Here is a 96,949-nt window from a genome sequence, read left to right as displayed (position 1 = left end):
GGCCTTTGCTGGCATCCGCTGGCACGGCGAGCATGCGCACCTCCATACCGGCTTTCAGCTCCTTGTTTGCATCCGCCATGTGCTGCGCCAACGTCTTCTCGCCAGTCGAGAGAAACAGCAAACGCCACTCCTGCACCTGTCGTCCCGCTTGTCCTCGATCATTCGCACGGGCCTTACCGGTGCCATTGCCCAGCATGTAAACCGTTTCGCCAATGATGCGCGGGTCACACATACCGATTTCATCCAGCACCAAGAGGCCGTCTGAGTGTGCGGCAGCGATGGACTCCAGAGCGTTATCTGTTGAGCGCCATGAGCGCACCAGGCGCGGCCCGCCATAGACCGAGGCCGCGACCTGCAAGTGGGTGGTCTTGCCGCCGGAGCTGTCGCCGTACAGGTGGAAGCCGCCCGACTCATGCCCAAGCAGATTCAGCAGAGGCCCTGCAAAGGCCACAGAGACGACAAACGCCAAGCGGTGATTACCAACGCACAGCGCGCCGATTTGCTGCTGCCATTGCTCAAGAGAGCCCGCCTCGCTGATCGGTGGCAACTGAGCACCGGCTTCATAAAAATGCAGGTGTTCGGCGTGCGAGCCGATCTGTTGTTCGGGCAATAGAAACGCATTGTCGTGCCAGCCCAAGCGCGTCACCAAGCGTGCGCGCTGGGCGCTATCGAAGCCGCCAAGGTAACTCTGCAGGTCATTGCGTGCGTTGCGCCCTGATCGGCTTCCGGCAAGGCGCAGGCCCATGTCTACCAGCGGGCCGAGTACGTCTTTGCCGAAGTCGCCGGTCATGGTTCGGGCCGGAATGTTCCAGCGTTTTTTGGCGCCGTCTGGGTCGTCGAATTCAACAAGCAAGCCCCAGTTGTGGCCCTTGTCGTCGCGAGTGCGGGCGATGATTTCGAGAGGCGAACACACAGGGCGCGCCTCGCCATCATCACCGGAATAAAACACCCCATCAGGGGTCAGGCGAAAGCCGCCCGGCAACAGATCATTTTTTGATTTCGCAGGACGTTTTGCAGGTGCCTTAGTCTTCGGTTCTTGGGGCTCAGTGGGCTCAGTGACGGTGCCGAAAAACTCGCCGTTACGCACCAGCTCGGTCACGTGGCCAGCGGTCCAACCTTTGGCTAACGCGTCCGCTGCATCATCGCCATCCGCCCATTTGCCACCCTTGATCAATGTCGGCTTGCCACCTTTGCTGCTGGGCTTGAGCTTGAACACGTCGAGCGAGACTCGTTGCACTGAAGCGGCGCCCAGCTCAATCAGCTTGAGCTCGATGGCGTCCATGCAGGTCTTACCGCTGGCATCGTTATCCGGCCACAGCACCACAGTGCGCCCTTTGAGTGGCGTCAGGTCGGCCTTGTGCCAAGAGTTGGAGCCGTTCAGCCAGCAGGTGGCGACGTAGTCGGGCATCAGTTCGGCGGCGGCGTCAGCGGCCTTTTCACCCTCACAAAGAACAACGGGTGCGTCGGCGCGTTGTGCCAGTTCATCCAGGCGCATCAGAGGCCGAGGGGCCGGCAATCCTTGCCAGCGCCATTGTGTGGTTTGCCCATCGGAGCGCTTGCACCAGGTCAACGGCGCAAAGACCTTCTGCGGTTTGCCGTCCTCATCGGGGCCCAGGTCGAAGCGATACAGCGCCATGACCGGTTGGCCCTGTGCATCGCGATAGATCCACACCTTGGACGGAACACCGTGTTGCCGGTGTTTGGCTGGGCACTTGTTCATGGCCTCGGCCGGGATCGGCTGAATCGCGACCCACTCCGGCGTTGCGTTCTTGGTCGGTGCGCTTTTGGTTGTCGCTGAACCTGCGGAAACGCTGAGCAGATCCGCCAGTTTTTTGCAGGCCTCCACGTCCGTGCCGCCATCGATATAACGCACCAGGTCGATCAGGTCGCCGCCCTTATCGCCGGTGGCAAAATCCGCCCAGGTACCTTTGCTCAAATTCACCTTGAGTGAACCTGCACGTTTGTCCGTGCGCGTCGGGTTTGGTGCTGTGTATTCCTTGCCGCCGTCGACGCGTTTGCCGTTCGGCAGCCAGTGCGCTAGCACACGGTCGATGTTCTTCAGTGCGGCACTTTTTACGTCGGCAAAGCTTGGACGTTTTGAGGTGTTGCCGGTGCGCTGAGTCATAGTGCGGTCCTCGACTCAAGCAGCGCCTCGTTCACGTCGTCGATCAGCGCCTTGGCCATCTCGCCGAGGTAGAACGCAGGCCAACTAAAACGCTCGCCCGCATCGCTGATGGCGGCATCGAGGATCAGTTTATTGGCGTGGTGCAGAATTTGGGAGACGGCTTCTAGTGCGTCCTCTAGCGGGATACCGGCATTCACCCAAAACAGGTTTTGGCCGTTACCGTTGGCAGGGGAAAACTCGGAGCGTCCAAGCGTGCTGGAGTGGGTCACAGCGCACCGCCTTTCTGGCCCATCGGCACAGAAGAGGCATCACCATACATGGTGAGTTTTTTGATAAGGCCCAAGGTGCCACGCACGTCCCAAATAACGGACGACAGCACGCGGTTGGAGAGCAGGGGTTTATCCCCGTCTAAGTGGTCTTCCAGCAGCATGAGAACGGAGTCGGCACGGTCGAGCGCACAGGTGATTGCGTCGATAGGTAGGCCAGCTTCGGCGTCTTGGCTGACGCAGAGCAGATCCTCGGGTAGTGCAAAGCCTGGAAGCATGCTCATTGGGCACCCCCTGCGGCTTCCAGAGCTCGCGCTTTGGACATATGGGCGTTGTAACGGGAGAGGCGTGTAGCGAGGCTGGAGTTGGCGTGTAAAGCGGCGAGAGCCATAGCTCGATGAGCAGCGGCGCGAATTTTGGACGGATTGAGGGCGTGCATGGGGCGAAACTCCTATTGTTGAGGAGCTGCCACGGTTCGCCGTCAAACGAATTAGGGTGGCAGCTGTGCGCAGGTTGACGGGCCGGGACAATAGGAACCCGGCAGACCCGAAGGTCTCCCACGCACAGCCACCATAAAACGGAGATGCGGGCACAAAAAAAGCGCCTGCAATCGTAATGGGGGCGCCTGTGCGCCTATTGTTGAACGGGCCGTCAAACCCGGTCGCTGAATTTGCAGCGACAGGCAGAGAGTAACGTCCGGTTTTTGAAAGTGCAACTGTGTGGATCGCTTGCGGATTTTTTCGACTGGGCATAAATTGGTCAGGCATGTAGATTTACCTCTACGCCTCCGGTTGCCGCCGGGGGCGTTTTCGTTTCAGGCATGGACTTCCCAGCGCAGGGAGACAAAGGGCAACAGGTCGCCTTCGAGACAGGCGCGTGCATCTTCGTAGGCGTCATTCTGTTGGCCTTCGTCGACGATGATTGCTTGCGGGGCTTGGCAAGGAACTGACAATGCGCACCAGATGCCGTCTGCCCAGCGCATCACCAAAACGTCACGGCCCAGGCGTTTTTGCTCCGTACGGTAGCGTTCGAAGCGTTGCATCCACCGAGGCTTAAATTCGACTGTTCTGAGTACAGAAAAGGGCTGCAAGATGGCCCTATTGGCGACACGATTTTTCATGCCGCCACCCTGTCTCGAGCTGCGATTCGTGCACGCGTCCAATCTAAAACTTCAGCCAGTACCCATGCGACGGGAGCGCTACGGGCGTTACTAGCGCTGAGTTTTACTGGAAGTGGGAAGCCGCTATCCGCTTGCTGCATTAGTTTGTAAATCGTTGGGCGCGCTAACCCAACTATGGCCATTACTTCCGGCATGCGGATCAGAATTGCTGAAGGATCTGCGGTAAAATGACTGGTTCGCTTGGCGTTCAGATCGCTTGTTTCGTAGGATCGGATTTCGGTGGGATTTGCGGACTTGCAGCTATGATCATTCATGGATAACCCCTGGTTATGGATACAGGGGTATCTATCTATACATTTATCTAGATGAAGAAAACTACTTTTCCCCTAGACCGGTCAATGTGTAGTCAATATGGGGGCAACGCAGGGTGAACGCGGCAGTTTAGTAATTGCGTAGCTAGCACTGATCGATCAGGTGGCAGGCGTCAGCGACCCGTCCACGGCAGAGATCAAAGCGCGGTTGCCCTGAGAGAGATTTGAGCAGGCCGCTGCTTAGCGCCGAATGCAATACGGTTTGGCGATCAGTCGTTGCCAAGTGTCTCAGGCGCTGTGTAACCGAAAGTCCCACGCCCTGCGCTTGAAGGGCGGAGCCAGCGAAGGTCGCTCGGTAGCGATCAGGCGAAAAACGTCTGCCCGCAGCACCTGAGCGCTGACTTTTGCGTTACACGCAGGGGCAGCGTTACATCGGATGTACGCTATGTCGCTCAACTGTGTAACAGGCGTGGAGGCCAATGAAACCGGGCGTTTGACTATGGGCGTTACACGAGTAACACCCGTTACACCGGTTTTGGAGGGGGGCTGGGTATGTGCTCTCATACCGCCTTTCCAAATTGGCCCTGCACCACATTTCCAATCACTAGGGCATCAAGGTGATCGGCGTACCACTGCATCATCACTCTACGCTGAGGCAGGTACACCGCTTTGTTATAGACCCCGGCAATACCCTCCTTTGCATGAGAGAGCTGGGCCTCAATGTGGTTTTCATCGAAACCCTGCTCATTGAGTATGGTGCTCGCGATGTGACGAAAGCCGTGACCTGTTTGCCGACCGGCATATCCCAGTCTGCGGAGCGCCATTAGAAAGACTGTATTGCTACGAGGGATTGTCCTGTCTTTCCTGCCTGGAAATAGGAGAGGGTACGCACCTGTCAGTGTTCGTAACTCAGTGAGCGCTTCAATTGCCTGTCTAGAGAGAGGCACCACATGTTCGCGACGACGTTTCATTCGCTCGGCTGGGATCGTCCATAGCTTTTTGGAGAAGTCGATTTCTGACCAGCGTGCTTCGCGGATCTCGCTTGGGCGCGATGCTAATAAGGAAAGCAAGCGAAGCCCAATACGAACGTCCTTTGCGTGAGGGTAGGAGTTGATCGCTCGAAGTAGCGCAGGCAGTTCTTCAATCGAAACGTGTGCATAGTTTTCAGCGCTACGTGATTGCAGGAATTTGCTGAGACCTTCAAGGGGATTGTGGACGGCTCGTCCTGTTACGCGGGCCAGGTCATAGATCTCTTTGCAAAAGGCACGAACTCGGCCCATTTGTTCAATGATCCCCTTCTGCTCCATGCCGCGTAGAAACTCCATCCATTCCAGGGGCAATATTTCTGTGTACACGCGTTTTCCGAAGATGGGGAACACGTGAAGCTCAAGTGCGCCAAGTACCCGTCGAGACGTACCTGATTCCCAGCTTGTGCGTCTGGCCTCAAACCACTCGCGCCCTAACGCTTCAAAGGTGTTGTTGGCAGCAACCTGGTCTGCAACCTTCCGAGCCTGCTTGCTCACCAATGGATTTTTGCCGGTCGATGCGTCTTCGCGTAGTTGAGCTGCTTTCTGTCTCGCCAATGAGCCGCTGATTTCCGGGTAGCCGCCGAGCCCCAGCCAAGACCATTTGCCGTCTGGCTTTTTGTAGCGCAGCTCCCATGATTTCTGCCCGTTAGGTTTCACCCGGAAGTACAGGCCATTCCCGTCCTGCTCGCGATACGTTGTGTGCTCGGGCTCCAGGCCTGCAAGCGTGGTGTCTGCTAAGGGGCGGCGTTTGATTTCAGTGCGCTTCACTTCCTGTATGCCTCCAGTTATAGGAATCGCAAAGCATACACGTGGGCATACATGGCGGGAAGTTATAGGGGGAGACAGGGATGGATAGCCAGAAACAAGAAAGCCCGCACAGGGCGGGCTTCTTGGGGTGTTTCGTAGACTGTCTGAGACAGCCCGAGACTGCTATATGGTGCACCCGGCGGGATTCGAACCCACGACCCCTGCCTTCGGAGGGCAGTACTCTATCCAGCTGAGCTACGGATGCTTGTGCGGGCGACATCATACCCATGTCGACCTTGGGCGTCCATGCCGGTCTTTGGCCGTTCAAACGTAGGCATTTGCCGCGCAGAGGCCCTGCGCCGGGCGCCGTTGGTCAACACGGCGGAACGCGCTCGAATCACGCTGATCAGAAAAGTCCGGCAAATGCGCCGTTTTCGTTCTTTTTTTCGAACAGACTATTGCCCTGTACCCCCATTGATCCTAGGATTCGTTTGAGATTTCAAACGCTCTGTCTCTCGTGCGTGCGCTATTCACTGATCGCGCGCGGGGGCTGATTTCCCTGACGGCAGCCCACAAGGCGCCTTTCAACAACTCTAATTCGCTCCGCGTGCGCGCGGTGCTGTTAAGGAAAGCCGACATGCAGCTCAAAGATTCCCAGTTGTTCCGCCAGCAGGCCTTTATCGATGGCGCTTGGGTGGATGCGGACAACGGATCGACCATCAAGGTCAACAACCCGGCCACGGGCGAGATTATCGGCACCGTGCCAAAGATGGGCGCCGCGGAAACCCGCCGTGCTATCGAAGCCGCCGACAAGGCGCTGCCGGCCTGGCGTGCGCTGACCGCCAAGGAGCGCGCCAACAAGCTGCGCCGTTGGTTCGAGCTGTTGATCGAAAACCAGGACGACCTCGGTCGCCTGATGACCCTGGAACAAGGCAAGCCATTGGCCGAAGCCAAGGGCGAAATCGTCTACGCCGCGTCCTTTATCGAGTGGTTCGCCGAAGAAGCCAAGCGCATCTATGGTGACGTGATTCCCGGCCACCAGCCCGACAAGCGCCTGATCGTGATCAAGCAGCCTATCGGCGTGACCGCCGCCATCACCCCGTGGAACTTCCCGGCCGCGATGATCACCCGTAAAGCTGGCCCGGCCCTGGCCGCCGGTTGCACCATGGTGATCAAGCCGGCTTCGCAAACGCCGTTCTCGGCCCTGGCCCTGGTTGAGCTGGCGCACCGTGCCGGTATCCCGAAAGGCGTGCTGAGCGTGGTCACCGGCAGCGCTGGCGACATCGGCGGCGAGCTGACCAGCAACCCGATCGTGCGCAAATTGTCCTTCACCGGCTCGACCGAAATCGGTCGCCAGTTGATGGCCGAATGCGCCAAGGACATCAAGAAAGTTTCCCTGGAGCTGGGCGGCAACGCGCCGTTTATCGTGTTCGACGACGCGGACCTGGATAAGGCCGTCGAAGGCGCGATCATCTCCAAGTACCGCAACAACGGCCAGACCTGCGTCTGCGCCAACCGCCTGTACATCCAGGATTCGGTGTACGACGCGTTCGCCGAAAAACTCAAAGTCGCGGTGGCCAAATTGAAGATCGGCAACGGTCTGGAAGAAGGCACCACCACCGGTCCGCTGATCGACGAAAAAGCCGTGGCCAAGGTCCAGGAACACATCGCCGACGCCCTGAGCAAAGGCGCCAAGCTGTTGGCCGGTGGCAAGGTCATGGAAGGCAACTTCTTTGAGCCGACCATCCTGGTCGACGTGCCGAAGAACGCCGCCGTCGCCAAGGAAGAAACCTTCGGCCCGCTGGCGCCGCTGTTCCGCTTCAAAGACGAAGCTGAAGTGATCGCGATGTCCAACGACACCGAGTTTGGCCTGGCTTCCTACTTCTACGCCCGCGACCTGGGCCGTGTGTTCCGTGTGGCCGAAGCCCTGGAATACGGCATGGTCGGCGTCAACACCGGGTTGATCTCCAACGAAGTGGCGCCGTTCGGCGGCATCAAGGCTTCGGGCCTGGGCCGTGAAGGCTCCAAGTACGGGATCGAGGATTACCTGGAAATCAAATACCTCTGCCTGGGCATCTAAGCCCCGTAAGAGATTGCAGCAAACGCAAAGGGCACGAGAGCGCTGACCCTTTGCGTGTTTCACATCGTTATTCGTAGTGGCCGGGAAAGCTGTGGCAGTCGATCATCGCATGCTGCCGTAGTTGCCTCCCCGCCACGTATTCCTTGAACAACGCCACCCGATGAGTGGCGAATGAGGACTTTATGAGCAAAACCAACGCTTCCCTGATGAAACGCCGCGAAGCCGCTGTACCGCGCGGTGTTGGCCAGATTCACCCGATCTTCGCCGAATCCGCGAAGAACGCCACCGTGACCGACGTTGAAGGTCGCGAGTTCATCGACTTCGCCGGCGGTATCGCCGTGCTGAACACCGGCCACGTGCACCCGAAAATCATCGCCGCCGTGACCGAACAGTTGAACAAGCTGACCCACACGTGCTTCCAGGTACTGGCCTACGAGCCGTACGTCGAAGTGTGCGAAAAAGTGAACGCCAAGGTCCCCGGCGATTTCGCCAAGAAAACCCTGTTGGTCACCACCGGTTCCGAAGCCGTTGAAAACGCCGTGAAAATCGCCCGTGCCGCGACTGGCCGTGCCGGCGTGATCGCTTTCACCGGCGCCTACCACGGCCGTACCATGATGACCCTGGGTCTCACCGGTAAAGTCGTGCCTTACTCGGCCGGCATGGGCCTGATGCCCGGCGGCGTGTTCCGCGCGCTGTACCCGAACGAACTGCACGGTGTCAGCGACGACGACTCCATCGCCAGCATCGAACGCATCTTCAAGAACGATGCCGAGCCGCGTGATATTGCCGCCATCATCATCGAGCCGGTCCAAGGCGAAGGCGGTTTCTACGTCGCGCCGAAGCCGTTCATGAAGCGCCTGCGCGAACTGTGCGACAAGCACGGCATCCTGCTGATCGCCGACGAAGTGCAAACCGGTGCCGGCCGTACCGGTACCTTCTTCGCCATGGAACAGATGGGCGTTGCCGCCGACCTGACCACCTTCGCCAAATCCATCGCTGGCGGTTTCCCGCTGGCCGGTGTGTGCGGCAAGGCCGAATACATGGACGCCATTGCCCCAGGTGGCCTGGGCGGCACCTACGCCGGTAGCCCGATCGCTTGCGCCGCTGCGCTGGCGGTGATGGACGTGTTTGAGGAAGAGCACCTGCTGGACCGCTGCAAGGCTGTCGGCGAGCGCCTGGTGACTGGCCTCAAGGCGATTCAAGCCAAGTACCCGGTGATCGGTGACGTGCGTGCCCTGGGCGCGATGATCGCGGTCGAGTTGTTCGAAGACGGCGACAGCCACAAGCCAAACGCCGCAGCCGTTGCCGCCGTGGTGGCCAAGGCGCGTGACAAGGGCCTGATCCTGCTGTCCTGCGGCACCTACGGCAACGTGTTGCGCGTACTGGTGCCGCTGACCTCGCCGGACGAGCAGTTGGACAAAGGCTTGGCGATCATCGAAGAGTGCTTCTCCGAGCTGTAAGCGGCAGTTGGCCTGATCGATAAGAAAAACCCGCTTCGGCGGGTTTTTTTGTGTCGATCAGAAGCAAGCCAGTTCTTATCAAATTTAAAATAACTTACTGATTTTAAAGGGTAAAAAATTTCACTCTAAAATCTTGAGTCTTGCATAAACAATTTCAGGCAACCGCATTCTTGTGGTGAGCGGGCTTGTCCCGCGCTGGGGTGCGAAGCGCCCCTAATAAAGACAAAATGCGGTGTATCAGGCACTCCTCTGCGCTTGGTTTTGGGGCTGCTGCGCAGCCCAACGCGGGCGGAGCGACGATTCGACAAGCCCGCTCGCCACAGGTGACGGGTTGTCCGTTCTGTCCCTTAACTGACCGGCATTGGGGCAAGCCCCCTCCCACAGTGATCTGCATTCAGCCAGCGATGACGCGATTCTTGCCCAGGCGCTTGGCCTCATACATGGCGGCATCGGCGCGGGCGAACAGGCTGTCCAGGGTGGAGTCTTCCTCGGTCAGGCTGGCCAGGCCCTGGCTGATGGTCACGCTGAACGCCTGGCCTTCATAGCTGAAACTCAGTTCCTGGATCTCCCTGCCCAAGCGCTCAGCCACTTGCAGCGCCATCTCCGGCGCGCAACCCGGCAGAACGGCCGCGAACTCTTCGCCGCCAATGCGCCCGAACAGGTCGCCACGGCGCAGGACCCCGCGACCGCTCTCGGCGATACGCCGCAGCACTTGGTCGCCCTCCAGGTGGCCGTAGGTGTCGTTGACGTCCTTGAAGTCATCGATGTCCAGCAGCAGGAAGGCCAGCGGCGCGCCTTGGGCGCAGGCGCTGTCGAAGGCCTGGTTGGCGCATTCGAAGAAGTGTCGGCGGTTGCTGCTCTGGGTCAGCACATCGGTGGTGGCGAGACGGTGCAGCTCCAGTTCCAGCTGTTTTTTTTCCGTGATGTCTTCGGCCATGCCGACGACGATCACCGGCTCGCCGGGTTCGACCTGCTGGTTGATGTAGCACTTGTCGCTCAGCCAGCGGATCTGCCCGTCGGCGGTGATGATGCGGTACTCGCGGTCTTCCACGGCTCCCTGCTCCAGCACGCGCGCCAGGCTGTGTTCGGCGTAGTCGAGGTCTTCGGGGTGAATGCTGTTGCGCCATTCGCGGTGGTCGGCCAGCAGCAGGCCGGCGGCACGTCCAAAAATCCGCTCGTATGCCGGGCTCACGTAGAGCACGCGGCGGGTTTGCCAATCTATGGCCCACAGCACGGCGTTTACGCTGACCAGCAGAGAACTGAGCAATTGTTCGCGCTCACTCAGTCGCTCGACTTCGCCCTGGGCATGTACCAGTGCCAGCAGGGTTGCTGCCGCGGCCGGACGCGGAGGGTCAGCGGTAGGGCTGTCGGCGGTGAAGGGCTTTTCGAGAACCATCGGCACAACTCTCTCTGGGCGCGCCGCAAGATCGAGCAGCGGTCACTACAAGGGGCCACCATGATGGCGAAGTGTTCATTGAGAGAGGCGAATTGCAGTGAAGTTCCGTCAACAGGCTCGATTGACGGTGTCCGAGAAATGACGCCAAAAAGCTGATGGGTGGGAGGGCAAGCCCTCCCACGCGACTGTCAGACCGCCGCAGGACGCAGCGAATAGGTCTTCAATTGGTGGGCAAAATCCCGCAGGGACTGGATGCCGCTGGACTCGGCCTCGTGCACCCATTCCTTGATGGCGGCGAGCATGTCGTGGCCGTTGGAGCTGGTCTTGAGCCAGATCTGCTGCAGCGCCAGGCGTTTTTCGTAGATCACTTTCAGCGCCTGGCTGTGTTCCAGCATGCTCTGGATACGCAGGTGGTGGCGGTCATCCAGCAGGCTGGTTTCCCGCGACAACAGGCGTTTGGCGCGGTGGAACTGGTGGCGCACCGAGTGATCGACTTTTTCCAGCTCCTGCTTGACCAACGGGCCGATCACCAACTTGCGGTACTGGGCCATGATCTGGAAGCGGTTGTTGAGGATCGCCATGGCGGTGTCCATGTCCAGGTGACCCTTGCCTTCCACGCGGTGGGCAATCGGTGCCACGCGCTGCACCTTGGCCAGGCGCAGGAAGCTGAACACCTTGATCCATGCCCAGCCCAGGTCGAATTCCCACTTCTTCACCGACAGCTTGGCCGAGTTGGGGTAGGTGTGGTGATTGTTGTGCAGCTCTTCGCCCCCGACGATGATGCCCCACGGCACCAGGTTGGTGGCGGCGTCACGGCATTCGAAGTTGCGATAGCCCACGGCATGGCCCAGGCCGTTGATCACGCCGGCGGCCCAGAACGGAATCCACATCATCTGGATTGCCCAGATGGTGATGCCGATGGCGCCGAACAGCAGCAGGTCGATCACGCCCATGATCGCCACACCCAGCAGCGGATAAGGAGTGTAGATCTTGCGCTCGATCCAGTCGTCCGGGCAGTTCTTGCCGTAGATGCGCAGGGTCTCGGGGTTTTCGGCCTCGGCACGGTACAGCTCGGCGCCTTTGCGCAATACGGTGGACAGGCCCTTGATCACCGGGCTGTGCGGGTCGTCGACGGTCTCGCACTTGGCGTGGTGCTTGCGGTGGATGGCGGTCCACTCGCGGGTGTTCTGCGCCGTGGTCAGCCACAGCCAGAAGCGGAAGAAGTGTTTCAGGCCGGCATTGAGCTCCAGGGAGCGATGGGCTGAATAGCGGTGCAGATAGACCGTGACCCCAACGATGGTCACGTGGGTCATCAACAGGGTGACTGCCACCAGTTGCCAGGCCGACAAGTCAAGAAAACCGTTGTACCACATAGGCTGTATGGCCCTCAGATAAAGAAAAGAACAGCACACGCATTATCACTAAGCCTACAGAGAAAACCAGCGGCCCTTTCAGATAAGACTTACGAGATGTTACATATCCTATAATCCCCATTCTTTGTAGGACGATTCTGGGCTTTTAGTAAGGATTACTGGGCATATGCTGTTTTCATACCGAGGAGCCCTGCGTGCTGGGCTGGTATACCTGCTGGCTTCGAGCGTCTGGATAGGCCTCACTCATCGGGTATTGATCGAGTTTCTCGATAATCCGACCGACCTGCACCGGTGGTTGCAGGTGCGCGGTTATGTGTGGGTCGCGCTCAGTGCCTGGTTGATCTACCTGATCTGTGCCCGATCTGCCCGGGCCGACCAGCAGCAACCCTTGAAAGAGAACCGCGAGCGCCTGCGCCAAGCTGCTGCCGTGTTCGATTGCACCCGCGAAGGGGTGTTGGTCACCGACGCCAAGGGCCTGATCGTGCATGTGAACCGGGCCTTCATGGAAATCACCGGCTACCAGTGCGAAGACGTCATGGGCCGGCAGCCGAGCCTGTTCAAGTCCGGTCGCCATTCGTCGAATTTCTATCAAAAGATGTTCCAGACCCTGGAACACACCGGTGAATGGAGCGGTGAAATCTGGAATCGGCGCAAAAGCGGTGAGATTTATCCACAGTGGCAAACCATTCGCGTGATTCACGATGACCTGGGCCATATCAGCCATTACGTCGCGGTGTTTTCCGACATCAGCGCCATCAAGGATTCCGAGCACGAACTGGCCCACCTGGCCCACCACGACCCGCTGACCGACCTGCCCAACCGCCTGCTGTTCACCGACCGTGCCGAGCAGGCGCTGGCCTCGGCGCAACTCCACAAGCGCGGCTGCGCCCTACTGTTGCTGGACCTGGATCACTTCAAGATCATCAACGACAGCCTTGGCCATAATGTGGGCGACCAGTTGCTCAAGCTGGTGGGCGAGCGGCTCAAGGCGCTGTTCGGCCCCGGCGTGACCCTGGCGCGCCTGGGCGGGGATGAGTTTGCGGTGCTCGCGGAAAACTGCTCACAGGTGGTGCAGGCGGCGGCTTTGGCACAGCGCATGCTGGATGTGATGAAGCAGCCGTTCATCTTTGACGGCCATCAGCTGTTTATCAGCGCCAGCATTGGCATCAGCCTGTTCCCCAATGATGCCCTGAGCGCCGAGCAATTGTTGCGCAACGCCGATTCCGCGCTCTTCAAGGCTAAAAGCGTGGGCCGCGAAGGCTACGCCTTGTACACCGAAGAACTCACCGCCCATGCGCAGAACCGGGTGGAAATCGCCAGCGAACTGCGCCGCGCCCTCGAACAGCAGGAGTTGCGCGTCTACTACCAACCGGTGCACGACTTGCACACCAGCCGCCTGATCGGCGTCGAAGCACTGGTGCGCTGGCAACACCCCGAGCGTGGCCTGGTGCCGCCGGGTGATTTCATCCCCATCGCCGAACGCACCGGGTTGATTGCCGAGATCGATGGATGGGTGATGGACCAGGCCTGCCGACAGATGTGCCGATGGCTGGCCGACGGCGCGCCGCTGAGCTTTATTGCAATCAATGTATCCAGCCGCCTGTTTGCCCGGCGCGAACTCTACGATCAAGTCGCCCAGGTGCTGCACGATACCGGTCTGGATCCGGCCTTCCTGGAGTTGGAAGTCACCGAAAGCGCGGTGATGGACGACCCCGAAGTGGCCCTGGAACAACTGCACCGCCTGCGCGAACTGGGCTTGCGCCTGGCCATCGATGACTTCGGCACCGGCTATTCCTCCCTGCTGCGCCTCAAGCGCCTGCCAGTGCAGAAACTCAAGATCGACCAGGGCTTTGTCGCCGGGCTGCCGTGGGACGAAGACGATGCCGCCATTGTGCGGGTGGTGATCGCCCTGGCGAAAAGCATGGGCATGCAGGTGCATGCCGAGGGGATCGAACAGGTGGAGCAGGCGCGGTTCTTGTTGGAGCAGCACTGCGATATGGGCCAGGGGTACTGGTTTGGGCGGCCGATGCCGGCGGACGAGATTGATTGGAACTGCGCACCCACTCTCCAGCCTTGAAATGCATTCAAATGTGGGAGGGGGCTTGCTCCCGATAGCGGTGTGCCAGTCTGAACATTTGTTACTGATAGACCGCCATCGGGGCAAGCCCCCTCCCACATTTGGATATTCACAAGGCGTTATTTCAGCGCTTGGGCGCAAAACAAGCGCGCAACCCCACGTCCTGCCAGAAAATTCTTTCTGGTTATATAAACATTCTTAAATAGTATTTTTAAGAATATCCGCGCTTATCTACTATCGCCCTACGCCGCAAGCAGTGCCGCCACTGCGAGGCACTATTCATTTCAGGAGCGAGACCATGAGCGCATCTCTACGTAGCGTCGACGGCCAGGACGAAGCAGCCATTTTGCGCGAGATCCAGAGCGCCTTGCGCGATCTGCGGTTTGGCGCGGTGGAAATCACTGTGCACAACGCTCAAGTGGTACAGATCGAACGCAAGGAAAAATTCCGTTTGCAGAACCCGGGTAACAAACCGAGCTAAGCAATAACGGCGATAGACCCCGTCACTATAAGAAAAAGCCAACACCCAGAATTTTCAGGAGCTTCTATGTCGTCGATTCGCCGTTATGCCCTGGCCGCCCTGGCCAGCGCCGTGTTTGCCGGTTCCGCCGTTGCCAAGGACTACGAGTTGCTCAACGTCTCGTACGATCCTACCCGTGAGTTGTACCAGGACTACAACGCTGAGTTCACCAACTTCTGGAAACAGTCCCACCCCGGCGATAACGTCAAGATCCAGCAATCCCACGGTGGTTCGGGCAAGCAAGGCCGGGCAGTGATCGACGGCCTGCGCGCCGACGTGGTGACCCTGGCCCTGGCCGGTGACATCGACGAAATCGCCAAGCTGGGCAAGACCCTGCCGGAGAACTGGCAGACCCGCCTGCCGGACGCCAGCACCCCATACACCTCGACCATCGTGTTCCTGGTGCGCAAGGGCAACCCTAAAGGCATCAAGGATTGGGGCGATCTGATCAAGAAAGACGTTTCCGTGATCACGCCTAACCCGAAAACCTCCGGCGGTGCGCGCTGGAACTTCCTTGCCGCCTGGGCCTACGGCCTGAAATCCGGTGGCAGCGAAGCCAAGGCCCAGGAATACGTCAAGGAGCTGTTCAAGCACGTGCCGATCCTCGACACCGGCGCGCGCGGTTCGACCATTACCTTCGTCAACAACGGTCAGGGCGACGTGTTGCTGGCCTGGGAAAACGAGGCGTTCCTGGCCCTGAAAGAAGACGGCGGCGCCGACAAGTTCGACATCGTCGTGCCGTCCCTGTCGATCCTCGCGGAGCCGCCGGTGGCCGTGGTCGACAAGAACGCCGAGAAAAAGGGCAACACCGAGATCGCCACTGAATACCTCAAGCACCTGTACAGCCCGGCTGGCCAGGAGATTGCGGCGAAGAACTTCTACCGCCCACGGGATGCAAAAGTGGCCGCCAAATACGCCCAGCAGTTCCCGAAACTGGACCTGGTGACTATCGACAAAGACTTCGGCGGCTGGAAAACTGCCCAGCCGAAATTCTTTAACGACGGTGGCGTGTTCGACCAGATCTACACGGCGCAGTAAGCCAAAGTACCGGTAGGAGCGAGCTTGCTCGCGAAGATCGTCAACGATGACGCGGGCATTCTGAATGAGCGCGGTGCCCTTGAGGTCTTCGCGAGCAAGCTCGCTCCTACAGTGGTTTCTACCTTTAACCAAGGACTCTTATGTCGCGTCGTATTTCCCCCGTCATACCCGGCTTCGGGCTGACGCTGGGCTACACCGTGGTGTACCTCAGCCTGATCGTACTCATCCCCCTCGCGGCGATGTTCGTACACGCCGCTCAACTCACCTGGGATCAGTTCTGGAACATCATCTCCGCACCCCGTGTGCTGGCGGCGTTGAAGCTGAGCTTCAGCACCGCGCTGTACGCCGCCCTGATCAACGGCGTGATCGGCACGCTGCTGGCCTGGGTGCTGGTGCGCTACACCTTCCCCGGCCGCAAGATCATCGATGCGATGATCGACCTGCCGTTCGCCCTGCCCACCGCCGTGGCCGGTATTGCCCTGACTGCGCTGTACACGCCGACCGGCCTGGTGGGCCAGTTCGCCGCCGACCTGGGCTTCAAGATCGCCTACAGCCCCTTGGGCATCACCCTGGCGCTGACCTTCGTGACCCTGCCGTTCGTGGTGCGCACGGTGCAGCCGGTACTCGCGGATATCCCCCGGGAAATCGAAGAAGCCGCCGCCTGCCTGGGCGCCAAGCCGTTGCAGGTGTTCCGCTACATCCTCGTCCCCGCGCTGCTGCCCGCCTGGCTGACCGGTTTCGCCCTGGCGTTTGCCCGTGGCGTCGGTGAGTACGGTTCGGTGATTTTCATCGCCGGCAACATGCCGATGAAAACCGAGATCCTGCCGTTGCTGATCATGGTCAAGCTCGACCAGTACGACTACCGCGGCGCCACCTCCATTGGCGTACTGATGCTGGTGGTTTCCTTTGTCCTGCTGCTGCTGATCAACTTGTTGCAGCGGCGCATCGAACGTCCATAAGGAGGCGCGGAACATGTCCCAATCGTCTATTTCCGCGGCATCCTCGGCCAACGCAGCCCGCCGTGGCAGCGCTGTTTCCCGGCGCATCCTGATCAGCCTGGGCTGGCTGGTGTTCTTCCTGTTCCTGCTGCTGCCGCTGTTTATCGTGGTGTCCCAGGGCTTGAAGAACGGCCTCGGGGCGTTTTTCACCGCAATCCTTGAACCGGACGCGTTGTCCGCACTGAAACTCACGGTGATCGCCGTGCTGATTTCGGTGCCGCTCAACCTGGTATTCGGCGTCAGTGCGGCCTGGTGCGTGAGTAAGTACTCGTTCCGTGGCAAGAGCATCCTGGTGACGCTGATCGACCTGCCGTTCTCGGTCTCCCCGGTGATCGCCGGCCTGGTCTACGTGCTGATGTTCGGCGCCCAGGGCCTGTTTGGCCCTTGGTTGCAGGAGCATGACATCCAGATCGTGTTCGCTTTGCCCGGCATCGTACTGGCGACCATCTTCGTCACCGTGCCGTTCGTCGCCCGCGAACTGATCCCGCTGATGCAGGAGCAGGGCACCCAGGAAGAAGAGGCCGCACGCCTGCTGGGCGCCAATGGCTGGCAGATGTTCTGGCATGTCACCGTGCCGAATATCAAATGGGGCCTGATCTACGGCGTGGTGCTGTGCACCGCGCGGGCCATGGGGGAGTTCGGCGCGGTGTCGGTGGTGTCCGGCCATATTCGCGGCGTGACCAACACCTTGCCGCTGCACGTCGAGATTCTCTACAACGAATACAACCACGTTGCCGCGTTTGCGGTGGCGAGTCTGCTGCTGATCCTGGCGCTCTTCATCCTGCTGCTCAAGCAGTGGAGCGAGAACCGTATTAATCGCCTGCGCGCCAGTGCGGCTGAGGAATAAGTCATGTCGATCGAAGTCCGTAACGTCAGCAAGAACTTCAACGCCTTCAAGGCCCTGGACAGCATCAACCTGGATATCCAGAGTGGCGAACTGGTGGCCTTGCTTGGGCCTTCCGGCTGCGGCAAGACCACCTTGCTGCGCATCATCGCCGGCCTGGAAACCCCGGATGACGGCAGCATCGTGTTCCACGGTGAAGACGTCTCCGGCCACGACGTGCGTGATCGCAACGTCGGTTTTGTGTTCCAGCACTACGCGCTGTTCCGCCACATGACCGTGTTCGACAACGTCGCCTTCGGCCTGCGCATGAAGCCGAAGAACCAGCGCCCGAACGAAAGCCAGATTGCGGCCAAGGTTCACGAACTGCTGAACATGGTGCAGCTGGACTGGCTGGCCGACCGTTACCCGGAACAACTCTCCGGTGGCCAGCGCCAGCGTATCGCCCTGGCCCGTGCGTTGGCGGTCGAGCCGAAGGTGCTGCTGCTGGATGAACCCTTCGGCGCCCTCGACGCCAAGGTGCGTAAGGAACTGCGCCGCTGGCTGGCGCGCCTGCACGAAGACATCAACCTGACCTCGGTGTTCGTGACCCACGACCAGGAAGAGGCCATGGAAGTCGCCGACCGCATCGTGGTGATGAACAAGGGCGTGATCGAGCAGATCGGCTCACCGGGCGACGTCTACGAAAACCCGGCCAGCGATTTCGTCTACCACTTCCTTGGCGACTCCAACCGCCTGCACCTGGGTGAAGACCGGCACGTGCTGTTCCGCCCCCACGAAGTGTCGCTGTCGCGCCACGAACTGGAAGATCATCACGCGGCCGAAGTGCGTGATATTCGTCCGTTGGGCGCGACCACGCGGGTCACCTTGAAGGTCGAAGGCCAGAGCGAGCTGATCGAAGCCGAAGTGGTGAAGGACCACGACAGCCTGACTGGTTTGGTACGAGGCGAGACCTTGTTCTTCAAGCCCAAGGTCTGGCAAAAAGCCTGAGCCCCAAACAAAAATCCCGATGTGAAACAGGTTCAATGTGGGAGGGGGCTTGCTCCCGATAGCGGTGTTTCAGCCAGCTTATCTGCTGCTGACCCACTGCAATCGGGAGCAAGCCCCCTCCCATATTCAGATCTGTCTCGGCTCCAGATCGCGGCGAACCACCGGTCCCGAGCGCTCTTCGATCTGCTGCTTCAAACCCTGGCGCAGCCCCAGCAAAAACGCCACCTCCGCCACCACAAACAGCGGCCCCACAATCAGCCCCGACACGTCATCCACAAACGCCGGCTTCCTGCCTTCGTAGTAATGCCCGACAAACTGAATCACCCAGCCCACCACGAACATTCCCACCCCGCTGCTGAGCCACACCATCGTGCTCTGCGCCGCCAACACGTGCCCGGCCCACACCGACAATCCCATCAACACCGTCATCAGCGCGCCCAGGGCCAATTCAAGCCGCAGGTAAAACCACGCGGAAAACAGCGCCACTATCACTGCCGGGGAAAGCCACAGCCCACCCACAGCCCATTCGGGGCGTGACAGCAGCACAGCCACGGCGACCACAATCAGCGGGATGCCGATGAAGTGGCTGGCGATATTGCGTGGGTCGCGGTGGTACGCGGCGTATTGACTGAGGTGATCGACGAGGCTTTTCATTGTTGTTCCTCCTGTAGGATGTTTGATCATGCCCTGTCAGCCTGGGACTAACTGTCAGTTGGGCGACAATCTTCGGAGTTCTCATGGATGCGACGCAATGGCACTCCCGGTTGGCCGTCGGCCACTGGTTCAGTCACCTGCCCGTACCTTTCCAGCATAGTCTGCTGGCCCATGCGCGGCTGCGGCAGCTGACGGCGGGTCAATACCTGTTCAAGCGCGGCGACCCGCCCTGCGGCTTGTATGCGGTGCTCGACGGCACGTTGCGTGTCAGTGCGGTGAATGAGCACGGCAAGGAAGCGCTGTTGAGCCTGGTGGGGGCGCCCTACTGGTTCGGCGAGATCTGCCTGTTCGACGGCTTGCCGCGCACCCACGACGCCTGCGCCACGGGGCCGTGCACGCTGGTGCAGGTGCCGCAGCAGGCGCTGCTGAAGATCCTCGATCAATCCCCTTGCTACTGGCGCGACCTGGCGTTGCTGATGAGCCAGAAGCTGCGCCTGAGTTTTATCGGCCTCGAACAGCTCAGCCTGATGCCCGCTTCGGTGCGCCTGGCCCACCGGCTGTTGATGATTGTTGAGGGCTACGGCGACATGGCGCCTTCAAAACGCGTGCTGCAACTGCCCCAGGAAGACCTGGCGGCGATGTTGAGCCTGTCGCGCCAGACCACCAATGCCTTGCTCAAGGACCTGCAAGCCCAGGGCATCGTGCGCCTGGGCTACGGCGAGATCGAAATCCTCGATGCGCAGCGGCTACGAGAGGCGGCGCACACCTGAGGGTGTTAGCCTGCAAACCTGATCAATCGAGGTGTGTTATGCGTGTGCTGTTAGTGGAACATGAATCCGAAGAGGCACAGCGGATGGCCCGGGGATTGAACGAGGCCGGCTACACCGTGGAAGTCGCGGCCAACGGCATGGCGGCGCAGCGCTTTGTCGAAAGCGCCGAATACGACCTGGTGATCCTGGATGTGATGTTGCCTGGCCTGAATGCCTGGAAGCTGCAGCAGGCCATCCGGCAGAAGGGTGAGACGCCGGTGTTGTTCCTGACCACGCCGGGCGGGATTGAAGATCGCCTGCGCGGCTTGGAGCTGCATGAGGATGATTACCTGCTCAAGCCGTTTGAGGCCAAGGGGTTGGTGATGCGGGTCAGGAAACTGTTGCGGCGGGATCGGGGTCGCTGATTGATCCCGTCACTGTAGTGCCTGAAAGATTGCCATCGGGAGCAAGCCCCCTCCCACAGGAGAACGCATTTCAAATGTGGGGGCTTGCCCCCGATGAGCATAGGTATCTACACAACTTGGGCTCAACACTGAGCGCCCGGCAGATAGGGCTGTTGTGGTGAGCGGGCTTGTCCCGCGCCGGGCTGCGTAGCAGCCCCAGTAAAGAAGAACGCGGTGTATCAGACACTCTGTAGAGGCTGGTTTTGGGGCTGCTACGCAGCCCAGCGCGGGACAAGCCCGCTCGCCACAGTGAGATTTGTCAGGGGCTGAAAAGTTGTGTAGATACCCATGCCCCGATGAGACCTTCAGCCTCCCCACATATCCCCTTACCGCAACCCATCCCGAAACTGCCCCGGCGTCATCCCCGTCCAGCGCTTGAACGCCCGGTTAAAGCTGCTGGTATCAGCAAACCCCAACAGATGACTGATCTCCGCCAATGAGCACTGCGGATCCCGCAGGTGCAACAACGCCAGATTCTCCCGGCATTCATTGAGCAACGCATCAAACCGACACCCCTCATCCGCCAGATGCCGCTGCAAACTGCGCAAACTCAAGTGCAGCGCCTGGGCAATCCGCTCGGCACTCGGCTCGCCATCGGGCAGTTGCGCCTCGATGGCCGCGCGCACCTTGCGCTCCCAGGTCAGCGGTTGCAGTTGCGCCAGGGTGCGTTTGAGCACGGTTTCGTTGTGTTCGGCCAGTTCCGGGTTGGCGTCGTCCAGGTGGCTGTCGAAATCGCTGGCGGCGAATTCGAGGCGGTCTTCCTCGGCGCCGAAAAACACCGGTGCGCGGAACACCGTGTGCCAGGGCTTGGGGTCGGCGGGTTGCGGGCGCCGCAGGTAAACCGCCAGCGGCGCATAGTCGCGGCCCAGGCGATTGCGGCACGTGCGCACATAGATCGCGGCAAACGCATCGATGGCTTCCAGCGCCGGCGCCGGGCTGCCTGGCGGTTGCAGCAGGCGAAAGCGGTAGCGCTCGCCATCGCCGCTGAGTTCCAGGCTCAGGGCATCGCTGACCACCTGGTGATACCGCACGATGCGCTCGAACACCTCGCGCAGGCTGCCGCTCGCCACCAATGCATAACCCAGCGCATGAAAGGTGGTCGGGCTGACAAACCGCGACACCCGCAACCCGATGGCCGGATCGCCGCTGGCCTGCACCGCCAGTTCCCACAGGCGCGTGGTGGCCGACAGCGGGTAACGCGCGTTGGGGTCGTCCATCTGCTGCGGATCAAGCCCGGCCTGGGCGCACAGCGCGGCGCTGTCGAGGCCCAGGGCATCGAGCTGCTTGCGCAGGGCGCGGGTCCAGCTGGCGAGGGAAGTCGGTTCGGTCATGGCGATTGGCGCTTGCGGTCAACAGGTTGGCGTGTGGGGCTAGCGTCCTGCAAGAAGCCCTGGTGCAGGATGTAACCCTCAATGAATAAGAGGATGGGAGCATGGACGGTACTTCTGCAAGTCCCCAGCAGATGAACGCGCAACAGCGTTCGGCGCATATCCGTGAAGTGGTGCTCGCCGAAGGCGTGCGCTTGCGTCGCCGGCACCCGTGGTTGCAGCATCAGGACGCCCTGGGCGCGGGTATCCTGGCCTTTGCCTTGCTCGGCATGATGGGCTCGGCGGCGCTCTATATCAGCGGTCATATGGCCTGGTGGACCTGCCTGCTGCTCAATGCGTTCCTGGCCTCACTGACCCACGAGCTGGAACACGACCTGATCCACAGCATGTACTTTCGTAAACAGCGCGTGGCCCACAACCTGATGATGGGCCTGGTGTGGCTGGCGCGGCCGAGTACCATCAACCCGTGGATCCGTCGGCACCTGCACCTCAATCACCACAAGGTCTCCGGCACCGAGACCGATATGGAGGAACGTGCGATCACCAACGGCGAGCCCTGGGGCCTGGCGCGGTTGCTGATGGTGGGCGATAACGTGATGTCGGCGTTTATCCGCATGCTGCGCGCCAAGACCTGGGGCCACAAACTCAAGATCCTCAAGCGCTCGCTGCTGGTCTACGCACCTTTGGCGCTGCTGCATTGGGGCGCGTGGTATATCTTCCTCGGCTTCCATGCCGCCAACGGCATCGCCAGCCTGCTGGGCACGCCGATCGACTGGTCCACCGGCACCTTGCAGATGATGCAGGTGATCGACATCGCCGCCGTGGTGATCATCGGCCCCAATGTGCTGCGCACCTTTTGCCTGCACTTTGTCAGCTCCAACATGCACTACTACGGCGATGTGGAACCGGGCAATGTGATCCAGCAAACCCAAGTGCTGAACCCGTGGTGGCTGTGGCCGTTGCAGGCGTTCTGCTTCAACTTCGGCAGCACCCACGGGATTCACCATTTTGTGGTGAAGGAGCCGTTCTACATCCGCCAGATGACGGTCAAGGTGGCACATAAGGTCATGGCCGAGATGGGCGTGCGCTTCAATGATTTCGGCACGTTTGCGCGGGCCAATCGGCTTGAGCCCATGGCGTCGCCCCAGGCCCGGCTCAATCCGGCTGAAACGGCGACGCGCTGAGCACCACGCCGGTTTCGTCGACGTACTGCTGCCAGTGGCCGATCAACGTGGCGAGCTTGTCCGGATGACTCAAGGCCAGGTCGTGAATTTCGCCGGGATCCTGGCCCAGGTCATACAGTTGCCAGGTCGCCGGGCCCACCGGGCCGGGGATGTACACGGCTTTCCACTGGCCCTGGCGAATCGCGCGGCGGCCGAACAGTTCCCAGCCGGTTACGGTGTTGTCGTCGTGCACCTGGGCGGTCTCGCCAGAGAGGAAGCCCAGCCACGACTTGCCCCGCAGCGGCGCCACCGGCTTGCCACGCCATTGTTTGCCCGGATGGCGCACGCCGGCCAGGTCGAGGATGGTCGGCGTGATGTCCATCACCGTGCCGAAACCATGGCTGATACGACCTTTGAGCGACAACTGCGGATAGTGCACCAGCGCCGGCACGCGAATCCCGCCCTCGGTGGTGAACGCCTTGAACAACCGCGACGGCGCCGTCGCCACCTGCGCCCATGACGGGCCATACCAGACATAGGAATTGGCGCGGCCGATATTGTCCAGGCTGTTGTCGTAATGCTGGTTGAGGTAGGTGAGCAACTGCGGCCCGAACTTGGGGAACGCCTCCAACAGCGCACCTTCGGCGCCGTTGTCGGACATGAACACAATGAAGGTATTGTCCAGCTGCCCCTGCTGGCGCAGGTAATCCACCACTCGGCCGATGTTCCAGTCCATGCGCTCGACCATCGCCGCATACACCTCCATGGCCCGCGCCGAGACCTGGCGCTGTTCGTCGCTCAAGGCGGCCCACTGGGTGTTCAGTTCGATCAACGGATGGGGTTCGACATTGGCGTCGATCAGCCCCAATGCCTTGAGTTTTTCCAGGCGTTCCAGGCGTAGCACTTCGGGGCCGGCGTCGTAGCGGCCACGGTACTTCTCGACGATGTCCGCAGGCGCCTGCAACGGCCAGTGCGGCGCGGAAAACGGCAGGTAGGCGAAGAACGGCCGGGCCTGGTCGCGCTCCTTGAGATAGTGCAGCAGCTTGTCGCCGAAGGCATCGGAGGAATAGAAGTCCTTAGGCAGTTGCTCCACGAACCGGTCGTCTTCGATGTACAGCGCCGGGGTGGATTTGAGCAGGCCCGGGGTGTCGTCGTTATAGGTCGGTTCGAAGCCGTAGTGGTTGGCCGCCCCCGGCAGCAGCGAGAACGAACGCTCGAAACCGCGGGCGTGGGGCGCCAGTTCGGCGGTCAGGCCCAGGTGCCACTTGCCGCTCATCAGTGTCTGATAACCGGCCTCGCGCAGCAGCTCCGGCAGTGCCACCACCTTGTCATTCAAGTAGCCCTCGTAGCCGGGCTTGCCGATCAGCTCCGGGGTCAGTGCCTCGGCCATGGTGCCGATACCGGCGATATGGTGGTCGGTGCCGGTGAGCAGCATCGAGCGGGTAGGCGAGCACGTCGGGGCAGTGTGGAAGTCGGTCAGGCGCAGGCCGTTCAGCGCCAGAGCGTCCAGGTGCGGCGTGGAAATTTCCCCGCCAAACGCACCGAGGTCGGAGAAGCCCATGTCATCGGCCAGGATCACGAGAAAATTGGGACGTTGCGGCATCAAGGCACTCCTCATCAGCAGGCGGTTTTTCAGCAGGCGATAAACGCCAGTGGCAGGTCGCGGATCTGTTCGCGCGCGGGCGGCTGGTAATGGCCGTCGCTGGTCAGTTCATGCAGCAACTCCTCACGCAGCTGGTGGAATTCGAAACTGCTGCGCTGGCGCGGGTGGGGCAGGGCAATCTCGACGACCTGCTTGATCCGCCCCGGCCGGGGCTCCATCACCACCACGCGGTCGGCGAGGAAAATCGCTTCCTCCACATCGTGGGTCACCAATACCGTGGTGATTTTGGCGCCGGCGCGGATCGCCAGGAGTTCGTCCTGCATCTGCTGGCGGGTCAGGGCGTCGAGGGCACCGAAGGGTTCGTCCAGCAGCAGAATGCGCGGGCTGGCCACCAGGCCGCGGGCAATCGCCACCCGTTGCGCCATGCCGCCGGACAGTTGGTGCGGATAGGCGCGGGTGAAGTCGGTGAGGCCGACCAGCTCGATAAAATCGCTGATGCGCCGATTGCGCTCTGCTTCGCTCAGTGGCTCGTTGACCAGGCCCAGGCCGATATTTTCCGCCACGGTGAGCCAGGGGAACAGACGATGCTCCTGGAACACGATGCCGCGCTCGCCGCCGATGCCGCTGACCGCTTTGCCGTCGACGCGGATCTCGCCGCGAAACTGCGTATCGAGCCCCACCAGCAAACGCAGCAGGGTGGATTTGCCGCAGCCGCTGGAGCCGACAATCGCGACGAATTCGCCTTCGGCAATCTCCAGGTTGAATTCGCGGATGGCTTCCAGCTCGAAGCCGTCGACGTCGAAGGTCTTGCCCACATGGTTGAAGCTGACGATAGGTGCGTTCATGCGTGTCTCCAGCGGGTGGCGCGGGTTTCGATGCGCTGGCCGATCAGGTTGAGGGCCGCGCCGGTGAGGCCGACCAGGAGCATGCCGCTCATGATCAGGTCCATGCGCAGCAGTTGTTGGGCGCCGATCATCAGGCTGCCGATACCGCCGTTGGACGGCATGAAATATTCCGCACCGATGGTGCCCAGCCAGGCGTAGATCAGGCTCAGGCGCAGGCCGGCGAAAATGCCGGCTGCGGCGCCTGGCAGTACCAGGCGTCGCAGCCGTTGGAACAGGTTCAGGCGCAACACCTGCACCGCTTCGTTGAGCTGTGGCGACAGATTCAGCACGCTGCGTTGGGTGGCGATAAACAACGGGAAGAAGGCGGCGAGGGCGATAAACACCCATTTGGCCAACTCACCCAGGCCAAACCAGGCAGTGAGCAGCGGCACCCAGGCGAAAATCGCGATCTGGCGCAAGGCGGCCAGGGTCGGCCCGAGTACCCGCTCACTGCGCCGTGACAGTCCCAGCCACAGGCCCATGGCAAAGCCAAGGCCGCCACCGAGCAGCAACCCGCCCAGGCTTCGCCCCAGGCTGGTGCCCAGTGCACCGCTGAGGTTGCCATCCACCACCCCGGCGACGGTGGTGTGCAGCACCACCCATGGGCTGACCAGAATGTTCGTGTCGACCCAGCCTTGTTGCGTCGCGACCTGCCACAGCGCCAGCAACAGCAGGGGCAGCAACCACGGTTGCAGGCGCTGCCAGCCTTGATAACGCGGGCCGCGACGAATCTGCGCCGTGGCCGGGTGGGGCCAGTGCACCCATTTGCGGTCCAGCCAGCCAATGCCACGGTCCATCACCACGCCGAATACGCCGATGACCACGATGCACACGAAGACGATATCGAGCATGAACAGCTGGCGCGCCCACACCATCAGGTAGCCGATGCCTTCGCTGGAGGCCAGCAACTCCACCGCCAGCAGCGAGGTCCATCCGGCCGCCAGGGCCAGGCGCACGCCGGCCATAAAGGCGGGCAGCGCGGCAGGCAGGATCAGGCGCCGGATCAACAGGTGCGTGGGCAGGCGCAACACGCGGGCGGCTTCGCGTAACTGGGGTTGGGCGTCGCGCACGCCCACCAGGGTATGCAGGGTGACGGGCACCACGATCGCTTTCACCAGCACCACCAGTTTCAGGGTTTCGCCAATGCCGAAGAACACCATGAACAGTGGAATCCAGGCCAGGGTCGGTACCTGCGACAACGCGCTGAACGTCGGAAACACCAGGCGCTCGGCGCGCGCGCTGAAACCCAACACCGCCCCCAGCAGCGCCCCGGCGCCAATGCCCGCCAGCAACCCCCAGGACAGGCGTTGCAGGCTGATCGCCAGGTGGCTCCACAGCTCGCCGCCGGCCAGTTCCACGGCGCTGCTCCACACCAGCGACGGTGGCGGCAGGATCTGCTCGCTCATCCAGTGATTGCGGCTGGCCAGCCACCACAGCGCAAACAGCGTCACCGGCAGCAACCATGGCAACAGCCGTTCACTGTGCAGCGGCCAACGTGGCGTGGCGCCGGGAGCCGCGAGCGGTAGGCTCAAAAGTGAGATTCGGGCCATGGAGGACCTCCGTTGTCGCCAAGGGCGTTATGTGATTTCGATCTTATAAAAACGTAATCAAGATGATTGAGGGATAAGAAAAGCCATTTAAAGCCTCGCTCCGGCACGCATCCAATGCATTCGAAGAATATTTTCGATGCTATTCATGCATAGCCCTCTGGAGCCTGCGTTTCCTTTCGCATAGTCCTAAAAGCTATTAAATTGTGAATTTATAGTATTTAAAGTTTTGACCAGGTTGTGCCTACTTTCTGCTCCCCAGGCGACCCTCGCCCACAAGGAGCTGCGCTTATGAAACTGTCGTTCAAACGTCTGATCACCCTGGTCGCAGGCACCGCACTGGCGGGCCTGGTACAGGCTGCCGACCTCAAGGAAATTCGCATCGCCGTGCCCGACCTCAGCGCAGGCAGCCAGCACAGCGGCGGGGGCATAACGGATGTGCTGCGCGAGCAGCAGATCTTCGAAAAAGCCTTTGCCGACCAAGGCATCAAGATCCAGTGGAATTACTTCAAGGGCGCCGGCCCTGTGATCAACGAAGCCTTCGCCAACGGGCAGGTGGACCTGGCGTACCTGGGCGACCTGGCGGCGATCATCGGCCGCTCCAATGGCCTGGAGACGCGCTTGCTCAGTGCTACCGCGCGGGACATCAAGCAGTACCTCGGCGTGGTACCGGGTTCTGGCATCAAGACCTTGCAGGACCTCAAGGGCAAGCGCGTCGCGGTGTTCCGTGGCACGGCCAGCCAGTTGTCGTTCGACAGTGCATTGGCCAGCCAGGGCTTGAGTGAGAAGGACCTCAAAGTCATCAGCCTGGACTACAACGCCGCCAATGCCGCGTTGGCCGCCAAGCAGATCGACGCCACCTGGGGCGGTTCGAACCTGACGGCATTGCAAGCCAAGGGGCTGGCTGAAATACCGCTGACCACCAAGGACCTCGGTGGCGCCGGCAGCGTCCAGGCGGTGCTGGTGGGCAGCAAGCAGTTTGTCGACGAGCACCCCGACGCCGTCGCCAAGCTGCTCAAGGCCCAGCAGCAGGCGGTGCAATGGTTGACCGATGACAACAACAAGCAAGCCTACATAGCGCTGGTGTCCGGGCTGGCCAGTTACCCGCCGGTGATCCTCACCAATGACTTGAAAGACCAGACCCTCAGCGAGATTTTCCCGTCGACCCTGGACCCGGTGTTCCTGGCTAAATTGCAGGGTTCGGTGGACCTGGCTTCCAAGGAGAAGCTGATTCGCAAGTCGTTCCAGGTGAGTGACTGGGTGGCGCCGAATCTGTCGGCGGCGGGGCTTTGAGTCGGGTGGTGCCTGGGCTATCGCCATCGGGGGCTTGCCCCCGATGAGGCCCTTCAAACCGCCACACTCACCTCCTGCCTGTCCACCTCCACCAGCGTCTCGATCATCGCCTTCGCCGCCGGCGACAACCGCGAACCGGTGCGGCTGACAATCCCGCAGCGGGCGCTCATGGTCTCCATGTTCTGCGGCAGGTTGCGCCAGTGCAGCAGCTTCAGCGTGCCCTGGGCGATGTCTTCGGCGAATGCCTCCTCGGTGCCCACGCCGATGGCATTGGACTGCAGTACGATCTTCACCAGCGCCGGGAAATGTTCGGTCTGGATGCTCGGGGAAAAATCCATGCGCCCGCTCAGGTTCGCCAACAGTTTGCGAATGCCCTGTGAGATCAGCGGCGACGCCAGCGGGTAGTCGAACATGTCGTTGGTCGACAGGCTGTCCTTGGCCAGCAACGGGTGCCCCGGTCGGCAAAAAAATACCCCGCGCTTGGGGGTCAGCGCGCGGGTCTGGAAATTCGGGTCGGCTTCGAATTGGCGGATGTCGGCGATAAAGAATTCGATCTCTTCACGGCTCAGGGCACGGCTGAGTTTTTCCCAGTTATCCACCTGGAAACTGGTGCGGATTTTCGGGTGGGCGCTGATAAAGCGCGCCACCGCATCCGGCACCAGTTTCACTGCCGGGGCCGGGCCGCAGCCGAAGCGCAGGTCGCCGGCGTCGAGCTTGGTCATGCGCGTCACTTCACTGCTCAGTAAGGCGGCGCCGTGCACCAGGGACAAGGCATGTTGCAGCACCACTTGGCCCTCCGGCGTGGGGCGCAGGTCCTTGTGGCCACGGTCGACCAGCACGCAGCCGAACTCCTGTTCCAGCCCCTGGATGCTGCGGCTGAACGCCGGTTGGGTGATGCCCATGGCGTCTGCCGCACGCACGAAACTGCGGTGTTCGTTGAGGGCGATGAAGTAGCGCAGTTGGCGAAGATCCATATGCTTTCCCTGCATCTTAAAAATAGGTCGAAGGCATTTGCGACCACGGGAGCAGAGGTTTTAAATGCAAGCTCTTATTCCGTCAATGAAGCATTCGTTCATCTGCTAGATCTAAATTGCATATGGATAGAGCGTTGTCGGAAAGCGTCCCCATCAGCAGGCACAAGAGGGTCATCACCATGAGCAACGCCGCATTAGCTGTTCAACCCGTCGCCCAGGCGCTGGATATTCACCCGGTCGCCGGCCGCATCGGCGCCGAGATTCGCGGTATCACACTGTCCGGCGATCTGGATGCCGCCACGGTCGAAGCCATCCAGCAGGCGCTGGTGCAGTACAAGGTGATCTTCTTTCGCGAGCAGACTCACCTCGATGACCAGAGCCAGGAAGCCTTTGCCCATCTGCTCGGCGAGCCGATTGCCCACCCGACGGTGCCGGTGCGCGACGGCACGCGCTTCCTGATGGAACTGGACGGTACCCGTGGGCAGCGCGCCAATTCCTGGCACACCGATGTGACCTTCGTCGATGCCTACCCGAAAGCCTCGGTGCTGCGTTCGGTGCTGGCGCCCAAGTCCGGTGGCGACACGGTCTGGGCCAACACCTCGAGCGCCTACAACGACCTCAGCGTCGAACTGCGCGCCCTGGCGGATAACTTGTGGGCGGTGCACAGCAACGAATACGACTACGCCGCGCTCAAGCCGGATGTGTCGGCCGAGCGGCTTGAGGCATACCGCAAGGTGTTCACCTCGACGGTGTACGAAACCGAGCACCCGGTGGTGCGCGTGCATCCGGTCAGTGGCGAGAAAACCCTGTTGCTGGGGCACTTCGTCAAGCGCCTGAAAGGTTATTCCCAGGCTGACTCGACCCAGCTGTTCAACCTGCTGCAAAGCCACGTCACCCGCCTGGAAAACACCGTGCGCTGGCGCTGGAACACTGGCGACGTGGCGATCTGGGACAATCGCGCCACCCAGCATTACGCCGTGGACGACTACGGCACCCAGGAACGCATCGTGCGCCGGGTGACGCTCAAGGGCGATGTGCCGGTGGGCGTGCAAGGGCAGCGCAGCCAGACCACCAAAGGTCTCTAATGTGGGAGGGGGCAAGCCCTGATGCCAGTCAGTCAACGGCGAACACCGTACCTGTGGTGAGCGGGCTTGCCCCGCGTTGGGCTGCGAAGCAGCCCCAGAACCAGGCGCAGCGAAGTGCCTGATACACCGCATTCGTCTTCATCAGGGGCGCTTCGCACCCCAACGCGGGGCAAGCCCGCTCACCACAGAGGTACCCGTTTGCTGCGCGACAACGCTACTTCGAAGAGGTAGTGGGACCCCCCACATTCGATGTGTGGTTTACCACACGCCGATCTGCACCACTTTCTCCGCTTGCGGCTCACCGTAACGAAACCGTTGGCCACGCAGATCGATCTCTGCGTGGCTGATGGTGGTGCGTCGCTTCAGCCCGCGCAGCCATTCGAACAGATACCCCAAATGGGTTTCGCGCACTTCGGCATAGGCCGGGTCGTTGCCCAGGTCGTGCAGTTCCTGCGGGTCGTTTTCCAGGTCGAACAGCTGTGGGCGGAAGCCGTCGTACGCCAGGTATTTCCAGCGCTCGCTGCGCACCATGGTCATGCGGCAACGGTCGATGGGTTGCGCCAGGCGTTCGCGGGCCGGGGCCTGGAAGGCGTAGTCGTACTCGGCGATGGCGTAGCGGCGCCAGCGCGTTGCCTGGCCGTGCAGCAGCGGGATCAGTGAGCGCCCTTCCAGGCGGTGCTCGGCTGCGGGCAGGCCCAAGGCGTCGAGGAAGGTCGGCAGTGCATCAATGGTTTCCACCAGGCGCGCGTCCACCGTGCCACGGCGGGTATCGGCAGCGGCGCGTGGGTCGCGCACGATCAGCGGAATGCCCACCGCAGGTTCCAGCAAAAACTCTTTTTCGCCGAGGAAGTGATCGCCGAGGAAGTCGCCGTGGTCGCTGGTGAACACGATCAGGGTGTCGTCCCAACGGCCATTGCCTTGCAGAAAATCGAACAGGCGTCCCAGTTGGTCGTCGACCTGTTTGATCAGGCCCATGTAGGTGGGAATCACCGTGAGCCGTACCTCCTCACGGGAAAAGTTCAGGCTCTCCTGGTGCTGGCGGAACGCCTGGTACACCGGGTGATCGCTGGTCTCCCCTGGCTGGATCGGTGCCTGGATATGCTCGGCGCCATACAGTGCGTGATACGGCGCCGGTGCGATGTAGGGCCAGTGTGGCTTGATATAGGACAGGTGCAGGCACCACGGTTGTTCGGCCTGCTCACGGATAAAGTCGATGGCGCGGTCGGTGGTGTAGACGGTTTCCGAATGTTCCTCGGCCACGCGCGCGGGGCGGCCTGCATTGCGCATGTGCCAACCGCTGAGCACTTCGCCGTTTTCCCCTGCTGCCGCATTGGCCCATTCGTGCCACGGGTTGGCGCCGCTGTAGCCCTGCTCGCGCAGGTAATGGGTGTAGGGCGCGGACTCGCGTTTATCCTCGAACAGCGGGCTGTCGGGGTAGATGCCGTCGTGACGCAGGTACGCCTCGAAGCCAACCTCGTTCAATGGCTCGGCCTGCTCGCTGTCAGGGTCGATATTCAGGCGTTGCAAGGCGTCAACATTGGGTGTGGCGTGGGTCTTGCCGACCAGTGCCGTGCGGATGCCGTGGGGACGCAGGTAGTCGCCGAGGGTCAGTTCTTCCAGGGGCAACGGCACCGCGTTCCACGCCACCTGGTGGCTGCTGACGTAGCGCCCGGTATAGGCCGACATGCGCGAGGGCCCGCAGATGGTGCCTTGGGTATAGGCGCGGCTGAAGCGCACACCGGCGGCGGCCAGGCGATCGATGTTCGGCGTGTGCAAGTGGGCGTGGCCGTAGCACGACAGGTAATCGCGGCGCAGTTGGTCGCACATGATGTACAGCACGTTGCGCACGGGTTGGGGGTGGGACATGGGACTTCACCAGACGGAGGACAGGTGAGGTTTTTCGCCGTTCGGGTGGGGGGCTGGCAAGTGCATTTGGGGACTGGCTTTGATGCAGTGGATGCATGGCCTAGACGGCGACGTTCTCCAGCGCGCACACCTCTTCATCCAACTCATCGATCTGCTTGATCTGCTCGATCATCGCTTCGGCCAGCGGCGACAAGCGATACCCTGCACGGCTGACGACGCCGTAGCGGGTGTAACGCTCCTCCAGATCCTCCGCCAGGCCCTCGATCGTCAAGCACACCAGTTCGCCCCGGGCCATGTGCAGCACATCGCTGTTGGCGCTGACGATGCCGATGGCGTCGGAGCGCAGCACTACGCCCATCAGGCTATAGCCGTTCTCGCATTCGACATTGGGCAGGTAATCGGGCCGGCCGCTGAGGTCGACGATGACCTTGCGCAGGTTGGGCGGGCGGATGGTCACGGCCAGGGGGTAACTCATCAGCTCGGCGGCGCTTACGCTGCCACGTCCGGCCAGTGGGTGGCCGGCGCGGCAGCAGAAATACCAGCGGCGCGGGCGCAGGCGGTGGGTGTGATAGTCGGGGTTGGCTTCGAAGTGGCGGGTGTCGGCGACGAAAAACTCGAACTCTTCACTGAGCAGGCGTTTGCTCAGGCTCTGCCAGTCGTCCACCTGGTACTGCACCCGTGCCTTGGGGTAGCGCCCGATAAAACTGCCGATGGCGCGGGGGATCAAGCCGCTGGCCGGTGCCGGGCCGCAGCCGAAACGCAATTCCCCCGCCTCCAGGCCATTGAACTGGCTGATCTCGTTGGCCAGTTGCTGTGCGCCGCTGACCAGGCGCCGAGCGTGCTCCAGCAATACCTGGCCTTGTTTGGTCGGCGCCAGGTCTTTGCGGCCACGGTCAATCAGCTGGCAACCGGCGCTGTGTTCCAGGGCCTGGATACTGCGACTGAACGCCGATTGCGACAGGTTCACCGTCAACGCGGCGGCGACAAAACTGCGTTGTTCGGCAAGGGCGATGAAGTGACGAAGCTGGCGCAAATCGATATGCATTTTTCACATCAAAAATATCCGGGAAATGCATTGGCTATGCATTAGGTCGACTCCTTATAAAGGCTATCTCTTATGCAGTAAATGTTCGTAAAAACATAAATAAATAACCTAAAGGAATATCTGTCGATGGATATTTCCGGGTTCCGGAGCCGCTTATGAGTCTGTTGAAGTCCTTGCCTCTGGCCATTCTGGTGGCCGGCAGTTCCAGTTGGTCGCCGACCCAGGCCGCCGAAACGCCCGCGCCGGTAAGCAAGGGCGAGAGCGCCGGCGGCGAGTTGGAGACGGTCACCGTCACCGCCCGGCGGCGCACCGAAAGCGCCCAGGCAGTGCCGACGCCCATGAGCGTGATCGGCGGCCAGGCCCTGGAGAGCCAACGGGTGTATCGGATTCAGGATTTGCAGCAACTGGTGCCCAGCGTCAACGTCGCTTATATGCATGCGCGCCAGTCCAGCGTGTCGATTCGTGGCCTGGGCAACAACCCGGCGAGTGATGGCCTTGAGGGCAGCGTAGGGCTGTATATCGACAACGTGTACCTGGGGCGGCCGGGCATGGCGGTGTTCGACCTGATGGACATCGAACAGCTTGAAGTCTTGCGTGGCCCGCAAGGCACCTTGTTCGGCAAAAACACCACCGCCGGGGTGATCAACATCAGCACGCGCGCGCCGAGTTTTACCCCGGAGCGCAGCATTGAAACCTCGCTGGGCGAGGACGGCTACTTCCAGACCAAGGGCACGATTTCCGGCCCGCTCACCGATGACCTGGCGGGGCGTTTCTCGGTCTATCGCACCCGCAGCGACGGCGACATCAAGAACGAATACAACGGCCATGACCTTAACGGCGGCTCGCGCCAGGGCTTTCGCGGGCAACTGCTGTACAAGCCCAGCGAGACCTTCAACCTGCGCTGGATCGGTGATTACAACGAAGAGGATTCCAGCGCCGGCACCCGGGTGCTGTACAGCACCGGGCTGACCATCAACGGCACCAACCTCTACCAGTCGCGGGCCAACGCCGCAGGCGCGACCCTGGTCGATGGCACCCACCGCAAGGTCAACCTGGACAGCGACCAGCACGTCACCGTGTTCCAGGGCGGCACGTCGCTGGAGGCCAACTGGACGTTGCCGAGCGATTTCACCCTGACCTCGGTCAGTTCCTATCGCTTCTGGAATTTCACCCCGCGTAACGACGACGGCCTTAACGTGCCGGCGTCGTATAACGCCGGGGTGTCGGTGGAAGATAAGCAGTGGTCCCAGGAGTTCCGGCTGGCTTCGCCTACCGGCGGTTTCTTCGATTACGTCCTTGGTGCCTACTACTTCGGCAACTCGCTGGACAACAAGTCCTTCAGCTATTACGGGCCTCAGGCCGATATCTGGAATGGCACGCCGGCCGGCGCACTGGCCAATGTCAGCAGCGTCGGCAACGGGCACATTCGCACCGACAGTTTTGCACTGTTTGCCCAGGGCACCTGGCACCTCACCGAGCGCCTGGATTTCACCGCCGGCCTGCGCGGCACCTACGAAGAAAAAAGTGCCTGGGTCACGCGCAACGCTCCCCTTGGCGGTGCGGCGGTCACCGGTGCTGCCGCGACGGCTCGACGTGGCCGCGCGGGGGCTTACGACTCCGGCGACCTCACGCAATACAGCACCAGCCCCTCGGGTTTGCTCAACCTGAGCTACCGCTTTAACGAAAACCTGCTGGGCTACGCGACGCTGTCCCATGGCGAGAAGTCCGGCGGGGTCAACCTGGCGGTAGGCTCAGCACCGACGGCCGGGGCCGACTCGCTGTTGATCGGCACCGAGCGCGCCAACAACGCCGAACTGGGTTTCAAAAGCACGCTGTGGGACCGGCGGCTGCAGCTCAATGCCAACCTGTTCTGGACCCAGGTCAACGGCTACCAGACCAATGCCTATGACCAGGACAACCGTGTGCAGTACCTGACCAACGCCGGTTCGGTGCGCTCGCGGGGTGTCGAGGTGGAAAGCACCCTGGTGCCGATCAAGGGCCTGACGCTGAACCTCAACGGCTCGTTCAACGATGTGAGCTATCTGTCTTACAAGGATGCGCCGTGCCCGCCGGAAGTCAGTCTGCGCCCCGGTGCGCCGGCCTCCTGCGACCTGAGTGGGCACCAAGTGGTGGGGGCCTCGAAATGGATCGCCAACGCCAACGGCGAATACAAGTGGAACCTGGATAACGGCTTCGAACCCTATGTCACCGCCAGCTATGCCTTCCGCTCCAAGGCCGTGGGCACGGTGGAGGACTCCGACTATGGACAGATTCCCGCCTACGCCGTGGTCAACCTGTCCACCGGCCTGCGCGGCAACTATGAGCAGGGGCAGTGGGACGTGTCGTTATGGCTGAAAAACGCCTTCGACAAGACCTACTACACCACGCTGTGGACGGGGGGGAACGGCGGCTACGAAGGCCTGCTCGGTACGCCGCGCACGCTAGGGGTGACCGGGCGCTATGACTTCTAGCCCCGTGCGATAGGTGGCCGGGCTGAACACGCGTGTCACCGCCAGCATCGCCACCGCCGTGACCGTCAGCACCACCCAGGCGCTGACAAAGTTGCCGGTCAGCCCGCGCAGCCAGCCGGTCAGCCACGGCGACACCGCATTGATCAAGAAGCCCACGCCTTGCACAAAGGCCGCCAGTTGCCCGGCCTGGCGTGGGTCGCGATGGTGGTCGAGGGTCAGCAGCAGGCTCAGGGCGAAACACGCGCCCAGGCCGAAGCCGCACAACGCCACCCAGAGGTGCGGATATTCCTGCGGCGCGACGATCAGGCCGAGGTAACCCACGGTCTGGGCCAGCAGGGCGATGCCCAGCAGCGGCCGACGGTCGATACCGCGCTGCGCCAGCACCGGCATCAACAGCGCGGCGATCACCTGGAAGATGGTCATGAACGCCAGCAGCGAACCGCTGGGCAGCACGCCCCAACCCAGTTGCTGATAGTAGGCCGGCAGCCACGCCACCAGGCTCATGTAGCCGCAATTGACCAGGCCGAAATACAGTGCCAGCAACCAGGCGCGGCGATTGCGCAGGTCCTTGAAGGCCGGCACCACCTGTGGATTTCTGGCCGCGCCCAGTGGCAGCCAGGCCCATAGCAGCAAGGCACCCAACGCCGGCAGCAGCCACACCCCCAACCCCGCCTGCCATTCCTGGAAATGCGTGGCCACCAGCGGGCTGAGCAGCGCTGCCAGCCCGCCGCCGGCCATCAGCGAGGCCGAGTACACACCCATCGCCACCGGCACGCGATGCCGGAATTCGCGCTTGATCATCGCCGGCACCAAGGCCTGGATCAGCGCCACACCCGCGCCGCCGAGCAGCGCCGTGACCAGCAGCGCCGACGCCTGGCCCATCAGCCAGCGTGCCAGGCACGCCAGCAGGATCATCATCAGGCCCAGGGCGATGCCACGCCGCTCACCCAGGCGGGCTTCCACGCGCACGCCCACCAGCGCCACCAGCCCCATGCACACCACTGGCAGGCTGGTCAGCAAGGCGCTGCTCTGGAAGCTCAGGCCGGTGGCCTGGCGGATCTCGCCGAGCAACGGGCTGATGGAACTGAGGATCGGCCGCAGGTTCAGGCCAAGCACCACCAGCAGGCCCCAGCCGGCGAGGGATTTATTCAGGGTCATGCAACGCTCTTGCAGTCGGTAAATGAGGCGTGAGTATGGTCAGTACCCAAGGTATTCTGAAATTAAATATAACCATGCCAACCAGTGGCAAAGAGAATGGTGACGCTGATGTTCGATCCCGTGTTGTTGCGCAGCTTTGTCGCCGTGGTGGACTGCGGCAACTTCACCCGCGCCGCCGAGCGCCTGCACCTGACCCAATCCACCGTGAGCCAGCAGATCCGCCGCCTGGAAGAGGCGGTGGCGTGCCAGTTGCTGGACCGCGACCAGCGCCGCGTGGTCGCCACCGCTGAGGGCGAACGCTTGCTGGCCTATGCGCGACGCATCCTCGCGCTGCATGAAGAAGCCACCGATGTGTTGATCAACCAACAGAGCGACGGCGTGCTGCGCCTGGGGGTACCGGAAGACTTTGCCGCCGAGCGCCTGATGCCGTTGCTGTCGGCATTTGTGCTCGCCTATCCACGGGTGCGCCTGGAGGTCACCAGCGGCCTGGGGCCCGAGTTGCAGCGTCAATACCGCAGCGGCGAGTTCGATGTGTTGCTGGTCAAGCAGATGGGCAGCAGCGATGACTGCCTGGCCTCGTGGCCCGAGCCGCTGTGTTGGGTAGACAGCCGCAGCACGCCGTGCCTGGGGCGCGACCCTCTGCCGTTGGTGGCATTCCCGGTGGGCGGCCTGTACCGCAATGAAATGTTGCACCACCTGGAAGTGGGCGGCTGGCGCTGGCGCATCGGTTATTCCAGCGCAAGCCTGGCCAGCGTGTGTTCGGCGGTGGCGGCGGGGTTGGGTGTGAGTCTGTTGCCGCGACGGGTCGTGCAGCCAGGGCATGTGGAACTGGGGCCGGACAGCGGTTTGCCCGTGGTGCAAGGCGTACGTCTGGCGTTGTATGCCCGTCATGGCCTGAGTGCCGCGGGGCAGTGCTTGCAGGCTGAGCTGTTCGATTTGTGTGCAAACAGCCCCGTTGAGCCATGCCTTAAGTGAATATTTTGTATGCCTGAAAAGCATCAAAAAAAACCACCTCGGCGCCAGGCCACGTGGGCCGGGGCTTTGGTGTTTGCAGAGCATTCGTTTATTCAAATTTGATCTATCTATAACTTCAAAGATTACTTTAAGAGATAAGCGTCTGGCCCCGATGATTCAGCCCTCGACGGCCTTCCACGCAGGCCCGTCGGTTTTTTTGTTTCGAAACCGTAGGGAGTCAATCAATGGGCAATGTCCAGACCGCCGCCAGTGCACCCGAGGCGCAATGGCGCCAGGCACCGAGTGGTGAGTTGGTCGACCTTGGCCGGCCGCACCGCGCGCCGTTGGGGCAATTGCGAACGCAGCAAACCCCGAAGCGCTTCTCCAGCCGCCGCGAAGGGATCCTGCTCGGTTTGTTGGTGTTGGCCCTGCACGGTGCAGTGATTTATTGGGTCAGCCAGAAACCCACGCCGGTGCTGCCGATTGTGCCGCCGGAAATTCCGCCGATGACCATCGAATTTTCCCAGCCGGCACCGCCCGTGGTGGAACCGCCACCGCCTGTGCCGCCACCACCGCCACCGCCTGTTGTCGAGCCGCCGCCGCCGGTGGTGGATGAGTTGGCCGCCAAGCCGGCGCCGCCCAAGCCGATTCCAAAACCTAAGCCCAAGCCGGTGCCAAAGCCTGAGCCCAAGCCCGCACCGAAACCGGTCGAGCAGGCGCCCACGCCACCGCAACCGGCGCCACCGGCACCCGCGCCCGCTCCGCCCGCGCCAGCCCCGGTGACACCGGCTTCGGCCAACGCCGCGTACCTCAAGAACCCGGCGCCGGAGTACCCGTCACTGGCGCAGCGTCGCGGTTGGGAAGGCACGGTGTTGTTGCGGGTGCATGTACTGGCCAGCGGTAAGCCGGGCGAGATCCAGGTCCAGAAAAGCAGCGGTCGCCAGCAACTCGACGACGCCGCACTGACCGCCGTGAAGCGGTGGAGCTTCGTGCCGGCCAAGCAGGGCGATGTGGCCCAGGACGGCTGGGTCAGCGTACCGATCGACTTCAAGATTCACTAACTATTGCGCTGCGGTGTGCAGCACACGCCGCGACTTGTACAGAGGGAAAACATCATGGCATTAGCATCTCCACTTGAATCCATCGAAAGCGCGGTGATCTGGCTGCTGGTGGTCTTTTCGGTCGCCACCTGGGGCCTGGCCCTGCTCAAGGGCGTGCAGTTCGGTCGCCTCAAAGCGCAGGATCGCAAGTTCCACAAACAGTTCTGGGCGGCGTCGAGCCTCGACTCGGCCGCCGAGTTGGCCGAAACCCAGCCCGGCGCCGCTGCCCGTGTGGCCCAGGCCGGTTACGCCGCGATCCAGGTCGGGGAAGCGCCGCACGCGGCCGACCTGAGCCAGGCGATCAACCACCAGGACCGCCTCGAGCGTGCCCTGCGCCAGCAGATCGTACGTGAGCGCCGCTCCCTGGAAACCGGCCTGGCCGTGGTCGCCAGTATCGGCAGCACCTCGCCGTTTATCGGCCTGTTCGGCACCGTGTGGGGGATCATGGAAGCGCTCAAGGGCATCAGTGCCGCCGGCTCCGCCAGCCTTGAAACCGTGGCCGGCCCCATCGGTGCAGCCCTGGTTGCCACTGGCGTGGGGATCGCCGTCGCGGTGCCGGCGGTGCTGGTCTACAACTACTTCCTGCGTCGCCTGAAGCTCACGGCGGCGGACCTGGATGACTTTGCCCACGACTTCTACAGCCTGGCGCAGAAAAACTCCTTCCGTGTGCTGCTGCATCCTGCCCTGACTAAACATGCGCCGGGTAACCCGCAAAAAGTGAAGGAGGCGTCCTGATATGGCCTTCTCCACGCAAGACAGTGATGAGGTACTGAGCGAGATCAACGTCACGCCCCTGGTGGACGTGATGCTGGTGCTGCTGGTGGTGTTTATCGTCACCGCGCCGCTGTTGACCAACGCGATCCCGATCAACCTGCCCAAGACCGAGGCCGTAGCCCCGGTGGAGCAGAAGGACCCGCTGGTGGTGAGCATCGACGGCGCCGGCAAACTGTTCATCAACAAGGACGAAATCCAGCCGGACCTGCTGGAATTCAACCTGCAGGCGGCCAAGGCCAAGGACCCCGATGTGCGGGTGCAACTGCAGGCTGACGATGGTGTGAACTACGGCGAAGTGGCGCGAGCCATGGCGTCTATCGAGCGCGCGGGGATTACCAAGCTGTCGGTGATTACCGCACGTTAGTTGCAAAAGCCTCGACAATTTTTTGGCCGTTTCCTTGGCAGGGTGCGGCCTTTTTTTTGCCTGGAATTCAAGCCACACCGCCAAATCCCAATGTGGAATGTGGAATGTGGAATGTGGAATGTGGGAGGGGGCTTGCTCCCGATGGCGGAGTGTCAGTTGGCCTATTTGTCAGCTGACCCACCGCCATCGGGAGCAAGCCCCCTCCCACATTTGAACCTCATGCAGGTTTGAGTTTTTGGTTATTAATAAATAGCTTCTTATTCCTTAACGAATATAACCCTCGTCCCTATACTGTCCTACAACGTTAAACGCTGCAGGAGGGCACACCCATGCACAGCGAGTCGATTCGTTATCTGATCGTGCCGGGCTGGCAAGGATCGCCAGAAGATCATTGGCAAAGTCACTGGCAGAACAGCCTGCCCAACAGCGCACGGGTGGAGCAGGCCGATTGGCTGACGCCGCGCCGCGAGGACTGGGTGGCTGCGCTGGCCGAGGCGATTGCCGCCGACAGCACCCCGGTAATTCTGATCGCCCATAGCCTGGGCTGCATCACCGTGGCCCATTGGGCTGCCACCGCACCCGTGCAGTTCCTGCGGCAGGTGCGCGGGGCCTTGCTGGTGGCTCCGGCGGATGTTGAACGGCCAGCCTGCTCGCCGGCCTTGCGCAACTTTGCGCCGATCCCGACCGACCTGCTGCCGTTTCCCAGCCAGGTGGTCAGTTCCGATAACGACAGCGCCGTCAGCGCCCCCCGGGCCCTGGAGCTGGCGCGTAATTGGGGCGCCGAAGCCGGCATCCTGTCGGGGGCCGGACATATCAATGTGAAGTCCGGTCACCAGCGCTGGGAGCAGGGGTTCGCCTACCTGTATCGCCTGCAAAGCCGCCTCGAGCATCACGCCCGGCGCACAGCCTGATATTTTTTCAACGCCCCGTCCCTGAGTGGATTTGGGGCGGGAGCCTGCCATGAGCCTGCATGAAACCTTCGGTCAGCCGCTGCTGACCTTCCCCGACGCCGAAAAAAGCCCGCTGAGCATCCGCGCCAAGGCGCTGGTGTTTGTCGACCCACGCTCGCGCAAGCTGCGCGAAGACCTGGAAAACCTGGCCCCGCGCGCCTTGCCTGTATTGATTCGAGGCGAGACCGGCAGCGGTAAAGAATTGCTGGCGCGGCATATTCACCGGGGCAGCGACCGCTCCGGTTTGTTTGTATCGGTCAATTGCGGCGCCATCAGCCCAACCTACGCCGACGCCGAACTGTTCGGCTACGCCGCCGGCGCCCACAGTGGCGCGGCCAGCAGCCGGGCCGGGTGGTTTGGCTCGGCGAATGGCGGCACTTTGTATCTGGATGAGATCGGCGACTTGCCGCTGCCGATCCAGGTGAAACTGCTGGCGGCCCTGGAAAACCATGAAGTCACCCGCGTGGGCGCTCACCAGCCGAGCCCGGTGGACGTGCGCCTGGTGGCCGCCACCAGCATCGACCTGGCCCAGGCCGTGGCCGCCGGCAAGTTTCATGAGCGGCTGTTCCATTACCTGAGCGAAGGCCAGCTGGATCTGCCGGCATTGCGTGAGCGGGTGGGCGATATCCTGTCGTTGGCCGAGTACTTCCTCGGTATCTACAGCCAGCGCCTGGACCTGCCGGTGCCGTTGATCAGCGACGCCGCCCAGCGCGTACTGGAACACCACAGCTGGCCGGGTAATACCCGCGAGCTGGAGAACGTCATCCACTTCGCCTTGCTGGTGAGCAGCGGCGACGAAATTCTGCCCGAACACCTGAACCTGCCGGTGGCGGGGTCGCCCTTGGACCAAGTGCAGCGCATCTTCGCCAATGCCAGCCCGGCTGAGCAGGAAACCTTGCGCAGCTTTCTACGCGAGCAAGCAGCTACATGAGTAAAATGGAATATCAACGTGAATAAAAGATATTGTTCGGGAATAAAAAATCTAGGTATTGTCCATTCCACGCCGCGATAGCACTTCGCTGGCACACCACATAAAAAACGGTCGTCAGAGACGCCCCGGAATTTCGATAAGGACACTGCATGAAAAAGGTTCTGTTGTTTACCGCATTGGCGGCTGCCCTGACTGCAAGCTTCGCCCAGGCCAACGAGAAACTGGTGGTGGCCGCCACCCCGATCCCGCACGCCGAGATCCTTGAACTGGTCAAGCCAACCCTCGCCAAAGAAGGCGTGGATCTGGAAATCAAAGTCTTCACCGACTACGTACAGCCAAACGTACAGGTTGCCGAGAAGCGCCTGGACGCCAACTACTTCCAGACCCTGCCGTACCTGGAAAACTTCAACAAGGGCAAGGGCACCAACCTGGTCACCGTGGTTGGCGTGCACGTTGAACCCTTCGGCGGTTACTCGAAAAAGATCAAGAATATTTCCGAGCTCAAGGATGGCGCCACCGTGGCCATCCCGAACGAAGGCTCCAACAGCGGCCGCGCCCTGTTGCTGCTGCAGAAAGCCGGTGTGATCACCCTGAAAGACCCGACCAACGCCCTGGCCACGCCGAAAGACATTGCCAGCAACCCGAAGAACCTGAAGTTCAAGGAGCTGGAATCGGCCCTGCTGCCACGGGTGCTGGACCAGGTTGACCTGGACTTGATCAACACCAACTACGCCCTGGAAGCTGGCTTGAACCCGGCCAAGGACGCGCTGATCATCGAAGATGCCAAGTCGCCGTACGTGAACTTCCTGGTGGCGCGCCCGGACAACAAGGACAGCGACGCTATCCAGAAACTGTCCAAGGCCCTGACCAGCCCGGAAGTCAAAGCCTTCATCGAGAAGAAGTACAACGGCGCAGTCGTGCCCGCGTTCTGATGTAAGCCAAAACCCCCTTCAAGGTTTCAACGCCGGCGGCTACTACAGCGTCGGCGTTTTTTATGCCTGGAATTTGGAATGCAATAAAAATGTGGGAAGGGGCTTGCCAGTCAGAAGGCTTTTTGTAGGAGCGAGCTTGCTCGCGAAAAACTCACAGGCGCCGCGTTCATTCAGGAAGCACGCGTTATCGTTGACGTTTTTCGCGAGCAAGCTCGCTCCTACAGGAGGCGATGTACGCTTAACTGACTGGCATTAGGGCAAACCCCCTCCCACATTGGATCTACGGTGTTTTAGAGATCCCGGCTATTGATCGCCCTGCGCAACGCCACCAACCATTTCACCAGCTCCTGCGGATCAATCGGTTTCGCTTTGTTCATTGTTCATTCCCTCGAAACACAGACCCCCCAACCATAGCCGTCACCTGGAAAACCCGCGAATCCGTCGGTTATCTTTTTGGGTGATATCAATATGCTATTTCGGTATTTAAATTTTACTTTTTATACCTTTAAAGTTCGCGCTACCCGGCGTTACCCACGCCGGATCGGACGACGCTCGCCGCATTACCCCTGCGGTGTCATGGACTCACAATGACCTTCGATTTCGCTTTTATCCTCAGCACCCTGCCGGCGTTTCTGAAAGCCGTGGGCGTCACGCTGCAAGTGGGCCTGATCGCCATTGCCACCTCGTTGCTGGTGGCGCTGATCAACGCCGCACTGCTGGTGTTTCGCACGCCGTACCTGTCGCGCCTGGTGGCGCTCTATGTGGAACTGGCGCGCAATACACCGCTGCTGATCCAGCTGTTCTTCGTGTACTTCGCCTTGCCGGCGATGGGTTTGAATATCTCCGGGTTCTGGGCGGCGATCATCACCATGACGTTCCTCGGCGGTGCCTACCTCACCGAAGTACTGCGCGCCGGTGTGGAAGCGGTGCCGCTGGCGCAGATCGAGTCGGGCAAATCCATCGGCCTGTCGGACTGGCAACTGCTGCGCCATGTGATCCTGCCCCAGGCCGGCATCCTCAGCCTGCCGGCGTTGTTCGCCAACTTCATCTTCCTGCTCAAGGAGACCACCGTGGTCTCTGCCGTGGCGGTGCCGGAGATTCTCTACACCACCAAGAGCTACATCGCCCTCTACTACAAAACCTACGAAATGCTCGCCGTGCTGACGCTGATTTGCGTGCTGCTGTTCTTGCCGCTGTCGTTGCTGCTCAGCCGCCTGGAAAGGAGGCTCCAGCATGGCCAGTTCGGGTCTTGAGTTGTTGTGGGTGTCGTTGCCGCAACTGGGCAAGGGCGCTGCGCAGACCCTGTCGATTTCGTTGTTGAGCATCGCCTTCAGTACGGTCGGCGGCGTGTTGTATGGCGTGCTGCGCACCTTGAACAACAGGCTGGTCAACGCGGTGCTGCGGGCTTACCTGGAGCTGTTCCGGGCGATTCCGGTGCTGGTGTGGTTGTACCTGCTGTTCTTTGGCCTGCCGATCTTCTTTGGCCTGAGCATCCCCAGCTTCTGGTGCGCGGTGCTGGTGTTGTCGCTGTGGGGCGCCAGCGAAGTGGGCGAAGTGGTACGCGGCGCGTTGCATTCGCTGCCCCGCGGCCAGCGCGAAGCCGGCCTGTCGATTGGCTTGTCCGACCCGCAGTTGTACGGCTACGTGTTGCTGCCCCAGGCCCTCAAGCGCATGACGCCGCCGACCATCAACGTCTACACGCGCATCATCAAGACCAGTTCCCTGGCGGTGCTGATCGGTGTGGTGGACGTGATCAAGGTCGGCCAGCAAATCATCGAGCGCACCTATGAGTCGGTGTTGATCTACGGCGCGCTGTTCCTGTTTTTCTTCTTTATCTGCTACCCGTTGTCGGCCGCCTCCAAGGTGCTGGAACGGCGCTGGGCCCAAGCATGAGCGCATTGATCGAGTTCCAGGGTTTCAACAAATTCTTCGGCGACCAGCAGGTGCTCAAGGGCATCGACCTGAGTGTGCAAAGCGGCGAAGTGGTGGTGATCCTCGGCCCCAGCGGCTGCGGCAAAAGCACCTTGCTGCGCTGCCTCAACGGCCTGGAAGTGGCCCATAGCGGCAGCCTGCGGTTTGCCGGCAAGGAGTTGTTGGATAAAACCACCGACTGGCGCCAGGTGCGCCAGGACGTAGGCATGGTGTTCCAGAGCTACCACCTGTTCCCGCACATGAGTGTGCTCGACAACATCCTGCTCGGCCCGCTGAAAGTGCAAAAGCGCGAGCCGCGCGAAGCCCGCGAGCAGGCCGAGAAACTGCTGGCGCGCGTCGGCCTGGCGGACAAGCGCGACGCCTTCCCGCGCCAGCTCTCCGGCGGCCAGCAGCAACGCATCGCCATCGTCCGCTCGCTGTGCATGAACCCTCAGGTCATGCTGTTTGACGAAGTCACCGCCGCCCTCGACCCGGAGATGGTCAAGGAAGTGCTGGAGGTGATCCAGGGCCTGGCCCGCGATGGCATGACCCTGCTGATCGTCACCCACGAAATGGCCTTCGCCCGCGCCGTCGCCGACCGCGTGGTGTTTATGGAGGCCGGTCGCATCCTCGAACACAACACCCCCGAAGAATTCTTTACGAACCCGCAAACCGCACGCGCGCAGCAGTTCCTGGAGAAATTCTCCTTTGTCTCAACACTGCCCAAGAAAACCCAGGAACTGGAGCTGCTATGAAAAAGTTACTGCTGCCACTGTTGGCTGTCGCCCTACTGGCCGGCTGCGATAAAAAGGCCGAAGAGCCTGCTAAACCTGCTGCCGCCGTGAGCTACCTCGACAAGATCAAGGCGCGGGACAAGCTGATCGTCGGCGTATTCACCGACAAGCCACCGTTTGGCTTTGTCAACGAAGCCGGGCGCTACGTCGGCTTCGATACCGACATCGGTCGTCAATTCGCCAAGGACCTGTTGGGCGATGAGAACAAGGTCGAATTCGTCGCCGTCGAGCCGGCCAGCCGTATTCCGTTCCTGCAAAGCGACAAGGTCGACCTGATCCTCGCCAACATGACCGTGACCCCCGAGCGCAAGGAGGCGGTGGACTTCACCAACCCCAACCTGAAAGTCGCGGTGCAGGCGTTGGTGCCCCAGGACAGCGCGGTGAAAAGCCTGGATGACCTGGCCACCCGCACCACCATCGTTACCACCGGCACCACTGCCGATATCTGGCTGACCAAGAACCACCCGGACTGGAAACTGCTGAAGTTCGAGAAAAACTCCGAGTCGCTGCAAGCGCTGTCGGCCGGGCGTGGCGATGCCTATGCGCAAGACAACCTGGTGCTGTTCAGCTGGGCCAAGCAGAACCCGGGCTACCGCGTACTGGAGGAGAAACTCGGTGACGAAGCGCCGATTGCCCCGGCGGTGAAGAAGGGCAATATCGAACTGCGCGACTGGGTGAATGCCGAGTTGGCGAAGCTGGGTGAGGAGAAATTCCTGCTCAAGCTGTATGACCAATATGTGCGCAAGGAGCTGAGCGATGACACCAAGCCTGAGAGTGTGATTGTCGAAGGCGGGAAGTGGCAGGGCTGATTCCTAGCTGATCGTTCCCACTCCGTGGGAACGATCGTCAATAATCCAGGCCCCTGTTCAATGGGTGATGTGGAATTTTTCGGAGTCGCCCATCTCGCCATTTCCCTGGCCGATTCGGATCATGTAGTGGATTTGCCGCTGGCCTATGTTCTTCAGCAATGCATCCCTGGGAATGAATGCCTGAATCTCCCGCGGCGGCTGATTGTTGAACTCTTTGTCCACCACGACTTCGCCATCGATGTAAATCTGCAGGCGATCATTGCTTGTGCCTATGTCGGTAGGCTGAATGACGGCGGTTGCTCCCTCGGGGGGCACATCCCTCAAGGACAGTAACCAGTAGTCTGAGGGGGGAGTCGGTGGTTTGGCCTCATTGATTTGCAGGGACGGAAGTTTTTTTGTCTTTTGGCTGCTCATTGGGTCTACCTCAGTACGGGTAAGTGAGGTGCTTGCACGGCAGCGCGTGGGAATGTCCGCGCAGCAAGACGGGAGCCAATATTTACGAGGGTTGGCGGCGGCCGTCTACTGTTAGAACTCACAGGTCTGGCCGGCCTGCGAAGCCTCGGGGTGCGGGAGCCCCATGCAGATAAGGAACCCTGAACTAAGCTCACAGTCGCATACACACTGGCACATCGCATCGCGCACAAGGAGTCTGCATGGGCGGTCGTATTTCCATCTGTATCGTCGGTCTGGGTTTAGTGGTGTTGCTGAGCGCGTGTGGCCAGGAAAAAGCTGAGCCCAAGGCCCATTCGCGGGTCTTTGTTCAAACCGTACAACCCGCCGATTTCGCCGCGGCCGTCACGCTGACCGGAGATATCCAGGCCCGCGTGCAAACCGATTTGTCCTTCCGCGTCGGCGGCAAGATCATCCAGCGCATGGTGGATGTAGGCGATCGCGTCAAAGCCAGACAGGTGCTGGCCAGGCTCGATCCCAAGGATTTGCAGACCAACGTCGATTCCGCCCAGGCCCAGGTCGTGGCCGAGCAGGCGCGGGTCAAGCAAACCGCCGCTGCGTTTGTGCGCCAGGAAAAGCTCCTGCCCAAGGGCTATACCAGCCGCAGCGAATACGATTCCGCCCAGGCCGCGCTGCGCAGCAGCCAAAGTGCCCTGGCCGCCGCGCAGGCGCAGTTGGCCAACGCCCGTGAACAACTCGGCTATACCGCGCTGATCGCGGATGCGCCGGGGGTGATCACCGCGCGCCAGGCCGAAGTCGGTCAGGTGGTGCAGGCCACCGTGCCGATTTTCAGCCTGGCCAGCGATGGCGAGCGCGACGCGGTGTTCAACGTCTATGAGTCACTGCTGGTTGAGCCGCCGCCGGATGCGCCGATCACCGTCAGCCTGCTGGATAACCCGAGCATCAAGGCCGTGGGTAAAGTGCGTGAAGTCACGCCTGCCGTGGCCGCCAATACCGGCACGGTGCAAGTGAAGATCGCCCTGCAATCGTTACCCGAAGGCATGCGGCTTGGTTCGGTGGTCAGCGCCACCGCCAATGGCCCGGCCAAGGCGAGTATCGAGCTGCCGTGGTCGGCGTTGACCAAAGACCTCAGCGAGCCCGCCGTATGGCTGGTGGACGGCGAGGGCAAGGCGCAACTGCACAAGGTCACGGTGGCGCGTTACCTCACAGGCAAAGTGATTGTTGGCGACGGCCTCAAGGGCGGCGAAAAAGTCGTGGTGGCCGGTGGGCAATTGCTGCACCCCGGCATGCTGGTCGAGATCGCCCAGCCAGGAGCCCAGCCATGAAGCGCCTGACGGTTGTACTTGCCGCCAGCCTGTTGCTGATGGCCTGTTCAAAGGAAGAACCGGCGCCCGAGCCCTTGCGCCCGGTGCTGTCCATGGAAGTGAAGTCCGAGGACCAGGAAACCCTCGGCCGTTTCGCCGGCGCCATCCAGGCGCGCTATGAAAGCAATCTGGGCTTCCGCGTCCCCGGTCGCATCGCCCGGCGTGCCGTGGATGTGGGCGCCGAAGTGGACAAGGGCGCCTTGCTCGCGGTGCTCGACCCTACCGACCAACAGAACCAGTTGCGCGCCGCCCAAGGCGATTTGGCGCGGGTGCAGGCGCAGTTCATCAACGCCCAGGCCAATGCCCGCCGCCAGCAGGAGCTGTTCAACCGTGGCGTCGGCGCCCAGGCCCAACTGGACGTGGCCCAGACCGACCTGAAAACCACCCAGGCCTCCCTCGACCAGGCCCAGGCTTCGGTCAACCAGGCCAGGGACCAGCTCAACTACGCCGAGCTGCGCACCGACCACGCCGGCATCGTCACCGCCTGGAATGCCGAGGCCGGCCAGGTGGTCAGCGCCGGTCAGCAAGTGGTGACCCTGGCGCGCCCGGACATCAAGGAGGCGGTGATCGACCTGCCCGCCGGCCTCGCCGAGCGCCTGCCAGCGGATGTGGTATTCCTCGTCGCCGGCCAACTCGACCCCAGCGTCCACACCACCGCCACCGTGCGCGAGATCGAACCCCAGGCCCAAAGCGCCACGCGCACCCGTCGCGCGCGCCTGACCCTGGCCGAAACGCCGCCCGCGTTCCGCCTTGGCACGGCGATCAGCGTGACCTTGAGTTCGGCCATCGCCCCACGCATCGAGTTGCCCCTGAGCGCCTTGCAGGAAGTCGACGGCAAGACCCGCATCTGGATCCTCGATACCCAAAGCCAGACCGTGCAACCGCGCGACATCACGGTGCTGAGTCGTGATGCTGACAGCGCCTTGCTCAACGGCGGCGTCAAACCCGGCGAGCGTATCGTTACCGCCGGCGTGAACAGCCTGAAGCCCGGGCAGAAAGTCAAAATCGACGAGGACAGCCCGCGATGAAAGGCAGCTTCAACTTATCCGACTGGGCCCTCAAGCATCAGTCCTTTGTCTGGTACCTGATGTTCGTCGCGCTGCTGATGGGCGTGTTCTCGTACATGAACCTGGGCCGTGAAGAGGACCCCTCGTTCACCATCAAGACCATGGTCATCCAGACCCGCTGGCCGGGCGCGACCCAGGAAGAAACCCTCAAGCAGGTCACCGACCGCATCGAGAAGAAGCTCGAGGAACTCGACGCCCTCGACTACGTGAAAAGCTACACCCGGCCGGGTGAATCGACGGTGTTCGTGTTCCTCAAGGACACCACCAGCGCCAAGGCCATCCCGGAGATCTGGTACCAGGTCCGCAAGAAGATCGACGACATTCGCGGCACCTTCCCCCAGGGCTTGCAGGGGCCGTCGTTCAACGACGAATTCGGTGATGTGTTCGGCTCGGTGTATGCCTTTACCGGCGACGGCCTGTCGATGCGCCAGTTGCGCGACTACGTGGAGCAGGTGCGCGCCGAGATCCGTTCGGTACCGGGGCTGGGCAAGGTCGAGATGATCGGCCAGCAGGACGAAGTGATTTACCTGAACTTCTCCACGCGCAAACTGGCGGCCCTGGGCATCGACCAGCGCCAGGTGGTGCAAAGCCTGCAATCGCAGAACGCGGTGACCCCCGCCGGCGTGATCGAGGCCGGTCCGGAGCGCATCTCGGTGCGTACCTCGGGGCAGTTCGCCTCGGAGAAAGACCTGGCCAACGTCAACCTGCGCCTCAATGACCGCTTCTATCGCCTGGCGGATATCGCCGAGATCAGCCGTGGCTACGTCGACCCGGCGCGGCCGATGTTCCGCTTCAACGGCAAGCCGGCGATTGGCCTGGCCATCGCCATGCAGAAGGGCGGCAATATCCAGTCGTTCGGTAAGGCGCTGCACACGCGGATGGACGAGCTGACCGCCGACCTGCCGGTGGGCGTCGGTGTGCATAAGGTCTCCGACCAGGCCGAAGTGGTGGAAGAGGCCGTCGGCGGCTTTACCAGCGCGCTGTTCGAAGCGGTGATTATCGTGCTGGTGGTGAGCTTTATCAGCCTGGGCATGCGCGCCGGGCTGGTGGTGGCGTGCTCGATTCCACTGGTGCTGGCGCTGGTATTCGTGTTCATGGAATACAGCGGCATCACCATGCAGCGTGTGTCGCTGGGGGCGTTGATCATCGCCCTCGGCCTGTTGGTGGACGATGCGATGATCACCGTGGAGATGATGATCACGCGCCTGGAAAAAGGCGAAACCAAGGAGCAGGCGGCGACCTACGCCTACACCTCCACGGCATTTCCGATGCTCACCGGTACGTTGGTGACCGTCGCCGGCTTCGTGCCGATTGGCCTCAACGCCAGTTCGGCAGGCGAGTACACCTTTACCCTGTTCGCGGTGATTGCCGTAGCGATGCTGGTGTCGTGGGTGGTGGCGGTGCTGTTTGCGCCGGTGATCGGCGTGCATATCCTCAGTGCCAAGGTGAAACCCCACGACGCCGAGCCGGGGCGCATCGGCCGCGCGTTCAATGGCGGCATGCTGTGGGCCATGCGCAACCGTTGGTGGGCGATCGGCATCACCGTGGGCCTGTTCGTGGCGTCGGTGTTCTCCATGCAGTTTGTGCAGAACCAGTTCTTCCCGTCGTCGGACCGCCCGGAAATCCTCGTCGACCTCAACCTGCCGCAAAACGCCTCGATCAACGAGACGCGCAAGGCCGTCGACCGCCTCGAAGCGATCATCAAGGACGACCCGGACATTGCACGCTGGAGCACTTATATCGGCCAGGGCGCGATCCGTTTCTACCTGCCCCTCGACCAGCAACTGGAAAACCCCTACTACGCGCAACTGGTGATCGTCAGCAAAGGCCTGGAAGAGCGCGGTGCCCTGATTGCGCGCCTGCAAAAGCGCCTGCGCGACGACTTCGTAGGCATCGGCAGTTTCGTGCAGCCGCTGGAAATGGGCCCGCCGGTGGGGCGTCCGATCCAGTACCGCGTGTCTGGCAAAGACACCGACCAGGTGCGCAAACACGCCATCGAACTGGCGACCCTGCTGGATAAAAACACCCACCTGGGCGAGATCATCTACGACTGGAACGAGCCGGGCAAAGTGCTGCGCATCGACATTGCCCAGGACAAGGCGCGCCAGCTCGGGCTGTCCTCCGAAGACGTGGCGCAACTGATGAACAGCGTGGTCAGTGGTGCTTCGGTAACCCAGGTGCACGACGATATCTACCTGATCAGCGTGGTCGGCCGTGCCGAAGACGCCGAACGTGGCACGCCGGAAACCTTGCAGAACCTGCAGATCGTCACCCCCAACGGCACCTCGATTCCGCTGCTGGCCTTCGCCACTGTGCGGTATGAGCTGGAGCAGCCGCTGGTGTGGCGTCGCGACCGCAAGCCGACCATCACCATCAAGGCCTCGGTGCGCGATGAGATGCAGCCGACCGATCTGGTCAAGCAGCTCAAGCCGGAGATCGACAGGTTCAGCGCCGGCCTGCCGGTGGGCTACAAGGTTGCGACGGGCGGCACCGTGGAAGAAAGCGGCAAGGCCCAGGGCCCGATTGCCAGCGTGGTGCCGTTGATGCTGTTCCTGATGGCGACGTTCCTGATGATCCAGCTGCACAGCGTGCAGAAGATGTTCCTGGTGGCCAGTGTCGCGCCGCTGGGGCTGATCGGCGTGGTGCTGGCGCTGATCCCCACGGGCACGCCCATGGGCTTTGTGGCGATCCTCGGCATCCTGGCGCTGATCGGCATCATCATCCGCAACTCGGTGATCCTGGTGACGCAGATCCACGAATATGAAGTGGCCGGCTACACGCCGTGGGACGCGGTAGTGGAAGCCACCGAGCATCGGCGCCGGCCGATCCTGCTCACGGCGGCTGCGGCGAGCCTGGGCATGATCCCGATTGCCCGCGAAGTGTTCTGGGGGCCGATGGCCTACGCGATGATTGGCGGGATCATCATCGCTACCTTGCTGACGCTGCTGTTTTTGCCGGCGCTGTATGTGGCCTGGTACAAGATCCGCGAACCAAAGCAGGAACAACACGGTTAAAAATGTGGGAGGGAGCAAGTCGAATCGTCGCACCGCCCCTCCCACAATTGATCTCAGCTGGGCATTTGAGACGTGGGAAATTTCCGGAAGTGACGCCTGTTGCCCTGGCCAACCGTTGAGTGCTTTACCCTTCGACCTCCACCTCTCAACGGTCGCCTGCCATGAACCGTCTGCGTCTTACCTCGCTGATCTGCTGCTTGTTCCTGTCGCCCCTGGCCTTTGCCGGCACCGTATTGGAAAACCCGTTGTGGCGAGTCGAACTCGATCCGGCCACCCTCGCCATCCGTGTGACACCCAGTGGCCAGCCGCAGGTGCAGGCCTCCAACGGTGTAGCGGCGCGTGCTGTCAGTCAACCTGCACAAAACGCGCAACAGGCCAGTTGGCAATGGGATGACGGTGCCTATCGCGTGACTGCCAGCCTTGAGCAGCGCGACCTGGTGCTGTCGATCACGGCGCGGGAAGCCGGTGAGCTGCCGATTCTTCTGCAACCGCCGAGCGCCATGGGCCGAGGGTTGATGTGGCCGTTGGCCGAAGGGCATTACGTGCCGGCCGGCAATGCCATGTGGAACGCTTTCCTGGTGGCGCAAGGTGACATCAACACCACCCAGGACCTCAGCCTGCCGCTGTGGGGCGTCGATCACGGCGCCTTCACCCTCAACTGGCTGCTGACCAATCCCTATAACAACCGCCTGCGCTGGCGGGGCCAGGCGTTGTCGCTGGCCCATGAGTTCACCTCGCTCGGGCCTGCCGCCCCCATGACCCTGCTGTTGCACCTGGGCGAAAGCGATCCGCTGGCCGGGGCCAAGCGCTATCGCCGATGGCTGGTCGAGCAGGGGCGCTATGAACCCCTGGCAGACAAGCTGCGGCAAACCCCTGGGGCTGAAAAGCTGCTGGGCGCCAGCCATGTCTACCTGTGGGGCAATGACCTGCTGGCGCCGGAGGATGTGCGTGATTGGCCGTTGTTGCTCCAGCGCTTGCGCGCTCATGAACTCAGAGGCCTGTTGGACAAGGACTCCGCAGCGCTGCTGGCGCAGCCCCGCGCCTTGAATCGCTACGAGCAAAGCGTGCTGTTACGCGGCCTCAATGCCGCGATCAATAGGAAGGCCCGGCAGAGTTGGCAGGTGGACGAGCCCGATATGAGCCGTCTTGCCGCGCGCTACGGCGAGTTGCGTCGCGAATTGGCCGTGGACTTTGCCGGTGCCCTGCGCGATAGCCCCGGCACCTGGGGCAGCCAGGTGGTACAGACGCTGCGCGACGCCGGGCTGCCACGCTTGATGCTGACCCTGGGCGAAGGCTGGGAAGGCGGCCTCTGGCACCCCGAGACCATCCGCGCCGGTGTCGACGCCGGCTACCTGATGGCGCCCTACGACTCCTACCAAACCGCGTTGTCCGCCACCGAAAACCCCGACTGGACCACCGCCCACCTGGGCAGCCAGGCTTACCGCGACTGCGCCATCGTGTTGAGGGACGGCACACCCAAGACCGGCTTCCAGCAGTCCGGCCACTACACCGACCCGCGCTGTGTGCGACCTCTGTTGGAGGCGCGGGTGAAAGCCGTGCAGGCCGTTGCCGGCTTCAACGCCTGGTTTCTTGATGCGTACGCCACCAGCATGCTGTTCGACAGTTACCGCGACAGTGCACCGATGACCCAGGCGCAAAACGCCGAAGGCAATATCGATGCAGCCCGTTGGCTGAACACCACGCTGCAATTGCCGACCGGCTCCGAAGACGGTAACGCCATCACCGCCCAGGGCATCCTGTTCGCCCATGGCATGCAAACCCCGGTGCTGGGCTGGGGGGATCGCGACATGACCCAGGACAAACAGTCGCCCTACTACGTGGGCAACTGGTACCCGCCGGAGCAACCGGCGGTGTTCTTCAAGTCGGTGCCGCTGAACGAGCCGTTTCGCACCCTCTACTTCGACCCGACGCTGCGCCTGCCGCTGTATCAGGCGGTGTTCCATGGCTCGGTGATCACCACCCATCACTGGCTGTTCGACAGCCTCAAGCTGAGCAATGTACGGGCTGAAAATGAGCTGACCCAACTGCTCTACAACGTGCCGCCGCTGTATCACCTGAGTGCTGCGACGCTCAAGGCGCGGCTGCCGCTGATCCAGCGCCAGGATCGATTTTTCCGACCGTTGCATGAGCGCCTGGCCACCCAGGCGATGACCGGGTTTCGCTGGCTGACGGCGGATCGGCAGGTGCAGGAAACCACGTTTGCCGATGGCACGCGGTTGGTGGCGAATTTTTCCACGGGGTCGAGAGAGGGGTTTGCGGCGAGGAGTGTGACAGCGGTGGTGGATGAGAAATCGGTGGTGTATCAGGTGCAGTAGTGGTGTGTATCAGTCCGTCATCGGGAGCAAGCCCCCTCCCACAGGGGAATGCATTCCAAATGTGGGAGTGGGCTTGCCCAGACTTAAACCTTGCGCCAAACGCTGGCCAACCAAGGCTGCTGATCCCGAGGCAATCCCGCCGGCCGGTAGTAGTGCTCCAACTCTTCAAACCCCGCCGTCGTCAGCAATGCCTGCCACGCCTTCAAGTCGTGATAAGAACCATACCGCGGCCCATTCCAGCCTTCCTGGTTCTCACCCCGTGGATTGGAGCTGAACAGCACACCGCCGGGCTTCAACGCCCCATGCAGTTGCTTGAGCACACGGGGCAGTTCCTGCTTGGGGATATGAAACAGCACTGCATTGGCAAAGATCCCGTCAAAGCGTTCGGCGGGTAAATCCAGCTTGAGGAAGTCCTGCTGCAACACCTCACAGCCGCTGTCTTCGCGCGCCATCTGCGCAAACCGCTCGGAACCATCCAGGCCGACGGCGATATGCCCCAGGCGCGTAAAGGTCTGCAAATCCCGCCCCGGCCCGCAGCCGAAATCCAGCACGGTAAAGGGCGCCGAGCCCTGGATATGGCGCAGCAGCGCGTCGATGTTCTGGCTCACATCGTGATCGCGGGTGCCTTCACGGAAATCCTCGGCCACCTTGTTGTAGTGGCCGAGGGTGGTGGACGTGATCTGGTCGAGGTCGTCGGGCTTGAGGGGCATGGTGATGAATACCGGGCGCTGAGATGGCCCGACTATACCTCACCTCTTGTTCAGCACTCGCGCCAGGCGATCGCCGCCGAGTTGAATCACCGCCACCAGGATCACCAGCAGCACAATCACCGTGAGCATGATCTGCGTATCAAAGCGCTGGTAGCCATAGCGATAGGCAATGTCGCCCAAGCCACCGGCCCCGATCGCCCCGGCCATGGCCGACGAGTTGATCATGGTCACCAGGGTGATGGTGAACCCGCCGACAATCCCTGGCAGCGCTTCGGGCAGCAGCACATGCCAGATGATGTGCCAGCGTCGGCAACCCATGGCCTGGGCAGCTTCGATCAGGCCGTGGTCGACCTCGCGCAGACTCACTTCGGCGATCCGCGCAAAAAAAGGCGTGGCGGCGATGGTCAGCGGGACGACCGCCGCCCACACCCCATAGGTGGTGCCGACGATCAGCCGCGTGAACGGGATCAGCGCCACCATCAGGATCAGGAACGGAATCGAGCGGAACAGATTGACGAACGCCCCCAGCACCCGATTCAGCGCCGGCGCCTGGTAGATGCCGCCTTTGTCGCTGGTCACCAGAAACACCGCCAGCGGAATGCCCACCAGCAAGGCGATCAACGATGACACGCCGACCATCAACAAGGTGTCGATGGCGCCTTGCACCAAACGATCAAACCACATAGCCCAGCACCTCCACCTGTTGTGCCCAGTTCGCAGCGCGGTTGCGCAGTTCTTCGGTGCCATGGGGCGAGCCATTCACCGCCAGCAGCAGTTGCCCCAAGGCATGCCCCTGAATCCGCTCGACACCGCCCTGCAGCAGACGCACCCGCCCGCCGAGGGCGCTGAACAGCGCGGCCAGGTCCGGTTCATCGCTGGCACTGCCGGTGAACTGCAAGCGCAGCACCACGGCGGCGTCCGGTGATTCAGGCTGGGTGTGCAAACGGCTTTGCAGTTCTTCAGGCAGCCCATGTTGCAGCGGCGCCAGCAGGGTCTGGCTGACCTCGTGCTGCGGGTTGCCGAACACTTGCCACACCGTGCCTTGCTCGACGATGCGCCCGTGTTCCAGCACCACCACGCGGTCGCAGATGTCGCGGATCACCGCCATCTCATGGGTGATCAAGACGATGGTCAGGCCCAGGCGTCGGTTGATCTCGCGCAACAGGCCGAGGATCGATTGGGTGGTCTCCGGGTCGAGGGCCGAGGTGGCTTCGTCGCACAGCAGGATCTGTGGGTCGTGCACCAGCGAACGGGCGATGCCCACGCGCTGTTTCTGCCCGCCGGACAGCTGCGCCGGGTAGGCCTTGTGCTTGTCCTGCAAGCCGACCAATTCCAGCAGCTCACGCACCTTTTGCTCACGCTGGGGCTTGGGCACGCCGGCGACTTTCAGCGGCAACTCGACGTTCTGCCACACGGTCTTGGCCGACATCAGGTTGAAGTGCTGGAAGATCATGCCGATACGCCGACGCAGCGCCACCAGGTGGTCTTCGTCGAAGTCGCCGATGTCCACCTGATCGATCAGCACGCGCCCGCTGCTGGGTTGTTCCAGGCGGTTGATGGTGCGGATCAGCGAGGATTTGCCGGCGCCGCTGCGGCCGATAATACCGAACACTTCACCGTGCTGGATCGCCAGGTCGATGCCTTGCAAGGCATGCACGCCGCCGTCGTAGGTCTTGCCCAGGTTGATAAAGCGCACGTGCGCGCGGTTCAGGTCCGGATGCAGTTCTGTCTGTTCGGCGTCCCTGGGCGGTGAGCCCAGGTCGCGCAGTCGAGCGTGGGCGGCGGTCATTTTTTATCTTCCCAACCGACTTGGTAGAGCTTGCCGAGGGATTTATCCAGGGCGGCACGCACCACCGGCGAGTGCTGGTAGATGTCGACGAACTTGATCACGCGCGGGTCGGTTTTGCTTTTTGGCTGGATCACGAACTGGATCACGTATTCCGGGTGGTCGAGGCCGTCGAACAGCAGCGCCGACTCGGCATCGAAGGTCTTGGACAGGCGGATGTAGGCCGGGTAGCCCTGCACCAGGTCGGCATCGTCATAGGCGCGCACCAGTTGCACGGCCTCGACTTGCAGGATCTTGATGTTTTTCGGGTTGGTGACGATGTCTTCTTCGGTAGCCTTGTAGCCCACGCCCGGCTTGAGGGTGATCAAGCCGGCCTTGGCCAGCAGTTGCAGGCCGCGACCGCTGTTGATCGGGTCGTTGGCAATCGCCACGCTGGCGCCCTGGGGCAGGTCGTTGATGCTTTTGTACTTTTTCGAGTACAGGCCGACGTTGTTGATGATGCCCGGCGCGTACGGCACCAGGTCAAAACCGGCGGCGGCCTTGGCGTTTTCCAGGAACGGGATGTGCTGGAAGTAATTCACGTCAATATCGCCGGCGGCCAGGCTGACATTGGGGGCGATCCAGTCGGTGAACTCCACCAACTCGACCTTAAGGCCTTGCTTGCCGGCTTCGGCGACTGCGGCTTCGAGGGGAATCGCGAAGGCGGCGGTGGTGCCGATTTTCAACGGTGCATCGGCGGCGAATACGGCCGAGCTGAACAACCCGAAGGCCAGGGCCAGTGCTTTGACTGGGTGGGAGAGCAGTGTTTTTTTCATGGTCGATTTCCAGTCATAAGGTATTTGTACAAACAGTGGAGATCCACTGTGGGAGGGGGCTTGCTCCCGATAGCGGAGTGTCAGCAAACCAATCCGGTGACTGATACACCGCTATCGGGAGCAAGCCCCCTCCCACATTTTTCAATCAGTGGCGGTAGGTCGAGCCGGTGTGTTGTTCGGGTAGACGGGCGCTGCCTTGGAAGACTTTTTCTCTTAACGTTCCTTGCTCATAGGCGGTCTTGTACGACCCCCGCCTCTGCAACTCCGGCACCACCAGGTCGATAAAATCCACATAGCTTTCCGGCGTGACAATGCGCGTGAGGTTGAAGCCATCCAGCCCGGTTTCGCTGATCCAGGATTCCAGCTCGTCAGCGACCTGTCCGGGGGAGCCGACCAGGGTGATATAGCGCCCGCCGAGGGCATGCTGTTCGAGCAGCTTGCGTCGGGTCCAGTCGTTGTTCTGCAGGTTCTTGGTGGCCGACTGGATCGCGTTGCTCTTCACGTACTGGATCGGCTCGTCCAGTTCGTATTGGGCAAAATCAATCGCGGTGGAGGCCGAGAAATGCGCGACGCCGGCCTCCGCGCTGGCATAGCTCAGGTACTCGGCATGCTTGGCCCAGGCCAGTTCTTCGGTGGCGCCGACGATCACGTTCAGCCCCATGAACACCTTGATGTCATCCGGATTGCGCCCGGCCTCGACCGCGCTGGCGCGCACCTTGTCCACCTGCACCTTGGTCGCGGCCTTGTTCTGCCCGCTGATGAATACGCACTCGGCATGGCGCCCGGCGAACAACAGGCCACGGTCTGAACTGCCGGCCTGGAACAGCACCGGCGTACGCTGCGGCGACGGTTCGCACAGGTGATAACCCTCGACCTGGTAGAACTCGCCATGGTGCTCGACCTTGTGCACCTTGCCCGGCTGCGCGTAGACCCGCGCCTGCGGATCGTTGAGCACCGCGTCGTCTTCCCAGCTGCCTTCCCAGAGTTTGTAGAGCACTTCCAGGTATTCATCGGCCTGGTCGTAGCGCCGGTCATGCTCGACCTGTTCGGTGAGGCCCATGGCCTTGGCGGCACTGTCGAGGTAGCCGGTGACGATGTTCCAGCCGACCCGGCCACGGCTCAGGTGGTCGAGCGTGGACATGCGCCGGGCGAACAGGTACGGCGGCTCATAGGTGAGGTTGGCGGTGAGGCCGAAGCCGAGGTTGCGGGTCACGGCGGCCATCGCCGAAACCAGCAGCAGCGGGTCATTGACCGGCAGCTGGATCGACTCCTTGAGCGGCACATCGATGGAGTTCTGGTACACGTCATACACGCCGACGATATCGGCGATGAACAAACCGTCGAACAGCCCGCGCTCCAGGGTTTGCGCGAGGTCGGTCCAGTACTCGATGCTTTTGTACTGGGTGGACGTGTCCCGTGGATGGGTCCACATACCGTGGTTGATATGCCCGATGCAGTTCATGTTGAAGGCATTGAGCAGGATCTTTTTCTTTGCCATCAAATGGTCCCCCGCAGTGGCGGGTTTTCAGCGTTGAGGTAGTAATTGCCCACAGCGTGGTACTTCCAGCGCACCGGGTCGTGCAGGGTGTGCACGCGGGCGTTGCGCCAGTGGCGGTCGAGGCCGTGCTCGGCGAGGGTGGCCTGGCTGCCGGCCAGCTCGAACAGGGTGCTGCCGGCGGCCAGGGAAATCTCGGTGCTCAAGGCGCGGACTTCAGCGACGGCGATGGACGCCGCCGCCACGGTCTCTGCATTGCTGTCGGCCTGGGCGCGGTCGAGGTATTCAGCCGAACGCTCCAGCAAGGCTTCAGCGGCGTGCAGGCGAATGCTCAGGTGGCCGAAGCTCTTCAGGGTCAGTGGGTCTTCGGTGGCCTTGTCGTTGCCGGAGTCAATCCACGGGCGGGTCTTGGTGCGCACAAAGTGCAGCGCATCTTCAAAGGCGGCGCGGGCGATGCCGGTGTCGATGGCGGCGTGAAGAATCTGCGCCAGCGGGCCGACCGTGGTCGGGCGTTCGAAAGCGCTCTGGAACGGGATCACGTCGTGGGCGGCGACCCACACGTTATCGAACACCACCGAGCCGCTGCCGGTGGTGCGCTGGCCGAAGCCGCTCCAGTCGTCAATGACCGTCAAGCCTTCGCTGTCGCGGGGCACGAAGGCCAGTTGCTGGATGCCGTGTTCATCCACCACCGAGGTAGGAATGCGCTGGGCATAGATCGCACCGGTGGCGTAGAACTTGCGGCCGGTGATACGGAAGCCGTCGCCGTCGCGGGTGATGGACGTAATACGGTCGTGGGCGGTCTTGGTGCCCAGTTCCGCCAGGGCGTTGCCGAAACGCTGGCCGGCGAGTACTTCGGCGTACAGGCGTTGTTGCTGTTCAGGGCTGCCATTCACGCGCAGCACTTCGAGGGCGTAGAAATGGTTTTGCGGAATCTGGCCCAGGGAGGCATCCGCCTGGGCGATCAGGGCAATGACCTTGGCCAGGGTGACGTTGGACACGCCGGCGCCGCCAAATGCCTTGGGCACACTGATGCCCCACAGGCCGGAGCGCGAGAACACGTCCAGTTCGGGCAGCGGCAGGCGGCGTTCGCGGTCGCGCTGGGCGCTGTCGCGGCGCAAGTCTTCGGCCAGGTCGCTGGCGACAATAAGGGCTTGTTCGTCGCTGGTGATAACCGCGACACGGTGAGAAAAGGTCATGAGTTTCTCCAGAGGTCTGGTCGGTTAAATCCAGGAATGGCGAGCCGGCAACGTGCCGTTCAAGCGATAGGCGCCGACGGCGTGATACTTCCAGCGCACCGGGTCGTGCAGGGTGTGCACCCGGGCGTTGCGCCAGTGACGGTCGAGGTTGAATTCGGCGAGGGTGGCGCGGCTGCCGGCCAGTTCGAAGAGTTTTTCGCTGACCAGCAACGACACTTCAGTGGTGAGCACCTTCGCTTCGGCCACGGCAATTGACGCTCGCGCGGCGGACTGTGCGGTGATCGGCGCGGCGCTGACCTGGTCCAGCACTTGCCCGGCCTTGCGCAACAGCGCCTCGGCGGCGTGCAGTTCGATCTTCAGCTTGCCGATATCGGCGATCACGTAGAGGTCATCGCTGGCGCGCTCGACCTTGGCATCGATCCACGGGCGCGAACGCTCCCGCACAAAGGCGATGGTGTCATCCAGCGCGCCACGGGCGATGCCGGCGTCGATGGCGGCCTGGATCAGTTGGGAAACGGCGCCCTGGATAGTCGGGCTTTCGCCGATACGCCAGTTGTCTACGACCAGTTCGGCGTCCACGGGCACGCGGTCCAGCAGCACGGTGCCGCTGGCGGTGGTGCGTTGGCCGAAGCCCGACCAGTCATCCACGATGCGCAGCCCTGCGGTGCCACGGCGTACAAACGCCATGACCTGCCTGCCGTCGTCGTTCAGCGCCTTCACGGCCACCCAATGGGCAAACAGTGCGCCGGTTGAATAGAACTTCTGGCCGCTGATCACGTAACCGTCGCCTTGGGCGGTGATGCGCGCCTTGAGCTCCAGGGTGTTCCTGGTGCCGCGTTCCGGGCCGCCATTGCCGATGCGCCAGCCGTCGAGGACGCTCTGGAACAGTTGCTCTTTCTGGCGCTCGGTAGCGGCGCCCTGCAACACCTGCAGGATGCCGAAATGGTTCTGCGGGATCTGCCCGAGGGCCGGGTCTGCCGCGCTGATGATCGCGAACACCTCCGCCAGGGTGGTGTACGACACCTGTGGGCCGCCGTATTCGCGGGGGATGGAAATACTGCCCAGCCCACTGCGGGTGAATTGTTCGATCTGCGCCCACGGCAGCTTGCGTTGCTGGTCACGCTGGGCGGCGTGCAGGCGCGCGGCCTGGGCCAGCTCATGGGCAGCCTGCAGCGCCTCTGCATCGTTGCGCAGCACAGCGGCCGGCAACAGCAGGGGAGCAACGTCCAGATCACGCTGGGGGGGTGTTAGAGCCAAGTTAGACATCAGCGCCGCTCCTTGGCTGCACGTAATGCCCTGGCGTTATGCACCGGGGTAATTCTGACCATACCGACCTCGCATTCAATGAAATAAAAACAGAAAAATCAGAGATGTCCGGTGGTCCGGTGCATATACCCTAAGCGTGTCAAATATTTAAATAAACTAACTTTTGGGAATATGCATAGAAGGTCTGTCACCCCGGTTCACAGGGCGAGCCGAGGGGCCGTGGTTGGTAGACCCGCGCGGTCCCGGCCGGCTGGCTCGGCGCGCAGGCGGCAATGCGTAACGTGCGCGTGGGCGCCCAGCGTGAATTGTTGCCGACACGATCGAGAATGCAGTACGTCACCTCCAGGCGGCTGTCATCACCGGCCTCGACAATCACCGTCGAAGGCACCCACACCTGCACGACCACCCCGACGGCCTTGGCCTGGATCCGTGGCAGGTCCATGCGTACATCTCCCCAGCGCAGGGTGATGGCATCGCCCGTGGCCATGTTCAGGTAAGGCGCGATGGTCAGCGGAATACCCCGTCGCACCTGGCGACCGTTGACGCCGTAGCGACGGATGGTCTCGGGCAAACCGACGGGGGCGAGGTTGTGGTTTTCGTCGCTGTACAGGGGGGAGGGCTGGCCACCGGGGTATCGGGTCTTTACACACACACCTTTCACGGCCGAGCGGGCAGGTGCACGACCGACTTGCATGACTTGGTAATGCACCTGGGCCAGGCCGTCCTGCACAAAACTTTCCGGCACCCGCAGATGGGTCGGTGAGCCGACCTTGCACGCGTTCACCCTGCGTGAGGCGGCAAAGCAGTTGTTCCAGAACAGTTCGATCAAGTCGCCCTCATCCATGCCGGGGTAAGGCGCGATGTCCACCTGCAGTTGACTGGCCGCCAGTGCGTTGATGCCGTGCCGGTTAGCCTGGGGCAAGGTGGGGGCTGTGAGCAGGGCCGGGGTTGCAGTGCGCGTCATAAGTAATCTCCTTGATGCAGCCAGCAGCAATCGTTCCAGCCCCGCGGCGCGGGTGCGCAGGTGGGCTGAAAGGAACGATTCAGTGAGTAGCCGGGATAGGATCCAATCCTCTGGACGCTAGATAAGAGGGTTGGCCAAGGAGCGTCAATGGCGGCAAAAGGCTAAACGGCGGGTTGGAGCAGATTCAGAAGGGTCTGACTGGGCGGGGGGGTTTTGGATCAGGGAGACGGCGGGTTTACGCGTGGATGGCGAGGATTTCCTGTAGGAGCCGATTGTGTGGTGAGGGAGCAAGCTCCCTCGCCACATCAGTGGGCGAGGAACTTGCTCAGGAACTGCCGGGTGCGTTCTTCCTTGGGGTTGGCGAACAACGCCTTGGCTTCGCCTTGCTCCACGATCACGCCCTTGTCGAAGAAGATCACCCGGTTGGCCACATCGCGGGCAAAGCTCATTTCGTGGGTGACGATGACCATGGTGCGGTTTTCTTCGGCGAGGCTGCGGATGGTCGCCAGCACTTCGCCCACCAGCTCCGGGTCCAGCGCCGAGGTGGGTTCGTCGAACAGGATCACTTCCGGTTCCATGGCCAGCGCGCGGGCAATCGCCACGCGCTGTTGCTGGCCGCCGGACAGGCGCCGTGGGTAGGCGTCTTCCTTGCCCGCCAGGCCAACCCTGGCCAGCAGCTTGCGCCCAAGGGCAACAGCGGCTTCACGGGGCATCTTCTTGACCACGGTCGGCCCTTCGATGACGTTTTCCAGCGCTGTGCGGTGGGGGAACAGGTTGAAGTTCTGGAACACAAAACCCACGTGCTGGCGCAGGCGCCGCACCAGGCCTTGTTGCTGGTTGAGCGGTTTGCTGCCGTCGATCTGGATGTCGCCCACCTTGATCCGGCCGCTGGTGGGTTCTTCGAGGAAATTCAGGCAGCGCAGGAAGGTGGTCTTGCCGGAACCGCTGGGGCCGATGATGGCGACGACTTCGCCTTCCTTGACCTCCAGGTCGATGCCGTTGAGCACCACCTGGCCGTTGAACTGTTTGGTCAGTTTTTCAACCACGATCATGCTTCAAGACTCCAGGTCATGCCGGTTGACCCGGTCTTCCAGGCGGTTTTGGAAATGCGCCAGGATACTGATGAGTACCCAATAGATCAGGGCGGCCGACAGGTACATGGCAAACATTTCGAAGGTCCGCGCAGACACCAGTTGTGCCTGGCGCAACAGCTCCGGCACTTGAATGGTTGCGGCCAGCGAGGTGTCCTTCACCAGTGAGGTAAAGCTGTTGCCCAGTGGTGGCAGTGCCGTACGCATCGCCTGCGGCAGGATCGCCCGGCGCAGGGTCTGCACACGGGTCATGCCGATACTGGCAGCGGCTTCCCACTGGCCGCGCTCGATGGAGCTGATGGCGGCACGCAGGGTTTCACAGATATATGCGGCCATGTTCAGCGAGAGGCCGATCAGGGCGGCGGGAATCGGGTCCAGCTCGATGCCCACTTGCGGCAGGCCGTAATACATCACGAACAGCTGTACCAGCAACGGCGTGCCGCGAAAGAACGACACGTAGACGCGGGCGATCCAGCTCACCAGCCTGATGCGCGAGAGGCGCATCAGTGCCAGGCCGAAGCCCAGCAGAAAGCCGAAAAACATTCCGCCCAGGCTCAGGATGACGGTGAAGTACACGCCCTGCAGCAAGAAGGGCGTGGAATCCAGGACGAGTTGGAGCTTTGCTTCCATTATTGAGTAACGTCAGCGTTGAAGTACTTATCCGACAGCTTCTTCAAGGTGCCGTCAGCGCGCAATTTGTCGAGGGCCTTGTTCACCGCCTCAAGCAGTTCAGGTTCGCCTTTGCGTAGGGCAATACCGGCTTCCTGACGGGAGAAGGCAGCACCGGCAGCGACGGTGTCCGGGGCTTTCTTGGCATATTCCAGGGCCGCCAGGCGGTCGATCAGGATGGCGTCGATGCGGCCGATGCGCAGGTCCTGGAACTTGGTAGGATCATCTTCGTAGGTACGGATATCAGCGGTAGGCACATTGGCTTTTACCCACTCCTCGTAGTTGGTGCCCAGGCCGACACCCACCTTTTTACCGGCCAGGTCGGCGGCTGATTTGATGTTGAGCTTGTCTTCGTTCTTTTTCAGGACCAGCGCTTGAATCCCGGAAACGGTGTAGGGCTCGGAGAAGTCGTATTTTTTCTTGCGCTCGTCGGAGATGGTCACCTGGTTGATCACTGCATCCAGACGCTTGGATTCCAATGCCGCCAGAATGCCGTCCCATTTGGTGGCCTGCAGCTTGACCTTCACACCCAGTTCTTTGGCCAGCGCTTCGGACAGCTCGACTTCGAAGCCCGCCAGTTTGCCTTTCTCATCCTGGAAGCTGAACGGCGGGTAGGTGCCTTCCAGGCCGATTTTGATCTCGCCGGCCTTTTTGATGTTGCCCAGTTGCTCGCCGGCAACTGCCTGGCCCAGCCAACCGGCGCCGAGAGCCAGACCCAAAGTGCCAACCAGCAACGTGCGACGCAATACAGAAATAGTCATGAAGAGCCCCTGTGTTTTTTATGTTGAGCGAAGCAGGTGACGCGGTAGTCGTATCCTGCCTTAAAGCGCGTAGCGCGTCTTCGCCTGCGGCGCGATGATAAAGCCGGGTTTTAAGACTTGAAAATAATATTAAACTCAATTGATATTCTATTTTTGAATATGTATTGAGTCTAATGTGGGAGGGGGCAAGCCCTAATGCCAGTCAGTTAAGCGTACATCGCCTCCTGTAGGAGCGAGCTTGCTCGCGAAAAACGTCAACGATAACGCGTGCTTCCTGAATGAACGCGGCGCCTGTGAGTTTTTCGCGAGCAAGCTCGCTCCTACAAAAAGCCTTAACTGACTGGCATTAGGGCTTGCCCCCTCCCACATTTGGCCCGCATTTATTCAGTTGAAAACCGAGTCATAGGCAAACAACGCCGGTGCCCCGCCGGTATGCAGGAAAATAATCGGCCCGTCTTCAAAACGCTGACGCCCGATACCGTCCAGCAAGCCGGCCATGGCCTTGCCAGTGTAGACCGGGTCCAGCAGCAGGCCTTCCTGGCTTGCCAATAGCTTGACCGCCGAAAGGGTGCCGGCGTTGGGTTCGCCATAACGGGGGCCGAAATACTCGTCCCACAGGATCACCTTGAACGCGTCGGGGATGTCCACACCGAGCAACTCGGCCGTGCGTTCGGCCAGGCCCTGGACTTTCGGGAACTGCGCTTCTTCGGTGCGCGATACGGTGATGCCGATCACGGGCAACTGCGGCAGTACTTCGCTTAATGCCAAGGCCAGGCCGCTGTGGGTGCCGGCACTGCCGGAGGCCAGCACCACGGCGGCGAATTCGATACCGCTGTCTTCGATCTGTGCGGCCAGCTCCAGGCCGGCGCGCACGTAACCGAGGGCGCCGAGGGCATTGGAACCGCCGATAGGCACCAGGTACGGCTTCTTGCCGTTGCTGCGCAGGCGATCGGCAAGGGCGTTGAGTTGGTCGTCGACGTTGTCGAGGTTTTCCACCAACTCTACCTTGGCGTCGAACAACTCCAGCAGCAGGCGGTTGCCGTTGCCCAGGTAGTTGGGGTCTTCGGTGCCGGTGGGGTTTTCCAGCAGGGCGACGCAGCCCAGGCCGAGCCTGGCGGCGAGGGCGGCGGTCTGGCGTACGTGGTTGGACTGGATCGCGCCGGCGGTCACCAGGGTGTCGGCGCCCTGGGCGATGGCATCGGCTGCCAGGTATTCGAGTTTGCGCAGCTTGTTGCCACCCATGGCCAGCGGCGTGGTGTCGTCGCGCTTGACGTAGATGTCGCGTCCCAACCAGGTCGACAGCCGTTCGAGTTTTTCCAGGGCGGTGGCGCCGCCGAGCAGTTCCAGGCGGTTAAAACGGTCGAGCTGTTGCTTGATCATGGCTACGCACGGTGGCTAAGGGATGGAGCGACTATAGGCAGGCACTTTTCATCGGGCAACCGTCAATCGCTTATGCCTGATGGTTCTTAGCATCACACCATTGGTTCTTAAGGGCGGCCAGGGTGGATACCGTAAAGTGATGGCCATTACGTCAGGAGTGAATACCGTGAGTGAGCGTTCCAGCCATTGGCAGTTACAGACCATCGTCAGCCAACTGCGCAGCGCCCGTGACCAGTGGCGAACACGCAATGGCCGCTTGAGCGGCGAGCATGGCGGTCGCGAATTGCCGTCCCGTGAAGCCGTTGCCCAGATTCTCGAGTCCCTCTGCGGTGCGCTGTTTCCGATGCGCCTGGGGCCGGCGGACTTGCGTGAAGAAAGTGAAGATTTCTACGTCGGCCATACCCTCGACGTCGCCCTGAATGCCTTACTGGCCCAGGCGCGCCTGGAGTTGCGTTATGCCGCGCGCCAGGGCGGCGAGGATGACAGCCAGATCGACGCCCATGCCATCCGGCTGATCCAGGATTTCGCCCTGGCCTTGCCGTCCCTGCGCAGCCTGTTGGACACCGACGTACTCGCCGCCTACCACGGCGACCCGGCCGCGCGCAGCGTGGATGAAGTGCTGTTGTGCTACCCGGGGATCCTCGCGGTGATTCACCATCGCCTGGCCCACCACCTGTACCGCGCCGGCTTGCCGCTGCTGGCACGGATCAGCGCGGAAATCGCCCACTCGGCCACCGGCATCGATATCCACCCCGGCGCGCAGATCGGCCCGAGCTTCTTCATCGACCACGGCACGGGCGTGGTGATCGGTGAAACCGCGATCATCGGCGAGCGGGTGCGCATCTATCAGGCCGTCACCTTGGGGGCCAAGCGCTTCCCGGCGGATGAAGATGGGCAACTGCAGAAGGGCCATGCGCGCCACCCGATTGTCGAGGACGACGTGGTGATCTATGCCGGGGCGACGATTCTCGGACGCATCACCATCGGCAAGGGGTCGACCATTGGCGGCAATGTGTGGCTGACCCGCAGTGTGCCGGCGGGGGCGAATATTACGCAGGCGAATCTGCAGCATGACGACGGTGCGCAGAAGTAGAGCCCTACGCAGATCCCCTGTGGGAGGGGGCTTGCTCCCGATAGCGGAGTGTCAGTTGGTACATCCATTGACTGACACACCGCCATCGGGAGCAAGCCCCCTCCCACATTGTTAGCCTCATTCCAGATTTACCCCGCAATCACTGAACGATTTACCTCTTCCACCCGTCATACCAATCCTTGAGCTAGTGTAGGAATTATCTACCACTCAGCCCTGCGATTAGTCCCAGACCGCCTACCTATGTTTAACTTGAACGTTCGTTCAAGTTAAACCCGGTGGTTCGCTGCCCGCTCACAACAGGAGGCTTACCTTTGCTGAGTCCGTTTTATACAGCCACATCCCTCACCCTCGGGGTGCATCGTTCATGAGTGCATCGTCCACCCCATCCAGCGGCCTGGTGCGCATGAATGCGCCGGTCTTCTACTTTGCCGCCACCTTCATCTTGCTGTTCGGCATCACTGTCATCGCTATCCCGCAACAGGCCGGGGCCTGGTTGCTGGCGGCGCAAAACTGGGCGGCCAACACGGTCGGCTGGTACTACATGCTGGCGATGACCCTGTATCTGGTCTTCGTGGTGGTCACCGCGCTATCGGGCTACGGCAAGATAAAACTCGGTGCCGACCACGACGAGCCCGAATTCAGTTACCTGTCCTGGGCCGGCATGCTGTTCGCCGCCGGGATCAGCATCACGTTGTTCTTCTTCTGCGTGTCCGAGCCGCTGACGCACCTGGTGCAACCGCCCCAGGGCGAGGCCATGAATGCCGACGCCGCGCGCCAGGCCATGCAGGTGCTGTTCCTGCACTGGGGCCTGCACGGCTGGGGCGTGTTTGCATTTGTCGGCATGGCGCTGGCGTATTTCGCCTACCGGCATAACCTGCCGCTGGCGTTGCGCTCGGCGCTGTACCCGCTGATCGGCAAGCGCATCAATGGCCCTATCGGCTATGCGGTGGATGGCTTCGGCATCATTGCCACGGTGTTCGGCCTGGGTGCCGACATGGGCTTTGGCGTGCTGCACCTCAATTCCGGCCTCGACTACCTGTTCGGCGTTGCCCACACCCAGTGGATCCAGGTCGGCTTGATCACCCTGATGATGGGCGCGGCGATCCTGGTCGCCGTGGCCGGCGTCGACAAGGGCGTGCGGGTGATGTCCGATATCAACATGCTGCTGGCCTGCGCGCTGCTGCTGTTCGTGTTGTTCGCCGGGCCGACCCAGCACTTGCTCAATACCCTGATCCAGAACATTGGTGACTACCTGGGCGCATTGCCGACCAAGAGTTTCGATGTGTACGCCTACGACAAACCGAGCGACTGGCTGGGCGGCTGGACGGTGTTCTACTGGGCCTGGTGGATTGCATGGTCGCCATTCGTAGGCCTGTTTATCGCGCGCATTTCCCGTGGCCGGACCATCCGCGAATTCGTGTTCGGTGTGCTGCTGATCCCGCTGGGTTTCACCCTGGCGTGGATGTCGATTTTCGGCAACAGCGCCATCGACCAGGTGCTCAACCACGGCATGACTGCACTCGGCCAGTCGGCCATCGATGATCCGTCGATGAGCCTCTACCTGCTGCTGGAAACCTACCCGTGGAGCAAGACGGTGATCGCGGTCACGGTGTTCATCAGCTTCGTATTCTTCGTAACTTCCGCTGACTCGGGCACCGTAGTGCTGTCCACCCTCTCGTCCAAAGGCGGCAACGCCGATGAAGATGGGCCGAAATGGCTGCGGGTGTTCTGGGGTGCGATGACCGCGCTGGTCACCAGTGCCTTGCTGTTTGCCGGCAGCATCGATTCGCTGAAATCGGCGGTGGTGCTGACCTCGCTGCCGTTCTCGCTGATCCTGTTGCTGATGATGTGGGGGCTGCACAAGGCCTTCTACCTCGAGTCGCAAAAGCAGATTGCGCAGTTGCATTCGCTGGCGCCGGTGTCGGGCTCCCGCAAGGGCACCGGCGGTTGGCGCCAACGTTTGAGCCAGGCCGTGCATTTCCCCTCGCGGGACGAGGTGTACCGGTTCCTTGAGACCACGGTGCGTCCGGCGATCGAAGAAGTGACGGCGGTGTTTGTCGAAAAAGGCCTCAACGTCGTCACCCAACCCGACCCGTCCAACGACAGCGTCAGCCTGGAAATCGGTCACGGCGAAGAGCATCCGTTCGTGTACCAGGTGCAGATGCGCGGCTATTTCACGCCCTCATTTGCACGCGGCGGCATGGGTTCCAAGCAGCTCAACAATCGCCGCTACTACCGCGCGGAAGTGCACCTGAGCGAGGGCAGTCAGGACTACGACCTGGTGGGCTACACCAAGGAGCAGATCATCAACGACATCCTCGACCAGTACGAGCGCCACCTGCAGTTCCTGCACTTGGTGCGCTGACGTTAAACTCCCCGCAAAGCCCCGTTCTACGGGGCTTTCTTAAACTTAATTTCATCCGTCAAGACGCTGTTTTGACGCGTAACTGTCATCTGGCCACTGCGTAATTGTGTGAAGCGTTTGACGCTTTCATTTCAGAACAGTGACGGAGACCGGTACCCATGAAGACGTTTTTAAGCCCTGTGGTGGGAGCCGCCATGGCGAGCTTTATGCTGTCCGCCCACGCCGATTTTATCGATGACAGCCACGCCGACGTGACCCTGCTCAACCGCTATCTCAACCAGCAGGGACGGGACGTGGTGGGCAGCAATGCCAAGGCCCATAGCATTCGGGATTGGGGCCAGGGTTTCGAGTTCAACTTCAAGTCCGGCTACACCGAGGGGCCTGTGGGCTTCGGCCTCGATCTACAGGCGTTCTACGGCCTGAAACTGGACTCCGGCGGCGACCTCAACGACAAGGGTCACCAGGGCCGCTACCCCGGCAGCATGTTCCCACTGGACAATGGCAAGTCCGCCGACCAGTTCGGCGTGTTGAGCCCGACGTTCAAGATGCGTTTCGCCAAGGATGAATTGCGCGTCGGCACGCTCTACGGCAACAACCCGATACTCGCCAACACCGACGGGCGCCTGTACCAGCAGACCAATACCGGTGTGCAACTGGTGTCCAAGGACCTCAGCGACTTCACCTTCACCGGCGGCGATATCTTCAAGACCAAGATCCGCAACGAAACCGGCGACCAGGGCATGATCACCGCCGGCGGGACCAAAGAGAGCGACCGCTTCCTGTTCGGCGGTGCGGATTACACCGGGATACAGAACACCACTGTCAGCCTGTGGTACTCCAACCTTGAGGACTACTACCAGCAGTTTTTCCTCGGTGCCAAGCGCCATGACGCCTTGTCGGTCGGTGCGGTCGATACCGACGTGCGCGTGTTCCGCAGCCTGGGTGTGGGCGGCAACGCCGACGGCGACAAGGACTTTGCCGCAGCGGGCCTGTATGGCGACGGCGTGAACAAGGGCCGCATCAACCAGTCCACCGTCAGCCTGCTGGAAAGCTACAGCCTGGACGGCCATACCGTCGGCCTGGGCATCCAGAAAAACAGCGGCGACAGCGACTTCCCGTACCTCGACTCCGGCCTTAACAGCGGTGACGCGCGCCAAGGCCCAGGCTCGGGTGCCGACACCCCGGCGCTGACCAACATGCAGTTGAACAAATTCCAGCATGCCGGCGAACGCACCTGGCTGGCGCAGTACAAATATGACTTCGGCAAACTCGGCCTCAACGGCCTGACGTTCTCCGCCGCCTACGCCCACGGCGATGACATCCGCACCGCCCAGGGCACCACCAGCGAATGGGAGCGAAACGTGGCGGTGGCGTATCAAGTGCCGACCGGTACCCTCAAAGGCCTTGGCGTCACGTGGAAAAACGCCCACGCCAGTCCGGACATTACCGGTGCCACCGTGCAGGATGAAAACCGCTTCTATGTCAGCTATGTCGTTCCACTCTGGTAGGAAATTGCTGTAAAACGGAAGGGCAGACTTAAGCGATTCAGCTGGTTAAAAGGCCTGGGAATATCGTTATTCCCAGGCCTTATTTGCCTACGTCCAAGAGAGGATTCGATGACTTACATTGCTGCCGAAAACCGCTATGAATCTATCCCGTATCGCCGCGTAGGCCGCAGTGGACTGGTGCTGCCGGCACTGTCCCTGGGGCTGTGGCACAACTTTGGCGACAGCACCCCGATCGACACCCAGCGCGCCCTGCTGCGCACCGCGTTCGACCTGGGCATCAACCACTTCGATCTGGCCAACAATTACGGCCCACCCTACGGCAGCGCCGAGATCAACTTCGGTCGTTTGCTGCGCGAAGACTTCAAGCACTACCGCGACGAATTGATCATCTCCAGCAAGGCTGGCTGGGACATGTGGCCGGGCCCTTACGGCCAGGGCGGCGGCTCACGCAAATACGTGCTGGCAAGCCTGGACCAGAGCCTGCAACGCCTGGGCGTCGACTACGTGGACATTTTCTACTCCCACCGTTTTGATGCCGATACGCCCCTGGAAGAAACCGCCAGCGCCCTCGCCACCGCCGTGCAACAGGGCAAGGCGTTGTACATCGGTATCTCGTCTTACTCCGGGGTGAAAACCCGCGAAATCGCCGCGCTGCTCAAAGAGTGGAAGGTCCCGCTGCTGATCCACCAACCGGCCTACAACCTGCTCAACCGCTGGGTGGAAAAAGACCTGCTGGACACCACCGAAGAACTCGGCGCCGGAGTGATTGCCTTCACGCCACTGGCCCAGGGTTTGCTCACCGACAAGTACCTCAATGGCGTGCCGGCCGACGCACGGGTCAACCGCCCGGGGGGTGGTTCGTTGCAGGCCAAGCACCTGTCCGAAGCCAACATCGCCCACGTGCGTGCGTTGAACGAAATCGCCCAGCGCCGTGGCCAGAGCCTGGCGCAATTGGCGCTGGCCTGGACGTTGCGCGACCCACGGGTGACCAGCGCGTTGATTGGCGCGAGCCGGCCGGAGCAGATCATCGAGAACGTCGGCGCGTTGAAGAACTTGAGCTTCAGTGCGGAGGAACTGGCGGAGATCGATCGGTTTGCGCAGGAAGGTGGGATTAACCTGTGGGAAAAGCCGTCCAGCGCGGAATAACCTGACAGCACCGGGTCAATGTGGGAGGGGGCTACACCCCGATGGCGGTGTGTCAGTCACTTGATTAGTTGACTGACCCAGAGCTATCGGGGCAAGCCCCCTCCCACATTTGATTTGCAGTGTGGTTTAGAACGGCACATCCCCAAGAATCGTCGCCCGATGCATCACCCGCCGTTGCGGCCGGTAGTCATCCACCGCGTAATGCTGGGTCACGCGGTTATCCCAGAACGCCACGTCGTTCTCCTGCCAGCGCCAGCGGAGGGTGAATTCCGGGCGTGTCGCGTGGGCGAACAGCAGCTTGAGGATCGCCTCGCTTTCCGCCGGTTCCAGTTCATTGATCCTGGTGGTAAACCCATCACTGACAAACAGCGACTTACGCCCGCTCACCGGATGCGTGCGCACGACCGGGTGCGACAGCGGTGGGTTTTTCCTACGGGTTTCTTCCCAGCGCGCCAGGTCTTCGGCGCTGTTGCCAAAGCGTTCCAGCGGAAAGGATTTGGTGAAGTCGTGGGTAGCCGTCAGCCCATCGAGCAACCGCTTCAACGGCTCGGACAGCGCCTCGTACGCCGCGATGCCACTGGCCCACAGCGTATCGCCGCCGTACGCCGGCAGCAGCTTGGCACTCAGCACCGCGCCGAGGGCCGGGGTGGGCAGGAAGGTCACATCGGTGTGCCATACGGCGTTGTCGCGTACGTCGGTGACGGCGGTGTCGAGGATCAGCACTTCGGGCTGTTCCGGCACGTTGGGGTAGATCGGGTGGATGTGCAGGTCGCCGAAGTTCGCCGCGAACCGCGCCTGTTGCGGCGGGGTGATCGGCTGGCCACGGAAGAACAGCACCGAATGGCTGAGCAACGCCTGTTCGATGGCATCGCGATGTTCGGTGCTCAGCGGCCGGGTAATATCGACGCCACTGATCTGGGCGCCCAGGGCGGTGCTCAAGGGGGTAACGGTCAGGCTGCTCATGCTGTTCTCACTCAATGTGCCTGGCCATGCCAAGGCACTAACTTACGCTGCAGGGCGCGCAGGCCCATTTCCATGGCGAAGGCGATCAGGGCGATCACCAGGATCCCCAGCACCACTACATCGGTCACCAGGAACTGCGCCGCCGATTGCACCATGAAACCCAGGCCGCTGGTGGCCGCGATCAGTTCGGCGGCGACCAGGGTCGACCAGCCCACACCCAGGCCGATACGCACCCCGGTGAGGATGTCGGGCAGGGCGCTCGGCAGGATCACATGGCGAATCAGCTGCGCACGGGTGGCGCCCAGCGACTGCGCCGCCCGCAGCTTGGCCGGGTCGACGGTGCGTACGCCGGTCGCGGTGGCGATGGCGATGGGCGCAAAGATCGCCAGGTAAATCAGCAGCACCTTGGACAGCTCGCCGATACCGCACCAGATCACGATCAATGGCAGGTAAGCCAGGGGCGGAATCGGCCGGTAAAACTCGATCAGCGGGTCGAGAATGCCGCGGGCGATGCGGTTGGCGCCGATGGCAATGCCTACCGGCACGGCGGTCAGCACCGCGAAGCCCAGGCCCAGGCCGATCCGGCTGAGGCTCGCGCCCAGGTGCTGCCACAACGTGGAATCCATATAGCCCGTAGTCGCCAGCAGCCAGCCTTTTTGCAGCACGGCCGAGGGCGGTGGCAGGAACAACGGTTCGATCAGGCCGGTGGCGGTGACGGCCCACCAGAGGGCCAGCAAGGCGACCAGGGTCAACAGGCTGATCCAGCGTGTACTCAGGCTGCGACGCACAGGAATGACCGCGTGCGCCACCGGCTTGGCAGCGGTGGCGGGGAGTTCGTAGCTGCTCATGCGGACACCTGCCGTTGCGAGAACACTTTGCCCAGCACGTGTTCGCGGGTTTCGATAAAGCGCGGGTCGGACTTGATCGCCCGCGCCGACTCACCGGCCGCGTAGCGCTGGCCGAAGTCCAGGTGCAGGCGTTCGACGATCTGGCCCGGGTTGGGCGCCAGCAGGATCAGGTCGGTGGCGAGGAACACCGCTTCTTCGATGTCATGGGTAATCAGGAACACCGGCTTGGCCGTGCGCCGCCAGACTTGCAGCAACAGTTCCTGCATCTGCTCACGGGTGAAGGCATCGAGGGCGCCGAAGGGTTCGTCCATCAGCAGCACGCGCGGGTCGGCGGCCAGGGCGCGGGCCAGGCCGACGCGTTGCTTCTGGCCGCCGGAGAGTTGCCAGATGCGGCGATTGTCGAAGCCGGCGAGGTCCACCAGCGCGAGCATTTCCCGGGCGCGCACTTCGCGCTGCGCCTTGGGCACGCCGGCCAGTTCCAGGCCGAAACCGACGTTGGCCAGCACGTCCTGCCAGGGCAACAGCGCGTCGTCCTGGAACACCACGCCGCGTTCGGCGCTGGGGCCTTTGACCGGTACGCCATCGAGGGTGATGCGCCCGGCAGAAGGCTCGACAAAGCCGGCAATCAGGTTCAACAGCGAAGTCTTGCCACTGCCGGACGGGCCGAGGGCCACCAGCAATTGCTGGGGCCCCAGGTCGAGTGAAATGTCAGACAGTACCGGTTCTGTGGCGCCTGGGTACTGTGCGCTGATGCGCTCCAGTTGTAGCAAGGCCATCGCGATGAACTCCTTGAATCAGTTAGTGATGAACTTGGCGCTGACGTAAGGGGCGTAGTCCGGCAGCACGGCGTCGACCTTGCCTTGCTCCTTGAGGAAGGCAGCGGTATCGGTCACGGCCTTGGTGGTTGGTGCGCCCAGCAGGGTCACCTGGTCAGCGGCCAGCGGGTAGACGTTGCCTTGCAGCAGCAGCGGGATGTCGCTGGCCTTGGCGCCGGAGAGTTTCACCAGTTTGTCGACGTTGCCTGTGTCGGCGAGCCAGGCTTGTGGGTCTTTGCGGTAGGCGGCGTAGGCATCCAGGGTGACTTTGGCGAAGGCGGTGACGATTTCCGGGTGCTTCTGCGCGAAGTCCTTGCGCACGATCCAGGCATCGAAGGTCGGCGCGCCGAACTTGGCCAGCTCGCCGGAGGTGATCAGCACCTTGCCGTTTTCCTTGGCCACGCCCAGGGCCGGGTCCCATACGTAGGTAGCGTCGATGTCACCGCGCTTCCAGGCCGCGATGATCGCCGGCGGTGCGAGGTTGAGGATGGTCACTTTCGACGGGTCGATGTTCCAGTGCTTCAGCGCGGCCAGCAGGCTGTAGTGGCCGGTGGACACGAAGGGCACGGCGATTTTCTTGCCGATCAGGTCCTGGGGGCCGTTGATCCTGGAACCGTTGCGCGCCACCAGGGCTTCGGCACCGCCGATCTGGGTGGCAACCAGGAAAGTTTCCACCGGCACCTTGCGGGTGATCGCAGCGGTCAGTGGGCTGGAACCGAGGTAGCCGATCTGCACGTCGCCGGAGGCGATGGCGGCGATGATGTCGGCACCATTGTCGAATTTGCGCCAGTCGATCTTGGCGTTAGTGGCTTTTTCGTACGCACCGTCGGCCTGGGCAACTTTGGCCGGGTCTACGGTGGTCTGGTAAGCGATGGTTACATCCGCCGCCTGGGCAAACAGGCTGGCACCGGCCAGGGACAACGCGGCCATGAGGCGCAGAGGGGTTAACAGTTTCAAGGGGAAGCTCCTCAATCAGGCGGCCGAGGGTCGGCGTGTGAGGAGACTAAATGATCTAAGAATCCGAAAATAAATAACATTTTCGAATTAGCTTATGGGCGAAAGGTTGAAGCGAATCTTGAGCTTGATGAGGGCAAATGTGGGAGGGGGCTTGCCCTCCCACCATGGACCGAGTTCGGTCTTAGTTACTGATCGCCAGAATACTCGCCTGGTACGAGCCGACAAACACATCAAAATCGCCCACTTCGTTCTGCTCCAGTTCCGCTTGCTGCGCCAGCGACGTGCGCGCCAGCTCTTCAAAGCGTGCCTGCTCTTCTGCGGGCAACGGCTCGCGGCGGAAGTACTCGGCGTGCACCTCGCTCTGATGCAGGGAGAACTGCGCGAAACTCTCTTTGCGCTCGGCCATCGCCGCCAGTACCTGCGCCGAAGGGGTCAGGGACGGGTCCTTGACCTTGGCCAGTTGGGCGTCCAGTGCCTGGCTGTGTTCGGTGATGCCGTGGCTTTCATCCAGCAGCGCAGCCAGGGGGGCAATCTTCTCCAGAAGCTCGGTGGCCCATTCCTTCATGTCCACGGCCTGGCCCTTGCGCTGCAATTGCAGGCCCGGGCGCCGGCCTTCCTTGACCACGCTGAGGAAGTTGGACGTGGCGTTGCCGCACTCGTTGTCGGCGAACAGCGGGCTGTCGTTCAGCGCGCAGTACAGCAGGAATGCATCGAGGAAACGCGACTCCGGCAGGTCGATGCCCATCGGCAGGAACGGGTTGATGTCCAGGCAGCGCACTTCGATGTACTGGATGCCACGGGCCATCAGCGCCTGGATCGGCCGCTCGCCGGTGTAGGTCACGCGCTTGGGGCGGATGTTGGAGTAGTACTCGTTTTCGATCTGCAGGATGTTGGTGTTGAGCTGTACCCACTCACCGTCCTTGTGGGTGCCGACTTCGACATAGGGCGCGTAGGGCGTTGCCACCGCTTCGCGCAGGCTGTCGGTGTAGCTGGCCAGGTCGTTGTAGCACGGCGTCAGGCCGGCCTGGGCGTTGCTCTGGTAACCCAGGTCGCTCATGCGCAGGCTGGTGGCGTACGGCAGGTACAGGGTGTCGGCGTCGAGCACTTCCAATTGGTGCGAGCGACCGCGCAGGAAACCCGCGTCCAGGGCCGGCGAGGCGCCGAACAGGTACATCAGCAGCCAGCTGTAGCGGCGGAAGTTGCGGATCAGCGCGATATAGGCCGTGGACTGATAGTCGCGGTCGGTGCCGACGAAGCCTTCAGTCTCCTTGAGCAGCGGCCATAGCTGTTCCGGCAGGGAAAAGTTGTAGTGGATGCCGGCGATGCACTGCATGGTCTTGCCGTAACGCAGGGCCAGGCCCTTGCGGTACACGTACTTGAGCTGTCCGATATTGGAGGTGCCGTAGTAGGCAATCGGAATGTCTTCCTCGGCCGGCAACGGGCACGGCATCGAGGGGCTCCACAGGTATTCACTGCCGAGCTTGGTGTAGGCAAAACGATGGATCTTGTCCAGGCTGCTCAGGGTGTCGGCCGGGTTGGGCAGGGCCGGGGTAATGAACTCCAGCAGCGATTCCGAGTAGTCGGTGGTGATCTGTTCATGGGTCAACGCGGCGCCCAGGGCTTCGGGGTGCGGCGTTTGTGCCAGGCGACCCTCACCGGTGACACGTAGGCATTCACGCTCGATGCCGTGCAAGCACTGCTCTAGCAGGGAGAGGTGTTCGCGCTTGCCGAGCAGGGCCAGGCGGCGGTTGAGAAGTTCGCTCAAGTTGGATTCCTTCACGCGTCAGTCGCCCCAATATGGGGGTGGGCAGGACGGTCTACAAGGGTGAAGTTAAAACTGGCGTGATCGCCTGGTTTTGAGTCGATTTGACCCGCGTTAAAAAAGCCTACTTCACTCCATGAATTGGGCTATAGCGCAGCAAGAAAATTCCGACGCTGTTATCGCAGCGCCGAAATTAACTCAAATCGGGGGCGGGGAGCTATAGGACAGCGAACGTGCCCTGTGCTTTTGCGACAAGTCTTTCGTCCTGATACACATCGGCTTCGACCACCAGCGTGCGCCGACCGGCGTGAATCACGCGGCTGGTACACAGCACGTCACCGTCTTCCACGGCGCGGATGTAGTTGATCTTGCATTCGATGGTCGCGCTCTGCTGGTCAAACCCATGGGCGCTGGAGCAGGCCAGTCCCATGGTGATGTCCACCAGGCTGAAAATCGCCCCGCCATGGAGCTTGCCCGCGCGGTTGCGCAGGTGCGGCTCCAGGGTCAGGGCCACTTCGGCAACGCCTTCTTCGAGGCGTTGCAGGCGGCAGCCGATCAGTTCGCTGAACGCGCTCTGGGTCAAACCGGCGGGGATTTCCATCAGCGTTTCTTCAACTGCTTGGCGTTGGCGAACAGCGAGGCCATGGCGTTGTTGCTTGGCGCTGCGGTGGCGGTTTCCTTGCGCGGTTGACTGTTTTCGGAGCGGTTCTGCGACTGGCGCGGTGCCGAGCCCGGACGTGCACCACGGGCGCCGTCGATTTTTTCCCCTGGGGTATCGCTCATGCGCATCGATAGGCCAACGCGTTTGCGCGGGATGTCGACTTCCATGACCTTGACCTTGACCACATCACCGGCCTTCACGGCTTCGCGCGGATCCTTGATGAACTTCTCCGAAAGCGCAGAGATGTGCACCAAACCGTCCTGATGCACGCCGATGTCCACAAACGCGCCGAAGTTGGTCACGTTGGTGACCACGCCTTCGAGGATCATGCCCAGTTGCAGGTCCTTGAGGTCTTCGACGCCGTCCTGGAACTCGGCGGTCTTGAACTCGGGGCGCGGGTCGCGGCCAGGTTTTTCCAGCTCTTGCAGGATGTCGGTGATGGTCGGCACGCCGAAGGTTTCGTCGGTGTACTTCTTTGGGTCCAGGCGCTTGAGGAACGCGGCGTCGCCGATCAACGAGCGGATGTCGCGGTCGGTCTCGGCGGCGATACGTTGCACCAACGGATAGGCTTCCGGGTGAACGGCGGACGAATCCAGCGGGTTGTCGCCGTTCATTACGCGCAGGAAACCGGCGGCTTGCTCGAAGGTTTTTTCACCCAGGCGGGCGACTTTTTTCAGCGCGGCACGGGTTTTGAACGCACCGTTTTCGTCGCGGTGAGTGACGATGTTCTGCGCCAGGGTGGCATTGAGGCCGGAGATACGCGCCAGCAGCGCCACGGAGGCGGTGTTCACGTCCACGCCCACGGCGTTTACGCAGTCTTCCACCACCGCATCCAGGCCGCGTGCCAGTTTCAGCTGTGACACGTCGTGCTGGTACTGGCCGACACCGATGGATTTAGGATCGATTTTCACCAGCTCTGCCAGCGGATCCTGCAGGCGACGGGCGATGGACACCGCGCCACGGATCGACACGTCGAGGTCCGGGAATTCCTTGGAGGCCAGTTCCGACGCCGAGTACACCGAAGCACCGGCTTCGGAGACCATCACCTTGGTCATCTTCATGGCTGGGTATTTTTTGATCAGTTCGGCGGCCAGCTTGTCGGTTTCACGGCTGGCAGTGCCGTTGCCGATGGCGATCAGGTCCACCGCATGCTTGGCGCACAGGGCGGCCAGGATGGCGAGGGTCTGGTCCCACTTGTTGTGCGGCACGTGTGGGTACACGGTGGCGTGGTCCAGCAGCTTGCCGGTGGCATCGACCACGGCGACCTTGCAGCCGGTGCGCAGGCCCGGGTCGAGGCCCAGGGTGGCGCGCGGGCCGGCCGGTGCGGCCAGCAGCAGGTCGTGCAGGTTGTGGGCGAAGACGTTGATCGCCTCGGTTTCTGCGCCGTCGCGCAACTCGCCGAGCAGGTCGGTTTCCAGGTGGGTGTAGAGCTTGACCTTCCAGGTCCAGCGCACGACTTCACCGAGCCACTTGTCCGCAGGACGATTCTGATTCTGGATGCCGAATTGTTGGCCGATCATGCCCTCGCACGGGTGCATGGTGCCCGGCAGTTCGTCGCCGACTTTCAGCGCGGAGCTGAGAATGCCTTCGTTGCGGCCACGGAAAATCGCCAGCGCACGGTGGGACGGCATGCTTTTCAGCGGTTCGTCGTGTTCGAAGTAGTCGCGGAACTTGGCGCCTTCTTCCTCTTTGCCGGCGATGACGCGGGCGCTGAGGGTGGCTTCCTGTTTCAGGTAGTTGCGCAGTTTTTCCAGCAGGTTGGCGTCTTCGGCGAAGCGTTCCATCAGGATGTACTTGGCGCCTTCGAGGGCGGCCTTGACGTCGGCAACGCCTTTCTCTGCGTTGACGAAGCGCGCGGCTTCGGTGTCCGGGGTCAGCGTGGGGTCGTTGAACAGGCCGTCGGCCAGTTCGCCCAGGCCGGCTTCCAGGGCGATCTGGCCCTTGGTGCGGCGCTTCTGTTTGTACGGCAGGTAAAGGTCTTCGAGGCGGGTCTTGGTGTCGGCGAGCTTGATGTCGCGTTCAAGCTGAGGCGTCAGCTTGCCCTGCTCCTCGATGCTGGCGAGGATGCTGATACGCCGTTCGTCGAGTTCTCGCAGGTAGCGCAGGCGTTCTTCAAGGTGCCGCAGCTGGATGTCGTCGAGGCTGCCGGTCACTTCTTTCCGGTAACGGGCGATGAAGGGCACCGTGGAGCCTTCATCCAGTAGAGCGACGGCCGCTTCGACCTGTTGTGGGCGTACGCCGAGTTCTTCGGCGATGCGGCTGTTGATGCTGTCCATAAAACCACCTGAAATTCTGAAAAGCAGCCCGCAGGCCCGGGAAACAAGGCCTGGCGCGGCTGGTTGAGCGGCCCGACCGGCGCCGCTACCTGGGTCAAGAGGCAGCCTATTGACCCTCGAAATCGAAAAAATCACCACAAGCGGGGAAAAAAAGCCCGGCAGTAAACGGCAACGATCTGACGTTGCCCTGCACGAAGGCGCCGCATTATAACCAGCGTTCTGCCCTTGGGGGGTACTGCGCCAGTGGTTGGAAGGCGAGGGTTCGCTGGCAGTAGAGGAAAAATCTGCTAACAATGCACACGGTGCGTATAACGGCAGCTACGCCATAATGCGCGCCGAGATAAGAGGAGCATCCAATGAGCAGCACTGCACAAACTGCTGAAGGCGAAAAAATTCTCATCGTTGATGACGATCCGGGGCTGAGCAGCCTGCTGGAGCGTTTCTTCAACTCCAAGGGCTACCGTGCCCGCGCGGTGCCGAACACCGAGCAGATGGACCGTCTCCTGGGGCGTGAAGTATTCAACCTGGTCGTACTCGACCTGATGCTGCCCGGCGAAGACGGCCTCACCGCCTGCAAGCGCCTGCGCGGCGCGAACAACCAGATTCCAATCATCATGCTGACCGCCAAGGGCGATGAGCTGAGCCGCATCAAGGGTCTCGAGCTGGGCGCCGATGACTACCTTGCCAAGCCTTTCAACCCTGACGAGTTGATGGCGCGGGTCAAAGCCGTGCTGCGTCGTCAGGCGCCGCCGGTACCGGGCGCGCCGGGCAGCGAAGACGAAAGCGTCACCTTTGGCGACTACGAGCTGTCGCTGGCGACCCGCGAGCTCAAGCGTGGCGACGAAGTGCATATGCTCACCACCGGTGAATTCGCCGTGCTCAAGGCGCTGGTGATGAACGCGCGTCAGCCGCTGACCCGCGACAAACTGATGAACTTGGCACGCGGTCGCGAATGGGACGCCCTGGAACGCTCCATCGACGTGCAGATTTCCCGTCTGCGCCGGATGATCGAGCCGGACCCGTCCAAACCTCGGTATATCCAGACTGTCTGGGGTGTGGGCTATGTGTTTGTGCCGGATGGCACCGCAACCAAGTGACCGATGATTTGCAGGGCGGGCATCCTGGCGCTTGACTCCATGAGGGTCGACGGGATGCCCGGCGTCTGCAATTCTGCGAGCGCCGCTCGTTCCTGCAAGGTGTCCAGCTGTCTTCTATGAAAACCCCTCTGTGGTTCCCGCAAAGTTTCTTCTCCCGCACCCTTTGGCTGGTGCTGATCGTCGTGCTGTTTTCCAAGGCGCTGACACTGGTTTATCTGCTGATGAACGAAGACGTGCTGGTGGACCGGCAGTACAGCCACGGTGTCGCCCTGACACTGCGTGGTTACTGGGCTGTAGACCCTGAGAACCGCGAAAAGGTAGCCAAGGCCTCGACGTTGACCCGCGTTGACGGGGCTGGTGTACCCGAGGGTGAGCAGCATTGGCCCTACAGCGAGATCTACCAGCGCCAGATGCAGGCCGAACTGGGCGAGGACACCGAGGTGCGCTTGCGCATGCATGTTTCACCTGCGCTGTGGGTAAGGGCGCCGAGCCTTGGTGATGCCTGGATCAAGGTTCCGCTGTATCCGCACCCTTTGCGGGGGCAGAAGATCTGGAACGTGTTGGGTTGGTTCCTGGCCATCGGCTTGCTTTCCACCGCGTCGGCGTGGATTTTCGTTCGCCAGCTCAACCAACCGCTTAAGCGCCTGGTGTTTGCCGCCCGCCAATTGGGCCAGGGGCGCAGCGTGCGCCTGCCGGTCAGCGATACGCCCAGTGAAATGACCGAGGTGTATGGCGCCTTCAACCAGATGGCGGAGGATGTCGAACAGGCCGGGCGGGAGCGCGAGCTGATGCTGGCGGGGGTGTCCCATGACTTGCGCACGCCCTTGACGCGATTGCGCCTGTCCCTGGAGCTGATGGGCAACCATAGCGACCTCACCGACGACATGGTTCGCGACATCGAAGACATGGACGCGATTCTCGACCAGTTCCTGGCGTTTATCCGTGATGGTCGTGACGAGGTGGTGGAGGAAGTCGATCTCACGGACCTGGTGCGTGAGGTTGTGGCGCCCTACAACCAGAATGGCGAGCAAGTGCGCATGCGCCTTGAGCCGATCCAGCCGTTTGCGTTGCGTCGGGTGTCGATGAAGCGCCTGCTGAACAACCTGATCGGCAACGCTTTGCACCACGCCGGTTCGGATGTTGAAGTGGCTGCGTATGTGTCTGGCGACAGTGCTGCGCCGTACGTAGTGCTGAGTGTGATGGACCGGGGGGCGGGCATCGATCCGGACGAGCTGGAGGGTATCTTCAACCCCTTCACCCGTGGCGACCGTGCCCGGGGTGGCAAAGGGACCGGCTTGGGGCTGGCGATCGTGCGGCGGATTGCGTCGATGCACGGCGGCAATGTCGAGTTGCGTAACCGCGAAGGCGGTGGCCTTGAGGCGCGGGTACGCTTGCCGCTTGGGCTGATGCTGCCCAGAGATGCGGTATAGAAACAGCTGCAAGTTTCAAGCTGAAGCCGCAAGAGAAAGGCACACAGCTTTTGCCCTTTCTTGCAGCTTATAGCTTGAAGCTGACAGCTCCCGTCTCTAACCCTTGCCCTTGGTCCTGGTCATATTCGGCCCACCATTCTTCTCCAGATGTTGAATGATGATCCCCGCCACATCCTTCCCAGTGGTGGTCTCTATCCCTTCCAGGCCCGGCGACGAGTTCACCTCCATTACCAGTGGCCCATGGTTGGAGCGCAGGATATCCACACCCGCCACTGCCAACCCCATGACCTTGGCCGCCCGCAGCGCGGTCATGCGTTCTTCCGGGGTGATCTTGATCAGGCTGGCGCTGCCGCCACGGTGCAGGTTGGAGCGGAACTCTCCGGGCTTGGCCTGGCGCTTCATGGCTGCGATCACCTTGTCGCCCACCACGAAGCAGCGAATATCCGCACCGCCGGCTTCCTTGATGTACTCCTGGACCATGATGTTCTGCTTGAGGCCCATGAATGCCTCGATCACGGATTCCGCTGCGGTCGCGGTTTCACACAGCACCACACCGATGCCCTGGGTGCCTTCCAGCACCTTGATCACCAGCGGCGCGCCGTTGACCATTTCGATCAGGTCGGGAATGTCGTCGGGGGAGTGGGCAAAGCCGGTGACCGGCAGGCCGATGCCCCGCCGCGAGAGCAGTTGCAACGAGCGTAATTTGTCCCGCGAGCGTGCAATGGCCACGGATTCATTGAGGGGGAAAACCCCCATCATTTCGAATTGGCGCAACACGGCGCAGCCATAGAACGTCACCGAGGCGCCAATCCGAGGGATCACCGCATCAAACCCCTCCAGCGGTTTACCGCGGTAATGGATCTGCGGCTTGTGGCTGGCAATGTTCATATAGGCACGCAACGTGTCGATCACCACCATTTCGTGGCCACGTTCGGTGCCGGCCTCGACCAGGCGGCGGGTGGAATACAGACGCGGGTTTCGCGACAGCACAGCAATCTTCATGCAGCACCTGGGGCAGAAATAGTAGAGACCGGGAACACCGGCTTGTCTTGAACGTACTTGACGCCGGGATTGACCACCAGATGGCCGTCAATCAGCGCCTTGGAACCCAGCAACAGGCGATAACGCATGGCTTTGCGGCAGGCCAGGGTGAACTCCACCCGCCATACCCGATCACCCAGTGCCAGGGTGGTGCTGATCACGTAGCGCACCTGCGCATGGCCATTGGAGCTCTTGATGGTTTTCATCGTCACCAGGGGCGCTTCGCAGCGGCGGTGACGCAGTTGCACGACGCTGCCCAGGTGCGCGGTAAAGCGCACCCACTTCTCGCCGTCGCGCTCAAACGGCTCGATGTCGGTGGCATGCAGGCTGGAGGTGCTGGCACCGGTGTCGATCTTGGCACGCAGGCCTGCCACTCCCAAGTCGGGAAGTGCCACCCACTCACGCAGACCTACAACGGTCAAATGGTCAAATGTCTTCAATATGGGTAACCGGTCAATTCGCCCAGGCCTGAGGAGAAACCTCGGCCAGGGCTTTGAATGCAGGCTTGGCGAACCAGTAGCCTTGCATCAGAAATATTCCACAGTCAGACAGAAAGTCGCGTTCGCCGGCACTTTCGATGCCTTCGGCGATGACAGTAACGTTCAACTGCTCACAGATTGTGACAATCCCCTGGACGATCACCTGACGGACACGATCCTGGTCGACATCGCGGATCAGCGCCATGTCGAGTTTGATCAAGTCAGGTTGGAAATCAGCCAACAGATTCAGCCCCGAATAGCCCGCGCCGAAATCATCGATAGCGGTCTTGAAGCCGAATTCGCGGTATTCACGCAGAATATTCGTCAAATGGCGATAGTTATCTACATGCTCGCTTTCCAGTGTCTCGAAAATCAGTTGATCCAGCGGAAAATTGTTCGCGCGCGCCGCCTCCAGGGTGCTGCGAATGCACAACTCCGGACGGTACACGGCGTTGGGCATGAAGTTGATGGAAAGGTGGGTTTGCATCCCCAAAGCTGCAGCACCGGCAATCGCCTGGGTGCGGCAGCGCTGGTCGAAGCGGTAGCGGTTGCTGTCGTTGACCTGGTCCAGCACCGACAATGCCCCTTCGCCCTGTGTACCGCGCACCAAGGCTTCGTGGGCAAAAATCGAATGGTCCCGAAGGTCAACGATAGGCTGGTAGGCGAAAGCAAACTCGAAACCCAAGGGTTCGCTTTGCTGGCAGCCTGCGCAACGCTGTTCAGGCGAGGTGAGTGAAGTAGGAAAGTCGGTCACGGCGTATCCTCGCGAAAACAGGGTGCTACCTGGCGTATCTTAGGTGAGCCTTGAGGTTTATGCGTCGAAGGGTTTCAACGTTACAGTTGCGACATTTGTCAGAGCGAGGAATTCAAGTGGCTCAAAAGCAGGAAGAGGAAGAAAAGGTCCGTCTGGACAAGTGGCTTTGGGCGGCGCGTTTCTTTAAGACACGTGCCTTGGCCAAGGCCGCGATTGAGAGCGGCAAGGTGCATCATCGAGGCGAGCGCTGTAAGCCGGGCAAAGAGCCACGTGTCGGTGATGAGCTGCAGATTCGGATAGGTTTTGACGAAAAGACCGTCGTGGTTCAGGCACTTTCCATCGTGCGCCGTGGCGCCCCCGAAGCACAGGCGCTGTACACCGAAACCGAAGCCAGCATTGCCAGGCGCGAAAATGCGGCAGCCCTGCGCAAGGCGGGCGCCACGGGGATGACCACCGATGGCAAGCCGAGCAAGAAGCAGCGCCGCGACCTGTTCAAGTTTCGCGGCAGTGGCAATGATGACTGATCGCGCAGCGGCCCATTCAAATGAGGGAGGGGGCTTTCAGCGTTAAGGGGATGTACGCACGACGCTCAATCCACTGATCACTGGCAGCTTGCCAAGTAACCTGAAGATCGGCGTCGTCACGTGTAACAAAGCGGCCGACACCTTCGCTGCAAACGGCGTGTAACAACCCCAGCCCAACGCCAACAGTGCCAGCAGCACCCCGCCGATATAATCGTCCTGCCCCCAATGCGCGCCCGCTACCAGCCGCGGCATCATGAACAACAGCGCCAGGCCCCAGATCACCAGCACCTGGCCGATACGCTTGGCGAACACGCTCATGAACATTGCCCAGATCAGCAACACCGAGGCGTGATCCCCCGGAAAGCTTTGGCTTGAGCGGTCCTTCAGCTCCCAGGTCTTCTCCAGCCCCGGGAAATAGTCGCTCATCTGGATCGCCCCGGCGATAACCATCGACGGGCTGCTGTGTTGCCAGCCCATCTGCGCTGCGAGTTTGGAAAACAGCATGCGGATAAACAGCAAGAGCAACAAAATACCGACAAAACCTAACAGGGCCTGGCGTACCTGCGCGGCTTTGAACACCCAGTCGCCGCGAATCATCAGCATCAGCAGGATCACCCCGACCACCGCATCAAACGGCCGCAAACTGGCCACGGCCCACACGTGCAGCCATGTCGCGTTGCTCGCCAGCGGGTCGTTGAGAAGGTGAAACAGCCACTCGTCGAAAATCACACACAGCATCTGCCCCGTGGGCCACAGCCAAAAACACAGCAGCCCGATAGCGAGTAGATTGCACAGAGCCCATCGCCGGAGGTTCCACTTGGCTTGGAACAAACCCGGATTGTTCATAAACTGTCCCTCTTCGCTCTAAATAAGCTCTCTGTTTCCAGGAGAAAGCCGCACCAAGATGGTGCTAAAGCGTTTAATTTTATAAACCTTGTAACCAATTTGTCATCAATTCAGATACCCAGACCTATGACTGATCTACCGGATACCGACTTCACCCAACGCTTCATCTTCGATGAGAGCGACGCCCGCGGCGAAATGGTTTCGTTGGAGCGCAGCTACGCCGAAGTCCTCGCCAAGCACCCCTATCCGGAACCGGTCGCACAACTGCTCGGTGAGCTGATGGCCGCTGCTGCGTTGCTGGTAGGCACCATGAAGTTCGACGGTTTGCTGATCCTGCAAGCCCGTTCCGAAGGGCCGATTCCGCTGTTGATGATCGAGTGCTCCAGCGAGCGCGAAATCCGTGGTCTGGCACGTTATGAAGCCGACCAGATTGCCCCGGACGCCAGCCTGGCCGAGCTGATGCCCAACGGTGTTCTGGCGCTCACCGTCGACCCGACCTCAGGCCAACGTTACCAGGGCATCGTCGACCTCGACGGCAAAACGCTGTCGGAATGCTTCACCAACTATTTCGTGATGTCCCAGCAAGTGGGCACCAAGTTCTGGCTCAACGCCGACGGCAAGCGCGCCCGTGGCATGTTGCTGCAACAACTGCCGGCCGACCGTATCAAGGACGACGAAGATCGCGCTGAAAGCTGGCGGCACTGCATTGCCTTGGCCGATACCCTGAAAGCCGAAGAACTGCTGGGCCTGGACAACGAAACCATCCTGCACCGCCTGTACCACGAAGACCCGGTGCGCCTGTTCGACGCGCAGACCTTGCACTTCCACTGCAGCTGCTCCCGTGAGCGTTCGGGCAACGCCCTGGTCAGCTTGGGCCTGGAAGATGCGCAGAACCTGGTGGTGGAACACGGTGGCAATATCGAGATCGACTGCCAGTTCTGCAACGAGCGCTACCTGTTCGACGCTGCCGATGTAGCGCAATTGTTCGCTGGCGCAGGCATCGACACGCCTTCCGACACCCGCCACTAAAACGTTTAAGCACAGGTAAATCACCTGTCAAATGCCGGATTAGAGGCGTTCTGACGGGAGGGCCCTACTCTTTTTGGGCTTTTCTGGCATAATCCGGCCCACTTTTTTCGCGGTAGTAGTGCGCAACTTTCTACTACAAAACGTTTGGAGCACTCGGCCACAGGCCGACGGGGAACCTCATGACGCAAGCCAATAACGCCGTATACACCGATCTGAGTGTTGACGATCTGGTCAAAGAAGCCCTGCAGCGCGGTGAAGGCGTGCTTGCCGATACCGGCGCGCTGGTCGTGGAAACCGGTCACCGTACCGGCCGTTCGCCAGTCGACCGTTTCATCGTTGAAGAGCCTTCCACCCAGGATTCCATCGCCTGGGGCCCGATCAATCGCAAGTTCCCGGCCGACAAGTTCGATGCCCTGTGGGCACGCGTCGAGGCGTTCAACAATGCGCAAGAGCATTTCGTTTCCCACGTTCACGTAGGGGCCTCCGAAGACCACTACCTGGCCGTGAAAATGACCACCCAGACTGCCTGGCAGAACCTGTTCGGTCGTTGCCTGTTCATCAACCCGGCCCAGTACAACCCGGCCGGTCGTGACGAGTGGCAAGTGCTCAACGTGGCCAACTTCGAGTGCGTGCCTGAGCGTGATGGCACCAACTCCGACGGTTGCGTGATCCTTAACTTCGCCCAGAAAAAAGTGCTGATCGCCGGCATGCGCTACGCCGGTGAAATGAAGAAAGCCATGTTCTCGGTGCAGAACTACCTGCTGCCGGCTTCCGACGTACTGCCGATGCACTGCGCCGCCAACATTGGCGAAGCCGGCGACGTGACCCTGTTCTTCGGTCTGTCGGGTACCGGCAAGACCACCCTGTCCGCCGACGAAAGCCGCTACCTGATCGGTGACGACGAGCACGGCTGGGGCGAAGGCGTGGTGTTCAACATCGAAGGCGGTTGCTATGCCAAATGCATCGACCTGTCCGAGAAGAACGAACCGGTTATCTGGAAAGCCATCAAGCACGGCGCCGTGTTGGAAAACGTCGTCATCGACGAGGCCAAGCACGCCGACTATGCTGACGTGAGCCTGACCCAGAACAGCCGCGCCGCCTACCCGCTGGAGCACGTTGCCAAGCGTTCCGAGAAGAACCTGGGCGGCGAGCCAAACGCGGTGATCTTCCTGACCTGCGACCTGACCGGCGTACTGCCGCCCGTGTCCATCCTCAGCGAAGAACAAGCGGCCTACCACTTCCTGTCCGGCTACACCGCACTGGTGGGCTCGACCGAAATGGGTTCGGGCAGCGGCATCAAGTCGACCTTCTCCACCTGCTTCGGCGCACCGTTCTTCCCGCGCCCGGCCGGCGAATATGCAGAGCTGTTGATCAAGCGCATCCGCGGCTTCGGCTCCAAGGTCTACCTGGTCAACACCGGCTGGACCGGCGGTGGCTACGGCGTTGGCAAGCGCTTCAATATCCCGACCACGCGCGGCGTGATCGCAGCGATCCAGAGCGGCGCGTTGATCGGTGCTGAAACCGAACACCTCGACACCATCAACCTCGACGTGCCATTGGCCGTACCGGGCGTTGAGACCGGCCTGTTGAACCCACGTAACACCTGGGCTGACAAGGCCGCTTACGATGAAGCAGCGAAGGCGCTGGCTGGTCTGTTCATCGAGAACTTCAAGAAGTTTGAAGTGAGCGATGCGATCAAGGCTGCGGGTCCGAAGTTGTAAGATTCGGTCGCTGTTAAAAAGCCGCTCCTTGTGAGCGGCTTTTTTGTGCGCGAAAGGTTCGTCGACGATAGGCCGAACCATTGCCCCTCCACCTTTGACTTGCGGTGTACCTGGAGCCGGTATTCGCTCAGCTCAGGTTTTCCAGCGTCTGCGTGTCCCAGCTGTGGGTCTTGATGGCCAGGTAGAGCATGCCGATGGTCAACGGGACCTTGTCGCCATGCCCCTTGCCCCGACGCTTGAGGAACACGTCAAAGACCGGTGGGTTGAAGTAACGATAAGTGTCGTAGTCGCCCAGGTCGAGGGCGAACTCCTGCTCCAGCGCTTCCATGAGCTGCTTGGCTTCGCTGCCGTCACAGCCCAGGTCGAAATTGAGTGAGGTTTGCAGGCGGATGGTCTTGTGTTTCGGCAGGCCGATTTCTTCGTGCAGCAGTTGAAGGAGTTGCTGCATCACGGGGTCTTCGGGGAAGTTAGGGGCGAGGTTCATGGTGGGTGCACGCAGGAGTGGGTGAAGGGGCTGGTTGCGTTGGAGGCGGTATTTGTTTCGAGTGATGAAGAGCGCCAAGCCTATCAAGAATACAAAGACAGGTAGGAGGGGCATTCTGAGGATCACCGCTACATAGGGTAGTAGGAACGTCAAAATAAGGCCTGTTGTAAGAAATGTGACTGCGAAGTGTTTTCTGAGCATTGGGTCTGTGATTTGGTAGTGCAGCACCAAATAGATAATGAGAAAGGAAGCGGATTGAAGGTAAAGGGCCATGCCACTAAGACTCGTCCGAGTAGACATGCATTGAGAGTGTTGACCGCTGAGGCCCTATGCCTCCTCTCACACTGGCATCCAGACCGATGATGATGTCTCCAGCGTGATATCTACGAAGCTTGCCGGAAATCGTATCTCCAACGAAGCCCGCGGTTACGGTTGAAATGGCAATCCCTGGTGCTTTAACCGCTCCGGAGATTATTTGTTTGATGAGCACGTTTTGGTCGTTTAACCGATCGGCCTGATTCCGTCTCAAAGGATGGGAAATCGCGACCGCCCTTTCGCATGGCAAGTCTCTGGCCAGCATTTTTTCGTACAGCCTACGTATCTGATCGCGCACTTGTCGCGCTGCCGTTTTTGTTTCAAGCAGGCATAGATTGGCCAAAGCATGCCGATTGTCAGGCACAACAGTGAAGCGAATCACTGTGAAGATGACGCCATAGTGGCCGATGTGTTGAGCCCTTTCGATGTTCACAGGTTTCTGCCGAGAAAGTTGAGACCGCGCTATTTTCATTCAGCTACGGGTAACTTCTGTAGAGGGTCAAGCGTGTGTTTGGAGCAGTTTGGGAAGGGGATGTCGCGTTGTTTGGAGGTTTCCTACAACGGTTTCCGGCATTTGTGGCTTGGCAGTGCTTTAACAGGCAACGCGGGTCAATGGTAGGAGCGAGCTTGCTCGCGAAAAACTCAAGGACGCCGCGTTTCTTCTGGCTTACCGCGTCATCGTTGATGATTTTCGCGAACAGGCTCGCTTCTAAAAAGGGTGTTGCTTAGATTTGTGCTTGTTCGGTTTGTAGTTGTACGTGTTGCGCCGCTTCCGGCAAATCACAGCCGTCTTGGACGAGCAGGTACAAGGCGTTGGTGATGTGGGAGATGTCTTTGAGGTCGGAGTGTTCGAAGGTCAGGCAGGAGAAGGTTTCCAGTAAGTCGGTGGCTGCGCGGATGCGTTGGTGGGCGGCGGACTGGATGTCTTCGGCTTTGGCTTGGGTGTCGATGAGAAGCGGATGGGTATCAGTGAAATTGGTGCGTAGATGACGATAGCGGTTCATCGTTTCAGGTATTTGCATTTGAAGGTGCTCGGTTTGCTGTTAGGTAACCGACATCACCGTGGCCAAACGGTGGGTGGCGGACTGTGCGCGGGTTGGCCAGCCGGAAACAGCACTCCGACACGTCCGAAGACGTCCCCCACACAGCCGCCATAGCACTGCTATACGAGACGATAGACGTTCGCAGAGCGAGTAATGGCACTTATGTGTGCTGTTTTCCGGGTGACCAAACCCGGCCGCTGATTTGGCAGCGACGGTGCGAACCTTAGAAGTGAGTGTGCGCTCGGGCAATAAACAGATGGTTTAATCGTTCGTGGTTCGATCAGGCGCTGGCAGGCCTGCTGACACACCGCTCAAAAATCGCCTCCAACCCCCGATAATCACACGCCACCGCATCAATATTCGCCGGTATCCATGCCGCGTGTTTGACCAGCCACCAGTTCACTGAAAACCCCGCATTGACGATGATCTGTTCGAACAAAATCCGCTGCGCCCGGCCGTTGCCCTCGCGGAAGGGGTGGATGACGTTGAGGTCGCCATAGGCTTCGGCAATCTTGCTCACCAACTCGGTTTGGCTGGCACCGACAAACCAGTTTGCCTCTTCCATCTGCCGGATGATCTTCGCGGCTTCCGGGGGGATGCGCTCCGGGGTGCAGAACAGGGTGTCGCCTTTCTGGATGTTCACGCTGCGCAACTCACCGGCCCAGTCGTAGATGTCACCGAACAGCGTGCGGTGGATGTGTTGCAGGCGGTCGAGGTCGTAGGGCGGGGGGAAGAGGGGGAGGCTGCCTACGGCGATTTCGGATAATTCCCGCTCGGCCTGGTGCAGGCGGGCTTCGTCGAGCAAATCGAGGCGGTTGCGCAGGACGCTGCTACCGGGATAGCAGTACGGATCCTGGCCCACCCCGTATTTGTCGAGCATCAGCGTGGCGTGTTGCGGTACTTGGCAAGCACTGTTTCGCGGGTCGGCAGGGGTTTGTCGACGTCGGCCGGTTGGGTGTCGAACCCTTCCAGGCGCAGGCTGGCCAGGTAATTGGAACGGCGGATCTTGTGGTAATGATCCTGTTTTTGCTCAAACGTCAGTTCGCTCATCGCAGCGCACTCCTGGGTAGCAAGGTTTGATTGTAGCGCAATGCTTCAACGGGAAGGCGGGATAAAAACCACGTCACATTCTGTACAAAAAATCCGCCGACACTCGGAATTCAGCGTATGTTTCACCGCAAAATCTTGTAGGGCGATTTCCGCCCGCTACTTAAAGGGAGTTAAGCATGGGTTTGCTTCGTGTTGCTTCGGCGATGTCGTTGTGTGCGGTGGCTTTTTCGGTCCAGGCCGGGCAGTTGCCGATCGAAGTGCTCAGTGCGGTGGTCAAGGACCAGAAAATCGCTGATGCCGAAGTGCTGCTGCAACGCAACGGCGCACAGAATGTGGTGGGCCGCACCAACGCCCAGGGCCAAGTGACGCTGACCAGTGAGGCCGCTGATGATGCGAGCAACCTGCTGATCATCAAGAAACCTGGCTACTCCAACCTGGTGGTGAAGTGCCCATGCGCGGGCATGACCTACGCCATCAGCCCGGTGATGGAAAACCTCGATGGCCTGCGTGTGGTGCTGACCTGGGGCAAGACGCCGAGTGACCTCGACTCCCACATGATTTTCCCCGGCAATAACATCTACTTCGAGAACCAGAAGGGTACCGACGCCGAGTTGGATGTGGATGACACCGACAGCTACGGTCCGGAAACCATCACCCTGCAGAAAAAGCACTACGGCGAAAGCTACGTCTATGCCGTGCACGACTACAGCAATGGCGGCAATCCAGGCTCGCGCCAGTTGTCCGACAGCGAAGCCAAGGTGTTCGTGTACATGGGCCAATCGCTGGTGCGTACCTACTACGTGCCCAAGAGCCGCAGCGGCAACCTGTGGACGGTGTTCCGCATGACCGGCAGCGGCGACTTCCAGGACATCAACACTTTCAGTGGCGTGACCGTGAATGCGGCGAATGTGCTGAACGAAGTCAAACCGCTGCTGGATGACAGCGTGGCGGTCACCGCCGTCACCGTCAGCTCTTCCGTACAAACCGATGCGAAGCGTCTGAACCTGCAGGGTGAAGCGGCCTACCAGGCCGGCAAGCTGGACCAGGCCATCGACCTGTTCCGCCAGGCTATCGAGCTGGACAATGGCTTCGGCAAGGCCTACGGCAACCTCGGCCTGGCGTATCAGAAAGCCGGCAACACTGCCGAGTCGATCTGGGCCAATCGCAAGGCTATCGCCCTTGCCACCGGCGCCAATGCTGCCACCGTGCGTGCAGGTGCCTACTACAACATTGCGCGGATCTACGAAGCGGCGGGGCAGTTCCCGGATGCATTGCGTCACTACCAGTTGGCCAAGGAGCAGAAGGCCAACCCGGTGTATGACACGGCGATTGAGCGGGTGCAGAATCGCTGATTCAGCTGTAGCGCAGGTCTGAAATGTGGGAGGGGGGCAATCCCCCTCCCACATTTGGTTTGTGGTGTTCCTACAGCCACAGTCGAACTTGTCAAATTTGGCCCAAGGCCATTGCTGCACCCTGTGTATCATCCTGTCTCTTTTTTCCATGCGACCTTTCTCGATTCGCTGAGCTTGCTGGGCTACGTTTTTAAGCCACCTTCAGCGGTCAATGGAGTGACAGCCTATGCACGACACCCTCCAGCAGGTCTTTGGTTATCCACAGTTTCGTTTGGGCCAGGAAGAAACGGTCAGCGCCGTACTGGCAGGTCGTTCGGCTGCGGCCATTTTTCCTACGGGGTCGGGCAAGTCCCTGTGTTATCAGCTGTCGGCGGTGTTGCTGCCGCACCTGACGCTGGTGGTGTCGCCGTTGTTGGCGTTGATGCAGGACCAGTTGGGCTTCCTGCAACGCCACGGTATTTCGGCGGGCAGTATCGATTCGGCGCAAAGCCGCGAGGACGCCAATGACGTGATGGCCCGGGCGCGTTCCGGCGAGCTGAAAATCCTGATGATTTCCGTGGAGCGCTTGAAGAACGAGCGTTTTCGCCACTTCCTGCAAAGTGTGCAGATCTCGCTGCTGGTGGTGGATGAGGCGCACTGTATTTCCGAGTGGGGCCACAACTTCCGCCCGGATTATTTGAAGCTGCCGGACTACCAGCGCCAGTTCAAGATCCCACAAGCGCTGCTGCTGACGGCTACGGCCACGCCCAAGGTGATTGCCGACATGCAGGCCAAGTTCGCCATTGCGCCGGACGACGTGGTCACCACGGGCTTCTACCGGCCCAACCTCGACCTGTTGGTGGAGCCGGTCGCCGGTGCGGACAAGCATCGTCGCCTGGTGCAGTGGATGGGCGAGCGGGCCAACCAGCCCAGCATCGTCTACGTCACCTTGCAGAAAACCGCCGAGCAGATTGCCGAGCACCTGAACCGCAACGGTATCCAGGCCGAGGCGTATCACGCCGGCTTGCCCCACGACAGGCGTGAGGGCATCCAGCAGCGCTTCATGGCTGGGCGCTCCAATTGCATCGTCGCTACCATCGCGTTTGGCATGGGTATCGACAAGAGCGATATCCGCAATGTCGTGCATTTTGACCTGCCCAAATCCATCGAGAACTACAGCCAGGAAATCGGCCGTGCGGGGCGTGATGGGCAGCCCTCGGACTGCGTGGTGCTGGCCAACCGCGACAGCCTCAATGTGCTGGAAAACTTCGTGTACGGCGATACGCCCGAGCAGGACGGTATTCGGCGGGTGCTGGAAGAGTTGCAGGCAGCGCGCAGTGAAGGGCAGTGGGAGTTCCTGCTGAGGTCGCTGTCGGACCACAGCAACATCCGCGAACTGCCACTGAAGACACTGCTGGTGCAATTGGAGCTCAAGGGCGTGATCGCGCCGCGCTACGCGTTTTATGCCGAGTACCGCTTCAAGTACCTGGTCGAGCCCGAGGCCCTGCTGGCGCGTTTTTCCGGCGAGCGCCAGCAGTTTGTCGCGGCGATCATCCAGGTGTGCAAGCGCGCGAAAACCTGGGCGACCGTGGATTTCGACGCGCTTTACCAACAACACAATGCCGAACGCAGTCGGGTGGTGAAGGCCCTGGATTACTTCCAGGAACAAGGCCTGATCGAGTTGGAAAGCAAGCAGATGACGGAGGTCTACAGCCTGCTGGATATCGAGTTTGATCCACAGGTGTTGAGCGCCGAGTTATACACAGGCTTCAAGCAGCACGAGGTGACGGAAGTGGCGCGGATTCATGCCATGCTCGATCTGTTCGCCACCGAACATTGCCTGGGGCAGCGCCTGGCGCGTTACTTTGGTGATGAAAATGCACCGCAGCGCTGCGGGCACTGCTCTGTGTGCCACGGCCACGTCGCGCATTTGCCGGCGCCGCCGAGCCTGCCGCCGCTTGTGGATAAAAACTTCATGGGGCTGTGCGGTGATTTTATCCACAGGCATCATGAGCACACCGGCCAACTGCCGGGCGCTGAGCGGCTGACACGGTTCCTGGGGGGTATCAGCGTGCCGTTGTTTACCAAGTTGAAGGCGCGGGGCATTCCCGGTTTCGCAGCGCTGGAAGACTACCCCTACGCCGACGTGCGTGAGTGGGCCCAAGCCCACTTGAGTGACCTGTAACCCTACTTTCATGAGACGTGCCCATGCCTGAATCAATGCCGCAACGCGCCGATTACCGTCACTTCCAGCCGATCATCACACGCTGGCACGACAACGATGTGTACGGCCATGTGAACAATGTCACCTACTACAGCTTCTTCGACACGGCGGTGAATACCTACCTGATCGAACAGGGTGGGTTGGATATTCATGACGGTGAGGTGGTGGGGTTTGTGGTGAGTTCGGCGTGCGATTACTTCGCCTCTATTGCCTTTCCCGACCGCCTGGACATCGGCCTGCGGGTGGGCAAGCTGGGCAACAGCTCAGTGCAGTACGAATTGGCGGTGTTCAAGGCAGGCGAAGAGGAGGCCTGTGCGGCGGGGCGCTTTGTGCATGTGTTCGTGGATCGGGGGACGAACCAGCCGGTGACGATTCCGGGGATGTTGCGCGAGGCGTTGCAGCGGTTGGTGGTCTGACTTCGGCGTTGCAGGCACCACGGAACCCGATGTGGGAGGGGGCCAGCCCCCTCCCACATCGGTTTTTCAGTGTTCTTTAGCGCTTAGCGGTGACGGTAGTGATGCTTGTTCTTGCGATGCCCGTAGGCATGGCCGCGGCCGCGATGGTCGTCGCGGTCATAACGGCGGCTATCACGACTACGACGATCATCGTCATCGCTCTTGTTGCCCATGTAGTTGCCCAGCGCACCGCCCGCGCCACCGCCGGCCGCTGAACCGATCAGTGCCCCGGTG

At 61.3% G+C, this 96,949-nt stretch carries 86 protein-coding genes, 1 tRNA gene and 1 pseudogene; 41 read left to right on the top strand and 47 right to left on the bottom strand.

Going from position 1 to position 96,949, the window contains the following annotated elements; genetic code table 11:
• From BFP99_RS25965 to BFP99_RS25940, 7 genes are all read right to left on the bottom strand, one after another.
• Positions 1-2,125 (bottom strand): DUF927 domain-containing protein (locus tag BFP99_RS25965; RefSeq protein ID WP_370737679.1); only part of this gene is annotated, 2,125 nt, incomplete at its 3' end.
• The gene (locus tag BFP99_RS25960) at positions 2,122-2,394 is read right to left on the bottom strand and encodes a DUF3077 domain-containing protein (protein WP_065948547.1); all 273 of its coding nucleotides are present in this window, start codon (positions 2,392-2,394) and stop codon (positions 2,122-2,124) included. The genes BFP99_RS25960 and BFP99_RS25965, both read right to left, overlap by 4 nt.
• The gene (locus BFP99_RS25955; RefSeq protein WP_065948546.1) at positions 2,391-2,675 is read right to left on the bottom strand and encodes a hypothetical protein; all 285 of its coding nucleotides are present in this window, start codon (positions 2,673-2,675) and stop codon (positions 2,391-2,393) included. Before BFP99_RS25955 ends, BFP99_RS25960 begins: the two co-directional genes overlap by 4 nt.
• A gap of 530 nt (positions 2,676-3,205) precedes the next feature.
• Positions 3,206-3,511 (bottom strand): hypothetical protein, encoded by a 306-nt coding sequence (locus BFP99_RS25950; protein WP_065948545.1) that lies wholly within the window; start codon positions 3,509-3,511, stop codon positions 3,206-3,208.
• Positions 3,508-3,705 carry a helix-turn-helix transcriptional regulator gene (locus BFP99_RS33795; RefSeq protein ID WP_256098226.1) on the bottom strand — a complete coding sequence of 66 codons (198 nt, stop codon included), beginning with the start codon at positions 3,703-3,705 and terminating at the stop codon, positions 3,508-3,510. The genes BFP99_RS25950 and BFP99_RS33795 overlap by 4 nt, the downstream gene beginning before the upstream one ends.
• 677 nt (positions 3,706-4,382) lie before the next feature.
• Positions 4,383-5,618, bottom strand: a complete 1,236-nt coding sequence (locus BFP99_RS25945) for a tyrosine-type recombinase/integrase (RefSeq protein WP_065948544.1) — start codon at positions 5,616-5,618, stop codon at positions 4,383-4,385.
• A 167-nt stretch (positions 5,619-5,785) separates the two neighbouring features.
• Positions 5,786-5,862: transfer RNA gene (locus BFP99_RS25940), tRNA-Arg, on the bottom strand.
• Between the two features lie 372 nt (positions 5,863-6,234).
• Between BFP99_RS25940 and gabD the strand changes: the two genes are divergently transcribed.
• Positions 6,235-7,677, top strand: coding sequence for an NADP-dependent succinate-semialdehyde dehydrogenase (gabD, locus tag BFP99_RS25935; protein WP_065948543.1), 1,443 nt, complete (start codon positions 6,235-6,237; stop codon positions 7,675-7,677).
• 182 nt (positions 7,678-7,859) lie between these two features.
• Positions 7,860-9,137: a 4-aminobutyrate--2-oxoglutarate transaminase gene (gabT, locus tag BFP99_RS25930; protein ID WP_065926318.1), complete on the top strand. Its 1,278-nt coding sequence runs from the start codon at positions 7,860-7,862 to the stop codon at positions 9,135-9,137.
• Positions 9,138-9,531: 394 nt separating this feature from the next.
• Here the strand turns inward: gabT and BFP99_RS25925 are convergent, their stop codons facing one another.
• Positions 9,532-10,533: a GGDEF domain-containing protein gene (locus BFP99_RS25925; RefSeq protein WP_065948542.1), complete on the bottom strand. Its 1,002-nt coding sequence runs from the start codon at positions 10,531-10,533 to the stop codon at positions 9,532-9,534.
• Positions 10,534-10,721: 188 nt separating this feature from the next.
• Positions 10,722-11,906 (bottom strand): delta-9 fatty acid desaturase DesA, encoded by a 1,185-nt coding sequence (gene desA / locus BFP99_RS25920; RefSeq protein WP_065948541.1) that lies wholly within the window; start codon positions 11,904-11,906, stop codon positions 10,722-10,724.
• Between the two features lie 166 nt (positions 11,907-12,072).
• On the opposite strand from desA, the gene dibA reads away from it, so the two are divergent.
• The 6 genes from dibA (at position 12,073) to BFP99_RS25890 (ending at position 18,370) form a co-directional block, all read left to right on the top strand.
• The gene (dibA, locus tag BFP99_RS25915; protein ID WP_065948540.1) at positions 12,073-13,983 is read left to right on the top strand and encodes a phosphodiesterase DibA; all 1,911 of its coding nucleotides are present in this window, start codon (positions 12,073-12,075) and stop codon (positions 13,981-13,983) included.
• A 298-nt stretch (positions 13,984-14,281) separates the two neighbouring features.
• Entirely contained in the window at positions 14,282-14,464 is a 183-nt protein-coding gene (gene oscA / locus BFP99_RS25910; RefSeq protein WP_003170956.1) for a sulfur starvation response protein OscA, read from the top strand.
• A 66-nt stretch (positions 14,465-14,530) separates the two neighbouring features.
• On the top strand, positions 14,531-15,541 hold the full coding sequence (locus BFP99_RS25905; RefSeq protein ID WP_053137687.1) for a sulfate ABC transporter substrate-binding protein: 1,011 nt from the start codon (positions 14,531-14,533) through the stop codon (positions 15,539-15,541).
• Positions 15,542-15,681: 140 nt separating this feature from the next.
• The gene (cysT, locus tag BFP99_RS25900) at positions 15,682-16,500 is read left to right on the top strand and encodes a sulfate ABC transporter permease subunit CysT (protein WP_027607868.1); all 819 of its coding nucleotides are present in this window, start codon (positions 15,682-15,684) and stop codon (positions 16,498-16,500) included.
• A gap of 13 nt (positions 16,501-16,513) precedes the next feature.
• Positions 16,514-17,386, top strand: a complete 873-nt coding sequence (cysW, locus tag BFP99_RS25895; RefSeq protein ID WP_065926322.1) for a sulfate ABC transporter permease subunit CysW — start codon at positions 16,514-16,516, stop codon at positions 17,384-17,386.
• A 3-nt stretch (positions 17,387-17,389) separates the two neighbouring features.
• Positions 17,390-18,370, top strand: coding sequence for a sulfate/molybdate ABC transporter ATP-binding protein (locus BFP99_RS25890; RefSeq protein ID WP_065948539.1), 981 nt, complete (start codon positions 17,390-17,392; stop codon positions 18,368-18,370).
• 126 nt (positions 18,371-18,496) lie between these two features.
• On the opposite strand, the gene BFP99_RS25885 is transcribed toward BFP99_RS25890, so the two are convergent.
• Entirely contained in the window at positions 18,497-19,024 is a 528-nt protein-coding gene (locus BFP99_RS25885; RefSeq protein ID WP_065948538.1) for an Mpo1 family 2-hydroxy fatty acid dioxygenase, read from the bottom strand.
• A gap of 83 nt (positions 19,025-19,107) precedes the next feature.
• Here BFP99_RS25885 and BFP99_RS25880 point away from each other — a divergent pair, with 83 nt between their 5' ends.
• Together BFP99_RS25880 and BFP99_RS25875 are read left to right on the top strand one after the other, a co-directional pair.
• A complete protein-coding gene (locus tag BFP99_RS25880) occupies positions 19,108-19,794 on the top strand; it encodes a Crp/Fnr family transcriptional regulator (protein WP_065948537.1) in 687 nt (228 codons plus the stop codon).
• A 38-nt stretch (positions 19,795-19,832) separates the two neighbouring features.
• Positions 19,833-20,198: a response regulator gene (locus tag BFP99_RS25875; protein ID WP_065926326.1), complete on the top strand. Its 366-nt coding sequence runs from the start codon at positions 19,833-19,835 to the stop codon at positions 20,196-20,198.
• 365 nt (positions 20,199-20,563) lie between these two features.
• Here BFP99_RS25875 and BFP99_RS25870 read toward each other — a convergent pair whose 3' ends face one another.
• Positions 20,564-21,568 carry an AraC family transcriptional regulator gene (locus tag BFP99_RS25870; RefSeq protein ID WP_065948536.1) on the bottom strand — a complete coding sequence of 335 codons (1,005 nt, stop codon included), beginning with the start codon at positions 21,566-21,568 and terminating at the stop codon, positions 20,564-20,566.
• A 101-nt stretch (positions 21,569-21,669) separates the two neighbouring features.
• On the opposite strand from BFP99_RS25870, the gene BFP99_RS25865 reads away from it, so the two are divergent.
• A complete protein-coding gene (locus tag BFP99_RS25865) occupies positions 21,670-22,749 on the top strand; it encodes a fatty acid desaturase (protein ID WP_065948535.1) in 1,080 nt (359 codons plus the stop codon).
• On the opposite strand, the gene BFP99_RS25860 is transcribed toward BFP99_RS25865, so the two are convergent.
• Genes BFP99_RS25860 through BFP99_RS25850 form a run of 3 tightly spaced genes read right to left on the bottom strand, consistent with a single transcriptional unit; the run spans position 22,721 to position 26,765 of the window.
• Entirely contained in the window at positions 22,721-24,331 is a 1,611-nt protein-coding gene (locus BFP99_RS25860) for an arylsulfatase (protein ID WP_065926329.1), read from the bottom strand. The two genes, BFP99_RS25865 and BFP99_RS25860, sit on opposite strands and share 29 nt — an antisense overlap.
• A gap of 29 nt (positions 24,332-24,360) precedes the next feature.
• Positions 24,361-25,176: an ABC transporter ATP-binding protein gene (locus tag BFP99_RS25855; RefSeq protein WP_065948534.1), complete on the bottom strand. Its 816-nt coding sequence runs from the start codon at positions 25,174-25,176 to the stop codon at positions 24,361-24,363.
• Positions 25,173-26,765 carry an ABC transporter permease gene (locus tag BFP99_RS25850; RefSeq protein ID WP_065926331.1) on the bottom strand — a complete coding sequence of 531 codons (1,593 nt, stop codon included), beginning with the start codon at positions 26,763-26,765 and terminating at the stop codon, positions 25,173-25,175. Before BFP99_RS25850 ends, BFP99_RS25855 begins: the two co-directional genes overlap by 4 nt.
• A gap of 288 nt (positions 26,766-27,053) precedes the next feature.
• Here BFP99_RS25850 and BFP99_RS25845 point away from each other — a divergent pair, with 288 nt between their 5' ends.
• Positions 27,054-28,055, top strand: coding sequence for an ABC transporter substrate-binding protein (locus BFP99_RS25845; RefSeq protein WP_065948533.1), 1,002 nt, complete (start codon positions 27,054-27,056; stop codon positions 28,053-28,055).
• Between the two features lie 53 nt (positions 28,056-28,108).
• Here the strand turns inward: BFP99_RS25845 and BFP99_RS25840 are convergent, their stop codons facing one another.
• Complete coding sequence (locus tag BFP99_RS25840; protein ID WP_065926333.1) at positions 28,109-29,029, bottom strand: LysR family transcriptional regulator; 921 nt, start codon at positions 29,027-29,029, stop codon at positions 28,109-28,111.
• A gap of 179 nt (positions 29,030-29,208) precedes the next feature.
• Between BFP99_RS25840 and BFP99_RS25835 the strand changes: the two genes are divergently transcribed.
• Complete coding sequence (locus tag BFP99_RS25835) at positions 29,209-30,114, top strand: TauD/TfdA dioxygenase family protein (RefSeq protein WP_065948532.1); 906 nt, start codon at positions 29,209-29,211, stop codon at positions 30,112-30,114.
• Between the two features lie 258 nt (positions 30,115-30,372).
• On the opposite strand, the gene BFP99_RS25830 is transcribed toward BFP99_RS25835, so the two are convergent.
• Both BFP99_RS25830 and BFP99_RS25825 read right to left on the bottom strand, forming a co-directional pair.
• On the bottom strand, positions 30,373-31,980 hold the full coding sequence (locus BFP99_RS25830; protein ID WP_065948531.1) for an alkaline phosphatase family protein: 1,608 nt from the start codon (positions 31,978-31,980) through the stop codon (positions 30,373-30,375).
• A gap of 100 nt (positions 31,981-32,080) precedes the next feature.
• Positions 32,081-33,025: a LysR family transcriptional regulator gene (locus BFP99_RS25825; RefSeq protein WP_065926336.1), complete on the bottom strand. Its 945-nt coding sequence runs from the start codon at positions 33,023-33,025 to the stop codon at positions 32,081-32,083.
• A 155-nt stretch (positions 33,026-33,180) separates the two neighbouring features.
• Here BFP99_RS25825 and BFP99_RS25820 point away from each other — a divergent pair, with 155 nt between their 5' ends.
• Positions 33,181-35,496, top strand: coding sequence for a TonB-dependent receptor (locus tag BFP99_RS25820; RefSeq protein ID WP_065948530.1), 2,316 nt, complete (start codon positions 33,181-33,183; stop codon positions 35,494-35,496).
• Here BFP99_RS25820 and BFP99_RS25815 read toward each other — a convergent pair.
• Positions 35,467-36,654, bottom strand: a complete 1,188-nt coding sequence (locus BFP99_RS25815) for a CynX/NimT family MFS transporter (protein ID WP_065926338.1) — start codon at positions 36,652-36,654, stop codon at positions 35,467-35,469. The two genes, BFP99_RS25820 and BFP99_RS25815, sit on opposite strands and share 30 nt — an antisense overlap.
• A 108-nt stretch (positions 36,655-36,762) precedes the next feature.
• On the opposite strand from BFP99_RS25815, the gene BFP99_RS25810 reads away from it, so the two are divergent.
• The 11 genes from BFP99_RS25810 to BFP99_RS25760 all read left to right on the top strand — a co-directional run bounded on the left by BFP99_RS25810 (position 36,763) and on the right by BFP99_RS25760 (position 46,173).
• Complete coding sequence (locus tag BFP99_RS25810; RefSeq protein WP_065926340.1) at positions 36,763-37,629, top strand: LysR family transcriptional regulator; 867 nt, start codon at positions 36,763-36,765, stop codon at positions 37,627-37,629.
• 224 nt (positions 37,630-37,853) lie between these two features.
• Positions 37,854-38,669 (top strand): energy transducer TonB, encoded by an 816-nt coding sequence (locus BFP99_RS25805; RefSeq protein ID WP_012721645.1) that lies wholly within the window; start codon positions 37,854-37,856, stop codon positions 38,667-38,669.
• Between the two features lie 54 nt (positions 38,670-38,723).
• Positions 38,724-39,443, top strand: coding sequence for a MotA/TolQ/ExbB proton channel family protein (locus BFP99_RS25800; RefSeq protein ID WP_027607855.1), 720 nt, complete (start codon positions 38,724-38,726; stop codon positions 39,441-39,443).
• Position 39,444: 1 nt separating this feature from the next.
• On the top strand, positions 39,445-39,846 hold the full coding sequence (locus tag BFP99_RS25795) for an ExbD/TolR family protein (RefSeq protein WP_010565408.1): 402 nt from the start codon (positions 39,445-39,447) through the stop codon (positions 39,844-39,846).
• 329 nt (positions 39,847-40,175) lie between these two features.
• Positions 40,176-40,757 (top strand): alpha/beta hydrolase, encoded by a 582-nt coding sequence (locus BFP99_RS25790; RefSeq protein ID WP_016975008.1) that lies wholly within the window; start codon positions 40,176-40,178, stop codon positions 40,755-40,757.
• Positions 40,758-40,806: 49 nt separating this feature from the next.
• Positions 40,807-41,727 (top strand): sigma 54-interacting transcriptional regulator, encoded by a 921-nt coding sequence (locus BFP99_RS25785; protein WP_065948529.1) that lies wholly within the window; start codon positions 40,807-40,809, stop codon positions 41,725-41,727.
• A 149-nt stretch (positions 41,728-41,876) separates the two neighbouring features.
• Positions 41,877-42,659, top strand: a complete 783-nt coding sequence (locus BFP99_RS25780; RefSeq protein WP_027607851.1) for a MetQ/NlpA family ABC transporter substrate-binding protein — start codon at positions 41,877-41,879, stop codon at positions 42,657-42,659.
• A gap of 587 nt (positions 42,660-43,246) precedes the next feature.
• A complete protein-coding gene (locus BFP99_RS25775) occupies positions 43,247-43,912 on the top strand; it encodes an amino acid ABC transporter permease (RefSeq protein WP_065925841.1) in 666 nt (221 codons plus the stop codon).
• On the top strand, positions 43,893-44,552 hold the full coding sequence (locus tag BFP99_RS25770) for an amino acid ABC transporter permease (protein ID WP_065948528.1): 660 nt from the start codon (positions 43,893-43,895) through the stop codon (positions 44,550-44,552). The genes BFP99_RS25775 and BFP99_RS25770 overlap by 20 nt, the downstream gene beginning before the upstream one ends.
• The gene (locus BFP99_RS25765) at positions 44,549-45,325 is read left to right on the top strand and encodes an amino acid ABC transporter ATP-binding protein (RefSeq protein WP_065925840.1); all 777 of its coding nucleotides are present in this window, start codon (positions 44,549-44,551) and stop codon (positions 45,323-45,325) included. Before BFP99_RS25770 ends, BFP99_RS25765 begins: the two co-directional genes overlap by 4 nt.
• Positions 45,322-46,173, top strand: a complete 852-nt coding sequence (locus tag BFP99_RS25760; protein WP_065925839.1) for a transporter substrate-binding domain-containing protein — start codon at positions 45,322-45,324, stop codon at positions 46,171-46,173. The genes BFP99_RS25765 and BFP99_RS25760 overlap by 4 nt, the downstream gene beginning before the upstream one ends.
• A gap of 57 nt (positions 46,174-46,230) precedes the next feature.
• Here the strand turns inward: BFP99_RS25760 and BFP99_RS25755 are convergent, their stop codons facing one another.
• A complete protein-coding gene (locus BFP99_RS25755) occupies positions 46,231-46,587 on the bottom strand; it encodes a hypothetical protein (protein WP_065925838.1) in 357 nt (118 codons plus the stop codon).
• Positions 46,588-46,826: 239 nt separating this feature from the next.
• Between BFP99_RS25755 and BFP99_RS25750 the strand changes: the two genes are divergently transcribed.
• The 4 genes from BFP99_RS25750 to BFP99_RS25735 all read left to right on the top strand — a co-directional run bounded on the left by BFP99_RS25750 (position 46,827) and on the right by BFP99_RS25735 (position 54,365).
• Positions 46,827-47,909 (top strand): efflux RND transporter periplasmic adaptor subunit, encoded by a 1,083-nt coding sequence (locus tag BFP99_RS25750; RefSeq protein ID WP_065948527.1) that lies wholly within the window; start codon positions 46,827-46,829, stop codon positions 47,907-47,909.
• Entirely contained in the window at positions 47,906-48,976 is a 1,071-nt protein-coding gene (locus BFP99_RS25745) for an efflux RND transporter periplasmic adaptor subunit (RefSeq protein ID WP_065925836.1), read from the top strand. The genes BFP99_RS25750 and BFP99_RS25745 overlap by 4 nt, the downstream gene beginning before the upstream one ends.
• Positions 48,973-52,029: an efflux RND transporter permease subunit gene (locus tag BFP99_RS25740; RefSeq protein ID WP_065925835.1), complete on the top strand. Its 3,057-nt coding sequence runs from the start codon at positions 48,973-48,975 to the stop codon at positions 52,027-52,029. Before BFP99_RS25745 ends, BFP99_RS25740 begins: the two co-directional genes overlap by 4 nt.
• 161 nt (positions 52,030-52,190) lie before the next feature.
• Positions 52,191-54,365 (top strand): glycoside hydrolase, encoded by a 2,175-nt coding sequence (locus BFP99_RS25735; RefSeq protein WP_065948526.1) that lies wholly within the window; start codon positions 52,191-52,193, stop codon positions 54,363-54,365.
• An 83-nt stretch (positions 54,366-54,448) separates the two neighbouring features.
• Here BFP99_RS25735 and BFP99_RS25730 read toward each other — a convergent pair whose 3' ends face one another.
• The 12 genes from BFP99_RS25730 to BFP99_RS25675 form a co-directional block, all read right to left on the bottom strand.
• Entirely contained in the window at positions 54,449-55,075 is a 627-nt protein-coding gene (locus tag BFP99_RS25730) for a class I SAM-dependent methyltransferase (protein WP_065925833.1), read from the bottom strand.
• Positions 55,076-55,114: 39 nt separating this feature from the next.
• Positions 55,115-55,759: a methionine ABC transporter permease gene (locus tag BFP99_RS25725; RefSeq protein WP_016974994.1), complete on the bottom strand. Its 645-nt coding sequence runs from the start codon at positions 55,757-55,759 to the stop codon at positions 55,115-55,117.
• Positions 55,749-56,864: a methionine ABC transporter ATP-binding protein gene (locus BFP99_RS25720; protein ID WP_065948525.1), complete on the bottom strand. Its 1,116-nt coding sequence runs from the start codon at positions 56,862-56,864 to the stop codon at positions 55,749-55,751. Before BFP99_RS25720 ends, BFP99_RS25725 begins: the two co-directional genes overlap by 11 nt.
• The gene (locus BFP99_RS25715) at positions 56,861-57,676 is read right to left on the bottom strand and encodes a MetQ/NlpA family ABC transporter substrate-binding protein (RefSeq protein WP_065925831.1); all 816 of its coding nucleotides are present in this window, start codon (positions 57,674-57,676) and stop codon (positions 56,861-56,863) included. The genes BFP99_RS25720 and BFP99_RS25715 overlap by 4 nt, the downstream gene beginning before the upstream one ends.
• A 145-nt stretch (positions 57,677-57,821) precedes the next feature.
• A complete protein-coding gene (locus BFP99_RS25710) occupies positions 57,822-59,174 on the bottom strand; it encodes an LLM class flavin-dependent oxidoreductase (RefSeq protein ID WP_065925830.1) in 1,353 nt (450 codons plus the stop codon).
• Positions 59,174-60,367: an SfnB family sulfur acquisition oxidoreductase gene (locus BFP99_RS25705; protein ID WP_065948524.1), complete on the bottom strand. Its 1,194-nt coding sequence runs from the start codon at positions 60,365-60,367 to the stop codon at positions 59,174-59,176. The genes BFP99_RS25710 and BFP99_RS25705 overlap by 1 nt, the downstream gene beginning before the upstream one ends.
• A 24-nt stretch (positions 60,368-60,391) precedes the next feature.
• Positions 60,392-61,633: an SfnB family sulfur acquisition oxidoreductase gene (locus tag BFP99_RS25700; protein ID WP_065925828.1), complete on the bottom strand. Its 1,242-nt coding sequence runs from the start codon at positions 61,631-61,633 to the stop codon at positions 60,392-60,394.
• Between the two features lie 187 nt (positions 61,634-61,820).
• Positions 61,821-62,597: a hypothetical protein gene (locus BFP99_RS25695; RefSeq protein ID WP_065925827.1), complete on the bottom strand. Its 777-nt coding sequence runs from the start codon at positions 62,595-62,597 to the stop codon at positions 61,821-61,823.
• A gap of 305 nt (positions 62,598-62,902) precedes the next feature.
• Positions 62,903-63,649: an L-cystine ABC transporter ATP-binding protein TcyN gene (gene tcyN / locus BFP99_RS25690; RefSeq protein ID WP_027607834.1), complete on the bottom strand. Its 747-nt coding sequence runs from the start codon at positions 63,647-63,649 to the stop codon at positions 62,903-62,905.
• Positions 63,650-63,652: 3 nt separating this feature from the next.
• Complete coding sequence (gene tcyL / locus BFP99_RS25685; protein ID WP_065925825.1) at positions 63,653-64,318, bottom strand: cystine ABC transporter permease; 666 nt, start codon at positions 64,316-64,318, stop codon at positions 63,653-63,655.
• Positions 64,318-65,118 carry a cystine ABC transporter substrate-binding protein gene (gene tcyJ / locus BFP99_RS25680; protein ID WP_065925824.1) on the bottom strand — a complete coding sequence of 267 codons (801 nt, stop codon included), beginning with the start codon at positions 65,116-65,118 and terminating at the stop codon, positions 64,318-64,320. The genes tcyL and tcyJ overlap by 1 nt, the downstream gene beginning before the upstream one ends.
• Positions 65,119-65,502: 384 nt before the next feature.
• Complete coding sequence (locus BFP99_RS25675) at positions 65,503-66,498, bottom strand: D-cysteine desulfhydrase (RefSeq protein ID WP_065948523.1); 996 nt, start codon at positions 66,496-66,498, stop codon at positions 65,503-65,505.
• Positions 66,499-66,664: 166 nt separating this feature from the next.
• Here BFP99_RS25675 and epsC point away from each other — a divergent pair, with 166 nt between their 5' ends.
• From epsC to mgrA, 4 genes are all read left to right on the top strand, one after another.
• The gene (gene epsC / locus BFP99_RS25670; protein WP_027607830.1) at positions 66,665-67,591 is read left to right on the top strand and encodes a serine O-acetyltransferase EpsC; all 927 of its coding nucleotides are present in this window, start codon (positions 66,665-66,667) and stop codon (positions 67,589-67,591) included.
• 403 nt (positions 67,592-67,994) lie between these two features.
• Positions 67,995-69,956 (top strand): choline transporter BetT, encoded by a 1,962-nt coding sequence (betT, locus tag BFP99_RS25665; RefSeq protein WP_162844283.1) that lies wholly within the window; start codon positions 67,995-67,997, stop codon positions 69,954-69,956.
• Positions 69,957-70,114: 158 nt separating this feature from the next.
• On the top strand, positions 70,115-71,464 hold the full coding sequence (locus BFP99_RS25660; protein WP_065948522.1) for an OprD family outer membrane porin: 1,350 nt from the start codon (positions 70,115-70,117) through the stop codon (positions 71,462-71,464).
• Positions 71,465-71,572: 108 nt separating this feature from the next.
• The gene (mgrA, locus tag BFP99_RS25655; RefSeq protein ID WP_053140257.1) at positions 71,573-72,610 is read left to right on the top strand and encodes an L-glyceraldehyde 3-phosphate reductase; all 1,038 of its coding nucleotides are present in this window, start codon (positions 71,573-71,575) and stop codon (positions 72,608-72,610) included.
• Positions 72,611-72,736: 126 nt separating this feature from the next.
• Here mgrA and tauD read toward each other — a convergent pair whose 3' ends face one another.
• The 7 genes from tauD to BFP99_RS25620 form a co-directional block, all read right to left on the bottom strand.
• Complete coding sequence (gene tauD, locus BFP99_RS25650) at positions 72,737-73,573, bottom strand: taurine dioxygenase (RefSeq protein WP_065948521.1); 837 nt, start codon at positions 73,571-73,573, stop codon at positions 72,737-72,739.
• 11 nt (positions 73,574-73,584) lie between these two features.
• Entirely contained in the window at positions 73,585-74,421 is an 837-nt protein-coding gene (gene tauC / locus BFP99_RS25645; protein ID WP_027605156.1) for a taurine ABC transporter permease TauC, read from the bottom strand.
• On the bottom strand, positions 74,418-75,197 hold the full coding sequence (gene tauB / locus BFP99_RS25640; protein WP_065948520.1) for a taurine ABC transporter ATP-binding subunit: 780 nt from the start codon (positions 75,195-75,197) through the stop codon (positions 74,418-74,420). The genes tauC and tauB overlap by 4 nt, the downstream gene beginning before the upstream one ends.
• Positions 75,198-75,215: 18 nt before the next feature.
• Positions 75,216-76,193 carry a taurine ABC transporter substrate-binding protein gene (tauA, locus tag BFP99_RS25635; protein ID WP_065948519.1) on the bottom strand — a complete coding sequence of 326 codons (978 nt, stop codon included), beginning with the start codon at positions 76,191-76,193 and terminating at the stop codon, positions 75,216-75,218.
• Between the two features lie 181 nt (positions 76,194-76,374).
• Positions 76,375-77,958: a glutamate--cysteine ligase gene (gene gshA, locus BFP99_RS25630; RefSeq protein WP_027605153.1), complete on the bottom strand. Its 1,584-nt coding sequence runs from the start codon at positions 77,956-77,958 to the stop codon at positions 76,375-76,377.
• Between the two features lie 214 nt (positions 77,959-78,172).
• On the bottom strand, positions 78,173-78,556 hold the full coding sequence (locus tag BFP99_RS25625) for a PaaI family thioesterase (protein ID WP_065925818.1): 384 nt from the start codon (positions 78,554-78,556) through the stop codon (positions 78,173-78,175).
• Positions 78,556-80,892, bottom strand: a complete 2,337-nt coding sequence (locus tag BFP99_RS25620; protein WP_065948518.1) for a Tex family protein — start codon at positions 80,890-80,892, stop codon at positions 78,556-78,558. Before BFP99_RS25620 ends, BFP99_RS25625 begins: the two co-directional genes overlap by 1 nt.
• 356 nt (positions 80,893-81,248) lie before the next feature.
• Between BFP99_RS25620 and ompR the strand changes: the two genes are divergently transcribed.
• Complete coding sequence (ompR, locus tag BFP99_RS25615; protein ID WP_015373500.1) at positions 81,249-81,989, top strand: osmolarity response regulator transcription factor OmpR; 741 nt, start codon at positions 81,249-81,251, stop codon at positions 81,987-81,989.
• A 116-nt stretch (positions 81,990-82,105) separates the two neighbouring features.
• Complete coding sequence (locus BFP99_RS25610) at positions 82,106-83,419, top strand: ATP-binding protein (RefSeq protein ID WP_065925816.1); 1,314 nt, start codon at positions 82,106-82,108, stop codon at positions 83,417-83,419.
• Positions 83,420-83,515: 96 nt separating this feature from the next.
• On the opposite strand, the gene rimK is transcribed toward BFP99_RS25610, so the two are convergent.
• From rimK to BFP99_RS25595, 3 genes are read right to left on the bottom strand one after another with little or no spacing between them, the layout of a single operon-like run.
• Positions 83,516-84,421 carry a 30S ribosomal protein S6--L-glutamate ligase gene (gene rimK, locus BFP99_RS25605; protein WP_003171022.1) on the bottom strand — a complete coding sequence of 302 codons (906 nt, stop codon included), beginning with the start codon at positions 84,419-84,421 and terminating at the stop codon, positions 83,516-83,518.
• A complete protein-coding gene (locus BFP99_RS25600) occupies positions 84,418-84,867 on the bottom strand; it encodes a retropepsin-like aspartic endopeptidase RimB (protein ID WP_169899741.1) in 450 nt (149 codons plus the stop codon). The genes rimK and BFP99_RS25600 overlap by 4 nt, the downstream gene beginning before the upstream one ends.
• 46 nt (positions 84,868-84,913) lie before the next feature.
• Positions 84,914-85,693, bottom strand: coding sequence for a S6 modification regulatory phosphodiesterase RimA (locus tag BFP99_RS25595; protein ID WP_065925815.1), 780 nt, complete (start codon positions 85,691-85,693; stop codon positions 84,914-84,916).
• A 116-nt stretch (positions 85,694-85,809) separates the two neighbouring features.
• Here BFP99_RS25595 and BFP99_RS25590 point away from each other — a divergent pair, with 116 nt between their 5' ends.
• Positions 85,810-86,217 (top strand): RNA-binding S4 domain-containing protein, encoded by a 408-nt coding sequence (locus BFP99_RS25590; RefSeq protein ID WP_027605149.1) that lies wholly within the window; start codon positions 85,810-85,812, stop codon positions 86,215-86,217.
• A 42-nt stretch (positions 86,218-86,259) separates the two neighbouring features.
• Here BFP99_RS25590 and BFP99_RS25585 read toward each other — a convergent pair whose 3' ends face one another.
• A complete protein-coding gene (locus tag BFP99_RS25585; protein ID WP_065948517.1) occupies positions 86,260-87,063 on the bottom strand; it encodes a phosphatase PAP2 family protein in 804 nt (267 codons plus the stop codon).
• Positions 87,064-87,189: 126 nt separating this feature from the next.
• Between BFP99_RS25585 and hslO the strand changes: the two genes are divergently transcribed.
• Both hslO and BFP99_RS25575 read left to right on the top strand, forming a co-directional pair.
• The gene (hslO, locus tag BFP99_RS25580; protein ID WP_027605147.1) at positions 87,190-88,092 is read left to right on the top strand and encodes an Hsp33 family molecular chaperone HslO; all 903 of its coding nucleotides are present in this window, start codon (positions 87,190-87,192) and stop codon (positions 88,090-88,092) included.
• Between the two features lie 179 nt (positions 88,093-88,271).
• Positions 88,272-89,813, top strand: a complete 1,542-nt coding sequence (locus BFP99_RS25575) for a phosphoenolpyruvate carboxykinase (RefSeq protein WP_065925812.1) — start codon at positions 88,272-88,274, stop codon at positions 89,811-89,813.
• 127 nt (positions 89,814-89,940) lie between these two features.
• On the opposite strand, the gene BFP99_RS25570 is transcribed toward BFP99_RS25575, so the two are convergent.
• From BFP99_RS25570 to BFP99_RS32445, 4 genes are all read right to left on the bottom strand, one after another.
• Positions 89,941-90,297: a DUF1493 family protein gene (locus tag BFP99_RS25570; RefSeq protein WP_027605145.1), complete on the bottom strand. Its 357-nt coding sequence runs from the start codon at positions 90,295-90,297 to the stop codon at positions 89,941-89,943.
• A gap of 1,040 nt (positions 90,298-91,337) precedes the next feature.
• Positions 91,338-91,634 carry a hypothetical protein gene (locus tag BFP99_RS25560; RefSeq protein ID WP_065948515.1) on the bottom strand — a complete coding sequence of 99 codons (297 nt, stop codon included), beginning with the start codon at positions 91,632-91,634 and terminating at the stop codon, positions 91,338-91,340.
• A gap of 301 nt (positions 91,635-91,935) precedes the next feature.
• Entirely contained in the window at positions 91,936-92,535 is a 600-nt protein-coding gene (locus tag BFP99_RS25555) for a putative adenosine monophosphate-protein transferase Fic (RefSeq protein WP_065948514.1), read from the bottom strand.
• Positions 92,535-92,705: a YhfG family protein gene (locus BFP99_RS32445; RefSeq protein ID WP_083221252.1), complete on the bottom strand. Its 171-nt coding sequence runs from the start codon at positions 92,703-92,705 to the stop codon at positions 92,535-92,537. Before BFP99_RS32445 ends, BFP99_RS25555 begins: the two co-directional genes overlap by 1 nt.
• A gap of 176 nt (positions 92,706-92,881) precedes the next feature.
• Here BFP99_RS32445 and BFP99_RS25550 point away from each other — a divergent pair, with 176 nt between their 5' ends.
• From BFP99_RS25550 to BFP99_RS25540, 3 genes are all read left to right on the top strand, one after another.
• Positions 92,882-94,057, top strand: coding sequence for a tetratricopeptide repeat protein (locus BFP99_RS25550; protein WP_065948513.1), 1,176 nt, complete (start codon positions 92,882-92,884; stop codon positions 94,055-94,057).
• A gap of 226 nt (positions 94,058-94,283) precedes the next feature.
• Positions 94,284-96,221: a RecQ family ATP-dependent DNA helicase gene (locus tag BFP99_RS25545; RefSeq protein WP_065948512.1), complete on the top strand. Its 1,938-nt coding sequence runs from the start codon at positions 94,284-94,286 to the stop codon at positions 96,219-96,221.
• Positions 96,222-96,244: 23 nt separating this feature from the next.
• Positions 96,245-96,676, top strand: a complete 432-nt coding sequence (locus BFP99_RS25540; RefSeq protein ID WP_065948511.1) for an acyl-CoA thioesterase — start codon at positions 96,245-96,247, stop codon at positions 96,674-96,676.
• Positions 96,677-96,759: 83 nt separating this feature from the next.
• On the opposite strand, the pseudogene BFP99_RS25535 reads toward BFP99_RS25540, so the two are convergent.
• Positions 96,760-96,949 (bottom strand): annotated as a pseudogene (locus tag BFP99_RS25535) (hypothetical protein); the annotation flags it as partial.

It is taken from the genome of Pseudomonas sp. 1 R 17, assembly GCF_900067035.1.
GTDB classification, from domain to species: Bacteria; Pseudomonadota; Gammaproteobacteria; order Pseudomonadales; family Pseudomonadaceae; genus Aquipseudomonas; species Aquipseudomonas marginalis.
Note: the sequence above shows the minus strand (reverse complement) of the source record. Positions and strands in the feature narration are given on the sequence as shown.

What these genes read in the sequence shown, in the direction of transcription:
- BFP99_RS25955 (WP_065948546.1), bottom strand. Translation starts at nt 2,675, where the DNA reads ATGAGCATGCTTCCAGGCTTTGCACTACCCGAGGATCTGCTCTGCGTC.
- BFP99_RS25950 (WP_065948545.1), bottom strand. Translation starts at nt 3,511, where the DNA reads ATGAAAAATCGTGTCGCCAATAGGGCCATCTTGCAGCCCTTTTCTGTA.
- BFP99_RS33795 (WP_256098226.1), bottom strand. Translation starts at nt 3,705, where the DNA reads ATGCCGGAAGTAATGGCCATAGTTGGGTTAGCGCGCCCAACGATTTAC.
- gabD (WP_065948543.1), top strand. Translation starts at nt 6,235, where the DNA reads ATGCAGCTCAAAGATTCCCAGTTGTTCCGCCAGCAGGCCTTTATCGAT.
- gabT (WP_065926318.1), top strand. Translation starts at nt 7,860, where the DNA reads ATGAGCAAAACCAACGCTTCCCTGATGAAACGCCGCGAAGCCGCTGTA.
- BFP99_RS25925 (WP_065948542.1), bottom strand. Translation starts at nt 10,533, where the DNA reads ATGGTTCTCGAAAAGCCCTTCACCGCCGACAGCCCTACCGCTGACCCT.
- desA (WP_065948541.1), bottom strand. Translation starts at nt 11,906, where the DNA reads ATGTGGTACAACGGTTTTCTTGACTTGTCGGCCTGGCAACTGGTGGCA.
- dibA (WP_065948540.1), top strand. Translation starts at nt 12,073, where the DNA reads ATGCTGTTTTCATACCGAGGAGCCCTGCGTGCTGGGCTGGTATACCTG.
- oscA (WP_003170956.1), top strand. Translation starts at nt 14,282, where the DNA reads ATGAGCGCATCTCTACGTAGCGTCGACGGCCAGGACGAAGCAGCCATT.
- BFP99_RS25905 (WP_053137687.1), top strand. Translation starts at nt 14,531, where the DNA reads ATGTCGTCGATTCGCCGTTATGCCCTGGCCGCCCTGGCCAGCGCCGTG.
- cysT (WP_027607868.1), top strand. Translation starts at nt 15,682, where the DNA reads ATGTCGCGTCGTATTTCCCCCGTCATACCCGGCTTCGGGCTGACGCTG.
- cysW (WP_065926322.1), top strand. Translation starts at nt 16,514, where the DNA reads ATGTCCCAATCGTCTATTTCCGCGGCATCCTCGGCCAACGCAGCCCGC.
- BFP99_RS25890 (WP_065948539.1), top strand. Translation starts at nt 17,390, where the DNA reads ATGTCGATCGAAGTCCGTAACGTCAGCAAGAACTTCAACGCCTTCAAG.
- BFP99_RS25885 (WP_065948538.1), bottom strand. Translation starts at nt 19,024, where the DNA reads ATGAAAAGCCTCGTCGATCACCTCAGTCAATACGCCGCGTACCACCGC.
- BFP99_RS25880 (WP_065948537.1), top strand. Translation starts at nt 19,108, where the DNA reads ATGGATGCGACGCAATGGCACTCCCGGTTGGCCGTCGGCCACTGGTTC.
- BFP99_RS25875 (WP_065926326.1), top strand. Translation starts at nt 19,833, where the DNA reads ATGCGTGTGCTGTTAGTGGAACATGAATCCGAAGAGGCACAGCGGATG.
- BFP99_RS25870 (WP_065948536.1), bottom strand. Translation starts at nt 21,568, where the DNA reads ATGACCGAACCGACTTCCCTCGCCAGCTGGACCCGCGCCCTGCGCAAG.
- BFP99_RS25865 (WP_065948535.1), top strand. Translation starts at nt 21,670, where the DNA reads ATGGACGGTACTTCTGCAAGTCCCCAGCAGATGAACGCGCAACAGCGT.
- BFP99_RS25860 (WP_065926329.1), bottom strand. Translation starts at nt 24,331, where the DNA reads ATGCCGCAACGTCCCAATTTTCTCGTGATCCTGGCCGATGACATGGGC.
- BFP99_RS25855 (WP_065948534.1), bottom strand. Translation starts at nt 25,176, where the DNA reads ATGAACGCACCTATCGTCAGCTTCAACCATGTGGGCAAGACCTTCGAC.
- BFP99_RS25850 (WP_065926331.1), bottom strand. Translation starts at nt 26,765, where the DNA reads ATGGCCCGAATCTCACTTTTGAGCCTACCGCTCGCGGCTCCCGGCGCC.
- BFP99_RS25845 (WP_065948533.1), top strand. Translation starts at nt 27,054, where the DNA reads ATGAAACTGTCGTTCAAACGTCTGATCACCCTGGTCGCAGGCACCGCA.
- BFP99_RS25840 (WP_065926333.1), bottom strand. Translation starts at nt 29,029, where the DNA reads ATGGATCTTCGCCAACTGCGCTACTTCATCGCCCTCAACGAACACCGC.
- BFP99_RS25835 (WP_065948532.1), top strand. Translation starts at nt 29,209, where the DNA reads ATGAGCAACGCCGCATTAGCTGTTCAACCCGTCGCCCAGGCGCTGGAT.
- BFP99_RS25830 (WP_065948531.1), bottom strand. Translation starts at nt 31,980, where the DNA reads ATGTCCCACCCCCAACCCGTGCGCAACGTGCTGTACATCATGTGCGAC.
- BFP99_RS25825 (WP_065926336.1), bottom strand. Translation starts at nt 33,025, where the DNA reads ATGCATATCGATTTGCGCCAGCTTCGTCACTTCATCGCCCTTGCCGAA.
- BFP99_RS25820 (WP_065948530.1), top strand. Translation starts at nt 33,181, where the DNA reads ATGAGTCTGTTGAAGTCCTTGCCTCTGGCCATTCTGGTGGCCGGCAGT.
- BFP99_RS25815 (WP_065926338.1), bottom strand. Translation starts at nt 36,654, where the DNA reads ATGACCCTGAATAAATCCCTCGCCGGCTGGGGCCTGCTGGTGGTGCTT.
- BFP99_RS25810 (WP_065926340.1), top strand. Translation starts at nt 36,763, where the DNA reads ATGTTCGATCCCGTGTTGTTGCGCAGCTTTGTCGCCGTGGTGGACTGC.
- BFP99_RS25805 (WP_012721645.1), top strand. Translation starts at nt 37,854, where the DNA reads ATGGGCAATGTCCAGACCGCCGCCAGTGCACCCGAGGCGCAATGGCGC.
- BFP99_RS25800 (WP_027607855.1), top strand. Translation starts at nt 38,724, where the DNA reads ATGGCATTAGCATCTCCACTTGAATCCATCGAAAGCGCGGTGATCTGG.
- BFP99_RS25795 (WP_010565408.1), top strand. Translation starts at nt 39,445, where the DNA reads ATGGCCTTCTCCACGCAAGACAGTGATGAGGTACTGAGCGAGATCAAC.
- BFP99_RS25790 (WP_016975008.1), top strand. Translation starts at nt 40,176, where the DNA reads ATGCACAGCGAGTCGATTCGTTATCTGATCGTGCCGGGCTGGCAAGGA.
- BFP99_RS25785 (WP_065948529.1), top strand. Translation starts at nt 40,807, where the DNA reads ATGAGCCTGCATGAAACCTTCGGTCAGCCGCTGCTGACCTTCCCCGAC.
- BFP99_RS25780 (WP_027607851.1), top strand. Translation starts at nt 41,877, where the DNA reads ATGAAAAAGGTTCTGTTGTTTACCGCATTGGCGGCTGCCCTGACTGCA.
- BFP99_RS25775 (WP_065925841.1), top strand. Translation starts at nt 43,247, where the DNA reads ATGACCTTCGATTTCGCTTTTATCCTCAGCACCCTGCCGGCGTTTCTG.
- BFP99_RS25770 (WP_065948528.1), top strand. Translation starts at nt 43,893, where the DNA reads ATGGCCAGTTCGGGTCTTGAGTTGTTGTGGGTGTCGTTGCCGCAACTG.
- BFP99_RS25765 (WP_065925840.1), top strand. Translation starts at nt 44,549, where the DNA reads ATGAGCGCATTGATCGAGTTCCAGGGTTTCAACAAATTCTTCGGCGAC.
- BFP99_RS25760 (WP_065925839.1), top strand. Translation starts at nt 45,322, where the DNA reads ATGAAAAAGTTACTGCTGCCACTGTTGGCTGTCGCCCTACTGGCCGGC.
- BFP99_RS25755 (WP_065925838.1), bottom strand. Translation starts at nt 46,587, where the DNA reads ATGAGCAGCCAAAAGACAAAAAAACTTCCGTCCCTGCAAATCAATGAG.
- BFP99_RS25750 (WP_065948527.1), top strand. Translation starts at nt 46,827, where the DNA reads ATGGGCGGTCGTATTTCCATCTGTATCGTCGGTCTGGGTTTAGTGGTG.
- BFP99_RS25745 (WP_065925836.1), top strand. Translation starts at nt 47,906, where the DNA reads ATGAAGCGCCTGACGGTTGTACTTGCCGCCAGCCTGTTGCTGATGGCC.
- BFP99_RS25740 (WP_065925835.1), top strand. Translation starts at nt 48,973, where the DNA reads ATGAAAGGCAGCTTCAACTTATCCGACTGGGCCCTCAAGCATCAGTCC.
- BFP99_RS25735 (WP_065948526.1), top strand. Translation starts at nt 52,191, where the DNA reads ATGAACCGTCTGCGTCTTACCTCGCTGATCTGCTGCTTGTTCCTGTCG.
- BFP99_RS25730 (WP_065925833.1), bottom strand. Translation starts at nt 55,075, where the DNA reads ATGCCCCTCAAGCCCGACGACCTCGACCAGATCACGTCCACCACCCTC.
- BFP99_RS25725 (WP_016974994.1), bottom strand. Translation starts at nt 55,759, where the DNA reads ATGTGGTTTGATCGTTTGGTGCAAGGCGCCATCGACACCTTGTTGATG.
- BFP99_RS25720 (WP_065948525.1), bottom strand. Translation starts at nt 56,864, where the DNA reads ATGACCGCCGCCCACGCTCGACTGCGCGACCTGGGCTCACCGCCCAGG.
- BFP99_RS25715 (WP_065925831.1), bottom strand. Translation starts at nt 57,676, where the DNA reads ATGAAAAAAACACTGCTCTCCCACCCAGTCAAAGCACTGGCCCTGGCC.
- BFP99_RS25710 (WP_065925830.1), bottom strand. Translation starts at nt 59,174, where the DNA reads ATGGCAAAGAAAAAGATCCTGCTCAATGCCTTCAACATGAACTGCATC.
- BFP99_RS25705 (WP_065948524.1), bottom strand. Translation starts at nt 60,367, where the DNA reads ATGACCTTTTCTCACCGTGTCGCGGTTATCACCAGCGACGAACAAGCC.
- BFP99_RS25700 (WP_065925828.1), bottom strand. Translation starts at nt 61,633, where the DNA reads ATGTCTAACTTGGCTCTAACACCCCCCCAGCGTGATCTGGACGTTGCT.
- BFP99_RS25695 (WP_065925827.1), bottom strand. Translation starts at nt 62,597, where the DNA reads ATGACGCGCACTGCAACCCCGGCCCTGCTCACAGCCCCCACCTTGCCC.
- tcyN (WP_027607834.1), bottom strand. Translation starts at nt 63,649, where the DNA reads ATGATCGTGGTTGAAAAACTGACCAAACAGTTCAACGGCCAGGTGGTG.
- tcyL (WP_065925825.1), bottom strand. Translation starts at nt 64,318, where the DNA reads ATGGAAGCAAAGCTCCAACTCGTCCTGGATTCCACGCCCTTCTTGCTG.
- tcyJ (WP_065925824.1), bottom strand. Translation starts at nt 65,118, where the DNA reads ATGACTATTTCTGTATTGCGTCGCACGTTGCTGGTTGGCACTTTGGGT.
- BFP99_RS25675 (WP_065948523.1), bottom strand. Translation starts at nt 66,498, where the DNA reads ATGATCAAGCAACAGCTCGACCGTTTTAACCGCCTGGAACTGCTCGGC.
- betT (WP_162844283.1), top strand. Translation starts at nt 67,995, where the DNA reads ATGAATGCGCCGGTCTTCTACTTTGCCGCCACCTTCATCTTGCTGTTC.
- BFP99_RS25660 (WP_065948522.1), top strand. Translation starts at nt 70,115, where the DNA reads ATGAAGACGTTTTTAAGCCCTGTGGTGGGAGCCGCCATGGCGAGCTTT.
- mgrA (WP_053140257.1), top strand. Translation starts at nt 71,573, where the DNA reads ATGACTTACATTGCTGCCGAAAACCGCTATGAATCTATCCCGTATCGC.
- tauD (WP_065948521.1), bottom strand. Translation starts at nt 73,573, where the DNA reads ATGAGCAGCCTGACCGTTACCCCCTTGAGCACCGCCCTGGGCGCCCAG.
- tauC (WP_027605156.1), bottom strand. Translation starts at nt 74,421, where the DNA reads ATGAGCAGCTACGAACTCCCCGCCACCGCTGCCAAGCCGGTGGCGCAC.
- tauB (WP_065948520.1), bottom strand. Translation starts at nt 75,197, where the DNA reads ATGGCCTTGCTACAACTGGAGCGCATCAGCGCACAGTACCCAGGCGCC.
- BFP99_RS25625 (WP_065925818.1), bottom strand. Translation starts at nt 78,556, where the DNA reads ATGGAAATCCCCGCCGGTTTGACCCAGAGCGCGTTCAGCGAACTGATC.
- BFP99_RS25620 (WP_065948518.1), bottom strand. Translation starts at nt 80,892, where the DNA reads ATGGACAGCATCAACAGCCGCATCGCCGAAGAACTCGGCGTACGCCCA.
- ompR (WP_015373500.1), top strand. Translation starts at nt 81,249, where the DNA reads ATGAGCAGCACTGCACAAACTGCTGAAGGCGAAAAAATTCTCATCGTT.
- BFP99_RS25610 (WP_065925816.1), top strand. Translation starts at nt 82,106, where the DNA reads ATGAAAACCCCTCTGTGGTTCCCGCAAAGTTTCTTCTCCCGCACCCTT.
- rimK (WP_003171022.1), bottom strand. Translation starts at nt 84,421, where the DNA reads ATGAAGATTGCTGTGCTGTCGCGAAACCCGCGTCTGTATTCCACCCGC.
- BFP99_RS25585 (WP_065948517.1), bottom strand. Translation starts at nt 87,063, where the DNA reads ATGAACAATCCGGGTTTGTTCCAAGCCAAGTGGAACCTCCGGCGATGG.
- hslO (WP_027605147.1), top strand. Translation starts at nt 87,190, where the DNA reads ATGACTGATCTACCGGATACCGACTTCACCCAACGCTTCATCTTCGAT.
- BFP99_RS25575 (WP_065925812.1), top strand. Translation starts at nt 88,272, where the DNA reads ATGACGCAAGCCAATAACGCCGTATACACCGATCTGAGTGTTGACGAT.
- BFP99_RS25570 (WP_027605145.1), bottom strand. Translation starts at nt 90,297, where the DNA reads ATGAACCTCGCCCCTAACTTCCCCGAAGACCCCGTGATGCAGCAACTC.
- BFP99_RS25560 (WP_065948515.1), bottom strand. Translation starts at nt 91,634, where the DNA reads ATGCAAATACCTGAAACGATGAACCGCTATCGTCATCTACGCACCAAT.
- BFP99_RS25555 (WP_065948514.1), bottom strand. Translation starts at nt 92,535, where the DNA reads ATGCTCGACAAATACGGGGTGGGCCAGGATCCGTACTGCTATCCCGGT.
- BFP99_RS32445 (WP_083221252.1), bottom strand. Translation starts at nt 92,705, where the DNA reads ATGAGCGAACTGACGTTTGAGCAAAAACAGGATCATTACCACAAGATC.
- BFP99_RS25550 (WP_065948513.1), top strand. Translation starts at nt 92,882, where the DNA reads ATGGGTTTGCTTCGTGTTGCTTCGGCGATGTCGTTGTGTGCGGTGGCT.
- BFP99_RS25545 (WP_065948512.1), top strand. Translation starts at nt 94,284, where the DNA reads ATGCACGACACCCTCCAGCAGGTCTTTGGTTATCCACAGTTTCGTTTG.
- BFP99_RS25540 (WP_065948511.1), top strand. Translation starts at nt 96,245, where the DNA reads ATGCCTGAATCAATGCCGCAACGCGCCGATTACCGTCACTTCCAGCCG.